Source organism: Niallia circulans (assembly GCF_007273535.1).
In the GTDB taxonomy this organism is placed as follows: Bacteria; Bacillota; Bacilli; order Bacillales; family Cytobacillaceae; genus Niallia; species Niallia circulans_B.
Genome location: NZ_RIBP01000001.1, coordinates 749731 through 865073 on the forward strand (window position 1 = coordinate 749731; position 115343 = coordinate 865073).

Sequence of the window (115343 nt, forward strand, 5' to 3'; positions counted from 1 at the left end):
AAAGGACGGTATTTTTTCCTGGTAATCGAACGGATGCCTGCCTTTCTCATTAAGCGCTGGACACGCTTCAGGCTTAAACAAACCCCGTTGTTCGATAGGGTCTTATGGATTTTCGGTGCGCCATAACGCGACTTACTTTCCAAGTGAATCCGTTGGATTTCCTGCGTGAGTTCCTGGTTTTCTAGTTCACGTTTTGACGTCGTTTTTTCAAGGGATCCATAGTAGCTGCTTCTTGGCACGGCCAGTACTTCGCACATTTTCTGGACGGGATAATGATCCTTGTGTTCCTCGATAAAATCGATGAGCTCTGATTCGGTTACTTTTTCGCGAATATGGCCATAGCCTTTTTTAGGATTTCTACCTCCTGTTTTAACCGAAGGTTTTCTTTCTGAATCTCGGCTAACTCTTTTGGTGTCAGCGCCTCTTTTTCTGAACCAATAGGGGTAAAGTCTTTCACCCATTTATAAATTGTTACTTCTGATACGCCATATTCGCTGCTTAATTCTTTAACCGGGCTGCCGGAATGATACAAATCCACAATCGTTTTCTTAAAATCATCGTTATATTTTTTGCCTGCAGGTTTACGTTCCAATTCGGACACATCCTCTCAAAATAATTGTAAGGACTTAATTAAATTGTGTCCATGAAACTATACTAACTCCAGTATCCCCTATGTACTACCTGTAGTTTGCTTAAGTGCTTGCTGTTTTAATTAATATATAAGTTATCAATAATTCATATATTCCTTCCCAAATTATAGCAAGAAATTTAAAATTGTGATGCTAGTAATTGCGATATTTTTAGCAAGAGAAGAATTTGATATGAAACTAGTTGAAAACAGAAGATGAAATGACCCTTAAAGAATCAGTAATTCATAAACAATTGTAAAGTTAAATATTACGCAGAACACAATTACATCTATTCCAGATGAGGGTCACTTATATGTAAAATTCATTTTAGATATTTAGTTAAGAAATTATCTCATGAAGGTGCATAACATTTAGGAAGAACAATGTAATACTGTGCAATATGCAATTACAAAGTATTTATCCTTTAAAACGCATTCAAAACTTGATTTATTAGTTCACTCAACATCCGCATTTAGAATAAAAAATAAGAGACACTTCCATCATGGAAAGTTGCCTCTTTAATATCTTTAATTAATTCCGAAAAAATCAGATACCTTTTCTATAGTATATTGACTTCTTAGCTTATATGCACTATTTTGATTAGCTTTTAAGCCTTTCTCCCAATAAGCCTGATCTTTTGGCACATATTTCTCCCATTGTATTTTAACTACATGCTCGCATTTTTCCAGATCATCTTTATCGTGCATCATATCAGGTGCAAGTAAATCTATTTCTTCAACTTTTTTTTGTTCATTATTATTTGTAAAAATAACATCCTTAATTGGTGTTGCTGTTTCAATTACTTTTCCTATTCCTACATATCCTTTTTTAGGAATCATACAGAAAACTCTAGCACCAACAAATAGTTTATATAGCGTCTTACTGTACCATTGTCCGTTTCCTGCAGAGATAAATCCATACTTAATAGCATCTTCCCAGCTCCGGTATTGACCGTCCTCAAAATTCACTACAAAATCTTGCTTATTCCACTTTTCTCTTTTGCTATCAACTTTAATACTGCTGGATTTTTCATCAACTATATTAGGATCTAATAACCAACTTCTTGTAATAAATTGTTGTTTGTTATTTTCAAAATAACGGAAGAAAACAGCATTTATAGGTACATCAAAATTATTTGAAAGATAGTTAATTATCCTTTCAGTTTCGCTATCTAATTCAGAAGAAACTATCATTATTTGGTGTGTATCATTAATCTTTTCAGGAAGAGCATTATCAAACTTCTCCGCAAATGCTTTTTCCATAGGTATTCCATTTTTTTCCTCAAATATATTTAATATACGTTCATAGGATAAGGTCTGTACCCATGATGCATAGTCTATTGCCTGAGCCACTACATCTCTTGGAGTTCTACTTTTTTTCAACTCAATAATATTCAAATTACCGTCTCCATCTATGGCAAGCATATCTATGAATTTCCCATAATCTGTCTGGATTTGACGACCTATAAGTAATAGGTCATCTGATAGTATTGATATATCCTTTGTTAATATGTCTTCTAACTTTTGCTCAGATTCTATATTGGAATACGATAGCTTCTTCACTCCATCATTTATATTCCATATTCCCACTTCTATCGGCATTTCTTTTCCACCTTTATTTTAATTATTTCTTTACTTGTTAGTTCTTATTACCGTTATTTGCATATTCTAACAGATTTTTAAAATATAGCACTGCCATATGTCGTAACCTATTATATTTGATCAGACTGGAAATGCTAACATACAAAACAGCAGAGACGCCAATTAAAATGAGGTATTGGTATACTTCATAATCTTTCAGCAATACCTGTTGGAAGAATGTTATATAGGCAGAGAAAAAGAAAATAGTTATAGTGATTGTTGGTGCAAGTATTTTAGAAATATCAAAAGTATTCTCTAACGTATTCATTCGAATTATCCCATAGTCTATAATATCATTTTCTAATTGTTTAATCCTTTGAAAATTCCTAATTCCACCTTTACTTGATGCGGTATAAAGCTTTATAAGATAGTCTACAAGTTCCTTATCATTGCTTTCAATGATTTCTTTCTTTAAAAAAATTAAATTAAAATCATCTATTTCTCCTGCTTTTATATTATTTGTGTCAAAAATCTCCATAATAGATAAAAAAGATGAGCCCAGCTCTTTGTTTTTTTTATATTGTTTATAATGAAGATATAGCATTATTAAAAAGCCAGCAACAAATATACCTAGTATAATAAACGAAACAGTATTTACCATAATTCCCTCCCGATTAGATAATCAATATACATACTTTTATACCATGCCTTAACGACTACAAATTTCATTTTATAGTAAATCAATTAGTTAATATGTCATTTTTTGTCGAATAGCCACCAAAAGTTAATGAAAAATTCTTATCTCTAATTCTATTAACAGAATAAACTTACTAAAATTCATCTAATAACTAAACATGTCTGATATAGTAATATGCATATTTAACATACTTTCGTCATATATTTCACAAAAATGTTTAACCAAAAAAAGGATTCCTCCGCATCTAATAGATAGCTACCTACATTAATGAATACTTATATTACTTTACAAATTGATTGAAATACGTTTTTAAGATATAAATTTTATATCTGAGAATAAATAAATATAAAAAAACCGCACTATATAAGTACGGCTTTATCCTTTCTAGGCAATCTCTTAAGTTTAATGAATTGATTGATACCATATTGTTAAACTCAGAGCTTGTCTGTTCCCTATTTCTAAATTGAGAAGCTAAAAATTGTATTGCGTCTAAATAGTGAATAGTTTTCCTTAAAGTATTAATTACTATATCAATCAACTTATCTATTTTAAAAAAATAATAAGATTATTTTCTTAAAAGTTTCGACAAATAATAACCCCATCTCTCCCCCTAGTAAGCAACACTCTATATACATTAAGCTTCAGCTGCTCAGGATCTTCAGCACCCTTTCGTAAATATTCAGCCTTCCACTTCCCGTTTTCCCAGCTTAAATCATTTCCCCAACACACTATGGCCATATCCAGTTCAAGTCCTTGAACTTGAAACTCTGTTGCTGCATAATCTAACCTTTTGCAATAATATTCAGACTCTGGATAATTAAAATATTGTACATGCGCTTTTGGTATCACATATCGAGCAGAAGTTGGTACTAGTTTTACACCTTTTGGATATTTAATGCTTGAAGAGGCTACAATGCCATATGTTTTATCTGTTCCTTCATATACTTTTTGCACATATTCTTTTGCCTCTTGTAAATTATCTACAATCTTTAACGTGAATCGTTCTTTTCTTAGTTTTTCTTCTAGTATTTTGCACTTTTCTCGATCATTATTAATAAATGCCTCTACCCATTCGAAATACATTAATGCATTGTGTGTTCTAAGGGAAGTATTCAAGTGTAACTGTTGATTCTCATGATATGAATAAGCGTATGAAAAGACCTGTTGATGGTGCTTTGCGTGTACATGAAAGCTTTTATCTTTGATTGCTTCATTCCATAGGCCAATGCCACCTTCCTCTCCAATGTGGATCTCTTGACCTTCGCCTATTAAACCTACAACAACTGACCAAGTCTTTTGTTTAGCAATCTCTATCATTACATCTGGTTCGCTTTTATTGATCTTCATCCGCTTAGCATCCCAAGCTCGTTGTGCCTCATCAAAGATGAGGACATGTTCATCTGGTACACGGTTATACTTGAGGTAATCTGTTTTATATCCAAATAGAGCCTGTACAAATGTCTTATTTTTTAGACTGTCTTGTAGGACATCAACAAGTGGGCCGTTTCCACTTAAATAAACCGCTTTGTCTATTTCATGAGCTAAGGTTAAGCCGACAAAGGTTTTACCTGCACCTGGGACACCGGAAACTAGCACTAGGTGATGCGTTTGATTTTGTTGAGCCATTTCTATAATTGATTTCACTTCTGCAACTACTGTATTAAAATTACTACTTTTCAATGTTTTTATTTGTGGGAGAGGCTCATCCCTCATAATTGCTCGGGCAGATTCAATAATCGTCGGTAAAGGCTGATACGTCCCCTCTAAAAATTGCTCTGCTGAAATCAGGGAGTTAGCTGTAATATGCTTTCCAACTCTATTAATTAATTCACGTAGCCCTTTTTTTCCTAATTGATATATTTGATAATCAGGAATTTGTTGAAATTCTTTATCATCAGTTGTTACAACAAGAGCTCCCCGGACCTTTAATGCAAACTCTTGCACAGCTGAATGGTACTGCTGTATGTCACGAATATAGAATGATGTTTGTGCATATTCTGGGTCATTCACATTAGAATATCTTTTAAATTCAAGCACTAATACTTCTCCAGGTAAAAATAACAATACATCAGGACGGCGTCGACCGCTTCTTAATATTTCATATTCAAAAATTAAAAACCCAGGCATATGCTTAAAATAAGGTATTTCCTCCTTCAAGTAAGCGATACAATCAAACCAGGATTTAATTTGAGAAATGGTACTCTCCTCATTAGGATTTTGTTTTGCTTCTTTTAAGGTTTGGTTATATATATGCATACAAAGACTATTAACAATTTCATCTCTGTCAGCTTCAATAAAATCTACTAAGCTGCCTTTCCATCCGAAGTTATTCATGGTTTCTTCCTTTTCTACCTGTAATTAAACTGCCAACAGTGTTTCTATCCAAAAGTTGATTAACGATTGGGCTTTGTAATGGCAAAAAATCTACTATAGTCAACATACTTAGGTTTATAAATTGTAGCTCTTTGTAGTTGAAGTCTTCATTTATATTTTTAATATTATAGGCCATAACTCTGTAAATCTCGGAACCTTCCTTATAAATACCTTCACCAAAATATTTACCCAGCTTTAATCTCATACCGAAAGCTTCTTTTAATTCACGACGTAATGCTCTTTCAGGTGTATCATTTGTTTTTAAACTCCCGCCTGGAAGCTTCCACTTTTCATCAGCACAGCTTTCTAATAATATTTCTCCTTGATTTATTAGTATTCCAACTACTACTGTAGTAACCTTAGCAGCATGGTGAAATTCACGGTGACAATTCGGACATAGCGCAACCGCATTTGCGACTGTATCCTCTCCACCTTCTGCAAGAGATATCTTGTGGTGCACCTCTAAATATGGTGACAGGTCACTTGCTCTGATGAAGGTTGCTGGCTTACGGCATTTATCACAAACACCGTTTGCACGAGTTAAGACCTCTGCAATAACATCTGGATTTCGTTTAAACTGTGTTAAAGTAACTACTGATTTTCCAGGTATTTTTTCAGCATTTCTTAAGCGATTTCTTCGTTGTTCACGCGTCTCTCTCTTTGAATTATCTACTTTCTTTCCTAATTCATTGTTAAATTCTTCTATAGTCATTAATTTTTTCGTGTCTATAGTATTAACTTTGTGAAGAATAAACCATCTTGACTCATCCTCAGGATTACTGTGGTCACTTTCATACCTATAAATCCCTTTTAATGTTAATCTTGTATCATCTTTCTGGAAAACATAAATCGGAGTATTAGTTCTTACTGAATTTATAATCGCTGCATTATACTTATATTCCTTTTTGAAAACACTCTTCAGACTATACATATAGTATTTTAGGACGTTATTGCTTTCAATCCATTCATTGGGGTATTTACCTTCCGCAAAGGTAGCTTTAACAAAAATTGCTTGATAATTTGGTTCATCCCCAATAAGATAAATACCTGATTGTGTATCATAGGTTCGTGAAAATATTGAAATATCCCATGACGTATATTCACTCCCAATCACAAAGTCATCAAGCACTGTAACATCGTCAATGTAATTCGCAAACTTTTGTACAAACTCTGGGTAAAGGTCTTCATATGTTTTAAGGTTCAATCCCTTAAGTCGATCATATAGTTCTCTTTTTGGATCTCCAACAGGTGGAACAATTTCGAACCTCTTCAAGTATCTATTTAAATCACCGATTTTTTTCATTCTATTCACTAAAATTTTAGTGCGTTTTACTTTGCTCTTAAAAGAATCCTCTAAATCTGGATGTTCTAGTGCAGGATCCTCTACTTCCTCCACTACATATTTTATTGCATCTACTATATTCACTGGTGCACCTCTGACAACTGAATTTTCTCTATTAAAGCCATTAACAACCATGCTCTTTTTTAAAACACGTTACTTGATTCATACAATTGATACAATTAAAATAGGTATTTAAGATTATTATTTTATTTTAATACAAGAAAACAAAAATTTATGTCGGAATATGTCGATTTCGTTCCTTCAAGGTATATAGAAGTATTTGCACTTAGTAAAAGTTTTGCTTCTCTATTAAATTATATAGTGTCCCTTTTAAAGAATTTATTAACTTATATTCAAAAATGATGTATTTGAAGTATTACAATTATAGAATAATTCCAATTAAAAACCATTTAAGAGGAATAAAAAAACCATTCTCACGAATGGTTATGTACTGAAAGTAAAAATTAATATTATTCAAGATGTATTGGTTCAAAAAAGGTGATATAGCTAAACTTGAAAATGTAAGGAAGTTCATTTCGAATGGTGGTCTATATTCAAATAAAGTCGGTTTAAAAAGTGCACTATTTGACTGGCGCCCACTACCAAGACGAAATGAAAGAGACAACCAATTTCCTTATAAGAATATTAACGTAAAAGAATACTTACAAGCGTTTCAATTTAAAGGGCAATCTGATAACCAATACAATGGATGGGTATTAAAACAAATAGACCTTTTTAAAAATATATTGAGTAAATTTAAAATTCCGATTTTATTATCCTTTGGCGATGTACAATCCAAATTAATATTATTTCAAAATATCTGGCCGGAAATTAAATTTAAAAGATTGGTATTAGAAGCTAGTAACAAAACTATTTATGTATCAAAGGAAAAGGTTGGGTCTAATACAACTGTCATTGTCGCTGAATTTTTAGATTATCAAAATTTAGGATATACAGGCACTAAGGAATTGGTAAAATACTTAAAAGAACATATTATAGAATCATTAGATGTAATTGTACCCTTCCAGCAGGTTGCTTGTAACTTGCTGGTTTTATTATTTTTTTCAATATAATTACCTCAGTTTAAATGAATTTTTAAATAGCCCTTTTTATTTAGCTATTTCATAAAATCTATCAATACTCTTTTTTTTTTCGATTACCTTCTTAAAAATAACTTTCAATTTTTTAAATTTACATTTTCAACAGAATTCTCCTTTTATCGATCAGTAATAAAATTAGGCTCTTGGATAAGATCCTTTTTACTAGATAAATAATTACTTCTTATTTAACCAAAAGACGGAACTCACGATTCAGAGTTCCGTATAATATTATAATATGGAATTTCCTAACTTATATCTTACTGAACTACTTACTGTCAAAATTTATAACCGTTAGCTACAATTACATAGCTGAAGATATAAATTGTTTATACCTTTGATTAACTTCACTAACTCTTTCATGTGAGCCTTTGCCAACAATTTTTCCATCTTCAATAAATAATATATTGTCACCTGGTTTAACTTCTTCCAAATTATGAGTTACTTTAATTACTGTCTTGTCTTTTGTAAGTTCCTTTATTGAATCTAACACTAAATTTCTAGATTCTATATCTAAATTAGATGTAGGTTCGTCTAACAAAATTATATCCGGATTTTTTAAAAATAGCCTAGCTATATTCAATCTTTGCTTTTCTCCTCCTGATAATTTGTCACCGCTCTCCCCTATGTGTGTATTTAGGTGGTTTTTTTGTCTATTAACAAATTCTTCTAAATTAGCATATTTTAAAGCCTGTCTTATTTTAGAATTTTCCACATTCTCTCCTTCAAGTCCATAAAGTAGATTATCTAAAATGGTACCGCTAATTAAAGTGGAACCTTGACTTACTATACCGATGTTTTTTCGAAGTTCATAAGTATCCAATTGATTGATATTGATATTGTCAATTGTTATATTTCCACCTGAGGGATGGTAAAACTTCTCCAATAGGTTAATTATAGTTGTTTTTCCAGATCCTGAGGGACCAACAATAGTTAAAGATTCTCCTCGTTTTATGGTAAAATTAATATCACTTAGAATTTGATTATTCTTGTATCCAAAATTAACTTGGTTAAAAGCTAATTCTTCTTGAAAGCCAAATTTTGTATTACCAGTATATTCAACTTCATTATTACTCAATATGTTATTCAAGCTCTTAATAGCTCCATTCGCTTTATGATATTCTCCTATAAACCCACTAATTGAACTCATTGGGGTCATCATTTGAAAGGCATAAATGACAAATGCAATTAATGTACTAATAGATAAAGTACCAACTGATATTCTATAAGCTCCATAACCAACCACTATTAATAAACCTAGGATAAGTAAAAAGTTCACTAAAGGAGCAACCAGTGCGAAAATTTTACTTTCATATAAGTTAGCAGAGTATAGTCTATTAATACACTTATACATTAAAGATCTTTCATGTTTTTCTGCCGTAGAAGCTTTTACCATTTTAATATTTTTAAAAGTCTCTTGAGTTTTTGAAATAAAAACAGATATTTCTTTCTGTTGTCTATCCCCAGTATTCTCCACCTTTCTCATAAGCGGGAATATGATACCAAATATAAATGGAGCAATCATTAGGATAACAATTGTAAGTTTCCAATCCAATATGATTGTTAATACTAATGCACCTAGTATCATAATTACTCCCGTAACTAGTTTTGGGATGTGGTGCGTTATTAAATCCTTAATAATTTCTGTATCATTAACTATCCTACTAGACAACTCTCCGCTATGGTAATCATCAAAAAAATCAACCTTAAAATAGATAATCTTATTGTATGTATCTTTTTGCAAATCACGGATTACCATATTACCAAATTTAGATATTATGTACTGATTTATTGCTTCAATTATGGACTTTATTATTAAGAATAAGACCAAACTTCCAACCATCCAAAAGCTTAAATCATTAACTGAAAATTTTTCAATAGTGTCTTTCACAAAAAGTGGAAATACTAGAGCGGCAACTGTAAATAGAATTGATACGAATATTATTGTAATTAGGAGTATTTTTTTCTTTTTATCATTAATTGCTAGTAAAAGCACATTATATGCATTCAATAGATTCACCTCATTAAATTAAGACAATAAAGTTTGATAAATCAAACCTTATTGTCTTTTACAGAAATAATCATTTAGTTTTCTTAACAGAAAAACCAGCTTGCATTACTACTCTTTTTACATACAATGCTTCCAGACGATTTTGCTTTTAATTGCACATCTTTTGATATAGTTTCTTTTTGTAGAGATAGTACTTTATTCATTTTTAATTCCCTCTTTCTAATGTATTTTTTGAATTCTCTTAGCAGAAAAACCAGCTTGCATTGCTGCTTTTTTTACATACAATACTTCCAGATGATTTCGCTTTTAATTGCACATCTTTTGATATAGTTTCTTTTTGTAATGATAGTACTTTATTCATTTATAATTCCCTCTTTCAAATGTTTTTTTTGAATTCTCTTAACAGAAAAACCAGCTTGCATTGCTGCTTTTTTTACATACAATGCTTCCAGACGATTTCGCTTTTAATTGCACATCTTTTGATATAGTTTCTTTTTGTAATGATAGTACCTTATTCATTTATAATTCCCTCTTTCAAATGTTTTTTTTGAATTCTCTTAACAGAAAAACCAGCTTGCATTGCTGCTTTTTTTACATACAATGCTTCCAGACGATTTTGCTTTTAATTGCACATCTTTTGATACAGTTTCTTTTTGTAATGATAGTACTTTATTCATTTATAATTCCCTCTTTCAAATGTATTTTTTTGAATTCTCTTAACAGAAAAACCAGCTTGCATTGCTGCTTTTTTTACATACAATACTTCCAGATGATTTCGCTTTTAATTGCACATCTTTTGATATAGTTTCTTTTTGTAAAGATAATACTTTATTCATTCTTAATACCTTCTTTCTATGGTTTTTATTTAGTTCTTTTTAAATGGAAAATCAGTTTGTAATACTAATTAAGGATTAAACAATTAACAAAAGAACCAGCTAGTATTACTGGAAGGAGAACAACCAAGACTTACGCTTGATTTTAATGGGTTCTCTTTTCGTTCTCTCTTATCCAATTTTTGCAATCCGAGAACATTTTTCATTTTTCATCACCTCCTAAAAAACCATTGTCTTAGTCTTACAACAATTAAATCTATAAATATATAAATTATTTAAATCCTAAATTTAACTAATATAGTTAAATTTTACATTTTTAAAATTAACCTACCCACCTAAGATGGATAACTCAGGCCTTTTATTAGACAATTCCCCATTAAAGTTTGAAGAATTAAATAGCTTATCTAAATTGAGTAAAGGTAACCATGAATAGTTTCTGTTTTCTAAAATATCATGTACTGTTAACAATAAACCTGAAGAACCCGACATAATATCACCCGAAAGTCTAAAGCATGAATCACCAGGAACAAATATACAGTCATCTTTCTCTAATAAGTGTAAATTAAGTGTGAATAAGGCATATTTTACCAAATTATTTTCTTGAGTATATAATTCTAATAGATTTGCAATAGCTAAAATTCCAGTAGTACCCTGAAATAATCCTGCATTAAAAAAACATTTACTTTTTGGTATTTTACTAATACCATCAATTTCTTTCTTCCATTTCTGCTTTTCTGAAGTTAGTTCGAATTCTACAATAGGGATAGCTAAGCCACTTCCACCGCTAGCAAGATACGGTAATATCCTATAGTCATCATCAATCTGATATAAACCATCACTATCAAATAAACCTAATTTTAGCTCCTTTTCTAATGCTTGTTCTGATAATAATAACCATTTCTCATCTCTTGTTTTTTTATACAGTGCAGTAAAATACAATGATACACCCGACCAACTGGTCATGATTCCTTTATCAACAACATCATAATCAAAAGTTATGATCGGTACATTAGAGTCGAGTTTTTCTGCTAATAGCTCTCCGATATGAAGACAATTATCTAGGTACTTATGATCGTCTACTTCATAACTAAATCCTAAGTATGCTAAACCGATTCCACTTAATCCTGAAACAATGGATACATCTTCCATTTGTTCAAAATTGTTCACAGAATCGAATAGAGATTTTGCCTTTTCAACATACCCAAGTTCCCATAAAACTGTTGCTACTCCCACCTTACCGGTAAATAAACCATCTTCTAATTGAACAAGGTCTTTAATATCTTGTTTATCAAGCCAATCCTTTACTTTTTGATCTATCCCACCTGTTCTATGTAATGCCATTGCAATACCAAAACCACCAGTCAAAACATTCGTCATTCCTGATTCCATTTCAAATTGCCTAATGTCTCCTGGTAATAGTCTATCTTCATTTTTTATGTCTTTAATGATTGCATTTCGTAGTTTAGTTTTCAAATCTGATAAATTAAACTCTTGTTTTAGAAAACCATTTGTACTCAGTAACTCATCCATTGGCCTTGATTGATGAAATTTGCATATAGATTCTACCTTTTCTATAATTTCTTTTGCTTTTATTCCAAATTCAACTTCAATCCAACTACTATGAATAGCCTCCATATTCCAAGATATATCTTGCACGTTACCAATTGGTAAAAATAATTGTTTTGCTATCCTTAATAACGCAAACCAATCACTTTGTTCTTTATTCATTTCTTGATTTCCTATGAAACCAGGAGTCATTAATCCAGAAAGAGAATCATTTGTAGTACTAGCTGTTTCAAAATCTATTAATCGAACTTGTTCATTTGGAGTTATGATGACATTTGCAGGTTGTAAGTCACCCATTCCCACATTATTTATATGTATTTCTTCTATCGCCTCAATAAGTTGATTGATAATATTTATACACGAGCTAGTATACGACTCATTTTTTTGAGTACTGCTAAAAGGATAGTTCTTAACAATCCACTCTGACAGTGAATCACCTTCTATATACTCCTCTTCTATAAAATAATGTTCCCAAGCACAAAAGGAACTTATCTTTTTAACAGGGTATTTTGTCTTTTCTAATTTATCTAGTGTCGCACTTTCATTCTCTATCCTAGAAAATGCATCTTTTCCTTGTGCATCTACTGCAGCATGAGGTCTTCCTTCTTTTAGAATAACCTTCATATTACTTTTATTTTCACAGATATAAACTCCGCCTCCATTACTAAAATGCAAAGCTTCTTTTATATCATAAGCATCTAGGGGAGAGGTAGTATCGGACTGATCTAGTACTTTATCCATCTTAATAATTTCTAGTGGTTCTTCTACAAAGTCAGGAAGATAATAATAAGGAACCCTTTTATCTTCTATAAGTTCGCCTTGTAAATTTTCAATTGCATCGACTTTTTTCCCATCTATCCATGTAGTTCTAGGTATAAAAGCTCCATATCTGAAATAAACATTAGAATGATACCATCTTTTATCATTTAGAATATAGGGCCCTGGTTTTAATTGGGATAAATGCTTCTCTAGCAAACTTAATAATTCAATAAATTGATCAGTATTCTTAGGATATATAGTTATAAACTTCCCTGACGAACCTCTATCTCCATACTTCGAATCTTTCAGCAATAGCTCTGTATTACTTTTAACGTATTTAAATGAAATATCTCTTTCTATCATTAGTTTAGAGACAATATTTAAAGTCTTTTGTGCTTCTTTCATAGTCGTACTAATATGAATTTTCCAACCCTGGTAGGGCAATTGTTCTCCATTTTTCGCCAATACATTTGTCCAATGTTCACCAGCAATTAATGCATAATTATCTGGTAAACTTTCTAATTTAAATAATCCTTGATCGACTTCACTTGCAACATTATAGTAATAACCTTTATTTATGTACTTTATATATCTGTGATCCATATGAACACCTCGATTTAAGCACAAATTAACCTAATTAATTTGTGCTTAATTTATAATAATTATCTAGGACTAACACAAAAGAAAATACTTAAACTACTGTGTTTCTTACAATTCACACTAACATTTGAACCAATCGGTTCATCACTTTTTTTATAGTTTTTTAAACTTTGTAATGATAAAACATCTGCTCTAGACATTTATAACACCTCCCTTCGATGATTAAAATTTATAGTTTGAATGTTTTTATATTATCTAAGTTACTATCTTGTTTATTTGCTTGTAAAAATAAGTTTTCTATTTGTTCACCCCAATAGGGTCCCCAAACAATATTCTGAACACTATTAAACGATAAACTAGTGTTAGAAAATTGAAAGTACTCATTTTCCTTTTTAATTAACCAAGGACTCCCCGAGCTTCCCACTTCTAATTTGCCTTCTAAACCTAATAGAGATGAATTGTGTATATGATCTTCAAAACTAATGTTTTCTACCATTTGTACTTTTTTCTTTCCAAATAAATTTTTTATAATGTAAGGAATTAGAACCTTTTGGTTCTTTGAAACATTATTAAAAATCGGTTTTGCCATATAATCCGTTTTTAATGTGGGTTCTCTCAATGTCATAAAAGCAGTATCATAATCTACTACTCCATTATTAACCCATTCACTACTAATGTAGATTTCTTCAATCTCATATTCTTTATTATCATTAGTTATAAAGGTTACTTCATTTGCATTTAATTGCTTATACCAATCAAAGACACAATGTGCTGCAGTACAAACCAATGGATTATTCATACCTTTTATTAGTGAGGCATTACTTATAAATTTATTTTTATTTTGTTTTATTTTTAGTAATCCAGTATTACATGCTTTATTTTCATTATTTGTATTCATTTCCACATTCCTTTAATTGGTATATTACCAAAATACTACCAAATTAAAGAAGGTTCAATATTTTGTTTATAAAGTAGTATCTTATGTATAATAGAATTCATTGCACAATACTATGTTTTTGTGGGCAGCAAATAAACATCTACTAGAGAAAGAAGGTCAGTGTATATAAAGGGTTTATAAGTTCCTCAATACAATGAACTCCCTACACATGCTTTTATGCTTCCCACTAAAGGACAGTGGAAATTATTATTTGTTTGTTCAGCATGGTATCTTTTTACTTTTTTATAAAAAATCGAAATGAATGTATGTTAAAGTAATTTGAACCCAGGTATGGATTATCTTAAAAATCTATCAAATCAAACTTTCTTTTAATAAGTAAGTTTATGACGTAATCACTTTCAGTATTAAGATACTATTAAGTGGAAAAGGACCTATAATTAATCTAGATTGCACTTAATATGGTTTACCTGGCAGCTTACAAATAAAAGAAAGGTTTTCGACTGGGGAATTTAATGTAAGTTGTCCTCATGCAGCAGGCCTTAGAGGATTTGAAGGGCAAATAGAAGAAATCATGTAGAAATAAAATTTCATAATCTGGTCTATCCAATTGGCAATTTATCATCTCTAAAGTGAGCTTAAAAACAGCTTTATTTCCATTTTTTTCATATTAGAAGATGAGAGAAAGCTATGTTTTTTTTATAGCCTCTGTGAGATTTAAGTTTAGAAATAGATTTATACTTTTATGCACTTCAGTGGGTTCTGAACAACTATAAACAAAGTTCTATTATCTTTATGTATAATGAAAAACTAAAAAGGCATAAAATCGGTGAGTACCCGTCTTATGCCCACTAAGTCATTTAATGAAATTAACTGTATATATATTTCAAAAACCTATGTTAAAGCTATATTCCTTAAAAAATTCTTTTATCTAGTTATTATTTATATTTCTCTTCCAAATGCTTTTGTTTTAATACCTTTTTTATCTAGGAAGTCCTCAATCTTTTTCTGTTCTCTTCCATTCACTACTTTAGTATTACTTTTTATCGCCCCTATATTTATCTTAGGAATTTTCCCCTCATTTAGATCATCTGTAATATTACTAAGCGTTTCATCTAGTCCATAAAGAATTTCATTTGAAGCTGTAATGTATCGACTAATTCTCTTAGTCTCTGCTTGATATTCTTCAGGTAAGGTATTTTTTAACATAAAGCTAGAAAAATTCTCATCATTTTCTTTAGTAAGTTTGGTGATTTTATCAAACTTCTCTAATTCATTTTCATTTAAACTATCCTCTCCATCATAGAGAATATCTAAAAATGGTGTACTAGCATTAGTTAACTCTTCATAGCTATCTAGATATGTTTTTATGCTTAATTTTGATTCTTCTTCATCTATTTTCTCATTTCGTTTTTCAGAGGTAAAAATAGTTCTAGGAATTTCTACATCCTGAGTAGAAAGAATTTCATCTTCAGTGTCTTCTATATTTTCTTTCTGTGAACATCCATTTAATATTAATAAAACTAAGAAAAAATATGAAATCCGTCTCATTATAATTTCTTCTCCCTCGCAATTGACATATTCCATCTCAAGTATTTAATCAATATTTTTAGCAATAATTTCCCTAAAAGATAACCTGCGAATGCTAAAATAGCCCCGAAAATAAGCCCTTTTAAAGATTCAAGTATTTCGCCAACCCCAATTGTACTAAACCCATTAATAAATCCCATTATTACTAATATTATTGGTGATAAAATCATTACAGGAACACCAATGATATAAGCTAGAAAAAATGGTAATAGTATTAGCATCACAAAAAAACCTACTATAATGAATACAAAATTCATTATGCTTAAACCCATAATTGACAACATTGCTGTAAATAAACTTTTAATGCTACGATTTTCTTCAACTCTATTAACTGCATAAACAGCATTTAATTCTTTAGCAATTTCTTCTGGTTGCCCTAATTCTTCCGCTATTTCCTTATCACTTTTTTCTTCAAGCCTTCCCTCTTCAAAATGCATATTATATTCACTTACTATGTCAACTTTTTCTTGTTCAGACATAAACTTCAAACTATTCTTAAGTAATTTTAAAAATTCATTTTTGTTCAAGCTTATCATTCTCCTCAATAAAACAGTTAATTATTAGGAAAAATTCTTTCCATTCATATTTTAAAGTTTCAAGTTGACTTATCCCATTCTTTGTAATTCTGTAATATTTTCTGAATGGTCCTTCGTTAGATTCCTTATTATATGTCGTTAGATGTTTTTCCTTTACTAACCTTCTTAATATTGGATAAACAGTACCTTCTGAAATAATTATCTTATTAGATATCTTTTTTACTAGTGAATATCCATATTCATCCTCTTTGTTTACTATTAATAAAACTATTAATTCAAGTACACCTTTTTTAAACTGAGCATTCATTATTATCACCAGCGTTTTTATTTGGTCTATACTACAGTGTATTATTCGGTACTGTTTCAAACACTGTACCAAGTCATAATAAATCTTAATGTTGTGAGGAAAAAAATTCATGATGTAGTATAATTTTTTTAACTTTGAAGTTTGATTTATAATTTTCGTTAAATTAACTTTATTGCTTTGGTAAATAATCTCTCTAATGTAAAAAATTGATTTATTTTAATTGTGATGTTACATTGTTATTTGGTATACAGATAAGATTTCAATATTACAGAAGTCCTCCCATAATTTTATTTACTGATTACATATTTCGTTATTTTTTTAAAAAATCCACCTACCTTATATTTGAATTATTTTATTATAAAGTAATTACAATAATTTAATATCCAAAAATTGTTAAAGGGATAATAAATTATCTAAAAGGACATTTTTAACATGTAACAGGTGTCGTTTTAATAAAAAATTATTATTCTCTATAGATTATCAGTTATTATCTGCAATATAGTAATATTGCATTAATACTTATTTCATCTTGTCAAATCATAATAACAGGAGAAAAGAACCATGATTTTCATCGATTTTATTGGAGCCCTTTTTGCAACAATACCATTTCTTTTATTAACACTACAGCTATTGAATAAATTGCATTTTAAAAAAAAGGGATTAATTTATTTTTTGTTAATAAGTTTTGGTACAGCTATACTTTTAGCACTATCACTAGGAAACCCCTTATTAAAGTTATCTATAGCAGTTATGATTTTAGCTTTTCTTTGTACAAAATTTTATAATGTAAAGTTTACTTTTTCATTATTATCACTGCTTTTAAGTGTGATCCTTCTGCTTATTGTGGAATATGTGGGTATTATTATTTTGAATTTACTTTATGTGGAGTCATTATCGTATAATCAAATACGCTTTATCACTGCATTAATTAACGCTTTACTTTTATCTTTATTGTTTTTATTCATGAAGTCATTAAAGTTGAGTCTTATTCCTAACCATGACGTTTATTTTGCTAATAACTCAAAACTTTGGTGGACTTCTCCAGTATTTGTTGTTTTATCCTTGCTAATTGTCGTTGAAATCATTCAAGATGGAGTAACCATTTCCTCCGTTTATTTAATACTCACTTCCATTATTGCCTTTATTTATCTTACAAGGTACATAATTTTTCAAAAGACAGTAGAAACAGAAAAAATAATGGTAAATGAACAAGAAAAAAGCGCAAAGTTTTACTTAAGAGGTATTCAAGCCCAAAGGCACGATTTTATATTTCAGGTTAACACAATTAATTCACTAGTCCATCTGAATAGAATAGATGAATTAAAAACGTACCTTGGTGAACTTACAGAAGAGTTTCAAACCACTTCCGAAACACTTCCATTACATTATATTTCGACAGCCGGTTTACTTATTCAATACAAACAAATATTTAAAAAGGATGGAGTTCATTTTAAAATTATTGTAGAGGATACATTCGAAGGAATCCCTATGCAAGTTTATGAATTTAATAACATTATAGGTAACTTAATTACTAATGCATTTGAATCTGTCAGATTAATAAAAACAAACTACAAAGAGATAACAATTAAATTCTCTAAAGATCAACATTTAGTGGTAGAGGTTATAAATGAAATTAATCAAGATTCATTTGATTTAATGAACATATTTCAGGATGGCTTTACTACCAAGGAGAAGGATAAAAATGGTCTTGGTCTAAACAATATTATGATGACCTTAGAACAGTACAACGGTTACTTATATCCAGAATTAAATAATCGAACATTAAGTATGTTTGTCATAATACCCACAGAAAAGTAAATAAAAAATAGCAGCATGTTTTATTTCAACCGCACAATCAGTATACTTACTTAACCAAGAAGCAATTCTAATTAATAATTATTGACTATTGCCTGATAGACTAATGAAAACTAAACTAATATTCAAAGAAAGATAGATATATATTATTTTTTTGATGAATTTATTTTCGACTTTCAAATTAAATTAAAAGTAACTTATCACAGTATTTCTTATGTATGTATCTATCCTTCCAAGTAAAGAAAAATGAAAGAGGGACAATTTAAGATGACCAAATTAAACATTTTAGCCATAGATGATGATCCTATTCAATTGGATGTATATAAGGACATTTTTAAAGATTCTCCTTATAATTTGGTATACACCTGTACAAATGGTGATTTACTCCCCCTTTTTTTGAGTGAAAATAACGTAGATATTGCATTATTAGATATAGAAATTGCATCACAGTCAGGATTCAAATTAGCAGAACATATTAATCAGTATTATGGAAACATTAAAATCATTTTTATTAGTAATCACAAATCGTTTGCTTTAGAAGCCTATGATTTTTATCCATTAGATTATATTGTTAAACCAGTAGACGTATTCAGATTGTTTCAGACATTAAGCAGGATCAATTATTCAGGCGGCCAAAATAATCTTCGAATTGGGGTTAAGACATCAACAGGATTCTCGTTAATTAAGAAAGATGACATTCTATTTATTAGTAAAACCTTAAATAAAACAACGATCCACCTTGCAAACGGAGAAAGAATAGAAAGTAATGAGAAACTGGAAGCACATGAAATGAAATTATTAAAACATGGTTTTTATCGTATTCATAAATCCTATCTAGTTAGCTTAAATAAAGTAAAAAAAATTCAAAAAGATGAATTTATGAATTCATTTAATATAGTTCTATATGATTCTAGTACTACCATACCAGTAAGTAAACACCGTATAAAAGAACTAAAAGATGCCGTAATGAAGCAGTTTAATTTTTAAATACTCCTTCATTTCAATTATATAGTTATATTCACATGACTATTCACAAAAAGTGGATACTGTGCCGACATACTAATAAAATGGAGTGGCACCGCGATTTAAAATCTCATTCTCAAGACTAACAGTCTTGAGACGAGATTTTTATTTAGTTTTAGTGATTTTTATAGGAAGTTTTTTGTGTTTTTTTGGAAGCTTACAGGAGAATAGAAATGACTGTAGTCCATTGCTATTATTTCTACAATTAAATTTGATTATTTATATTTTTTTGTATAAGTATAGTAGTACTTTCAACAGATCAAAAGCAAATAACCATACCATCAGGTCATTTGCTCCTTAACTGCTATTCCTTGAATTAACTTGCCACGCAATTCTCCAAGACTCTCCTCAATATTAGTAACATCCACAAAAAACAATCGAATCTTAGTCTCTAAACCAAAATCCTGATAAAAGGACTCAAAGCTTATTTCAGCATCCTTCATCTCTTCATTCATAGGATAAAGCAGCCAAATTTCTGGTGTTTGATATTTTTTAGAGTAGGCATACATTTGATACATGTCTGCCTGTGAAATTCCATAATTTTGGCGTGGTTGATTGGTTAGGGACTTCCACTTCGTATCAAGGATAATCGTGCTCTGATCCTCTCTTGTGATAACAATGTCTGGTCGTAAAGCAAATTGTTTTGGGTGATTAAATAAATAATGCCCTTTATCTTGGGTTAATACTTCCCATGGTAGGTCTGCTAAAACTCGTTTTAAATGTTGTACTACATATGATTCGAAAACCTTTTCCATTGGAAACAGTAATGCTCGTGCTGTTGTGTTACCAGAAAAAGTGGTAAAGCTTTGATTCAGTAGAAAAACCCTCGACCAGCTCATTAGGATTTCGTAATCCTTTGTATTTCGGTCTATTACAACACGTGAAAAATCTTTTGTGAAATTTGTAGAGGGTTTGACCATTTCGAATGCTGTAAGTAGTTTTCTTATTTCTTTTATATTAGCTGAACTACTTGATAGCTTCTGTAATTTCAACAATGTCGATTTAATTAATCTGTTCTCAGGTCGATTTACCTCAAATTCATCGTATCGTACAAAAAAACGCTCTTTATGAGCATAGTTATTCTTTATTTGCTCTTGAACAATCAGTTTTCCTTTAAAAAAGTTTAAGTTATCTTCTATGGGTATATAGGCAGAGCGCAACCCTCTTTTCATTAGGTTACGCAATTCCTGGATATACATATTAATAAAAATTTCATATAGGTTCATACGATCCATTTTTAAACTTGCATCATTAAATACTTTGCTTGGAAAATCCTTCATGCTGCGCAGCATTCGTAGGAAGGCTGTCTTTGTATCCTCCATTTCACTAGCAGTTACTTTTGGAAGGATTTGAACTTGAAACCCGTTTTTCATTTGTATAAGCCCAACAAAGTTCTTTGCTTGAATAACCTTACCAACATTCCGTCGTACACCTATTTTCAAAAAGTCTAAAGCGTCACCGGATTGATTCTCATTAAAGGTTAGGATAAAGTTTTCAAGCTCAGTGAAAATTTCTTTATTCAAATATTTGTATTGAGGATCGTTACGATAATCCTCATTGCAAGTAATGGACTCATACTCACGAACCTCCAACAGCTTGTCCATGTTTTTCACCACTTTAATAGATTAGTTTGTAGCTTTCATCCTTGTAAAAAGCATCTGTTTGAATAGAATACTTCTTCTCAGGTAAATCGATATCCGGGTTCCCTTTAAAAACTTCTCGCACTTTAATGTCAGTATCCAAAATAAATTTAATACTAGCATCCACCTTTGCATTATCCCCCAGAACAAGTTGAATTTTGCTGTAATCCTCATAGAAATATTCTTGAAGCAATGGAATGATTGCATTTAAAAATATTTCAGCAAGCTTATCTATTGTCGGGTCATTTGCTAGAGATGTAAAATAGGCATGACCAATCGTATGCTCACGATCATATAAATACTCAATTCGTTCATTAATTGTTTTTAGCATTTTTTGTATGTTAATGCCTTCTATTTCCTGAATGTTTAATTTGGTTAAGACGTTCTCATCTGGCATCATTTCAATAAACTGAAATCTTCTTCTTAAGGCAGTATCCATCAGGGCAATCGAACTATCAGCGGTATTCATGGTTCCCAAAATGTATATGTTGTTTGGGACACCGAATTCATCTCCTGTATAAGGAAGAATTACAGTTGTTGCCTCTTCCTCACCAAGTCTTTTAGTTGGTTCAATTAATGTTATCAATTCCCCGAAAATTTTGGAGATATTTCCTCTGTTGATTTCGTCAATAATAAACACATACGGTTTGTTATTGTTCTGGCCATTTTTTTCACTCTGATTTATTGTGTTATTGGCTTTCTCACAGAATCTTTTAAAGATACCCGAAGCATATTCATATTGAATATCTGTCTTTTCATCTTCCACTTGCTTGCTAATTACTGGCTTTATTCCTTCAATAAATTCTTCATAGCCATAAGATTGATGGAAAGTAGTAAATGCAATTCGACCTTGATCTTTATATCGGTTATATCTCTCAAATACAGACGCATAATCTTCATCTTGAATATTTTCTAGAGATTGGTTTTCTATAATAGAAACAGCGTACGTGACAGTATTGTATGTCTTTCCTGTCCCAGGAGGCCCATATAAAATCATATTTTTATTGGTGTACTTCATAGATTTGTTGTCCCCATAATTATCACTAAAACTTTCTAGCGGTCCAGCATTGTTTTCACCTACAGATAATTTATAAAATGGCATTAATGCATCTATCGATTTAAACATTCCATTTATAATACCAGCATTATCATGATATATGCTTTCAATATCATACTTAGTAATCAATCGAGCCAATTGTATTTTTTTATACTTCCCGTCCTCTACTCGTTGTCTAGCCTCTAGAGTTGAATCACTAAGGTCTCGCATTTCATCTTCTTTTTGATTACCACCTAAAATGTAAATCAATTTATCTGTCGCAGTCGATTTGTCTCTATTTAAAAAACGGTGATGATTATGATAATCCTCTTTGGTAATCTTTGTCTCATTCAATTCAACTGAAAACTTAAACCTAACTTGACCGTTAACTATTTCAGCAAATAATGATAAGCTTGTTGGAGAGCTCTCATAGCTGGCTAGCTTCAGCTGCATCCAGAGATAATTTCTAACTTTATTGTTCCCACCAGTTAACCATTTTGAAGGTCTGGATTTTATTAAACCGAATCTACCTGCGCATAATTCAGCCATTTTATCTAATTCTTTTACCGCTGAGCTCCCTGCAGCCTTAATATCTAAATAGTGTTGTCTTTTAGATTCATCCACTCTTTCAGGACTTTCATACGCTTGTCCTCCATAAGCTTCTAAATAATCTAAAATTGAAATACATTCGATATTGTTCATAAGATTATTAGTGTCCTCCGTCGCAAGTAATGCTGTGTACTCTGATTCAATAAACCGTTTTATATCTCCGATAGCTTTAACACCAAGTGTAGTTTGAATATAATTTTCTTCATCCAATTCAGGCTTTTCTTTTATTCCGTTAAATTCTCCGGGATAAGAAAGCCTTCTAGTTGCATCTTCTCCTTGACGAAGAAAATTATAAGTATGGTTATCGTGATCAGCATTATACCATTGTGAAATTCTAGCGTTCTCGACATTTTCACCACAATATTCTTGTGCTCTATTTTGTATTTCCTTCTGTTTAAAATACATCGTTTCTACTGAAGGATTAGTAGAAAGGTGATAAGCCTCGAAAGCTAGCGTAGCAGTAGCAAGCCAGATTGCAGTAGGAACATCAACATTCATTTTTGCACTAATTCCTTCTTCAGCTAATTTCTCTTTAACTTCTCCTGTGTTTAGTTTTCCTTCTTCGAACGTGTTCATAATATAATCACGCAATTCTCCAGTTAGCTTTATCGATCCTTGAATATTACTTTTTAGGCCATGATTCCTCAATTGCTCCAATGACAATTGAGGCGTATCAACCTCATCTAATAATCGTATGCGGGTCCAATCCCATTCCTTTGCCTGCTCAAATTTCTCTTTATCTGCCCAAAATTGCTCATTATATGTATTATCACTTAAGTCTATGTAACCTTGTACAACTTCCGCTTTATAACGTACTTGTTTTATATGTCCAGAAATATATATAAATAATAAATCACCATTTTCGTAGTTATACGAACGTCTCCAATCAATAGTGTCAAAACGTTGGAAAGCAAGTTCTAAATCATAATCATTAGGGTTCGCAGGTATTAACCAAACACGACGTGCATTTTTAAGTCCTCTTTCTTCCATTTCCACACGTCTTTTTGCTGCCACAGCTTCAGGGGCAAAAAACACATACTCATCTTCCTCTATATATTAAGGAATGTTATAAACATAACCCCGTTCAATTGGATCATATAATTTAAATTTACTAATATTTAAATGGTTTGCCATAAATCTAGCAGCATCTTGGATATTAGATGCTTTATATAATTGTTCCTCATTTTTGAGAATAGTAATCGGACTTGCCATATTTGCCTCCGCCAGTTGGTTTTTATCTGTTAAATGAATCGATTAGTAATAAAAATATACCTTTTGGATTAGGTAATTTTGATTAATAATTACATTTTAATACACTATCATAACTTCACTTGTCGTAATATGTCGTTTTTTATCGTTTTAATATAAATGAGGGGTGTACCTTGGTTGGTACACCCCTCATAATCTATAGAAATCTAAGTCTTTGTTTTGCTTGACCAGTTCAATGGAGGAGTATATTTCTATGTACTTCAGAAGTTCCTGGTGTGTCTCTTCCATGTAAATACGTTTAACCTCTGCATCGAATTTTCACTTCACCTTTTCTAATTCTGATGGATTGGTAATATTAAAATCATCAGATTAATCGCAGTTAACCTTTTCACTTGCAAAAACATCCACATTATACTTTTTTCTATTCCTCTTTATTACTGATAAATTGAACGGAAGATATCATCTTTTTCACTTTATCTCTTGCATTTTTTTCATCTAAAGAACAGGATTGATTATTGTCCTTACATGTAAAGATAAAGGTATATTCCACTCCCTCATCTAAGCTTTGATTTGGTTTAACAAAGCCGAAGTATCTATAGGAGTAATTATTTTTTCTGTCCAAATTATCAAAATTACTTTTTTTATACCCTATAGATATTTCTGTATTATCCGTATTTTCATTCTGATATTCTTCTGAGTATTTATTTTTTCCACTGATGATTTCAAGCATTGTATCGGTTTTCTGTAGAAAACTTTGTCCTTGGTAATAGGTAATTTGACCATTCATCAAAGTATTTGCCTCTTTTTCATATTCATCAAAACCAATGTTTTCTTCGTTTTTGCTATAACTAGATAATAAATCTGAATACTTTCCTTCTTCTGGAAATAACATTCTGATTTTCTTAGATTTAGATTCTAGTAAATAGTATCCAGGCTCCACTTCTTCGGTTGATGCCATGTATGCTCTTGTTGCTTCATCTTGGAAGGCTGTTACCTGTGGCAAGTCCTTTGTATCCATTTCCTTCGGAGCTTTCTGTTCTTCTCTTGCTTGTGTTTGGTTAGCTTCCTCTTTATTCACTCCGCAACCCCCTAATAAAACTGCAAGAGTTGATAATATAACCAGTGCATTATTCATCAAAAACCTCCAGGTATAAATAACCTCTTTAGAAATTGGATTACTCCAATAAATCTGTAAACTTCAACCAAAAAGATATAATTCCTTCAAAGTTTCTAGAAAATCAGAATCTGTTTTCACATCAATAACATCAATAAGATCATAAAATTGGCTTAATTTAATAGAAAAATTATATAGAACAACCGCAGCACTATTCAATTTTCTAGATTTATCTATATAAATCTTAGAGTCATTTTTCCCTAAGAATAAAACATTATATCTATCATTTGTACCTTTTTCTAATATTACTCTATCTGGCTTTAGTTCTAAAAAAGAATAATACTTTTCATCTAAATGGGTTTTAAGAATCCTTTGCACATCATTTAATGAGTCTTCTCCCTCAATCTCCGCTTGAACGTTTGCATCATATTTTCTTACTTCAAATTTACTTTTCGAAAAGATATATAATGCTAATACAGACTTGTATTCATCTGAAAATGCATCTACTTTGTATTCCTGCCCTCTAATTTTTTCATATAGATCGTACTGATTACTTACTTTATTAAAGGTTAGTTTAATAGTAGTTTCAGGATAGCTTTCTCCCCTTTTCGGTGCAACACAAATACTATCTTTTTCCCATTGAATCACTTTAAACTCTGTTTGTATTAGATTATATATATTACTAAACCCCATATACTATACTCCTTGTACCGTTTACCCATTTTTATGTGGATAACGTGTTCCTAATGTAAAACTGTTAAAACATACTGTACGATGACTTCAAAAAATATTACAACCACTATTTTTTATATCGTTTTATCTCTGGTAGTATCGTACACTGTATTCATAGGATTATTCCTTGCCGTTACTTAAAAATGAAATAGATTCGATGATTTTTTTGGCTGAATTTTTTGTTTCCCCTTCTTCTAAATTGCATGCTTTACCATCATCTTTACAGCTGTAACTGAATGAAAACTCAATGCCTTCATCCTCTTCCTTAAATTTAACAAAACCAAAATAGTCATAGGTAAAGTTGTATTTTCTGTCTATATTGTCAAAGGTATATTTCTTAGATGCTAGATAAATATTGCTGTTATTATTCTCTTCATTGTGGTATTCTCCCGTATAGTCATTCTTTCCACTAATGATTTCTAGCATGACCTCAGTATCTTGAATGAAGCTATGTCCTTTATAATAAGTAACTTTTCCATCAAATAAAATGTTATTGTCCTCATCATAACTGTTAAAACCAATACTTTCTTCATACTCACTAATGTAACTAGACCTACTCAAGATAACTTTTCCTTTATCAGGAAATAACATTCTAAATCTTTTGGTCTTGGATTCTAGTAAATAGTATCCAGGCTCTACTTCTTTGGTTGACACCATATATTCTCTTGTTGCTTCATCTTGGAAGGCCGTTACCTGGGGTAAGTCCTTTGCATCCATTTCCTTTGGAGCTTTTTGTTCTTCTCCTGCTTGTGTTTGGTTAGCTTCCTCATTATTTCCTCCGCAACCCGCTAATAAAACTGCAAGAGTTGATAAAATAACCAGCGCCTTATTCATCCAGTACCTCCAGTTAAAACTTATGTATATGTATTAATATAACTCCTTTGAAAAACAACGCTCTAATGCCTTATACCCAATATTTGTATTTATTTGTATGAATCAATATTAAAGTAAGTTATTTCATTAGAAAATAATGTAATTAAACTAATTATGGCACTTTATGTAACTATACAATTAAAGAGCTAAATCAATTGATATTATTTCCAAAATAGAAAAAACACCAATTTATATTATGAATCTTTTGATGTAACCTATTTGTTTATCGCCAAGAGTTTTGTCATTCTCGTTAGTTTCTTAGCTATTCTGCATGTCATAATGGAAAAAAATCATCTCGCCAAATTATCGTACTTCTCACAATATCCAAGTATTACAACACTACTTCATGATGGTATAATATTCATGAGCTATGAATGAATTTCAGTTAAACATCACCCATGTCGTCCAATTTAAATTTCAAAAACAAAAACACCTGTTGCCTAAAAGGCAATCAAGTGCTTTATAATTAGCTATATAATAATTCTTCCTTCATTACAGATACAAGCATATATATAGCCTTTTCATTTTCTATCCTAATGTTTAATTAAATCGGATTATTTGGAAATTCATTATGATACTTATCAATTAATGCTTTGTAGTTTTCATCAGTTGATATCTCACCTAAATATTTATATTTCCAAATAATCATCTGATCACTAAAACTATACTCTGTCTCAAACCAATTTGTATAATCATAATGTAACTTAAATTTCCCACTACTCTCTAACGACATTGTAAAAGAATACCAAAGTTCTTGTTCATTTTCTTTAAAAACATTTCTTAATTCCTTACTCAATTTATATAAAAGATCTTCTTTTCTCTCAAATTCATCTTCATCAATTTGATATTTCAAGGGAATTTCTAAACTGTATTTATATTGTTTATTTTCGAGTGTATTATAAAAAAAATAAGTTCCTCCCCCATTCTCTGATATTTGGGCATAAAAATAAAATTTATTCCAATCTTCTGGAATCATTTCATTAACTGTTTCAGCTATCTCTCTATATAATCTATTCATTTCCTTTTCCATACTCAACCTCCTGCTCTATTTTCAATGGTTTTCCTAAATATTCCTTTACCTTCAATTTCATAAGTTACCTTATAAGAATCTGGTCTTAATGAAGTCTCAACAAATACTGGCTTAATTTTTACAGAAACTTTTTTTGGTGGAATCTCTTTCAAAGCGTTTGCCCACTCAGTCTCCATCTTGTACCACTCTCCTCCAGAGCGATTAATGTACTTATTCTGAGCAAGCAAATTATCAATATCTCCTGAACCACGAAACTGAGTTCCTATCAAGTGTCCACCATCATCATCAAACAACCTATCTTCTCGACCTACTGCCACTTGCATTGCTGTATTTCTTTTTCCTTTTCCCAGTATTAATTCTGCTGCGTTTACATCTACTATTCTACCAATTTCATCAGTTGTATATTTATAATTTTCCTCAGTTATATAGCGTACATTTGGAGCCAGTTCTTTCCTTCCATTCTTTCCTTTAATAATATGCTTTCCAAAGTTTTCTCCTGTTACTTCGGTTATCTTTCTATAATTACTCGTACCCTTATCAACACTAACCTTCCCAGCATCAACCTTACCTTCAGCCTTCAAATATGTATTCAGGTTGCCTATCCCACCTGCGAAGGATACATTAGGACCAGTATTAATCTTTTGGCCAAAATCTTCTATAAATGATCTAGTAATATCCGCTCCTTGCTTACCAAACTGAACAGTTGAGTTGACTGCTTGACGGCCGAGTTTGCTTGCTTCTCTTGCCATACTCGGTACAAATGGTAGACCTGCAAAAACGCTCTGAGCTAAACTTGCTTGGCGCTGTTGCTCTGTGAGTTCGTTTCCGAGCATATCTTTGCCTGTCACGTATTCGGACAGACCGTTAGCGGAAAGCAGGCCATAAATCCCCATTTCGGTTTTCTCCAAAGCGGTGAAGGCATGGACATTTTTATAAGTGCTCATGGCCTGTTCGGCAGCGCTGATTCCTTTGGTAGCCGCATAGATGCCTTTTCCACCTTTGACTGCTCTGCCCGCCCAGCCGACTATTGGCAGGAATCCGGCAATGGCCCATCCAGCTGATGCTGCTCGCTGGATTGCTGACATCTTTTCTCCTGTGACTGGATCGACGCCGTCGACTGCCCGTTTATAGTCATAATAGCCGGTAAATTCGCCGACGAAGCTTTTCACTCCATCCCAGACCTTTTCAACTGCAGGAAGGTTCTCTAGTTCTCTAGCTTCCTGCTCTTCTTTTTTGTATGTAAGATAGCTTAAAGTGGCAGCTTCTGCTTCATCCATTTGCTTGTATATATCACTAGTGTGGTATGCATCTGCATCAAAATGAATGGGAGAAATGCTTTTGCCCTTGCTTGTTGCTGATAGTAAAGCTCCGAACAACTGGATGACGTAGCTTTCCTCTCCCTCTGAAGACATATACTCGTCCTTCAGCTCTTTATCTGTTTCCTCAACAGCAGTGAGTGTTTTCGTCCGCATGCTATTCGCATTCATCATTAAGTCGTCGAATTGACTGCGAGAGTAGAGCTCAAGTGGAACTATATCATCAATATCCCGAAAGATATGCTCTAATGAACGCCTCTGCTCTGTAATCATCTCATCTGACTGACGCTCTTTCTGAGCCAAATCCTCCTCAAGAAAGGCTGTATCTACCTTTGTATCGCCGCCCAAATCTTTATCATCGAGCTTACCGCTAACACCTTCAAAAAAGCTTATTTGCCTGTCAATCACCCGCTGCCATGCCTCAACAACCTCAATTTGCCCCAGATAGAAGCCTTTAATTGCTTTAGCACCGTTTCCTTCAAAATCGTCTAAATCAACGATAGTCTGGAAATCTTGCTTAAGCTGCGAAAATTGTGTGCCTAGCTCTTTGTAGTGCTGCTCTCTTTCTTTCATTGTATCACGTAGACTAGCTGAATCTAATACTTTCATTGTTTCGCCTCTCTTTTACATGGATAATAAATAGTTTAGGCTTAAAACAGAACCACTATATGTCATATCCTTTTATTGTAAAATAGATATAAAGGCCTTGAAATAGGTAAAAGGTTGGGAATTATCCACTATGAAATTTATCTATATTTAAAGTCCAATATTAGAGAAATTCACCCTACTAATCAGTATAAAAGACCTAACCCTTCTCCATTTAATTTCGCAGACTTTATTAAAGAAAAATACAAACTGAGGGAAATATAGAGTAATAAGAAGAATGGTTTTGAATAAAAAAATATATTTCTAGGCACAAAAGGAATGCATACTTACTTATTGTTTTGTCTTTTTATAAGCTCATTCAAATGACACCCAAAACAAAAATACAAGGTCCTGCCTATACAGACTGGACCTCCCATTCCTATTTCAGCATAGTAGCCTTCAAAAACTCCCGAGTTCTCTCCTCCTTAGGATGGTTGAAAAATTCCTCAGAAGTTCCGTGTTCAACAATTTTTCCATCGTGCATGTACACAATCTTATCCGCTACTTCCTTCGCGAATCCCATTTCATGTGTTACTACGACCATTGTCATTCCTTCTTCTGCTAGGTCTTTCATGGTTGTTAGAACCTCTCCAACAAGCTCGGGGTCGAGTGCGGATGTTGGTTCATCAAAGAGCATGATGTCTGGTTCCATTGCGAGTGCTCTGGCAATCGCCACCCGTTGCTTTTGTCCTCCTGATAGTTTGCTTGGGTAGACATCTGCCTTGTCCTCTAAATCTACTTTATTCAGTAATTGTTTTGCTTTGAGGATAGCTTTCTTTTTATCAACACCCTTGACCATGATAGGTGCTTCGATTATATTTTCCAAAACTGTTTTGTGTGGGAATAGGTTGAAATTTTGAAACACCATGCCTACCTTTTCCCTTATCTTATTGAGGTTATCGGTATTTGGATTGACCTCTTTTCCTTCTATTATAATACTGCCGTTATCCTTCTTTTCTAAAAAGTTCAAACAGCGCAGGAGTGTACTTTTTCCTGAACCACTCGATCCTATTAGACAAACCACATCGCTTTCAAGGACTGTCATATCGATATTTTTTAAGACATGTAAGTCTCCAAATGATTTATTCAATTGAGTTATTCTGATCATTTCCTTCTTGTCCAATGTCTTCACTCCTATCTGTCACTTGCTGCTAGTTTTGATTCGATTCTGTTCACTATAAATGTCATCAGCGCTACTAGAATTAAATAGTAGACTGCGACAATTAGTAAATAGGTCATTTCGTCAAAATTATTGGAACCTAGGGTTGTCGCGACATTGAACAGCTCATTCATGGAGATAAATGCAGCTAATGAAGAATCCTTTAAGCTTATAATAAATTGATTGCCTAAAGGCGGCAGCGCTCGGCGAAATGCCTGTGGCAGAATAATCCTTCTTAATGTCAGTGTTTTTGTCATTCCTAAAGAGCGTCCTGCTTCCAGCTGACCTTTGTCAACACCTTGGATTGCTCCCCTTAAAATTTCGGAAATATAGGCTCCGTTATGTAATGCTAGGGCAATGGAAGCCGCCCAAAAATCTGGTAGCAGGAATATGCCGCTAATTCCGAAGTAAAGAATAAATATTTGAACAATCAGCGGTGTACCACGAACTAAATAGACATATGCATCTGAAATAACTTCTAATACTTTTATTTTAGAGATTTTTAATAAAGCAAAGACTAGTCCGATGACGATTCCCAGTAAAATAGAAACAGCCGTCAGCTCTAATGTTAAAAGCATTGCTTTTATAAATACACCCTTTGTTTCCGTTAGTATGCTAAAAAAATGCGAAAAACTTGGCAAGGTTATACTTCCTTTCTATCATGTTGATTTATTCTGGTTTTTTGGTAATGTCCTCACCAAAATATTTAAGACTAATCTTCGTTAATGTCCCATCCTTGCGGAGTTCGTCCAAAGCTTCGTTTATTTTCTTCAATAGCTTTGGATTATCCTGTGGCAGCACAATCGCTTGTTCACTGCGACTAATTAACTCCTGTGCTTTAATTTTAAAGCCTTCCTTTGCAGCACTTTTTCCTGTAACAAAATCGGTGATTACCGCATCATGACGGCCGCTGCTTAATGCTTGTAGTGCCGTAATATCGCTGTCATACGTTTTTATATTGTCTGTATACTTGGAAGCTGTATCGGCATATGTCGAGCCTTTTGCGACAGCTACTTCCTTGCCCTCTAAATCCTTGACAGTTTTAATTTTGCTATCTGGTCTCGTAAATATTTGCGGTCCAGAATAATAGTACGGGGTAGAAAAGGACACATATTTACTGCGCTGCGGATTTATTGTATGACTAGCAACAGCTGCATCGGCACGGCCTGTTTTTACTCCTTCTACAATCCCTTTGAATTTAATACGCTTTTGGACCGGCTCAAGCCCCATTTCTTTTGCGAGCGCTTCACCAACCTCAATATCAAAGCCAGACATGGTGAGATCATCATTTATATAACTAAATGGCTTGAACTCACCAGAAGCAGCAAAAACAAATTGATTTTTATGTATCAGTTCAGATCCGTCAGCAAGCTTCTCCTTCTCGGTACAAGCAGATAAAAAGCAAACCACGATTAAACTGAAAACCAATATTAATTTTTTATTCCATAACATGTGGCTATCAACCCTTTTCCTCTCATTTATTTCTTAATAACTAGCTAAATCACTTACTTATGGAAATATATACCCTATATATTTTCGCCAAAACAAAAAGTGTCAGGCACCTTTAATGGTATCTGACACTTTTTGTTTTGTATTGGAGTGTCCAAATTAAACTGAACAACATTTATAAGGTCTGTCTCTAGCATTAGTATCTAAGTGTTTCATGGATTAACGCAATGCATATGGTTATGAAACTTGATTTCTATTTGTTCTTGAACTTCTCTTTTAGAAGTCTGTTTTGGTTATTGCTTTACAATCGACGTTACCATATATTCATACTCGCCGTGAATAAATGGGTAAAATAAATTTATCAAAGCGATTATGCTACTTCGCCTTCAAAGTGATTAACCCTATGCTTGGTGTATTAAACACGCGAAATTTCGCAAATAATGGTCCACTTACACCTAATCCGTTATTTACATATTGAGTGTGGTTTTCAATAGTATGGACACCTGTTACGTTCACTTCACCTGGAAATAGGCCAAAATTAGGGGCATACAGCGGGCCAAGAATCGGCAGTCTAAATTGGCCTCCAAGTGTATGTCCATTAAGACTAACATCCCAATGTCTCCATTCCTTTCCTGTATCATTTAATGCTGTTGTCCGATAATCATGAAGATCTGGATTTTCGCTATCAATTTCAGTTGGGCGGTGGGATATTTCAATCGTAAATGGGTCTTGCTGCTCCTTGTATTGAGCTTCAAACTCTTCCTTTTCCTGAATTAATTGACTTGAAATTTCACTTCCGCCTACTTCATTCAAGCCTACATAAGGGTTTGTTTTTAACCAAATTGATTCATTGCCCTTCTTAATCTCCATCCCTGGATATAATGGCTTAACATTATATTTTGTAAACAAATCATAAAAACGATTGCCTTTTTTCAATGCGGCAGTACTGTTATCTGCATCCTTATCACCTAAAATATAATACATTTCTTTATTTTTCGGCATTCCCTTTAATAGATTTTCGAGAGGCTGTAAATCCTCTTGCTCTTCAGATATGTAGTCCCCTGTAAAAACTACTAAATCATACTGCTGTTTTTTGATTAAGTTTACTAATATCTTTTGCTTGCTGCCGAATTCTTTTCCTTGCAAATCGGAAATCTGTAGAATTTTATAATTATCAAATGCTGCTGGTAAACGATTATGAGTAAGTGTCACCTTATCAACTGTTACATGTGAATTGCTCCAGATTGTCCCGAGAATAAATATTATAAGTGCACCAATAATGATCCAAACAAGGTTTATCCTTTTCATTTACATTCTCCTTTAATACTTCACGATTTTTTTATAATTTTTTTCTGTAAATATATAAGTCACACCGTAAATAACAGTGAAAATGATGGCTGCAAAAATCCCGCTGCCTGCCACTACAATCCAATTATCCAATGCAGCGATTCCAATGATTTTTGTTACGAGTGGCAAGCCTGCTCCTAAATGCACAAGCGCGATTGTGAGCGGAGCAAAAAACATGATCAGCGTTTGTTTTTTTATTGTTTGGAGAATTTCTTTATCACTCATTCCAACTTTTTTCATAATGGCAAACCGATTCCGATCATCAAAGCCTTCAGAAATCTGCTTATAGAAAATCATAAGAGCTGTCTCCACAAATAAAACGACACTAATAAAAATCCCTAAAAACAACAGCCCGCCAAAACGCACTAACAGAGATTCCTTGTAAATCGACTTTGCTTCGACATCCACATTGCCAATTGCTTGCGCTTTTTCTGCAACTGCATGGGAAAAATCATGGACCGCATCCGTATCACCCTGCACATTAAAGTCTTGATACATGGTCAATGAGTTTTCTAAATCTAATTTTTGAGCGAATTCACCAGATAACGGAGCGATGACATACATCCAATTTGCATCAGTATTGTCTGCAAGGGAGGTATCGATTGGCAGATCATCTACCATACCTTTCACTTGGAATGAATTATTGTCTAAGCGGATGCTTTGTAATGCTGCACTTTCTTTATCCTTTAGAAGCATGACTTCATCTGAAGCTAACGATATATTTTTGTTTGTTAGTTTATTAAAGTCCTCTAATGGCAGTATAAGGAAGAAGTCATCCTTTCCATCTCCAGTTAAATCTGCGGCAAATTGTCCGCCCTGGTAGGATGCTGCTGATGTAATTTCAACATCGTAACGGGCTTTAGTCTTGTTAATAAATGCTTGCAGCTGTTGCTGCTCAGAGGCGTTTTCTGCTGGATTTGTAATAGACACATCAAACTGAAAGCTATTGTTAAGCATCGTATTAACACCTAAATATAAGGAAATCGTTGTGGTCAATACAATCAAGGTTGCTGTACTTAATACAGCAATATTGGATAAACCGACAGCATTTTGCTTCATGCGGTAAAGCATTGTTGAAATGAGCGTAAAATTACTTTTGTTATAATAAATGCTATCCTTTTTGCGCAGAATTTTAAGGAGAACAATACTTACGGCTATAAAAAGCAAGTATGTCGCAGCAACAACAAATACAATCGCTGTAATAATTTCAGCTAAATCTAATTTGGGATCTTTCACAGAAAAAGATAATAGATAGCCGGCTATTAACAGGATGCTGCCAAGCATCGCTAGAAAAAGCTTCGCCTTCGGTTCCCGCTCACCAATTTGTGCACCCTTCATAAGTTCAATTACACGAACAGAGTGAATTTGTTTTAAGTTAAAGACATGGATAATCATAAAGACTATCATGAATGTAACCACCGTTTTAATAATTGCCGATAGTGAAATGATGTTAACGGTTAACGGTACCTTCATCATGGCAGACATCATTATGCCGACAACCTGATTGAATACTAGACCAATTGCAATACCGACAAGCATGGAGAAGAATGCCAACAGCGAGCTCTCTAGTATTAGTAATTTTCTAATATGCTTTTTCTCCAAGCCTAACAAATTGTAAAGACCAATTTCCTTCTTGCGTTTCTTAAAAATAAAGGTGTTGGCATACAGTAAAAAGAACAGAGATAATACTGTAAACAATATGCTGCCAAACTTCATCACATCGATTGTAAAGTTCCCACCTGAAATAGTTTTAAGAGCATGATCATTCACCAGGCTGTTAATCGTATAAAACAGCGCGATAACAACAACACAAGTAAAAAGGTATGGGAGAAACATTAAGCTATTATTTTTGATATTTGTTACTGCTAGCTTTACATACAGTTTTTTATTCATACAGTGCTCCTTTTCGCAACCGCTGCTGACTGCATCTCAAAAATCTGTTGAGTAATATCCTCATCCATATTGGTTTTATGAATCTCGCTGTTGATTTTTCCATCTTTTATAAACAGCACACGGCCTGCTTTACTCGCTGCATGCACACTATGCGTGACCATAATAATGGTCTGGCCGGCTCTGTGAAGCTTTGCAAATAAATCTAACAGCTCCTGTGCTGAACGTGAATCGAGTGCGCCAGTCGGTTCATCTGCTAAAATTAGGCTTGGTGCGGTGATTAAAGCCCTCGCAACAGCGGCTCGCTGCTGCTGGCCACCTGATACTTCGTACGGATATTTCTCTAAAATATGCTCAATTCCCAATATGCCGGCTAACCCCTTAAGCTTTGCATTCATCTCTTTTAAGGACACATCAGCAAGTACTAGCGGCAAAAAGATATTATCCTTTAAACTGAATTGATCTAATAAATTAAAATCCTGAAACACAAATCCTAAATGCTTGCGCCGAAATGCAGCCAATTGATCATTTTCGATATTTTGGTAGTTCACGCCCTCAAGCTTCACTTCCCCTTCTGTAACATCATCTAAGGAAGCTAAAATATTTAAGAGTGTTGATTTCCCAGAGCCTGATTCTCCCATAATCGCAATATATTCCCCTTTATTTACCGTGAAGCTTATATCAACCAATGCCTCGACACTTGCAGATCTGCGAGATTGGTATACCTTTTTTACGTTTTGAACCTTTAATATTTCCATCATTATCCCTCCAAAATAAAAAAACCTTTGCTCTTTAGTACATTAATCATACTGAAAACAAAGGCTTTCTTTATTTGGGTTATATAACAATTTTCTGCTTTTTTTCTGCGTAAAATCTTACGAAATTCTTACGATAATGGCAGACTTACTGTAAAACTAATATTTTGCCCAGCTGATTCTGCTGAAATTGTGCCGTGATGCTGTTCGATAATTTGCTTCGCAATAGCAAGCCCTATTCCAGCTCCGCCATTTCGAGTCGATCTTGAGTCATCTAACCGATAAAATTGCTCAAAAATACGGTCCAGCTTTTCACGTTCAATTGGATAGCCCTTATTACTGAATTGAATCACTGCATTATCTTCCTCGTGCTTAACGGAAATAACAATTTCACTGTTTTCCAAGCTATAATGCACGGCATTGCTAACAAGATTGTCAAACACTCTCTGGATTTTCTCCGCATCACAAACAATCTCCATATTTTTACTGCCTTCAAGCCGATAGGTTAAGTTCTTAGCTGTTAGTACCGGCTGAAACTCAAACATCAGCTGCTCGAGCATGAAGGACACATTCACTTTGCTATAATTTAACGGTATCGTCGATAAATTAAAACGGGTTATCTCAAAAAACTCATTAATTAGATCGTCTAAGCGTTCTGCATTATTCATCGTAACATGGATAAACCTTTGATACATCTCATCTGAAATATTCTTTTCATCCCTCAGCAGCGTCAAATAACCAATTATAGAGGAGATTGGTGTTTTTAAGTCATGTGCAAGATAAACAATTAAATCATTCTTTCGCTGCTCAGCTTCCTTTGCCACACGCTCTTTTTCCTTCAACTCGAAACGCATTCTTTCCAAACCTGCTTCCGCATCCCTTAAAATGGGCGGAAGCTGTAATTCTTTTTTATCCTCGAGTGTGATTGCTTCTAAATTCGCTGACAAGACAGCCAAATACCTTATCAACTGTCTGCGTTGAATCAATAAAATGATAAATACACAAGCAGCAAATAAACTTGGTGCAAATACCAATAAACGGTTACTTAACCAGTTAATCGTATCTCCCAATGAACCAGCTAGCCCTTGTGCATCGTTTAAACTAACTAGAATAAAAGACAAAAGAAAAATAATAACAAAACAAGAAAGGGTCATGATAATAAAGCGTACTGCTAGGTAATTGGAAATTTTCGCAACGTTTGCTTTCTTATTCAACTTTATATCCCACTCCCCAAACTGTTTTAACATATTTCGGCTTTTTTACAGGTTCCTTCAGCTTCTCACGCAGCCTGGCAATATGAGCCATAACCGTATTGTTATTTTCTATAAACTTCTCTCCCCAAACCTTCTCAAAAAGCTCCTCAGAGGAGATAACCTTCCCCTGATTTTCGGATAAGCACCATAAAATAGAAAACTCTATTGGAGTTAACTCGATAGGCTCACCAAATAAGGAACAGGTATGTGTAGCTTTATTAATTTTCAAGCCTCTAATATCATATTCATCCACTTCTTTAACACTAACTGCCTTTTCATTATATCGCTTATACCTCCGCAATTGAGTTTTGACTCTTGCCACTACCTCAAGTGGGTTAAAGGGCTTCGTCATATAATCATCTGCGCCAATTGTCAGTCCTGTTATTTTATCAATATCCTCGATTTTAGCTGTTAACATAATAATCGGATAAAAATAGTGCTCGCGGATTTTTTTACATAGCTCAAACCCGTTTAATCCTGGCACCATAACATCCAATATTGCTAAATCATATTCCGTTTTCTCGATACTCTCTAATGCATCCTGTCCATTATTATAGGTGTCAACAACATAGCCTTGATCACTCAGGTAAATTTCCAATAAGTTAGAAATATCCTCTTCATCTTCAACAAGCAATATTTTTTGATTCACTTTAAAATCCCCTTTAATACAGTTTATATAGTTTCTAATTTTGTATTTTTGTAGTTTATTACCTTTTTAATAGTATACATTAACTTGCGTTCTACCAAGAAGGAAAACTCGATGGACTTTTTCTTCATTTAGAATTAGGTTTTTAGCAGTGAGGCTGGGATTGTTGCGGGATTAATCACTACTTCTTCAGACAATGCCTGAGATGGCGTAATTTTTCTTTGCAGACTTTTCATATTTTTGATGTCCTGCACCTTGGACATGTTCCTATATAAAATAGTAATTCCCACCCTTAAATTCTTTACCACACTAAAAACATAATTGAAATTATCAAATAATAGTGTTACAATACTGTAGTCTTCTAACATATTAGCAGACTAAAGCAAAATGCAATTATACTTAATTAAAGGTGGTCTATATAATATGAAACGTTTATTAACTATGATTCTATTAGTGGCTGCGGTTTTCTCGATCGTTGCTGGTTGTTCTAAGTCATCTTCAAAAGATGATGATACATTGGTAATTGGAATTGATGATAAGTTTGCTCCGATGGGATTCCGTGATGAGAATAATGAAATTGTCGGCTTTGACATTGATTATGCGAAGGCTGCTGCTGAGAAGATGGACATGAAGGTTGAGTTTCAACCGATTGACTGGGAAACGAAAGAGTCTGAGCTAAGCAGTGGACGTATTGACCTTATATGGAATGGGTACACGATTACAGATGAGCGTAAGAAAAAGGTTCTTTTCTCGAAGCCTTATTTGAAAAATGCACAGGTTGTTGTGACTCTTGCTGATTCAAAGGTTACTAAACTAGCTGATTTAGAAGGAAAAGTGGTTGGTCTTCAATCTTTATCTTCTGCAGCAGATGCACTTGATGCTGATCCGATTAAATCTAAAATTAAAACTGTAACAGAGTTCTCCGATAATGTTTCTGCATTAAATGACTTGAAAAATGGCCGTTTGGATGCGGTAGTTATTGATGAGATTGTAATTGATTACTATATGACGAAAGAGGAGGGTTCATTTAAGATTCTTGATGAGTCTCTTGCTCCAGAGGAATATGGTGTTGGTGTGAAAAAAGGAAATGAAGAGCTGCTTGAAAAGCTGCAAAAAGCTCTTGATGAGATGAATGAGGACGGCACTGCTGCTGAAATCTCTGATAAGTGGTTTGGCGACGATATCATAATAAAATAATAACCAATTTTAAGATGATGCAGGATTTCCATTAGGGGAATCCTGTATTGTGTTCGGAGGTAACCCTTTATGTCTTTTGATTATATTAAATCCATCACGATGCCTCTCCTTGAAGGGGCACAGATGACAGTTCTATTGTTTATCATTGCCATCGTGGTTTCGATACCGCTTGGTTTTCTATTAACACTTGCTGTAAGAAGCAGCTTCAAGCCTCTTTCTTGGTTTGCTCAAGGCTATATTTACATCCTGCGCGGCACACCGCTGTTGCTGCAGCTTCTGTTTATCTGTTTTGGTTTGCCGATGCTTCCTGTAGTTGGTGAGTATTTGGTATTAGATCGCTTTGTTGCTGCTTGTTTAGGATTTATCTTAAATTATGCTGCTTATTTTGCGGAAATTTTCCGAGGCGGACTTATTGCTATTGATAAAGGTCAATACGAAGCATCACAAGTGCTTGGCTTGAATAAATTCCAAACGTTGCGCAAGATAATTCTTCCGCAAATGTTCCGCATTGCCTTACCTGCTGTTGCTAACGAATCTGTTACACTCGTTAAGGATACTGCACTGCTTTATGCCGTGGCTGTACCGGAATTGCTGCACTTTGCGCAAGCGGCTGTAAATCGCGACTTTTCGATTGCTCCGTTTGTAGTTGCAGGTGTCATCTATTTAATTATGACACTATTACTAACGATTATCTTTAAATGGCTCGAACGCCGATTCAAATTTGAATAAGAAGGAGTTGGTGAGCATGGCTATTATTGAAATCTCCAACCTGAAAAAATCATATGGTAATCTCGAAGTATTAAAGCAGATTACATTTAATGTTAATAAAAATGAAGTAGTCGCAGTCATTGGTCCGTCTGGATCTGGGAAAAGTACGATGCTGCGCAGTCTTGTTAATCTTGAACAAATCGACAACGGCAATATATGTGTTAGCGGTAATTATTTAGTGAAAGATGGAGCTTACGTTAAACCGCAAGAGATTAAACAAATCACCAGCAGAATGGGCATGGTTTTCCAGCATTTCAACCTTTTCCCGCATTTAACTGTAAGAGAGAATCTAGAACTTGCTCCGAAAACAGTGAAAAAGGAAGATTCCAAAGAAATTCACCGCAGAAGCAGTGAACTATTGGAGAAAATCGGACTAACTGCATGGGCAGATTCATTCCCAGCAAAACTGTCAGGCGGGCAGAAACAACGGGTTGCCATTGCAAGGGCTCTTATGATGAACCCAGAAATCATGTTATTTGATGAGCCAACTTCGGCACTTGACCCTGAGCTGACTGGCGAGGTATTACAGGTGATGAAGGACCTTGCTCAAGAAAACATGACGATGATTGTCGTAACACATGAGATGGGCTTTGCTAGAGAAGTTGCAGACAGAGTCGTTTTCATGGACAACGGAGAAATTGTGGAGTCTGGTGCTCCTGCAGAACTGTTTACAAATCCACAGTTTGAACGCACTAAAGCTTTCTTAAACCGCAGTTTGAAATAACAGCAAAGAAGAAACCACCCACAAAGGAGGTTTCTTTTTTTTTATAACTATTTATTATTTTTAACCCACTCAATGATTTCCTCTATATTATCTTCCAGATCAATTGCGACAGTACCATCTTCCGGTATTTGACTTAACCCGTTTTCCAGTTCATTTATTTTAGCGCTTAATTCCGCTAAGCTTGAATCTGCACCCTTCTTTTTTGCCTTTTCCATCAGTTCGATGAATTGCGCGTCTTCCTCTAGCTCACCAACGAGACTCCATAATTCATGAAGCACTGTTTCTAATTTTACTGCTGATTGCTGTACCTTTTGTAGTGTTGCGATTGTAGTTTCCATATGTATTCCTTCCTTGTTTAAGACTAGTAAGTATATATAGAATATCTCTTTCTAGCAGTTATTACAAATAATTCTCGATTCTTAGCTGTTTCGATTTTCTTTTAAAAAGGTATATATATAGTACACAGAAACAATTTCATAGGGAGGTCCTAATCATGTCATTGTCCATATTACAAAAAATCACTTTAATTCTAAGCATCATCGGTGCCATCAACTGGGGCTCAATCGGCTTCTTCCAATTTGATCTTGTCGCAGCCATCTTCGGCGGAGAGGATGCGGGCATGGCGAGATTTATCTTTATTCTTGTTGGAATCTCAGGTCTTATTAGCATCAGTATTTTAAATAATAGCAGAACAAACCTGGAAGCTGGTCGCAGCTATACTACAAATCACTAATGTTTTCGGAGCTGGTATACTTGCCAGCTCCTTTTCATGCATTTATGCAAAAAGACATCCAACTGGATGTCTGATTTTTTATATGTATTAACGAACTTCTAATGCCTCTTCATTCGTAACTGGTCCGTCCATTTCATTGATGATTTCAAGCATTTCTGCTCTGAGCTCTTCCCACTCGTTAAGTGGCAGTGCTACAATTTTTTTCCCGTTAGCATTCTCATTTACTCTTTGTGCTTGATCAATCCAACGCCAAACTTGAAATAAAAATTGTCTATCCTTCATTATTGCATCTCCTTTATAGTTAATGTCTCCTACTATATACAATAATTCTTTGCACCATTCTGAAATACCTCTAGCTTAATAGAAGCTTTACAAAATATTAAAAAAAGAGAAAAAGCAACTGCTTCTCCTCTAATTTATATTCCGTATTAATGTCTCTTATGCAGCCAAAGTACACCGCTTTTTGCGAGTCTTGGCAATAGTCCTGTAAATGACTTTTCGAACATGTTGCCGAAGCCGTCGTTTTTACCAAGTGAACCTAAAGTACCGCGCAGTTTAATTTCGCCTGGCGCCTTTGGTTCTCTGCCTGATAGGATATCATGCAGGATATTGGCAATTTGTTCGCCTTGGTGCTGTGCTAACTGGCCGCTTGGTGAGAAGGTGGATGACGCGCAATCACCTACAATGTACACAGACGGTTTGTCTGGAACTTGGTGGAATTGATTGACGACAATCTTTTCATATCTGTCCTTTTCAAAAGGCAGCTCTCTTACTAAACGGTTCGGTCTCACGCCTGCCGTCCACAGCGTAACATCTGTCAATGTACACACGCCATTATTACAGATTGCGCCTTGCTCTAAGTATTCAACATTTGCATGGTGTATAATGTTCACATCATTTTCCTTGAACCATTTTTCCACATATTGCTGAACCTTTGGTGCAAATGGACTAAGAACGGCACTTCCTCTGTCAAACAGACTAATGTTTAAATCAGGGCGGCTTTCTCTTATTTCAGACGCAACCTCAACCCCACTCAACCCTGCCCCGATAACGGCAACATGCTGATAGGACTTCAATTCATTCACTGCCAGAGCCGCTCTTCTTGCTTTAGAGATAGTCTGAACACTGTCTGAATATTGTTCTGCACCTTCCACATTGTGATAATTATCTTCACAGCCTAAGCCAATGATCAAATAATCATACGGAACTGTTTCACTACTGTCTTTCATGACGATTTCATCTTTATCACTATCAATTTTAACTACTTCTCCCCAAACATAATCCACTTGGTCATGCTTAGGAAAATTCATTCTAACCTGTCGATCAGACACCGTTCCCGCAGCTAATGCATAGAACTCAGTCTTCAAACAATGGTACGGATTCCGGTCAATTACAGTAATTTGAACATCTTTTGGTAATTGTTTATTTAATAGGTCCTGCAGTATCTGGAATCCTCCATAACCTCCGCCTAATATTACTAGTTTCTTCATGTAAACACACCTTACCTTGTCAGCAAATTTAGATACATAATCAAAACATATAAAGTAAATCAAGCAATCTACTTAATTGTATCTGTTTCTGATATTTTCCGCAATTCCACTTTGGGAATAGTGTATTCCATATATACTAGATTTTTCATTACTGTTTGCTTTCATATCAACGTATATTACTTACCTGGCTTTTTACCCTCTTTTTCATACATATAAGCCTGGAAACGTCCTTCCTCGCCAATTCCAGTATCGATAAAATAATTAACATACAGTTACATGAAGATAAGAATTTTTCACAAAAAAAAAACACTACGAATCTAGTAAAATGAACAAAAGTATAATTGCATTCCTTAAACAATGATTTTACAAAAAAAAGAGTATTCTAGAATACTCTTTAACAATTCATGGGTAATATTAAAAATATTAGAACTTCTGAATAGTTTCAATAAGACTCTTCTTATTTATAAAAGGTTTAATATAATCTACAATCATTCTTATTTCTGACTTATTTAAGTAACTTTTGTTATCTCTTAAAATTACTACGTAGCATCTTAATATATTATCAATAAAAAATGAACTTTTTATTGAATATTCTATTTTAGAAATATAGCTAATAATTTCTTCGTATAATTGTGCTTTAGTGTCACCATAAGTAAATCCAATTTTGGAATTAACATATCTATAATCAATACCTTCACTTCTTTTAATAATTACAGCAAGGCCTGCAAATAAATGCTTAAAATCTTCATTTTTAAAGACTATGGAGTCGTTAAATGTGTTATAAAAAACCTGCAAATCATTTAATACATTTAATAACTGATGATGTTTATTAATATTACCTAAGTCAAAGGATGAATTTATTTTTCCCGAAGTTATAAAATCTTCGATTTTAAAGTCATTTAAGAAGTTTTTATACTGCTTTTCATTGGTTCGCTTAGATGAAAATAACTTATTATTTTTACCATTACTGATATAAATAACCCAGGGAATAAATTCTGTTGATAACCATTCGTAAACAGTAAGAGCATCCCATATTTGTCTCTCATTAATACTATCCAAAGTATTTTTATAACTTAATAAATTCTGCGGCTTCCATACGATCCAAAGATACTGATCTGGTCTAATAAAATCATACATAAAATTATCGTCTTGCTCAGGTTCTAAAAGTGCATGATATCCTGCATCATACCGATTTGTTTCCTCTTTACTATATATTTTAATAAAAAATCTATTTTTATCAAAAATATGCCAATCTGTATTGCCATTATCATAATCATACTCGTCTACAAAATCAATCATAAGGTTCCAAAGATTTCTGTTGATTTTCATTAACCGATAGTTGGAGGAAAATGGTGATCTATTAAAATAAAATGTTCCAATTTTCCGGTCGATTTCTTGATATAACTTTAAATAACAATCTGAAAAGTTGTCAATTAACTTACACAGTTGCTTAAGTTCAGAAAGAGTAACAGGAAACCTATTACTCCCCAATTGGATATAATAAACGTCCTTTTCTGAAATGTGATTTCCAACAATAAAGTATCTTAATTCATCTACTGGATCGGTATACAACCCTTGAAATAACTCTTTCATTATTTGTCTATGATCCATTGTAATCATACATTCTCTTATCTTTAAACTACGAAAGGTTATGAGGCAAGACCCTTCTCTTTCAGGATAACTTGGAAGTAAGGCCTCTATTTTTATTCTATCAGTGCTCTGCAAGTAATTTCTACCGTTAATAATCTTCTGATTTTCAAAAAAACTATTATCTTCAGAAACAAAGTCATAAACTTGTTCTTTCTTTAAATCATCTGATAAAAGAACATACGATCTTACTTCTTCTATACTTTTACTTATTTTCTTTTTTTGTTTAAAATTCTTAATTTCGTTCATAATTATTGGTGCTTTCTTTTTAGCTTTTTCTAATAGCGTTAAAGCTAAAGTTTTATCTAATAACTCATTTCCTTTTTCTCTATTCACCCTGAATTTAGCAGGTACTAGGTTATAAATACTATCAAATTCAAAATTATTATAATCTAAATCCAACATTTTTAAATAATTTTCAAGTTTTAGCTTATCTTTATTTAAATCTTGAGGAATAATGTGGTCTATTGTAAGAGTTTCAAAATTTAATGGTTGTCCAGTATAAACACATTTTTCATTATAAGCTTTTAGTATTGAACTTCTAAAAGCAATATCATTTAATCTAACTTTCATCGCAGCAATATCCTTTTTTATTATTTTTAGAATCAGATGAGTTAATTTTAATTATAACTCTTAATTTTTTGCAACTAAAATTATACACACATTTCGAACAATACAATATAAGTAATAATTAATTAATCAATAAACAAAAAAGAGCGCCGAGTTTCCTCAACGCTCTTCCACCATATTAAGCCTTCTTCTCCCCAGGCTTAGATCCTTTAATAAAGAAAGCCAACACGAAAGCAACTACTGTCAGGTAAGTGGCAACCATAAATGCATCATTGATTCCCATTACTGTTCCTTCCTTCGCTGCTTGTGCAATGCCTAGTTTATCTGTTTTCAGGATGTTATGCAGCTTCATCCAGTCTTCAGCATGGTTTGCACCTTGGTTTGTCATGATTGATACGAAGAAGGCCATGCCGATTGCTCCGGCTACCATTCTGAATGTATTAACCATAGCTGTACCGTATTTATTTAATTTCAGGCCTAAATCATTAAGTCCTGCCGTAAAGATCGGCATCATGATAAGTGACATACCTAACATTCTGATTGTATATATCCATAAAATGTAGGAATAGCTTGTATTAACTTCTAATCTTGTTAATGCATATGTTGTTACCATTGTGATTGCCAAACCGATAACTGCCAGCCATCTCGCACCATATTTATCGAACAGCTTTCCTGTAATCGGAGACATGATACCCATCACGATTCCGCCAGGCAGCAGCATGAATCCTGCTTCTAATGCACTAAAACCGTGAATGTTTTGCATATAGATTGGCATAAGTATCATGCCAGAGAACATCGACATTGTTACAGCAACATTGATAATTGTTGTTAATGTAAAGAGCTTGTACTTGAAGATTCTAAACTCCAATATTGGGTGTTTAACAACAAATTGACGCCATACGAACAGAATTAGACTGACTCCACCAACGATAAACATCGTTACGACTTCTGTTGATGACCAGCCTTTTGAGCCAGCTGTTGAAAAGGCATAAAGAATTCCGCCAAATCCAATCGTTGATAAAATAACTCCTAATGTATCAAGCTTCGGTCTGCTTGTTTGTGTGACATTTTTCACGAAGAAGATTGCGAGAATAAAGTCAATGAGAGCAATTGGGGCAATAATATAGAAAATAACACGCCAATTGTAGGATTCAATAATCCAGCCAGCCCATGTTGGACCGATTGCAGGAGCGAAGTTCATTGCCACGCCGAATATCCCCATGGCGAATCCGCGTCTGTTTAGTGGGAAAATAGTGAAAATCACATTTGTAATCAATGGGAATAGAATTCCTGCACCGATTGCTTGTACGACCCGTCCAACGAGCATAATCGGGAATGTGCCAGCCATTGCACAAATTAACGTACCAATCGCAAATACGCCGATTGAAAATAAAAATAATTGCCTTGTCGTAAATCTCTCCATCAGGAAGGCCGTAACCGGAATAACAATCCCATTCGTTAATAGGAATATTGTACTTAACCAGTTCGCTTTCACTGCATCAATGTGGAAATGTGCCATGATGTCCGGCAATGCGACATTTATAACAGTCTGATTTAAAAACGCAACAAAAGCCCCTGCAAGTAAAACAGCAAAAATTGGTGTTGTACTAATAGGTTTTGTCGCAGATTTAGCCATAGTATTCAATTGTATTTCTCCTTTATAATTTCATTTATAAGTCAACTGGAACGACATAATAGTCAAATTCTAATATGCTCATAAAGAGAAATACTATACTAGTAGAATTAAAATTAGATTAAAATTTCTTAAAAACTTTGTGAGTCAGCTTATAATTAGTAAAATTAATTCCTACGCAGAATATTTCAGTTAATTACTTTCAAGTTATAAGAAAAACTTCTTCAGGAAATGAGATATCTTGATGAAAATATCCAGCTAGTAATTGAAAAACTGGGTTCTCCATTTTTATAGAAGATAACATAAAAAAACACTCTCTTGTTACATGTATAAATTTTCAGCCTATGAGTTATACTTTCATTTTTAACATTAAAATAATGTTTACATTTCTGCTGATGGGTTAAAATCTATAGTTACATTTTTTAATCCTACTATCACTTTATTAATTCTTTTCATTAGATCATCCATTTCATCTGTACTTAATTCACCTTCATAGTCACTTGGATTAAACAAGCTTAACCTTCTTGTTATTCCTGCAATAATGCCGACAAAGACAGCTTCATTTTTAATTGCAATTTCTCCTATTACAGTATCGACAATAACATCTTCCATTTTCCCCATTCTATCAAACTCTTCAGATAATCTTGCTATCGCATATCTATGACCTCTATCTTCGTCTAGTAATTCCTCATATACTTCTTGAACCGCCTCAATTAATTCATTATACTCCCAATTTTCCACTAATTTTTTCCTCCGACATAAAAATAAATAAGGTATCCACTGCCAAATCAATAAGGATTATTAAAACCTTAGTATTTAATATTTAGAACCAATGCTATTGCCACTGTACTACAAAATCACATTTCTCAAATGTATTTTTGAAATTCACCATATTTATATTAAAAATTGTATAAAAAAGCCCAGTTAAAGATTGAATTATTCATCACTAGGAGCCCTCTCCAATAAATGCTCTTCATTATCCTTGTCTAAAACAATGATATATTGATCTGTGCCCTGCACAGAGTATATCTTGGAACCAACCTCAAAGCTATTAGATTGATTATTCTCAGGCATTACATCTACTGGTGTCTCTTTTTCAATCTCTCCTATCCTTTCACCCATTTTAATCCCTTCGTCTTTCACTGTTTCAGTTCCGTTATATTCCTTGTTATTAACTACAACGATCATGGCATAAGTAATATTGTCTGTTTGTCCGTTACACGCATTTAATAATATTGTGCTCAGAATGAATAGAAAAATGGAGAATTTCCTCAACTAGTACACCTCTGCTATCTGTAATATTATGCATATATTTTAATGTATTGCCACTAATATGTAAAATATTAACAACGTATTCCCATATACAATAAAAAAGGACATATTAACATTAAGCTAAAATGTCCTTCCACCTATTAATCTATTGTTACTGGCAGCAAAATTTCCACCTCGGTACCTTCATTAACCTCACTTGCATACCTAACCTGTCCTTTATGTGCCTGAACAATCCGGTAACTGACTGTTAATCCTAACCCTGTGCCTTTTTCTTTCGCTGAATAGAATGGCTCCCCTAAGCGTTTAATACGATCTTTTTCGATTCCGCAGCCATTGTCTTTTACGATTATTTGCACAAATCCGTTGTCTGTGTTTTTAATTGTTATGTTTACTTTTGTGGATTCTGCTTCTATTGAGTTTTTGATGATGTTGATGAACAGCTGTTTTAATTGGTTTGGTTCGCAGTCAATCTCAGGAAGTGTGCCAATTATTTTTGAGTTCAATTCTACACCGTATAGGTTTGATTGTGATTCAAGCAGACCGAAAACTGAGCTCATAATGCTCTCTACTCTAGCCTTTACATAGTTCAGTTCCTGTGGTTTTGCCAATAATAACAGCTCACTGACGATATCATTAATTCTGTCGATTTCATCTAGGAGAATGTTGTGAAAAGCTTTATTTGAAGCTGTTTCGTCCGATTTCATTAATTGGATAAAGCCGCGAATGGATGTCAGTGGATTGCGAATTTCGTGTGCAACACTTGCGGCTAGCTCTCCGGCGACAGACAGTTTTTCAGCTTTTCGAAGCATTGCTTCTGTTTCCTTAATAGCTGTTATATCCCTGCCATAGCCAATAACACCGACGATTTCACCATCTAGCATCATTGGAAATGTTGTGCAGGAAATATCACTGATACTGCCGTCCTTTTTTATAATTTTTGTTTCTTTTGTAGTTGATTTACCTTGAAGTATCGAGTTTAACAAATTCTCACGAAGAAGCTCCTGAAACTCCTCCGTCACTAAGCTTACAATTCTTTTCCCATTAAATTCATCTGCACTATAACCAGTAATCTTCTCAAACTGACGGTTTACATTAACAACATTCCCGTCTAAATCGAGTACATACACCATGTCTGGGTTATTCTCGAAAAGTGATTGGTATTGCTGCTTCGTCATGCTGAGATCTTTTTCTGTATTTAGGTGCTCTGTAATATCACGGCCAATTACTACCAGTGAGTGGCGGCTGCCATCGTCGTTAAAATTGGGAACTTTTATCGTATCAATCGTTCTTATTTCCCCGTTAGGTAGGGGAATATATTCAAGACATCTGGTAACTTCTTTTGCCTTCCAAGCCTCTTTATCAGAAGTTTCGCAATACATTAGTGCATCATGATAAAAATCTGTATATTTAGCGAGCTCAGAGTCCTTTTTCCCTCTAAAATCAACCCCATCAAGCTGAAAAAGCTTCAAGCCAGCTTCATTTGCCTCAAGCCAGCGACCATTTCCATCCTTAAAGTTAACAAAATCAACCATTGAATTAATCAGTGTCTTTAGCTGCTTTTTCTCTTCTGTTACTGTCTCAAACTCTTCTTTCCTGACAATAAGTACATAAATTAGTATACTAGTAAAACAAACATATAATATTCCTTTTAATTTTTGCAGAAAAAGCATTGTCGACTGACTATCAACAAATGTAAGCAAAAAGTCTGTTCCGAAAATCCAGAGTAAACTTACTACGATATATAAATAAAGAAAGTTCTTTTTAGACATTGTATTTCTCCTTAAATCTCAATAGTGCTATTCTACTATATCTAGCATAGGAAAGAACATGGTTGAAATATCCAAATCCAAGAGAATAACTATAAAAAAGTGGCAAATTAAAAACCAGAGACAACTCTGGTTTAAAACACCCGCTCTACAAACTCCTTCTCTTCTTCCTCTGTAAATACCCCTGTCGCTTCCCCAACATTTCCGCCATGCAGCTTCCACAAATAATTATGATCGTCATCAACCAAATTAAAGTCCTTGTTCTACCATTTTTGTAAAATATACAGAAGTCCCTCTTTATTTTCAAAGTCGCTATTTTCTACAATGATATACAGCTGATTGACTCTTGCACTAGTCATTTCCACCGCGCCCCATTTTTTGCTGGAAACGACTTTTTGATGTGTCATTTTGTGCATGGTTGTAATGACTTCGTCTTCATTAAAGTCTGCGTACATTATGTCTTCGGTATTTGTTCCATTCGGGTCCTCCTCGACTAAATAATCGAGCTTTTTCCCTTCAGCTGATTCCATTGCACCATTTGTAAATTGTCCTGCCGTATATACCTTATACAGCTTAAATCCTCCGAAAATTAGTACCGTTAAAGCAACTATCCCTATTATCATTAATATTTGTTTAGGGAGCTTTTTCCTGGTTTTTTTCTTATTATCTGATTTCTCCAAGCTCTTTTTATTTTCTGCTTTTGCTTCTTGAGTCATTATATTCATCCTTTATGTATGAAAGTCAGGTATTTAGGATTACGCAATAATAATCTTTAATTCTATTATTAAAGATATTTATCATCTAAACAATTCCTTATCGTTCATCAAATTACGACAAACAAAACAAGCCTTCCGAGCACTCGGAAGGTCATGTGAGGTGTTTTAAGCACCTCCGCCTATTTTAGGCTGAATAATAGTGTGTGCTGCCCTGTATATACCATCGTATCTTAATCTTAACGGAATACTCACATTCTTGTTAAAATAGGAAACAAACGGACCTGTACATAATGCTAGAAAAAGAGTTATTATTCCTATTTCACTGTCTAGCAAAAACGCAATGGCGATACAGGTGGAATCTGTCATAATGCGGCACCAATGGTATTTTATACTCCACTTTTCAGACATAAAGACAGATAAACAGTCATATGGTGCAATTCCTAGGTCGCTGATTGTATACAAAGAAATAGCAAATGTTAAGCAAATTAAGCTTATCAGTAAAAGCAGAATGCGAATTTCAAGTAATTCATAATTGATAGGTACTGTCTTAAGAACATATAAAAAATAATCGGACATATACGCTAGCAAGATTAAGTTAATAAAGCTCCCTACGCCCATTGTTTTTTTCGCAAAGCGCAGCTGAAACAGGAGCAGAACCAGGTTTACGGCAAGCTGCATCGTTCCATATGATAAAGGAAAAATATTTGTGAATCCAAGGTTCATAGCGCTATATGGATCTGTACCAAATGCGATGAGCCTGAATATCGCAACACTGAAGCCTATTAGCGTTATACCGAGAATCATCATGATTAAGGTAATTTTATTGGGCCTCATTTTCCAGTATTTCTCCGTTTGATGCAATCACTTTTTTGTACCATTCAAACGATTTCTTTTTCTTTCTGCCAAAATCTCCTGCTCCGTCGTCATGTTTGTCGACATAGATAAACCCGTATCTTTTTTTCATTTCGCCAGTTGATGCAGACACTAAGTCGATACAGCCCCATGGCATATATCCTATTAAATTGACTCCGTCTTTAACAGCCTCCTTCATTTGTTCAATATGCGCGCCAAGATAAGCGATGCGATAGTCATCATTAATAGAGCCATCCTCCTCGACGACATCAACTGCGCCTAAGCCATTTTCGACAATCATTGTTGGCAGCTGATAACGGTCATGTATATTATTTAGTGCCCAGCGAATGCCTTCTGGATCAATAGGCCAGCCCCAATCACTGTTTTTTAAATATGGGTTCATCAAGCCGCCGCTGCCATTGCCAGATACCTTTGCTCCTTCAGGATTTTCAGCAACACAATTTGTTGTGTAATAGCTGAATGTATAGTAGTCGACAACCCCATCTTGTAAAATCTGCTCATCCTCTGGCAGCATGTTAATATCAATATTTTTTTCTGCAAAGAAGCGGTGCGCAAAGGCAGGATATTGCCCGCGCACATGAACATCTCCAGCAATGCAGTTATGAATTTGGTCTGTTCTTTGCTGTGCTCTTACATCCTCTGGCTTACATGTTAATGCATAGGCTCCAACATAGGCGATCATGCAGCCAAATTGAAAGCTTTCTGAGATAGACTTTCCTAGTTTTACCGTTTTTGCGCTGGCAACGAGCTGATTATGCATTGCTTGGTAGCGCCGTTCTTCTTCGTTTTCGACACCCTCTAAAATCATTCCGCCAGCAAAATAGCCGCCCATTGGCTGTGTGAGCAGGTTAATTTCATTAAATAAAATCCAGTATGTGACCCGATCCTGATATTCGCGTAAAATACACTCAGCATATGGCATAAAGATATCAATTAACTTGCGGTTATCCCAGCCGCCATATGTTTTTGTTAGCTGAAACGGATTTTCATAGTGAGACATTGTCACAATTGGTTCAATTCCGTACTTCTCCAGCTCATCCAGCACATTATGGTAAAATGCCAGTCCTTCTCTATTCGGCTCTGTTTCTTCACCTGTTGGAAAAATCCGTGACCAAGCGATTGAGAAGCGATAGGCTTTAAAGCCCATTTCTGCAAATAAGCGAATATCCTCTTTATAATGATGATAAAAATCGACTGCTTCATGGTTTGGATAAAATGTATCAGCCTCAAGCTCTGGAGTTATTCTTCTTGCTCTATCTTTATTGCCTCCAGTGAACATGTCTGCAATACTTGGACCTTTACCGCCAAGATTCCAGCCGCCCTCTAATTGATTGGCAGCTGTAGCGCCGCCCCATAAAAAGTTATTCGGAAATCCTTTAATAGTCATTATTATCTTCCTCTCATTCTATGATTTATTTAACCAACTAAAGCGTTATCAACCTTGCTAACATAAATGATTTCATCGAATTTCTTAATATGGTCCAATGAAGGAATCTTCACTTCATAGTCTCCAGAGTTTGTGACAATAACTGGTGTTACTAAATCAAAGCCCGCTTCTTTTATCGCTTCCTTATCAAATGAAATCAGCACATCGCCTTTTTTCACACGGTCGCCTTTTTTGACATGACCAGTAAAATATTGTCCGTTTAGATTAACTGTTTCCAAGCCAATATGAATAAGAATTTCGATACCATCATCACTTTTTAAACCAATCGCATGCTTGGAATCAAAGAAGGCTTCAATTTCTCCGTCAAAGGGAGCTACTATTTTATTTTGGTCAGGGTAAATGGCAATCCCGTCACCGATTAATTTTTTCGAAAAGGTAGAGTCTTTTACTTCTGTCAGTGGTACAAAGGTGCCGCTGACTGGACTGTCTACTGCGATTTCTTTTTCTGTTGTCTTTGTTGCTTGTGCAGTACTTGATTTCTTTTTCTTCGTTGTATCAATATCTGCTTCTTTTTCATCAAAGCCAATAAACCATGTAAGTGTAAATGACAGGATAATCGCTAAGGCGCTTGCGATAACGGCAACAATAATGTTTGTATTTCCGACACCACCCAGGAATTCACCGATAGAAATTAAACCAGGTGTTGCCATTACGTATGTTTTTAATTGGAAGAAGCCTGTGAATGCACCAACGAGTCCACCGGAAATAATACATGCGATCATTGGCTTTTTCAGTTTTACGGTTACTCCATACATTGCTGGCTCTGTGATACCGCCAAGTAATGCGGAGAATGCAGCAGAATAAGCGATTTGCTTTTGCTTTTTGACCTTAGATTTCATCCCAACCGCTAGTGATGCTCCGCCCTGTGACAGGTTACTCGCTAGCTGAGCAACTAAAATTAGTGGATCAAAGCCTAATGTAGTGATGCTTGAGAGAATGATTGGCGTAAATGCTTGGTGCATCCCTGTTAGAACGATCAGCGGCATAAAGGCTGATAATAGTACAACAGCAACAATTCCTGTAGTGTCATACACGAACATAAGAGCATCTGTGAAATAATTACTCGCGATTGCACCAATTGGACCTAACACGATAAAGGCAATTGGAGCAGAAATGAGTAAAACTAGCAATGGCGATAGGAAGTTCTTCGCAACAGTTGGAACAATGCGATCTACAAATGGTTCAATATAACTCATTGCCCAGACAATTAACAATACAGGTATAACAGAATAGGAATACGATGCGGCAGTTACTGGAATGCCGAAGAAGTGAACGCTTTCTTCACCCATCATCGTAATAAAGTCTGGATAAACTAGCACACCTATAACTGCAACAGCTAATGTTTGTGATACTTTGAAATATCTAGCTGATGATGCAGCAAGCAGGATTGGCAGGAAGAAGAATGGTGCGTCACCGATTGCTGTGAATAAACGATAGCTTTGACTTTCTTCTGGCAAAATGTCAAGCATGACAATGATTAGTTGAACAACCTTCATCATCCCTCCGGCAATTAAGGCAGGGAGAACAGGAGCCATACAGCCGGAAATCATATTAAAGAAGCGGTTAATGATGTTTTGTTTTTGTTTGTTTCCTTCTGGTCGCTTCGTTTCATTTTCATCTAAGTTAGTAATTTTCATTAGTTCCTTATAGCATTTGGCAACATCATTACCTATGATTACCTGGTACAAACCGCCAGACTTCATGATGCCAAGAACACCGTCAATGTCCTCCACTTTTTTATCCTCGATAAACGATTCATCCTTTAATGTAAATCTTAATCTCGTATAGCAATGCACAACAGATACTATGTTTTCTTCTCCGCCAATTTCTTTTAATATATCTTTGGCTGTTTTTGCGTAATCCATAGGTTTTCCTCCTTTTTTGTATGAAAAAAAACCTAAGCACAGCACTAAAAAATAATTTTTTAGTGAATGCTTAGGTTTTGCCTTTAAGGTAACAATCCTAACAACTTTCTTTCACAATTCGTTCTATATGAATAATTAAATAAAATTTCTCATCGATGGTTAGCTTATGATCATAATGCTCTAACAACATTTTTTCAATTTTGTGGGCACATTTTTCAGCTTCAGGAAATCTGTCGGCAATAATGCTTAACAGCTCCTTATCCTCAACTAAGCTTGGCTTTTGGGTTAATATCCGATAGCTGAAGAATTTCAAATGGGTAATAAAACGGCCATAGCTAATACTGTCCTCATCATAGCTGATTTTAAAATGGTATTTGACGATATTTAAAATATCGTTAATAACAATCGTAATACTCGCTACGTCATTGACGTTATTATCGAGCTCAGCATTCACGAAATGCATTGCTATGAATGCAGCTTCATCGTCAAGTAAATCCAACTGAAACACTTGTCTGATTTTATCAACAGCTTTTTCTCCGACTTTAAATTCTTCTTTATATAATCGTTTAATATCCCAGTATAAGTCATTTTTAAGCTTAATTTGCTGGCGATAGCGCTCACATGTACTGTAAATATGATCTGTGAGAGTTACATAGATAGTATCGTTTATTTCTTTTCCAATTGTTCGTTTGGCATAATCAATGATCTTCTCGCTGATATCCATATACTCAATTGGAATCTGTGATACAACCTCCTGGAACTTCTTCTTCACCGTTGAGTTATTTAAGGTATAAACTTTAATGTCTGATGCTGTTTCAATTTCATCGCCTTTAATCTTTTGAAAGGCGATCCCTTTGCCTGTAACAATAATATCGTTCAGTTCAGCATCTTTACATATAACAACATTATTGTTGAGTACCTTATGTATCAACAAAACGGCGACCTCCCATATTTATTTTGCTTGAAACGTATGATGGGTTTTGCCTAATAAACTATAAATATAGTATTAGTAACAATGCCACTTATTGCTAAAATATATCGTAAACCGTTTTCATTGTCAAATGGAATATTCCGAAAAATCTATTTTACGAAAAAAAACAGCCCTTGTTTAAGGCTGTTCTATTACTTCTTCTTCTTCTTGGCTTTCTGTTTCTTCATTTGTGCCGATTGCTTTGCTCCAGATGTTTCTTTTATGCCATTTGAAGTATACCTTATTGTCTTGGTTTAACTTAATTTTCTTTTTCGTCAATAACCCGTATTTTAAGTAATCTTCTTCATTAATCTCAGGTGAGATGTGGAGTCTGCCTTGACCGTCAAAGGCAATTTTACCGTTTTCGTATAAGGCGTCGTGATTACTGCATAGCAGGATACCGTTGTATGGATCGTTTCGTTCTTCGTTTGTGCTGTCTTTCCATGGTTTGGAGCGGCTTGCTTTCAGCAGCTCTGGCAATTCGATATCGCATAATGCACATTTGCAGCCCCATAAGGACATTAAGTCCTTCTTGAATCGTTGCTGTCCTAAACGGATTTTTGTTTTCACTTCTGATTCTGTTTCGGCAATAACTGGTATTAATGTGTTATGCTCTGTTACTTTGATGTAATCCATCGATAATTCGAGCTGCTCTGTATCTATTAAGTAAATATTTAATTCGCCAATCAGCTCTAACAACTTGATCGCTAGTTCTTCATTACATGGGTACAAATAGCCTGAATTTCCACTTGCATCGTCTTGGAAAGGTGAATATTTGATTGGAAGCAGTGGTGAAATAGCGGCGAATTTCTCTTTTACATTTACCGATTTGTCCAGTTCATAATACTCGACCTCAACTAGGTACCCAGCTTCATCATCAAAAAGGTCTGATTGCAAAATTAGTGGCCTTGTTGCTTCCACACAATCCTCTTTCGCAATACTAATCGCCACAATATTTCCTTTCACATAATGAAAAATGCGGTCGCCCTTTTTCACTTCCTTCATTCTTTCCCACGAATGCTCGATACTGCCACCTTTAGCGATTTTCGGTGACCAGATTATTCCCATGTCCCTTACTTCATGGTATTTGCTTCCTTGCATGACTATATATGTGTTCAAGCTAACTTCCTCCTGTATATCTGCTTGCTTAAATCCTGTTATTTATTTCAGTTTGTTAACATTAACTTTTATAAATGCTTATTTTATTAATTTATTATTATATTGGATGCGTATAATTTTTTAGACTTTACTGAGTTAGTTTTTGTGCAGCTACATGTTATGTGCACACACTGATGCAGTAAGTTTATTCGTACGTTTGTTCCATAAGTAATTATAACATAAGCTGTACTGATTATTGTCTCCTTACGTGCTTATATTCGACTTTTTTTGACATGGTTAGTAGATGGATTTTAATTGCTTAATACTTCTGTAATTTATTTCTTTTCAAGCGAGTCTCGACAGTAAGTGTCTTTATCTTTTCACTCGTGTATTCAAATACATAAAAACATTTTATTGTTTCAGTATTATCAATGGTTTTAATATAGTGACTATATATAGCCACTATGATTTCTACATTACAATTCCTATATCCTAAATGGCATAAATCAATGTGTTTTGCATACTATTTTTTAGGAAAGTGTCCGTCTAGTAAGTCACCTTACTAATTAATATGTAATGCCAGATTTTTTCGCAAAACCTATACAAAATCTTTGAAACACATTAAACTAGATGTAATTACGAGATAGTTCAGCTAAGGATAAGCTGCCAATCTTGTTCATTATTACATTTTAAATGGAATAGAAATTCAACTTTTACTGAGGGATATATATGACATCAAAATCAAATAATTCAAAAAAGCAAAAAACTTCCGTTCCTCTGATAGCAAACAAAAGGCAGCAAGATATGGAAAATGACTACTTAACAAAACTAGAATTGCTTATGTCTAAACAAGAAAACATCACCAATCAAGACAAAGCCAAAATAGTCTATGAATTAAGGAAGCAATATCCGGTAACAGCTCTTGTGAAGTACGTTAATATTCCACGAAGCACTTATTATAACCTGCTGAAACAAATGAGCCGACCTGATAAGGATGCTGATATAAAGGTTGAAATACAAACAATTTTTGATGAGCATGAAGGCCGGTATGGCTACCGCCGAATTCGCGAGGAGCTTGCAAAGCGTGGACAAAACGTTAATCATAAGAAGGTTTTGCGAATCATGAAAATTTTAGGAATAAAAAGTTCTTCTAGCAGAAAAAAATGATCGTTTTTTTAAAATACCTTTAATAAAAAAAGTGAGTCCGATAAAATATCGAACTCACTTTTTTTGTTAGTGTGCTTTCGCTTCCCTGCTCGATCTTTTATGTGGAACAACGTCACAGGTTTGCTGGTAAAAATCTAGCATTTTTTCTTTTAAATCGAACAGAACGGAAGTTAAATTTGGATCATTTATACGATTAGTAGTTTCTTCTGGATCTTGCTTAATGTCGTATAATTCATCTTCTTCGTACACTCTTTTTACATATTTATAGTCTTTTGTGCGAATCATCGTTGCTTTAGTGTGCTCTGGTCCTTCACTGCGCTGCATTTCACCTCTTGGCCAATAAAGCATTGATGTGTCTTCATTTGCAGGTGCAGACTCATTGCAATGATATTCCCCATGCATTCTACCGCCTTCACAAAATACTGCTTCACGATGTTCTTCTTTTATTCCTGCAATTAATGGTGAAAGAGACTGTCCGAAATGGGTGTAATCTGCCTCTATCCCTGCCATTTCATGTACCGTCGCAGCCAAGTCCACAAGCTCGATTAAAGCATCGCTGATTCCTGGTTTGATTTGGTGGTGTGCTGGTGGTTTAACGATAAATGGTACTCTTGCCAAACAATCTTGAAAAGTATTTTGCGTTTTTTCTACTAATCCATAATCGCCTGTAAAGTCACCATGATCGGAAAAGAAAAAGACAGCTGTATCATCATAAATCCCCGCCTCTTTTAGTGCTTGCATTAATAGTCCAAATTGGTAATCAACGCGAGCACACATGCTGTAGTACACCGACCTTAGCTCAGTCCAGCGCTCCTCAGACCATCCTTCCATGTTATATCTTTCCCGCAGTCCTGCCAGCATTGACGGCATATCTTTTGAAAGGTCCTCTGCTTTGATACGGTTAGGCAGTTTTGATTTATCTATCATACTGTACCAAGGGTCCTCCACCGCATATGGGGGGTGGGGATAAAGTATAGGCAAGTAAATGCAAAGCGGCTTATCCTCTGGCGCGTTTTTAATCTGTTCAATTGCGCCGAAGATATTGGCCCAATCACTGTCATAATAGCATTCTTCTCCTTGCTCCTTTTCCAGCTTGCCAACTAAAAACGAGTAATACGTGTCACTGCCAGGCAACCCCCGCCAGTTATCCTCACCACCTGTGAACATACCGCCAAACATCGGCTTTGGCTGATTTTCCGGTTCATACTTCATATCGCAATACGCATCAAAGCCATTTTCTGAAGGAACAAGATCATTTTTCCCACCCCACCAGACATGATATCCATTATTCTTTAATGTCTTTAATAGTACAGGCTCCTCTTCGCTCATCATGTGATACATAGTGCGATGCCCTCTTACATGAGGATACCAGCCAGACATAAACGAACAGCGGCTTGGTGTACATACAGGGTTTTGGCAAAATGCGTTCCGAAAGGAGACACCGTCCTCTCTTGTCATTTCATCTAAATTAGGAGTTACTGCAGCAGGGTTCCCCATATGGCCAAGCACGTCCCCGCGCCATTGATCTGGATTAAACAAAATAATATGTGGTTTTTTCTTCATCGTCATCGTTTCTCCTCCCTTAAAATTATAGACCTGGCGGCTGGCTGTTTATGTCTTTTTTATTTATTTCTGCTAGTATTTTAGAGTGATAGTCATTATTAATCGGATAGAACTTCATAAATACTAAGCCAAGTGCATAGCCGATAATCGGAACAAGGAAGTACACATAGTTAATCATGCTCAATACCTCTGGAGGCTGCTGCGGTCCTGCAACGTAACCGACAACACCAAGCAAAACACCAGACAAAAGGCCGCCGATTGCTGCTCCAACCTTATTTATAAAAATCATCATCGAGTGGACTGTTGCAGAGCCATTTAAGCCTGTTTTAAGTTTGCCATAATCTACACAGTCTGGCAGCATCATCCACGGCAATACTGTTGTGAATGGACCGAGGACTTTAACGAAAACAGATAATACAAAAATTGTCATTACATATTCTGACGGGGTTAATAAAAGAATCGCCGATGGCACAATCGTTATAAAACAGCTGAAATTATAAAGTGCTTTTTTTCCGTATTTCTTGGCGAGATGCGGTGTCACAAAGTAAGCAGGAATCGCAAGAATTGTTCCCCAAATAAATAGCTGTGAATATAAGTCAGGTCTGCCAATATTATATTGCCAGTAGTAAATGGCAATCGAAGATGTGGACATTAGGGCTGCCATTTTTACTACAGTTGCAAGTAAAAGAATAGCAAGTGGTTTGTTTGTAGAGATTAATTTCATCTGCGCTTTAATAGTTGGATGCTCTTTTTGTTCCAATGATTTCAGGTTGTTAATTTCTTTATTATCATGCTGCTTTGAACCGTAAGCACAAAGCCAATAGGAGAAAATAGACGCAATCGAGAACAAGAGTGTGGCAAAAAACCAGCCTTTCTGTCCACTGCCGAAAAAGGCTACTAATGGAAGCACAGAGCCTGAAACTGCTAAGCTTCCAAGGTTACCCATAAAATTCTTTGCTGTAACAATCCAGTTTCTCTGTGTTGTTTCTTGACTTAACACTGCACTTAGAGCGTGATATGGTATATTAACGATAGATGAAACAAAGGAATATCCGACGTATACGGCAATGGCATAAGCAATTTTACCTGTTGGACTTAATTCAGGTGCCGTAAATAGCAGCAATGTTGACATTGCCAGCAGTGGCGAGCCAAAGATTAACCATGGTCTATATGTGCCCCACCTGCTCCTCGTTCGATCTGCAAGCATTCCTAAAAAAGGATCTAAAAAGGCATCTATCAATCTAACAACCAAAAATACAGTACCAACAGCAGCAGGTGAAATCTTAAATACATCTGTGTAGAAAAACATTAAAAAGGAAGTAGTAAATACAAATAATAAATTGGAACCAAAACCGCCAAAAGAATAAAATACAACTTCACTCTTTTTTACACTTGCATTTGCGCTTTTCATACGTTTCCCCCTTATGATTTCATCCTAATTAACCTCTAAAAACAATTAATAATGTAATCACCTCCACATTTATATAGAAGCGCTTCCACATTTTGTTGTAAGCACTTTCATCTTGCTGTTAGCACAAATTTATCAAAAAATTTCACCTTCTGCAATATCATTAAATTTATAGGGTATAACGAAGTTTTATATATTTAAATTATATAAGGAAGCGCTTTCTATTATAATTCAAAGTGGCTAGAACATAAGTATGTGAATCAGCATAAAAAACGAACTATCTATTCAAATACCGATTAGATAGCTCGTTTTTTCTTGGGTTACAATAATTAGAAATCTTAGTGGAATGGAGCGGAGGCCACTCGACTCCTGCGGGAAATAGAGGAAAAGGTGAGACCCCACAGGCGAAGCCGAGGAGACTCATCTTCCTCCCCGCGGAAAGCGTTTGGCTATAGCGCAATGAAACGAACTAATTTTAACTCCATATTTTATTTAGTCACAAGCTCCATTTTTTAAAAATTGATGTAATTTTATTATTCGAGTTTAGAAAGGTTATCTTTTGTTTTGTCCCAACCTCTTATAAGGATATTAGCTAACTACTTTATTTTGATTCTCTCTTTCGTCTATGTCTTTTGTCATTTTAGCTTGTACCTCTGGAGTAATTCCATAGAATTTAAACGCAATAATAGCGATAATATAGCCAATAACAGGGGCAAGGAAATAAAGGTAGGTAATCATATTTAATGCTTCTGTTGTTTGCTGCTGACCTGCGGCATATCCGGCAGTACCAAGGAGAGCGCCAGCAAGAATCCCGCCAAGTGCTGCAGCTAATTTATTTGTAAACAGCATCATTGAGTGAATCGTTGCTGATCCGTTAATGCCTGTTTTCCATTTTCCATAATCAACACAGTCTGCAATCATTATCCATGGCAGAACACCTGATAACGGTCCGAGGACTTTGACTAAAACAGATAGTGTAAAAATTTCCGCTATATTTTCGTAGGAAGAGAATAACAAAATGACAAGTGGTAAAATCGTTATCAAACACGAAACAATAAACACTTTTTTCTTGCCAAATTTTGTGACGAACCAAGGAATAGACAGAAACGCAGGAATGGATAACAATGTCCCCCAAATGAATAATTGGGAATATAAATCCTCTCTGCCAATATTGTATTGCCAATAGTAAATAGCCGTTTGCGAGTTAACAATTTGTGCTGTCATATTAGCAAAGCCAGCGATTAATAAGGCAAGTAACGGTCCATTTTTTGAAATAATCTTCAGCTGCTCCTTAAGTGGAGGATGACCTTCAGTAGAATTCAGTGCTTTTTGATTATTAACCTCTGCGTTATCTGCATTTTTAGCACCGATTGCACAAAACCAATAGGATGCAATCGTAACGACAGAAAATGCTAATGTAGTATAGAACCAGCCTTTTTCGCCACTGCCAAAGAACGCAACAACTGGTAGTGCTGCACCAGAAATCAACAATGTTCCAAGACTGCCCATAAGCTGTTTGGCCGTTACAATCACTGTCCGTTGACTTGGGTCCTGACTCAAAATTGGTGTTAAGGCGTGATATGGAATATTGACAAGTGAAGAAACTAGAGAATATCCAACATACACCGCAATCGCATAAATGATTTTATTAGATGCACTTAAATCTGGTGCACTGAATAACAGCAATGTCATCGCTGCTAATAATGGCGAACCAAACATTAACCACGGACGATATGTACCCCACTTGCTTCTTGTTCTGTCAGCAAGCATGCCAATAAACGGATCTAAAATGGCATCAATAACTCTAACAAGCAAAAATACCGAACCTACTGCTAATGGTGATATTTTAAATACATCTGTATAGAAATACATTAAAAAGGATGTTGTTAATGTGAATAGAAGATTTGATCCAAATCCGCCAAGTGAATAGAAAAATATATCGCTTTTTTGGGCTCTTGTTTTTGTGCTCATCTGTTTTTTCCCTCCGTAAAATTACATTATAAATTATAGAAGCGCTTCCACAAATTATTAAAAGTTGTGGAGGCAACAATATGCTGCCCCGCCCTTTTTTAGCTTATAAACGCTCCCTCTTTGCTCACAAAGAAATGATACAATGCTCCATAAAGGTTCGCATCATTGCGGAAATGACAAGCAACAATATTCGGGTTCGCCATATGCATCGGATTTGCCTGTTTAATTTCCTCTACTGCCCACTTAATTCGTTCTAATAGAATCTTTTGAGCACTGACACCACCACCGATGGCAAATATCTCTGGGTCTAGAATATATTGAAGATTAAGGATTTGACCTGCTACGTGTATACAAAAATCATCAAAAATCTTCATCGCTTCCTTGTCGCCGCTATTTATATAGTTAAATACAGCTTCACCATCGGTTAAGTCTGCAAGCTGCTTAACTTCCGCTATGCTGCGCACCATTAAGGCACCAGAACCTAAAGCACCCATAAAGCTTGTTTCTTTCGTATTTGGATCTAAATTGCTCATCACATAGCTGATTTCTCCTGCTGACAGATTCACTCCGCGATGCAGTTTTCCATCTAAAATCACTCCGCCGCCAACGCCGCTCCCCAGCACTAATACGACAGCATCTTTTTTCCCTTTAATACTGCCAAGCCAAAGTTCAGCTAATGCAGCACACTTACCATCGTTTTCCACCGTTGTTTCTATGTTATATTTGCTTTTTATCATGTCTGCAAGATTTACTTCATGCAAAAACGGAAAGGAACCGCCGTAATAAATGACACCGCTGTTAACATCCACTGTGCCTGGACAGCTTATCGCAATCCCTTTGATGCTAGTTAAATCATGCTCTTCAATGATGGAAAATAAAGCTTCCTTAAAATCAGGCAGATTTGTTTTAACTGTCGGCTTTTTGTTTTTTTCCATAATCGTTCCTGCCGAATTAAGCAGGGCATATTTAATAAATGTTCCTCCCATATCCATAACAAGATACATTGTCATCATCCTTTCTTGGCAAAATTCCTGTTAGCTTGTTCGTCCTGCCAACCCTGTAAAGTACTGGGCCTTTGCCTTTTGCTCCTTTTCATAAGCTGTCTCAATGAACTCATGAACAGTCTCTGTAGAAACTCCATCTTGAGCTGACTTTAGGACAAATTCTTCAAACTGGTTTAATAATTCAGCGCGCTGTTCTTCGGGAGTTATATTCAATAATGCGCGCAGCTGATTTTGGGCAGCTCTTTCCCATGGATGATTTGGGAGCACTGTTATCTGTTCCTTTTTCCGAATTTCTTCTTTCTGCTTTTGTAGCTCTTCTACTGTCATGCGGCCATCCTCTGGTATGCCTAATCGTGCAAATTGTTCTGGTGGAGCATCATTTTTCCGCATTTGTGCTGCCATCTTTTCAATGAGCTTTAATTCTACTTCTATATTTTCAAGTTCTTCGTTTTGGTGTGGATCATTATGAACATCGAAAAGCTTAGAACCAAATTGAAATGCATTCACAAACCCGGCGCCTGCCTTAATTTTCATTGTCTGGCAGCATTTCGTAAAAGAGAACGGTTGCTGAATTTCAATATTTTGCAGCTCTTCTGGGGCAAATGGCTGTCTCATATGTGTTGGCATCAATGTATATTCATAGAGTGGCTCATTTTTTGGTGCTACAGGTGCTCGCATGTATACATAATTACCATCTGTTATATTTACATGACCGCCGTGGTATCCAAATAATGCCGTTTCCCTGATAGGTACATCCGCTTGAATGGTTTGGCGCAGTGGTTGTCCATCCATATTCTCAGGCAGCGAAACACCAAAGAAGTCGAGCAATGTTGGTGCTATATCAACTGTTTGTACAATCGATTGTCGTCTTTCCCCCGTAACGCCGACTCGCGGGTCCCAGACGAATAATGGCGTATGCGCAATTTCTTCATAAACAGGCATTACACTTTTCGACCACCAGCCATGCTCTCCTAATAAATAGCCGTGATCTGTATTGACGATAAGCATCGTGTCTTTCCACATATCATTTTTGTCCATTAAATCAATTACTTGCCCTAAGTAATGGTCGCACATGCTCAATAATGCTGCATATTCATACTTCCCATGTGAGACGACCTCTTTACTTTCCTGGACAAAATAATATGGCGGCCAATCAAAGTGCTTACCACTATATTCATGAGGATAAAGTTCTTTGTAGTGCGAATAAGAGAAAAACGGTTCATGCGGATCAAATGTTTCAAGCTGTAAAAACCAATTATCTTCCTCCTTATTCTTTTCAATAAACTCCATGCCCAAGTTGAATGTGCTAGTCTGCGGGTGATTTTGCTCTTCTTCAAAATAGGTCCGGTTAACTAAATCCTGTCTGTACATATTACTACTCGCAAGCGATTTTGCTGTTTCTGTTTCCGGATAGTCCGGGTCCTTAACATGCCCTTTCCATGGATCACCCTCTTGTCCTCTAACTAATTCAAAGGAGTTGTATCTTGTATGGTAAGTTGCTCCCCCATCCTCCCAATAATGCTGATGATCTGTTACTAAATGGGTGTAGACGCCATTTTTTTTTAAGATTTCAGGCATGGAATTGTCAAATGGTTCAATTGGACCCCAGCTGCGATGCAGAAAATTGTATCTGCCTGTATGCAGCTCTCTTCTTGCCGGCATGCATGGCAGGCTGCCTGCATAGGACTGATCAAACACAACTGTTTTTTCTCCTAGCTTCTTAAAGTTAGGTGCATGAATCCAATCACAGCCGTAGTTTGGAAGCATATGTCTATTTAACGTATCAAACATCACCATTATGGCTCGCATAAGTATCTCTCCTCCAATTTTTAATGTAGAAGCGCTTCCACATTTGTTTTCACCACATCTGAAAGCGCTTATTATTTTGTTACGTACAATTTATCAAAATTGTTAAACGCTTGCAATAACAATATATTTATAGGGTATAACGAACTTTTATACACGATTGACCTGTTCATGCTTTAATGGTAAATTAGCAGTAATAATATAGAAGCGCTTCCATAAACCTTTTAATGCTTCTATCTGCCGATAAATTTAAAAAAGTGGTGAGTATATTGAAGGTATCTATTTATGATGTTGCAAATCTAGCAGGAGTATCTATTTCCACTGTTTCAAGAGTATTAAACAAAAGCGGCTACACAAGCAGCAAAACAGAAAAGAAGGTAATGGATGCCGTAGAAAAGCTGAATTTTACACCAAGCTCCATCGCTCAAAATCTAGCGAATAATGAAACGAAATTGATTGGGCTTTATTTTCCGTTTCAAACCCCTTCTATTGAAGGCACGTCCAATACATATTTACTTGAATTCATTAACGGTGTTAACAAAATATTGATAAAGTTTGGTTATCACCTTTTATTAATTAATGAAACAGCTACAAAAGAACAAATTCAAGGAAATGAGTGCCCTCCCCAGTATTACAGCTTTATTAAACAAAAGAAAATTGACGGTCTTATACTAGGTGGTACACCGCTAATCTGTGATGCCTTTCTTGAGCTATTACATGCAAAAATGCCGATGGTCTATATTGGAGAGAAAACAGTCGACCATATCGGCTTAAATGTTTATGCAAAGTACAAGCAATATAACAAAGACCTGCTAGATCATTTCACTAGCCATCACCATCAGCATATGGCCATCATCAGTACAGAGGAGAAAATAATCAACAGCGTCACACAAGATTATACAGCAGTAAATAAAGAGGTTCTGCAAATTGATGTTCATCATCATACAGGCAGTCTTGATGCGTATATCCAGCTATTAAAGCAAATTTTCAGCAACGAAGATAAGCCGACTGCCCTTTTAGTACAAGATATTTCCATCGTTCAGCAAACAATCAATTATTTAAACAATCTTCAATTAAAGGTTCCACATGATGTATCAATAGCTACAATCGAACATCGATACGGTGATGGCGAACAATGCTTCCCTGCTGTAACAAGCGTGTATGTTCCAGCCTTTCAAATGGGAATGGAGGCAGCAAGTCTTTTATTCCGCTATCTGCAGGGTGCTGTGGAATTTAATCAAGAGATTTTAATAGATTCGACTATTACAGACCGCAAGTCAGTCATTCACAGAAACCACCTAACAAAAGAGGAAGTGATCTAAAATGAAGGAAACACGGTCATGCTGTGCAGTTAGAAGAAATGAAACAGCAAGTAAAAATAAACAAACACATGCTGACATACCTGCAGCTAACCTGGAAGTGAAATTTAGAAACAAAATGGTCCAGTTACAAGGCGGTGAGTTTTTTATGGGAACAACGGAAAAGGAAGGTTTTCCTGCAGATGGTGAAGGTCCCGTACGCAAAATCGAGCTTGATTCCTTTCTAATAGATGCTTATTGTGTCACAAATGAAGAGTTTGCAGCATTTGTGGAGGATACTGGCTATGTAACAGAAGCAGAACGCTTCGGCTGGTCCTTTGTTTTTTATCTGTTCCTTTCACCGATTCAGCTAAGGCAAACACCGCCTGTTCCCAATACGCCTTGGTGGCATGGTGTTAACGGTGCCTATTGGAAAGCGCCTGAAGGTCCTGGCTCACATATTAATGACCGTATGAACCACCCTGTCGTGCATATTTCATGGAATGATGCCAATGCATTTTGCCGCTGGGCAGGCAAGCGACTCCCAACTGAAGCAGAGTGGGAATATGCTGCCAGAGGCGGACTTGAAAGAAAAAAATACCCTTGGGGAGACGAACTAACACCGAACGGCGAACACTATTGCAATATATGGCAAGGTGTATTCCCAAGAATGAATACAAAGGAAGACGGCTATGCAGGAACTGCTCCGGCTCAATCATTCCCGGCGAACGGATACGGACTGTACAATACTTCCGGCAATGTATGGGAATGGTGCTCGGACTGGTTTAGCAGAAGCATCCATGAACGAGGCGGACAGACAAATCCGCAAGGACCGGAAAACGGGGAAACAAGAATTATGAGGGGCGGCTCCTACCTTTGTCATGAATCTTATTGCAATCGTTATCGTGTTGCTGCTCGGACCTCCAATACACCAGACAGTTCTTCTGGGCATCTTGGCTTTAGGTGTGTTGCCGATGTTAAGTAATACCTTTTATACTGCTTAAAAAAGCTTACTAAGGTGGAGATTATTAAGTGAATATAGAGAGTTTGAAAATGTTTTGCCTTGTTGTCGAGGAAGGCACGATCAGTCAAGCCGCCCGTTTAAGCTTTGTGACACAGCCAGCAGTGACAAGACAAATCCGACAATTAGAGGAAGTCTATCAAGCACAGCTGTTTGAACGGAGTGCCGGTAAATTAACGTTATCCAAAGCAGGTGAAATTCTTTATCCATTTGCAAAGGAAATCGTAGAGTATTCCAAGCTTTCCTTTGCGGCAATCCAGGAATTGACCGGGAATGAGGATATTGTCTTAAATATCGGTGCAAGCTCGACGATTGGCGAATATTTATTGCCTGGTTTACTCGGAGAATTCAGCAGAAGCTATCCAGACTTAAAGTTTAGCCTTTCCATCGGCAATACCCCTACCATATTGGCAAAACTAGACAATAATGAAATCGATATTGCCTTTGTTGAGGGTGCTGTTGACAATACAGAGCTTATCCGTGAAAAGTTTGCAGATGATGAACTGATTCTCGTCACCTCTCCTGCTCATTTCTGGAGCAGCAGAGATCATATCAGTATCCAAGAGCTTTCCGAAGCAAAAATGATTTGGAGAGAAACAGATTCTGGAACACGGCTTATTGTGGAAACTGCGTTAAACGAGCATGGTGTGCTCGGTAATATTAAAAGCGCAATGGAACTAGGAAGCTATCAATCCATAAAAAGTGCTGTCGAAGCCGATTTAGGTGTGAGCATTATGCCAAGATTGACTGTCACAAAGGAAATAAAGAGCGGAACTCTGCATGAAGTGAAGATAACCAATTTCCTTATCTCCCGTGATTTATGGATGGTGCAGAAATCCCATCGCTTTAGAAAATCCGGATTAAAATATTTCGTGCAATTTATTCGACAGTAATATATTAAGCAGGCATTTCCTTCAGAAAAAGCCTGCTTTTTCCTATTAATATAAGGTTTTTATCATGGGTATAACAGTTGCTTATAGGCTATGAAATTATTCAAATATACAATCGTCGCTTCCTTTGATAGCCTTAAGGTATAAGAAAAAGGAGGAGCGATGATGGATATCATAACAGGTTTATTATTGATTATCGTCGGCATTATTGCAGGTGGCTATGGAACAATTGTCGGTGCTGGCGGCGGCTTTATCTTTGTTCCTGCATTATTGCTGGTGTTTCAGATGGATCCTGCCCTTGCTGCTGGTTCTGGAATCGTCATTGTTTTAATAAACTCCCTGTCAGGGGTAGTCGGCTATGCAAAACAAAAACGAATTCATTACCACACAGGCTTAACACTAAGTGCTGGTGCTATCCCCGGTTCGATTCTCGGTGTATGGCTTCTGCAAATCTACTCATCTAGCTATTTTTATGTTATTTTCGCCACAATTTTAGTTGCTTTAGGGATATTCCTATTCGCCAAAAATTCCCCGTTTGCAAATCTAAAAAGGAAAAAAGCACGGCAATTAGGGCAAGAAGGAACGGCAAAGGATGAAATTGCCGCAACTAGTGAAGAATATTCTTCACTCGAAGAAGCTGTACATTTGCCAATAGCCTACATTCTCCCAATTGGCTTTCTGATGGGAGTGCTTTCCAGCTATTTAGGAATTGGCGGCGGCTGGCTCCTTGTTCCAATATTGATATATGGCTTTAAAGTTCCAACACATATCGCTACCGCAACGTCCATATTTTCCCTTACCATCTATTCATCTGTAGGAGCTATTTCGCAAATTTTTTACAGCAGTATTGATTGGCAAATTGTCTTATGGGGTGGCATTGGCGTCCTAATCGGCTCCCAGCTTGGCGTACTGCTTTCAAAAAAAATACCAGGCAAGGTCATATTGCAGATGCTGTCTGTGCTGTTAATCATTATCGGCTTTCGTTTGTATTTAAGCTAATTTTCATCTTTCACTGCCTCCCTCTTCCTCCTTCTTTTTATAGGTTAGGGTAAAACCAGTACATTTCAATACTTAGAGAATTTAACTAGTGACTGCGCTCGTTTTAGAGGTTTTTTCAAAAGTTGAGGTTTATGAAAAATCCAGTATTATCAAGTTTAATTGATGGTGTCTACATTTAGACACCATCTTGTTTGAATGGATGAGAAATAATCACTTATCGAGCAATAATCTTAAGAAACATTCACTGATTTTACTCGTTAAGTGACTATGTTTGGTCACTTATTACTATTGCTTTACCTAAAAAAAGAGCTGTTAGGATTATCACTAACAGCTCCTTTTCGTGTATTCTAAATCATGTAGCTAGGTCCTCTAAAGACCTCCTTCACATGCCAATTTAAATAAGTTTGATTTGGATAATAGTAGGCTTGAATTGGTTCACGGACGGTTTTGCCATTGAAATTCATTAACCATTCCTGAAATCCATGAGTACCATGTGCATCTTGAGAAACAATCATTCTTCGTTCCTCTGTTAACGTAAATACACCTCTATCAAAGAGCTTATGATGCAGTGAGCATAAGGCAATTCCATTTTCTTCTGTATCAGGTCCACCTGCTTGATGCCATTTAATATGTGCCGCTTCAATCCCAACAAGCGTATGAGCTAATCGGACATTAAAACCACAAATTGCACAGCTATATCCATATGCTCTCAAAATTCGCTCTCTAAACTTAGGATCTCTTTTCTTCCTTGTATATAAAGTAAAATCAAGACCAACCGCATCTAAAAGATCCTCATGCATGGTTTCAGGAAAGTGCTTATCTAATATTACTTGGGAAACCTCCTGCATCAAGCTTTGGTTTTCATTTAAAAGACCAAAAACCTCTCTTGTAAAACCAGCTGACACATGATCATTAAGTAGCTGACGATTATTGGGGCTTTTTTCATTTACCTCTCTATCCAAAATCCAAATGCCATCCTTCTTTAACCGCACAAACGGCTCTTCTGGATGATAAGATTTGCGAATTGGACCAAATTCTCGCAGTAATTCTGTCAGCCTAACTCTAGTTTCTTCATAAGACAATAATCTATCACTTTGAGCCTGCATTTGTCCTAAGGCATAAAGAATTAATAGCGGTTTATGTGGGGCACGCTGGTCCCCTTTTTTCCATATTGATAATTTCTGAATCTTCGTTTTCAATTCATCTGCATTCATTACTATCACCATTCTATTGGGGTATGATAGATATAAGTATAACAAAAACCTAGAAAATTAACTTCTTAGTTTTTGCTTGTTTATTAAGGTGCAGCTATTTGAGGTGGAGTTAGATTTAAAAGAATTTTTACTAGCTAGACAATTACTCGTTTTTAAAGTAACAGTCCTTACTTAAATAATTTTTGAATCTCGATTATTTTATCCTCCTTAAAGATGAAGGAGTTTGTATTACTTCCTTCGTCTTTAGAAGTTGAGACAAGAAAAGAGTCATTACTATTAACAAACAATACTGCTTCTGGAATTTTCTCGTTCTTCATGATAACACTATAATAATCATCCAGATTTAAGGACCTAGGCTCTCTCACCCATTTTGCATCTGCAAAATCACTCATTATTTTCGATATTTCTTTTGGATTAGTAACATTCACGACTTGTTGTTTATTGCTATCAACACTTAACTTTGTGACTTCAATGGAGGTAATATCTTCATTGTTGATTCCGGTAACAGAATTAAAATCTTTATCTTTAAAATTAACATTGTAAATAATTATTCCTATCCCTCCAACAAGGATAATGGCTATCATAATGGTTAAGACTTTTTTCAAGTTAACACTCCTAATAAGACATTATTTATAATATGGAATAACCTATATTCCCCAGCCTAGCTTAAATCTACAAATAGCTATGCCCTATCTATTTTATAAACTATGCCAATAGTAAATTATCAATTTGTTCATTTTTCCAAAAATACTGTATAATGTAAAAAATGAACAAATTGGAGGTTCTTCCTATGACTGGTAAGCAAACAGCTGCAGAAAAACGCGAGCAACTACGGCAGCAAGAGTTAAAAAACAATCCGACAGGAACATTAAAGGATTCAATAGATAAAGCAGACAATGGCAGCACATTAGAGTTTACTGGTAACAGCAATTGGAAAGAAACTGGCTTTACGATTTTATTAATTGTAGTTGCTGTTTTAGGCTATTTTGGTTATCGATTACTTTTTAGCTGATATTATTTTAGATATTCGTTTATAGAGATTTAGGAAGTTGAATTTAGATTATTGCTGGTTTGAGTACAGCTTACTTTTATTTCCTTTCCTTTCCTATCTTATCTATACCTAAATCCTCCAATTAATGGAGGTTTTTTTGATGATTATCACAACTAAGTACTGTTCTATTATTTGCTGCAGGGAAAATGCTTATCACCAACAAACCAAGCTAATGATAAAACGGAAACTGTAATTAATATTGCTGGTAATATAACTTGTGCACCTTTTTTCAATTTATATGTACTGCTTCATTCACTTATTGTGTTTTAGTTGGCCTGGGCTTACTATATCCTGCGGCAAGAAACAAAAAGAATAATGACAATAAGATTCCAGTAGCTCCTTTTTCAAAGAAAGCAAAAAATGGCGGACTGACAGCTGCAAGCATAAAGAATAGTTTCATCATATTGTTAAGACGTCCTACTTTTATTAGATTTTTCCTCTAACCATTTTGCTCTTGATAATTGTCCCCATAATCCAAGTCCGCCTAAAATAATAACAATTCCAAGTGTAATCCAGATCATCTGTACTCCTCCTTGTAGGTATTTTTCCATTTTCTTACTACCTTTTTTTACGTGCGACTGTTAAAAAAGATTCATACCCTTATACATAATAAAGATAAATAACAATTTCGGATTATTTTTCGAAAAACAATCTAATTTTAATATTTGTTTAATCTCATATTGAGATATATAATAAAGATAAGAACAGAGGGAAAACGTTTTCAACTCAACCAATTCGTTACTTCTCACACTTAAGGGAGGATTTAAAATGAGCCGAGTAGAAAGAAATTCCAAAGTAAAGAAATTAATGGAGCAAACAAAATTCAATGAGAATGAAATCTCAAAAATGACAGATTCACAGATTGAATATTATCACTGGCTCTATTTTGTTGACTCAGAATATGACTATATGTAAATAAAATATATGCAAAATAAAAACCGGGACAATCCTCATAAACAGATTGTCCCGGTTTTGCTTTGCCAAAATCCCCTTGTAATCCACCAAAATGGAAAACCCGATTAGACATACTTCTTAAATTATTCAATGCTCCGTATTCTTTTACAATTCTATAAACGCTGAAACCTTTTAACCTCTCCTGCGTATTATCTTTAAACAATACCAAGGAGACAAAAAATGAGAAAAATAGCCGTTTTTTCATTAATAATTTTCATATTCCTTTTAATTAGCTGTAACAACACGGAAAAGTCCATAATCACCGGCGCAGATTATGGTGGGACAATTCTTGAGGTTGACGATGATAGCATCGTTATAGGCACACATCCAGACGATATGTCTCTAGCGGCCTCCTATGAAGGACCATTTGAAGTTGTTATTGATGATAATACAGAGTTTACAGGTGATATTTCAAATTTGGAACAACTTAAGGAGCAATTTAGCGAGGATAAAAAATTGTTTGCTAGTATTTGGGCTAAAGAAAAAGTTAAATATAATGACTTCAATAATCAGGTATTATCCAAGATAAATATTGAGAAGTAATTGTTAGATAACAGAATTAAAGTAAGCCAGTGAACGGAACCTATCACTGGCATTGGGACTAAAATTATATTGTTAAAATAAATATAGTGTCACCTACTTTCTACTGCAAACAACAATATAGTTTAAGCTTTTTCCTGACTGATTAAAAAACTTGAACATGCTTTTAAACGTTTGTCTGTTTTCCTTTTTCAGACCATTTTTAATAATTGTTAGCATGCCAAGTAATCCTTCATCTCGAATCATTCCTTTTGGGTTCATCAACGACATGGCTCCTGAGTTTGTTTTTACTTCTGTAAAGCCTATTGTCTTAAATGTATGCTTCCATTCATCCTGCGGAAGTGGTGAGACATTAACGTGAATGATGTCTCTTAATGTATTCACTAGTGTTTGCGGTGTCCCTTTTGTTAGCATTATGTCATGTGTTAATAACACGCCGCCTGGTTTTAACACACGATAATATTCGGATATTGCTTTCTTTTTTGCGGATTCATTAAACATTGTTAGCATTGCTTCATTAAATACAACGTCAAATGTATTATCTGCATACTGTAGATTCATAGCATTCCCCTGCTGAACAGTGATATAGTTTTGAAGCTGCGCTTTTTCGATATTCTTTTTGCCTTTTGCTAATGCATTTGTGTCCATATCGATAGCTGTTATGTTACATTTGTATGTTTTTGCAAGTTCAATCGAGGTTGTACACATATTGCAAGCAACTTCTAGTACTTTTGAATTGTTCGTTAAGTTAGCTTGATTTATTAACCAATTGGTTGCTGCAATTCCGCCTGGTCTTAATCGCTTTTTACCTAATCTTGCTAAAAAGGTATGTCCAACTTCCTTTTTCCCCATTTTGCTGCACCTCTCTTATTGCTTGTCTGGTTTCACAACAATTAACAGCATTTGAAACGATTGGATTGCATGTAATGCATGTGGTATATTTGCTGGTAAAATTATGGTTTCGCCATCATGAACAAGATATTTTTCCTCACCAATTATAATCTCTGCAATGCCAGATAGTATTTGCACCATAGCATCTCCTGGTGATGTATGCATTTTTATTGCTTCCCCTTCACCTAAGGAAAATAAGGTCATTCCGATAGAAGGTCTTTGTACTAATGTCATACTCGAAACCTGATTCGCTTCAACTGCAACCATATCCCCCAATTTAATTACTTGTGAATGTGGTATTTTTTTTATTAAGCTATCTGCTCCCATGTTAAATCTCCTTATTGTTATAATTGATTTGGACGAACTTACATCTTTCAAGTGCCTCAATTGCATGCTGCGTGTTTTTATCTATGACGAATGAATCTCCTATATGTAAAGCATAGGAAGTTTGGTTAATAGTTATATTTAAGCTCCCATCTAATACAAACACCATTTTCCTATTTGGTGAGGATTCACTGCTGATGCTTTCTTCTGAATCCATTGCATACATCACAATATTGGTATTATTTTCACTTATTAATACAGTGCTCTTTATTTGGTTATGACGATAAGCTATGGCAGCACTTAACGAAAATACCTGTTCTATCGGAAAATTCATTTTTTCCCCCTTCTATTACAAAGAATGTATTGAATATTTCAGGTAATTAGCTATAATGATATCAATCAATAATGATAATCTTTATCAATTAATTGGAGTATAACAGACGGAATAGTAAATTTCGGTTGCCTAGGCAACAAGAGGTGAGACTTTTGCAAAATTCATTTAAAATCTTACAAAACATCGATTTATTTAACGGTTTTTCTGAGGAAGAAATCGGAGAATCTATCCATTGCTTAAAGGGATATACAAAAAAATATCAAAAAAGGGAGATAATTTTTAGTAAAGAAGCCCCTCTTCCGACCTTTGGAATCGTTCTGACAGGGACTATCTTCTTAAGCAGTGAGGATATTACTGGATCAACGTTTATTTTCACTGAATTAAGCGCAGGGGAAATTGTTGGGGAGACAGCTCTTCAATTCACTCAAACTGGAGTGGAGTATGATGTAACTGCGGCAACTGACTGCGAAATTCTCTTTTTTCATAAAGAAAATATCGTTCAGCCTAATAAAGTCATTTGTGCGTTACGAGCAAGAATAATCGAAAACCTCTTTACACTGCTATTACAAAAAAACCAAGAGTTATATCATAAATTAGACATTGTTTCCCATAAAAATCTCCGCAACAAAATTCTGCATTATTTACATTTGCAGTCACAAAAATGTGATACCCAGCACTTTACGATTCCTTTTTCTCGAGAGGAGCTAGCCAATTATTTAATCGTGGACAGAAGTGCATTATCAAGAGAACTCAGTCGCATGCAGGATGATGGGTTGATTACATTTTCTCGAAATACATTTCAGCTTTTGTGAGTAATGATAGAGTGATACATAAAAACGGATGAAATGAGCCCATCCGTTTTTTTCAATATTATTGTAGTTTTTTGTAATCCCTATTTTGACGTTCCATTACATCATTATAATACCTTCCACACCAACATAAAAAACAAAAAGCGAACTGCCTAAATAAAGGATTCCCCACCCGAGCTTCTTCGTTCTTTTATATTCCTGCACCCCAATAATAATTAACCATGCACTTAAAAGGAGAAATACAAACGGTTGTAAGCTGAAGTTTTCTGTAACAGAACTATAAATACTACCAAATAAAACCAGTGTTCCGATAATGAATTGAACTATTACTAAACCAGTAAGTTTTCTTCTTTTCACTTTTCTACCTCCTGTAAACAGGTAACCTCTTAACTTATTACGGATAAGTGCTAGAAATGTTTCAACATACAAGCTTGCAGATAAGAAGAGCGTAACAAAAAAGAGCATAGACTTTTCATCCCTGCCCCTAAAACATTAAGTAAAACTTATTTATTCTTCCGTAATATCCTCGTTTCGTTTTAATCGCAAATAATATAAATATATAATCGGAGTAATACCACAAATAAATATAATTCCACCGATCATTAACCCCATGTTTATTCCATCTGTAAAGGACACCACCAGGACAAAAATTGCCGTAATTAAGGAGAGCACAGCAATGGAAATCCATAAGCTCTTTTTTGGGTTTTTCTTAGTGCTCTCATGGTCTGCACTAATGCTCATTGATAAATAGGCTGAGACAATTGTTGAAATCATAAACACAAACCATAAGGGATTATCCATCATTTCGTCAAACCCTTTAGTTACTAGGTCATACCCTAAAATGGCAAGTATACCAGCGGTTTGAATGATGTAGGCAATGCGGATGTTTTTGAGATTTTGAATTTTTAAGCGTTCGTCTTTAATCATTTTCATTCAACATTTTCCTCCTTTTCTGGCCAAAATACATCGTCTAGCGTTTTATTAACTGCACGACAAATATCTATACATAACTTTAAGGATGGATTATATTTTCCCTTCTCAATTAAACTAATTGTTTGACGGGTAACGTTGATCTTTTCTGCCAGCTGCTGCTGTGTTAAATTAACTTGAAGACGAGAAATTTTCACTTTATTTTCCAAATAAGTAAATCCCTCCTTACTAATATAGTAACATATATATAACATTATTCCATATATATATTACATTTCGCACAAAAAATGGATTGTCTAATAATCAGACAATCCATTTTATTAATTAATTTTTCAATTCAACTGTTTCATTAACATCAGTCGAATCAGAGCTTTGTCCTGTCATGCGTTTATAGAAAAACGCCATTTTCTTTGTTAAATTACCAGTTTCCCAATATTCGGCTGCTTCTGCTTTTACCTTGATTAAAACAACACTTGGATCATCATAGGATGTTTGCATAATTTTCTCATATGCTTTGCTCCAAAGCTCCTTCTTCTTGTTTAAATCCTCAACGATTTCTGCTCTTCCTCGGACAGATACATAGGATTTACCTGCATAAGCGACATTCACGTCTTGATCATGTAAAATTTCGTCATATTTATCTGTCTCTTTTTTAGTGAAAAACCATAGGTCACCATCAAACTCGACTTCCTGTGTTTTCATTGGGCGAGACACAAGCCCTTCTTCTGTTACGGTCGTTAGCATGGCCGTGTCTATATCCTTGATTAACTCTCTTAATGTTTCAAGCTCTTCTTGTTTTATCATGTTAGACATTTCCATCACCTCATTATTTGTTATAGAGGTATATTACCCTTTCTACTAGCTTTTAATCATTTTTAAGATATATGAATTGAATGGTTCCATTTCCTTCAGATTATTTAGTAGCATCAATTTTAATCTATTTGTCGCCATAGTTTTTTCTTTTCAAATAGAATCTTTCTTATTTATAAAGAACTAATGCCTTAATTATTTCATAAAAGTAATCTTTCCAAGTTTTACTTTTCATCTATCATCGCTCCCTCCACATTGCATGCAGCCGCAGCTTTTTTAAAGGTATTATTTACAAGATAGATACCCATTAAAATAAATGCGCCTCCGCCTATTAACGCATAAGAAATAGGTTCATCCAGCAACACATTTCCACTTAAAACGCCAAAAAATGGAGCTAAAAATAAATAAGAGCTGGTTTTACCTGGCTCCCCTTTTTGTAAAAGGAAATACCAAACTGCAAATTGAACGATTGACGACATGATACTAAGCCATAATAGGACGACGATTGAAAATTTGTTAAACAGAAAGAACGGGTTTTCCAGGACTATACTTAAAAAAACGAGGATTATTCCACCAAATAGCATTTGATAAGCTGACAGTGTCCAAGTGTCAAACCCCTTTCCCCACCGATTGACTAATAATGTAGAAATTGCCCAGAAAACTGCTGAAAGCGCTCCAAACACTAACCCTACATTCCATTCATTAATGCCTCCTAACGTAATTCCTACACCAATAAACCCTAAGACAACGCCACTCCATTGATACCATTTATAGCGAATACCCAAAAATATCGTTCCGAAAATAATCACTAATAACGGATTCATAAATGTTAAAATGGAAGACTCACTTGCAGTAATAGTTCTTAAGCTAATAAAAATACAACCCATAACTCCTGCTGTTTGGAGAGAGCCTAAAATAATTACTTTTCTCCAATCTCTTAAACCTCTTGGATGTGGTCTTTTAAACTTTTTAACAATAACAGCCATAATAATGCCTGCTAAAACAAATCGTAACCCAGCCAGCAATAAAGGCGAGGCATAGGTTAAGCCTAATTTTCCGATGGCAAAGGATGATCCCATCAGTGCCGTCGTCAAAATAATTAAGATAAAAAAAATGTATTTATTCATGTTGATTATCCTCCAAAGCTATTTTTGTTCTTTAAAATTAACCACTTTTCCTCCCTTGTTAATATGTTCCTTTAGCATTATTATAAGAGCTATATAATACGATACTTATCGAAGTATGGATTACAGAGGTGTTCAAAATGAGTATAAGCCCGAATATTACCGCCTTAACCGCTCTTCTTACAGAGGAATCACGAGCAACAATCCTGGCAGCTTTGATGGATGGCAAATTTCATACTGCAAGTGAATTAGCCTATATGGCGACCATCACACCACAAACAGCCAGTTTTCATCTTGCCAAACTGGTTGAAAAGCAGCTTGTGATAAGTGAAAAAAATGGGCGCTTCCGCTATTTTCGCTTAGCAAACGAGGAAGTTGCCAATACACTTGAAATCTTTATGTCCATCTCACCCCCACCAGAGGTTCGATCATTAAAGCAATCCAGTCAGTTAAAACGATTAGAAAATGCACGAACCTGTTATGACCATTTAGCAGGGAAAATAAGTGTGCAGCTAACAAACATAATGGAGGAATCTGGATATCTAGAGAAAAGCGACAAACAATTTAACATTACTGAAAAAGGAGAGCAGTTCTTTATAGAAATGGGAGTCGATGTTGTTGCATTATCCAAAAAACGCCGTTCCTTTTCACATGCATGCCTTGACTGGAGTGAACGCACACATCATTTAGGTGGTGCATTAGGAAACGGTCTATTTGAACGGTACCTCGAATTAGGCTGGATTGAATCAAAAGCAAATTCGCGTGAAATTACTATCACTGCATTTGGTAAAGCTGGCTTTAAGGAGTTTTTTGGACTGGAGAATTTGTAAGTTGTAATCTTGTAGAGAATAAAAAAGAGCATTATTCCAGCTTGGAATCAATGCTCTTTTAGAATTATGACTATCTTGCTTTCCATTTATTTAAATAAACGGATTTTCATGTGCCTCCACTTTTTGGTGTATGACAATTGGATCAGAGATTAAGCCATACTTTTCATCCTCTGGATGGGTAACAGCTATAGTTGGTGTACTTCCTGCGAACAGATGAATGGCATCCCATGTTGACCATATTGTACATAAAAAGAAATGAGCATATTTATCTTGCTCAACAATTTTAACGTGCGCAGCTAAATTACCTGCAAGTGACTTTGATTCTTCCACACCTGTTTTGTTTAAATAGTCAGCAAAGGCTTCCTTTTTTTCAAGTGGTACAATACCATGCCATGTACGTGATATCACATAAATTCCCCCTTTAACCTTATCGCATATTTATAATTTTCTAATAATTAATATTCAACTAATGGTAAAGGATATAAAAGTACTTTTCAAGGAATAACTGTCCTTCGTTTCTATATAAAAAAGCTTTCTTTATGACAGAAAGCCCTTTACATCAAATGTTTTTAAGCCTAAATTCTTCCCCGCACCCTTATATATAACGACATTATAACCCAAATAATCATTGGAGCGACAATACCACCTATTAGCATAGCAGCTAAGATAGAAACAGAATAACTTATACTATCAAATACTTGAAAAATTACTAACACAACGAAAAGAAGAAATATAATTGGTAAAGCCTTCACCAATGTTACTAAGCCTTTTCTTCCTTCTGCTGTCCATTTATTACTGTATGTGGCAATCAATGTCCAAGCGGCGGGAATGGCGACAATGAGGAATACGACAGCAAGTACATTAAATACCATTTGTAAAGTATCTGTGCTTACAAGTGCTCCTAGACAAGCGGATACTGTCAGAAAAACCAGTGAAAATACGAGCCATTTCATTGATTTTATGGAATTCGCATGCTTTTCAGCCGCAGTCTCACGATCGCTGTAAATAGGCTTTGTACCAGGCGATGCTCGGAAGAGGTGGATGTTGCCTTCTGATGAAATATGTGTCCAGCCTGAGGAAGCAAAAAATTCGAAATACTCCTCGGCTTCCATATCCTTTAATGAACGATAATCTACACTATATATATAATCAGCACTTTCCCCTTTTTTTAAGGTATACCCCATAAATTTAAACCCACTAACATGCCAGCCATCATTAGAAAGCTTTCGTAATTGCTTCATGTCCTTTTCCTCAGCAAAAGCTAAACCGCCTGACAAAACATATTTATTTATGATATATATGTCTACAGATACATGTATCATAAAGTGATATATTTTTAGTGCATATCTATTACCAAATATAGTTGAACTTTTTTCTTTATTTTAAAGTGGTGGCTATCGATTTGTGGCAACTTATCGAAACATGAAAAGCACCTCCTTATAAATAGGAGATGCTTTCGTTTTTCATATTTTACTTCAAGCATTCATTACATTAGATGAATTAAGTGGAACACGATACCAACCGCGAATAATCCAAGGATCATAACGATTGGAGACACCTTTTTCTTAAGCAGCCACATGCACAGTAGTGTTAACAGCAATCCAGCTAAACCTGGAATTAAGCTGTCTAGGTTTGCTTGTAATGTGGTGACCTTCATAGGATCTAGTGATAGACCAGAGGCTTGCTGTTCGAGCGCTGTTTTTATGCCTTGTGCGCCATCAGGTAGTTTATCCCATTCGATAAAAGCACCTTTGTCGAGTTCAACGGATGATACAACTGGGGTGAATTGCACGGATACCCACCTGTTAACAAGGGCCCCGAGTATAAACATCCCGAGTATGGAGGCACCTTTTGTGATGCTTTGCAGGATACCGCCAGATAAGTCGTCTGTAATTTTAGAACCAGCTTTGTAACCAAATTCTTGTGTATACCATGTGAAAGCCATGCGAATGATATTCCAAGCAAAGAAGTAAATAATTGGACCAAGGATGTTACCTGTTAATGCAAGTGAAGCTGCTAATGCACCAAGGATTGGCTTAACTGTGAACCAGAAAACTGGATCACCGATACCTGCTAAAGGTCCCATCATACCGACTTTAACGCCTTGAACTGCTGTGTCTTCAACTGGTGCACCATTTGCACGTTCTTCCTCAAGAGCTAATGTCACACCAATAATTGGTGAAGCAACATATGGATGTGTATTAAAGAACTCTAAGTGACGTTTTAATGCGTCAGAACGATCTTCTTTAGTTTTATATAGTTTTTTGATGGCAGGAATCATGGAAAATGCCCAACCACCGTTTTGCATACGTTCGTAGTTCCAAGAACCTTGAAGGAAAGTGGAACGCCACCAAACAGAAACACGATCTCGTTTCGATAATCTCAATTCTTTTTCCATTGTTTATTCCCCTCCTTCTTAGTAATTATCAATAATATCGCCTAACGGATCTCCATTGTTGGAGTTACCGCCGCCACCTGAGCCGCCTTGCTTAGATAGTGCTAAGTAAATAAGTGCAAGCGCCACACCGATAGCTCCAAGACCGATAAGTGTGATTTGTGAAACTGTCGCTAATACGAAACCGATTGCGAAGAATGGCCATACTTCTTTTGTAGCCATCATATTAATTACCATTGCATAACCAACTGCTACAACCATGCCCCCACCGATTGCCAAGCCGCTTGTTAACCAAGTTGGCATCGCTTCAAGCATTTCTCTAACAGGACCTGCTCCAATAGCTAAAATTAATACAGCTGGGATTGCGATACGCAAACCTTGCATACAGATTGCGACGATATGCCACAGTTCAACTTTTCGTATATTACCTTCTCTAGCTGCAGCGTCCATTAAATGCACCAATGCTGTTGCAATTGTACGAACGATGATTGTTAATAACAAACCAGCAACTGCAAGAGGAACTGCAATCGCGATAGCAGAGGATACTCCAGCTTCTCCCTGTCCACTTAAAACTAAAATAATAGCAGATGCAATTGATGCTAATGCAGCATCCGGAGCTACGGCTGCTCCAATGTTTGCCCAACCTAAGGCGATCATTTGCAGCGTACCACCTAAGATAAGACATGGTACTAGGTTTCCAGTAACTAAGCCGATTAACGTACATGCAATGATAGGTTGGTGGAAGTGGAACTCATCCAAAATCCCTTCGACACCAGCTAAAAATGCGACGATAATGACTAATATTATTTGAATCATATTTAAATCCATGTTATTAGTCCTCCCGTTTTCTTTGATTTATACGATTATTTTTGTTTGTTTAATTCTTCCTGTGCCTTTTTGAGAATGTCATCCATATTGCCTTTTGAATCGTTCGGTACCTTACGTACATCGAAGTTCAAACCAGCTTCCTTAAGCTTAGCGAATGTATGAATGTCTTCCTGACTAAAAGCCAATACCTTATTCGGCTGAACCTTACCAGGTGAGTGGGCCATTGAACCAACATTAATGGTCTTTAATGGAACGCCACCTTGGACTGCTTTCAGCGTATCCTGCGGGTTTTCAAACAGAAGCAACGCACGCTGACCGCCGAAATGTTGATCATCCTTAGCAAGCTCAATCATTTTGTTGATTGGTACAACATGTGCCTTAACGCCAGGAGGAGCAGCCTGTTGAATCAATTTCTTCCGTAAATCATCTTTAGCTACTGCATCAGACACAACGATAATTCGTGTTGGCTGTGTCGTTTTTGTCCAAGCAGTTGCTACTTGACCATGAAGTAAACGAGAGTCGATACGTGCTAACACGTATTCAAATTTACCAGGTGTACCTGCATTAACCGGCTTAGCAGCAGCTGCAGCAGTAGTTTCTGCTGGCTCTAATTCTTCTGGTTTTACTTTAACCCCTTCTTTTGCTGTCCCTAGAATATGTGCAGCAATTTCGTGGGCTGTGTTCATGGAGAAGCGTGATGCATATGCTTCAATCAACATAGGTAAGTTCATACCTGCAACAATTGCCCATTTGTCTTTGTGGTCTTCTAACAAGCTGTTGGCTTGGTTGAACGGTGTTCCACCCCAAAGATCGACTAAGAATAATACTTCTTCTTGATTGTCGAAAGAGGCGATTGCTTCTTGCATTTTTGCCTTGACATTTTCAGGTCCTTCACTCGGCATCAATGTTACAGCTTTAACATTTTCTTGCTCTCCGAAAATCATCGCTCCAGATTGCATGATACCAGTGGCGAATTCACCATGACTAGCAATGATAATTCCTACCATCTTTTTACCTCCTATTATTATTTACAGCTAAATTACTAAAGTGATTTAAACAAGAGTAGTTCAGCTGTATTTCTTCAGCTCATTTAAAGCGGTTACATCTTCGGTAAAATAACAAAAAAGGCATGAGTAAAAAGTCGATTTAAATGAGGATATAGGTATAGAGTGCCCCTTATCCATCATTTCAATCAATACTTTTTACTCATGCCTGATCGAATCAGTAACACGTAAAAATATGACGATGATATTTAGTTTTATGTAAACGCTTTAAGTTTAGAATAAAAAATTTTTGCATCGCTTTAATGAGCTTGCAAAAATATTGTAGCATACTTAATTGTCATCTTACAAGGGAAATTTCATTCTTTTTTTTCGCAACCTTATCACAAAGGTTGCGGTTACATTTGTAAGAGCGTTAAAACAGTTATTATATTAAAGTCTCGTTTTCAACTTCAATTACAAATTGCCAAACTATTATTTTTTTATTTTCCCTCTTACACCACGTTTAACAACATCAAAGAAGCTTAAGGATTGCACCATTTTGCTTGCATCAATGTAATTGCGAACCTCTCGCAGCACTTTTTTCGGATCTTTTGAAGAAAATATATATTTTCCATTCCGCTTTGTTTGCACTGCATAACGAGGAATCCATTTCCCTTTGAACATAACAGAAGCAGTCACAATATCGACTTCTTCCCACGGAATTTGAATGAATTTACGAGCGTCACGCGTATTAAAGAATTCAAATCCCTTATCCCCAATCATGATTTTACCGTACACTGAAATTCCCATATGTGAGGTTGCATCTGTAACAAAATCGACCTTTGTGTTAATTGACTGGACCATTTGATGTACTCCATTTCTTTATATTTACTAATCATTATACGTATTTTTTTATTTTTAGCAAAAAAATACTTAGGCTAACATGGAGAATTTTTATGAACAAAGAGTGCATGTCCGAAAATATTACTAAATGATCAACATGATATTTAACGTCCCACTTACTTGCTTATATACTGCGTGAATTATCTTATTTACAAGGGTCTGTATATAGTGTCTTTATATAGGCACTATTATTTGTGCACCATAACAATTTATCTCACAGGAATAAATAAAACTCTTCTAATTTTTCGAACTGCTACTAATTTTATCCATAGATTTTGCCATTTGCGCTAAAATTTTCACTAGATATAAAAATGCAAGAGTATATAAATACAGCTTACAAGGAATAAAGCTCCGTAATTTACCACTTGTCTCAAAAATCAGAGCTTCGCTTAAATTTACAGACGAACCTCTGTTAATGGAGCTTCACCATTAAGCACCCTTACTATATTATCTCCTGCAAGATGTGCCATTTTCATTCTTGTGTTAAGGCTTGCACTTCCGATATGCGGCAATGTAACCACGTTTGTTAAAGTTAATAAGGGATGATCAACTGGTACTGGTTCTTGTTCAAAAACATCTAAGCCAGCTCCCCAAATTCCGCCGCTTTTTAATGCATGATATAGTGCCTCTTCATCAACTAACCCGCCTCTGGCAGTGTTGATAAGAATGGCATTTCGTTTCATTAACGAAAATTCCTCTTTCCCAATCAGATGGTAAACTTCTGGACTATACGGAAGCATGAGACATACGTAATCGGACTTTTGCAAAACCTCCGTTAGCTCTGCATAGGTAATACCAAGCTCACGTTCTTTATCATATTTTCGCGTCCGATTATAATAAAGCACATTCATGTTAAACCCTTGTGCCCGCTTCACGAGTGCTTCGCCAATTCTTCCTAAGCCAATAATCCCTATTGTCGCTCCAAATATATCTTGACCGGTAAATTCCATTAACGACCAAGCCCCCCATTGTCCATTTCGCAAAACATCAGAAGCAGCAGGTATGCCGCGAGCAGCTGCCATTAACAGCGCAAAAGTTAAATCTGCTGTCGTTTCGGTTAATACACCAGGAGTATTCGTTACGATTATCCCTTTATTCGTTGCTGCTTGGACATCAATATTGTTGTAGCCTACTGCTACATTACTGATAATCTGTAAATGCTTCGCTCTGCTTATGACCTCTTCATCTATCGTATCTGTTAATAAACAGATTAGTCCGTTCGCATTTTCAACTTCCTTAAGCAAAACTTCCCTTGGAACTGGTTTCCCTTCTTCCTCCCACATTCGGACATGAAAGTAATGCGTTAGCTTCTCAACGATTTCATCCGGCAGCTTTCTTGTAATATACACAGTCTGTTTCATTTAATCTCCACCTTTTTCACTGGTAAGTTTTTCAAACCTACTACAAGATTACAACAAATCAAGACATTGGGAAACTGTCCTGTTTCTATATATACTCACCTTTTATTATTGTGATATATATAAACAAAAAAAGAGAGATATACCAAATCGGTACCTCTCTTTCTGAATTACTGTTCAGATTGATAGTCAATATCATACTTTTTCGCTAGTTTGGCCATATCTTCATGATAATCCTTAATCAACAGCAAGTACTCTTGTGCTTTTGCGTTTGATTGACCGAATAAATCTTCTTCCTTCGTTTCTAAGCCTTGTTTTTCAAGCTGCAGTGCATCGTAATATGTGCTTGTTGCTTCTTCCATTTGTTTTTTCAATGGCTTTAACTCGGAAGAAGTAACCTCGATATTTTTTGCTTCATTAACAGCTTTTTCATATGTTGGGATGACTTGATTAATCAGCACTTTATACAGATCTTCATCTGATTTAAAGTTATCGCCTGTCGCAGTTTCGAGTGCTTCGTTTGCTTCTGTTTCATATGCAGAAACCTTTGCAACCTCATTGTTAATGAAATCCACGACTTCCTTTTGTGTATCATCAAAAGAAGCTTCTTCCTTTGTATCCTCTTCTTTTGTCGTTGAATTATCGCTGCAGCCAACAAGCAATAAAAGTACAGCCATCAAACTGTAAAATAATTTTGCCAAAACACCTTACCTCACTATTCTATGATATCTTAATTGCTACTTTCTTAACTATAACATACTGCAATTTTGGATACAGGTAAAAAGCTCGAATCAATATCGCTATTAGTATTCCCGAATAACTTATCTATTCAAGGTTTTTTATAGTTAGATGCATAATTATAAGGTCTAAACAACGTGACTATTTGTTTAAAAACAACTCAATTACGTAAATGAACGAGAATATTTATGTATATATACAAACTTTTTCATTTTATAGTCTCTATATATAGCCACTATAAATCGACCCTATTTTAGTAGTGTTTTTCTAATGAGTTAAACTTCAGAAAAACACAAAAAACGCAGATAATACTTCTAAAGACACTTACTATAGTTACTAGAAAACCCTTCTCGTAAATCCTCAAAACCAAAAAAGGCTCTAATAACTCTAGAGCCCTACGATCGAATGCAACAAATATTATTTCACTAAAACAGTTGTATGTGCTGGAATGGTTAAAGAGGATTTCGTGTTCTTAACACCCTGTTCACTTGCGAAAATAACTTTCCCTATAAGTGGAGTCTTTACAACGACTGTTTCATTTGCGATATTATGAAAAATCTGAATCGAGCTTTTTTTATACGTACGATTATAAGCAACAACTTTGGCATTATTCACTTCGATACTTTCTATATTGCCTTTGCCTAACTCCACATACTGCTGCCGAATACGAATCATTTTACGGTAGTGATTTAACAGCGAATTTTCGTTATTGTCTTGTACTTCGACTGAAATACCGTTATTGCCAATATTATAAACAGGTGTCTGCCAGCTTGTTTGGCCTTCACCATCACCCTCGTACCACCGAAATGGTTCCCGAATTAGCTCATCTGGTTTTTCACCTATCATGCCGATTTCTTCTCCATAATATAGGTACGGATTGCCAGGCAATGTTAGGAGAATGGAGGCTGCTGATTTACCCTTCTGTATATCTCCCTTAAATTCACTCATAACCCGAATTTGATCATGGTTCGTTAAGAAGGTTGCGTCGATTTTGTTTGGGTTATAGGTTCTGTAAAGTTCATCTGTAGCTATTGCGGCAGCAGCTATCCCTTCATCTATACCGCTTTTAACAGAATGAACGATTTTGCTGGCTAAATCAAAGTTAAATGCAGAATCTAATGACTTGTAGTATGGCGCAACAACCTCTGGCACATCCCAAACCTCTCCAACCAAATGCACATCTGTTTTTACCTCTAGCATCGCTGCTCTGAATTGCTCCCACCATTTTAGGTTGTTTAATGCACCATCTGTTGTTTGTCCCTTATAAATATGCATAGCCGCATCTAACCTGAAACCGTCCGCCCCCTGCTTTAACCAATACTGGCCAATCTTTATTAGCTCTTCTCTTACATGAGGATTAGTAAAGTTTAAGTCAGGCATCCCAGACCAAAAAGTGCCGTAATAATAGCCTGCTCCATTCGGATTTTTATACCACACCTGCTGGCCCCATGATCCAGTTTCACTTAAATCAGTATGTTCATCTGACCAAACATAATAATAATGATATTTACTAGTAACATCTCGGCTAGCTTCTATAAACCAAGGATGCTCACTGCTTGTATGATTGATTACTAAATCTATAATAACTCTAACGTCACGTTTATGTGCTTCTAATGTCAGTTCATGAAAATCTTCCAATGTTCCATATTCAGGATCGATACTATAGTAATCTGTCACATCATATTTATGGTAGCTTGGAGAGGTATTAATCGGCATTAACCACAAGCCATTAACTTGTAAATCCTTGTTCGTATTTCTATTTCCATCATTTAAATAATCCAGCTTCATAATAACCCCTTTTAAATCGCCATGGCCATTTCCATCAGAATCATAAAAAGACTTCACATAGATTTCATAAAAAACACCGTCTTTATCATTTTGGTTTTTCTCTTCCTTAGCACTGACCCTGGATGATAAACTAGCTGCTAACGGCAATGATAATGATACAGCGTACCATTTTTTCATTAGTTATCCTCCCTTTTATGAAATCGCTTACAATCTAAATATACAGCTTATTATAACTAGTTGCAAACATTTGTAAAAAACTGAAGCTTTTTACATTGCAAAAGCCGATTTAGGTATTATCACCTCACCATTCCTTTTTTAGCATTCTAATTTTTACGAAAGTTTTCACAAGTTATTAGGACTTTTAATCTAAAAATATCAAAATAAGCCACATTTTGAAAAAGTTAACAAATTTGTCGAATTTTCTTGGTACTTGTCGTGTTATATTGTAAACGTAATCTGACATGCAGGTCCCTGCCAGATTATTAATACAGTAACAGGAGGATAAAAATGAAAAAGAAACTTATACCAGGTTTATTAATCACCGCTTTTCTTTTTTCGATCGTAGCTCCAACTGGGTTTGCACAAAAGAAATCCTTTTCCTTTAATGTAACTCCGAATCAAAATAGTGGTGTAGCGTATTCTGCACCAAATTCGAAAGATGATTCTGAACAAAAAGGCTACATTTACACTACAAAGCACAATATAATATCCACTGATAAATACTATTACAATATAAGAAAAAGTGCGTCAATTAGCTCAATTTCTTATACTGGTTACATCAGGGTAACTCCCTCTAATGCAAAAAAAATTGTTAAATCTTATGGTAATAAAGCGACCAAAGGCCAAAAGTTAATTTTACAAGCGGATACAGATGTATACTCTGTTTACTCAGAAGGTTATTGGTACTCTTAACAAGCTGCAACGACTAAGTTAACATAGACCGACCACCTGCATCGGTCTATGATATTACTATTTAATCAATTTTGAAAGGAGCATAAGTCTTGAAAAAAATTAGGTTATTGTTGCTTTGTACATTACTAGTCGTGCTTTCAGGATGCTTTCCAACAGGTGATCAAAACGCTGCTTCTAATTCAAAACAAGTAAACAAATCAAATGAACCAATACCTGACAATCTTAATGTGGAATTGGACAAAAACTTACTTGTAAAAGCAGATATAACTGGTGGTGGAAATAACGAATATCCCTCCCTCTCCATCTCACCGAAGGATTTAAACAACGATCCGTTAAAGCAGGAGTTTGTCAATAACAAACAATTATCAAATACTTTCAATAACAATAATGATATTAAACCAGACTATAAAGATACCTACTTTGATTTTACAGATGGATCATATATGTCTATACAATTAGGTGGTGTAATGTTTGAAGATTCGTTTTACAGTGATCGTGAATATTCTGATGTTATCTATGGGGCAAAACCTTATATTCGGTCAGATTTGCACGAAATATACAATAAAACAACACTTGAAAACATTAATAGGAATGAAGCCATTGAACAAGTGAAAAAGGCAGCAACTGAATTCGGTGTAACCAATCTTGCAAATCCAGATGTAATTGCTTTAGATTTAAAGACTTTAGAAAGTGAATGGGAAGACTATGAACAAAAAGACGGCAGCCATCCTCGCAAATGGGAAAAGGCTGATGAAGCATATGTAGTCACCTTTCCTGTTGTCCATAACAATCTAAACATAACAAATAAAGGTTATTTTAATAATGCTGCCGACATAGCGGTTATTGGAAGCCGGGTTGTAGGTGTTGTTAATAAAGATGGAATAATTGCCTTAACTTTAGACGGCATTTATGATACAGGCAAAACAATAAAGGATAAAGTAAATCCAAGTTCCTTGGAAGATGCCTTAAAAATGGTTAAAAACAAGTATAAGGACGTCTTATTAACAGACCCCATAACAATTTCTAAAATAGCATTAGAGTATGTTCCAATTGTGTCCAAGCAGGATTCCAATAGCTATGAACTAATGCCTGCATGGGTTTTTACTGCCAAACAAGATGTAACGTCCACTGATGAAAAAGGCACAAATACACCCCCAGTTTTTTTTACTATAATAATAGATGCAGATACTGGTCAAGAATTGCGAATGGGAAGTGAATATTAATATGAAAAGAAGGGCGTTAACTATGTCGTTTATGCAAGTATTTTCGTCGCCTGTTTTTTACCTTTCCATCATCGGTGTTACTGTTCTTAGTTTTATAAGCATTTGGGGAGAAATTAATAATGTCGGTGTAAATGTAGCTTATTTATTTGATATCTTCATAGGTTTAACAATGTTTAAAAAATTGGTTGTTTTATTTGCAGCATTTCCTTATGTAGCCAGCTTCTGCAGTGATTGGAAATGCCAATTTATAAAACCAGTTGTCATCCGCACAGGGATTAGCAAATATGTATGGTCAAAATTTATTACTTGTTTTGTCAGTGGGTTATTAACTGTATTTATAGGTCAAATCCTATTTATCATCATATTGTCATTTAAGTTTCCCTTGTTTCCAAATGAAGATTTAAACGAAGTGTTGTTTCTACCATTTAAATCACTTAGTACTGGTTTTTTCCCGCCTTTATATTTATTAGCACAAAGTTTTGTTTTTAGTATGGCAGCAGCATTATGGACAGTTGTTGGTTTAACATTATCTGCATTCATTCCCGTTCACTTTGCTGCAATAGCTGCACCTGTAATTGCCAGTTATGTATTGGAACAAGCTACCCACTTACTTCCAAATGCATTTGACCTTTACTTACTTACAAGCAGTACAGATGTCATTCAGCAAGGTCCTCTCGTTAGTTTTATCTACTTTTGTTTTATTTTTATTATGTTATCAGTACTCGCTGGCTGGCTGTTTTCTTATCAAGTTAAAAGGAGGGTGCGTAATGAAGTTGTTTAATACAGCAAGATTTGTATGTTTTCAAAATTTCCGTAAATGGTCCTCCAATTACCGCGTTTGGATTATCGCTATTCTGCTGATCATATTGACACATAGCTTTACGAAGGAAATCATAGATTTTGGAAAAGACATTGATATTAATGTCTCGCCATGGATGTTTCCGTTTCTTTTTACACAGAAGTTTATTAAGCTACTGTTCTTTTTTCCATTAATATTACTGTTTAGTGATGCTCCATTTATTGACGAGAACCAGCCCTATATAATCGCAAGAAGCGGCAGAATTCCGTGGAGCATCGGGCAAAAAGGGTATATTTTCATCGCATCAGCAGTTTATTTTATCTATCTCCTGCTTCTATCTATCGGGCTTAACTTATTTAATATTCAATTTACGATGGAATGGGGAAAGGTTCTTGGCACACTTGCAAATACAAATGCTGCCGCTGTAGTTAACTTAAAAACATATATTCCTTCAGATGTTTTACACTATTTTTCGCCTGTTCAAGCATTGTGGTTTTCTCTCCTGCTTTCCTGGTTAACCGGAGTATTATTAGGGCTTATCATTTATGTTATTAATTCCTTTTCGAATACTAGAGTGTTTGGCATATTAACAGCATCTTTCCTGCTAGTTTTAGATGCGACTGTAACTAATAACGATAATTTGTACCGTTTTTCACCTGTGTCATGGAGCAATCTTGCCCGGATTGATATTAATGGCACAACACCAATGCCGTCGATAACCTATATTTATATTTGTTTTGCTCTACTGATTGGAGCATTGTTAGTATCAGCCATTGTAATAAACCGTAAACAAACGATTAATGTATTACCACCTATTTAAACAAGAAAGGAGTAATTAAGATGCAAGCAGGTATAGAGGTCCATGATTTAACAGTAAGCTTTGGAGAAACGACTGTGTTAAATAATATTTCCTTATCGTTTGAAGAAAATAAAATTCACGGTTTAGTTGGCAGGAATGGTTCTGGGAAAACAATGCTCTTAAAATGTATTTGCGGGTTCGTTCTCCCTGCGGCTGGAAGTATTAAGATAGCTAATCAGCAAATCGGGAAGGATTGTGACGTACCAGAGAATATTGGAATAATTATTGAAGCACCGGGTTTTCTTCCTAATTATGATGGGTACACCAATTTAAAATTTCTTGCTGCAATCAAAAAGCAAATCTCAAAAGAACAGATTCTGCAAGTAATTGAAAAGGTTGGATTAGATTCTAAAAGCAAAAAGCATGTCGGCAAATATTCACTTGGAATGAGGCAGCGACTTGGTCTCGCTCAGGCACTGATGGAGAATCCTGATATTCTTATTCTTGATGAACCGATGAATGGCTTGGATAATCAAGGTGTGAAAGATATTCGCAAGGTCCTTTTAGAGCTGAAAAATCAAGGAAAAACAATATTACTCGCAAGCCATAGTAGAGAGGATATCGAAATTCTGTGTGACACAGTACATGAATTGGATCACGGCAAAATAATAAACTCGTATACTAAAAATGGTTGATTAGTGTTTATAAAAAAAATGACTCAAGACAGCTCTTGAGTCATTTTTCTTATATCTTATATTAGTTCGTATTCTGGCCCCCGCCATTTAATCCTGCCTTAATAAGCTCATTGACCTTGCTGTTAGCAACCAATCCTAAATGGCCAATCCCACTAAGCTGAACGTTTTTCGCTCCTTTTAGGTTAGATAGCCATGTTGGTACTAAATAATCACTTGAACTGTAAATAGATGTATACAAAATTTTATGATTAGAGTCTTTTCCAACAGGTGCTGTTGATGTAATGAAGCGGTTAGGTGAACCTAATGTCACAACATCATTGACTTTTGTTCCGCCTGTATTCAAGATATACGTCAGTGTATTAATTCCGCCGGCACTATGACCGATAATATCGACTTTGCTCTTGCCTGTTTTCTTTAACACTTGATCAACATATGTTGCAAGCTGTTTTGCATTTGTGTAGCTGTTGCCTGTTTTATCGATTAGTTCAATCGCGTAAAGCTCGTTATCTGCCCAGCCCTGTGTTTTAAGATAGCTTTTTATCGCAAAGAAGTTAGTGCTGTTCCCGCCTGTACCATGGACATAAATGACTGGATCATGACTAGATGCCGCTTTAGATACAGAAGGCTTAACGCCAACAACAGAAACAATAATAGCCATACACGCAACTAATGAAATTAGTAATTTAGTATTCTTCATTATTTCCTCCCTGTTTTTCAAAAAGTTATCTTGCTATAACTAATTGTTATCTATTTCGGGAGGAGAAACAACCGGTAAGATTTGCTAGGCTGGTAATTTGCTAGGTAAAATACAAGAATTAAACCACTATTTTATAAAAGAATAATAGATGCAGTTTAGTAAGAGTTCTACTTGTAATAAGTTCTTTTTTCCACTAAAAAACTCTTACTGACCTTTCGTCAATAAGAGTTTCAGATGTCCTATACAATAACTATTTATTCGTATTCAAACCGCCGCCATTTAAGCCAGCCTTAATTAACTCGTTCACCTTTTTACTAGCAACAAGCCCTAAATGGTCAACGCCACTGATTTGAATATTTTTCGCGCCGTCAAGGATAGACAAACGGTATGGTGTTATATAATCGGTTGTGCTGTAGATGGAAGTATACAAAATCTTGCGGTTAGGATCTGTTCCTACAGGTGCTTTTGTTGTTATTACACGATTTGGAGACCCTAATGTCACAACATCACTAACCTTGCTTCCACCTGTATTAAGGATATATGTTAAGGCATTAATGCCGCCTGCACTGTGACCGATAATATCCACTTTCTTTTTCCCTGTTTTCTTTAGTACATCATCTACATAAGTGGCAAGCTGTTTTGCATTAGTAATACTGTTGCCTGTTTTATCAACTAATTCAATGGCATAAAGCTCATTGTCTGCCCAGCCTTGCTGCTTCAAGTAGGTTTTTATGAAATAAAAGTTCGTACTGTTTCCGCCTAAGCCGTGAACGAAAATAACGGGATCATGTGTAACTCGTTGTGCTTCGGAGACAGTTGGATTTAAACCGACTGAGCAAAAAAGGATTATCATGCATGCTATTAGTGAATGTACCACTCTCATTTTTTTCATTTCCTCCTAGAAACTGTGCTGTTTTTGCCTGTTTAGTATTTACACTTTTCTATGAGAAGCTTCAGGAAATTTTTGTTAGAAAAACAGAAATTTTTTTACCTTACGGACTCTGAGATGGATAAAGTAAAATAAGTGGAGAATAATAATGATAAATAATATCCATCTAACTTTTGACCTTTTGAGAATTAATATAGTATGTCTTTAAGATTAATATGTTTCATCTCGTTGCGCTGCACCCACTCGCTTTCCGATAACCCTCGTCTTTTTCTGCGAGGTCTAGAGCATCTTCTAATTACGGCTAGAATCGAGTGGCCTCCGCTCCATTCCACTAAGATTTTTATTTCTTGTATTTAAACCGTAAACAATAACATAAAAAAAACCGAACTATTAATAAATATAATAGTTCAGCTTTAACCTAAACTTAACTACACAAGTCCTGTTCATTACTATTTCACCTTTCAATATCTCCTACTGATTCTGTCATAGCCCGCAATATGTCCTTCTCTGTTGACATTGGTGTGTCTCCTGCAATTGTATGTGCAAGCATTCCCGCGGCGGCGGCAAATTCAACTGTTTTCTCAGGTGGAAACCCTTCCATTTCACAATGTATAATCCCGCTTGAATAAGCATCTCCTGCTCCAATTCTGTCATAGACAGAAAAAGATAATGTTTTTGAAAAGTGGAATGCTTGATTCTTAAAGATAAAGCCTTGTAAGGAATGTGTATTGTCACCGTTGATTGTCCGGTGTGTGCCAGCAATGACAGAGATGTTATAGGTTTTTGCAACTATTGGAATTAATTCCTTCAGCTGCTCACTGCGATCATTCTTCTCTGTTTTCAAGTTTAGTACAAACTGTGCATCCATTTCATTCATCATGACAATGTCAGCTAATTGAAGCATTTCTTCGTAATGTGGCTTCGCTTTTATATATCCGGCCTCACCCCAGAGCGATGGACGGTAGTTACAATCAAAAACAATTGTCCCCCCATTTTCCTTTACCGCTTTGGCTAATGTTTTCATAAGATGACGGACAGTATCATTCATTGCTAGCGTGATGCCACAAAAATGGACAATATCGACTTGCTTTACGATGGCGTTAAAATCATACGTTCCCTCAGCTGCGGTATTAAAACTGCTTTCAAGCCGATTGGTATATGTAACCCTACTTGGCCTGGCACCAAAGCCATTTTCTAATACGTACATACCAACATACTTTCCATCTCGTCTAATGAATGATGTTGTGATTCCAAGTTTTTGAAGGTAGGAAAGAGCTGCATCACCAATTGGATTTTCTGGCAATGTGGACACAAGCAGCCCCGTATGGCCAAATCTTGCTAGTGCTGCGGTTACGTTCACTCCCGTACCAGAAAAGGAATAGTTTAAAGTGCTTCCTTGGGAGAGAAGTTTGTATCCAGGCACCTGCAGACGCATCATAACCTCTCCAAATGCTGCAACATTCTTAGGCATGTTGATCAACCAATTTCTTTACCGTTTCAAGTAATTCACATACATCCTCGACATTTGTTTTTCCTGTTGTTTTGTCGATAATCGAGGAATACACATGTGGAATAACCTGCGGGACATTGGCTTCTAAAGCAATACGCAAGATTGGTTCAAAATTCTCTTTGTCAATTCCCCCTGTTGGCTCTAAGGCAAACCCTTCTTCGCCACAAGCTTTGGCAACTGCGCGAAATTCGTCTTCACTGCTTAACCCTTTCATCGGAAAGTATTTTAATGCATTTCCGCCCATGTCCCGGACAAGGGCAATAGCTGTTTTAATCGGTACAATTGCCTGCTCTTCGTGTGCAGCACTAACTGGTCCTGTTGAGATATTTACATAACCTGCCCGTCCTGTTGGTGATACTAAGCTATTAATCCAACTATCTTTTTCCCCAAGATTGGCGCGTGTTGCTCCAACAGAAGGAAACACTTGGTTTATATGACTGCCGGAATAGTATTTTGCAATCTCTGCAACAACAGCAGCTTGACGGTTGTCACCTGCACCCAATCCAATCGATACAGCTTCATCTATTTCTTTCCCATATTCCTTCATTGCTGTGACTGCTTCTTCTACAGTAGAATAATCCTTCGAAAGAACACCAACTAACACATAGCCTTTAGCAGCTTCAAAAACCTCTTTTGCATTCTCAACACTATTTGCTAAAACATTTAAGGCAACACGATTCTTGTAAAAACGGTTTGAGATATTGGACATTTTATTTTCCTCCCACTATTTCACGTAGCTTAGATTCAATTACCTGAATATCATCATGCTGCAGCGGACGGGGATCGATATCGAAATAGCCCTGGCTCACACCATAATCACGTGTATAGACGGCAACCTCACCCTCTCGCAGTCTTGTATTCACTTCTTTTGCTGTTAATTGAACTTTATTAGCATCAATTTGAATTCTGGCACGGAAAATGGCACGGCCCGCTTCATCCTGAACAATCGTTACGCTAACGCCATCAAGCTTATTAAGTGACATTAATATTTGCAATGCTTCTTTCTCTTGTTCGCTTTTGTCTTCTTTATTGCCGTATTCATCAAGTGCCTGAAGTAAGCCGAATGTTGCTTCTTTCCCGACTTTCATACTTCGTCCAATCCCATGTAATTGAGTCTTTAGCCACTCCATATAGATTCGCTTGCCACCAACAATACCTGAAGTTGGTCCTTCGATCGCCTTGGAACCACTGTAGATCGCAAGGTCAGAGAAATTCACATATTTTTGCAGGTCCTCTTCTGCCGCTGCATCAACGATAAGTGGAATTTCATTCCGTTTGGCAACCTCCCATGCTTCCTCAACAGAAATCATATTTTTTTGAACGGCATGATGTGATTTGACATAGAGGATAGCTGCTGTGTTTTCAGAAATGGCATCTTCAATATGCTCCGCTTTGCCTTCATTGGCATAGCCAACCTCAACAAGCTTACCACCGCCTAAATAAATCATCGTTTCCACAGGTGCTCCGTACTGTACATTGTGACCCTTCAGCATGATGATGTCACTTTTCGGAATATCCTCTTGATGAAGTCGCTCACTTTTACGGCGATTGCCCTGTGTTACAATTGCTGCAACAGAAAGAGCAATCCCGCTTGATGCCGAGTTCACGATCACAGCTGCCTCTGAACCTAGAATTTTTGCAACATGATCACCTGCTTTATCGACTAAATCTGCGATCTCCACATAGTTTTGTCCACCTTTCTTCATGGCATCCATCACCGTATCAGTTGGTGCTGACACACCTAAGATACTCATTCGCCCACTTGCATTAATTACACGCTTAAGCCCATATTTAGCATTCAATGAATTCCCCATTTATAACCACTCCTTTTGTTTCTATTCTTTGCTTCGCTTCCCGCTTTTCACCTTCAGAATCAGTGAGTGTAATCGGTTCATTCCGAACAGTAAAAAGGGTCAAATTCGCAACAGCACCAACCTTTATGCAAGCAAGCTCCGGTTTTTTTAACCAGTTAGCAGCATTTTTCGTAACTGCCATGATTACTTCCTCCAGCGAATATCCTAAAGAAAGGAATTTTGTTAGAACATTAGCCAAGCTATAGACAGGACCGTTTATCCGATTGTTTCGATAAATATCTGTACTAATTGTATTTAACCCAATGTGATGACGTTTTGCCGATTGTGCAACTTTAAAGGAAAAGCTTGCTGTACCATGCCCAACATCTAAGTGCACACCGCGTTCAATGGCATTTTTTAACACTTGGAGCGGTTTCCCTTGTGTATCGAATAGATTATTTTGTTTCCCATTGAGATAATGTGTAATGATATCTCTTTTCTCTAGGAGAGGAATAATTTCATCGATGAATGGTGGACCAGAACCGATATGCACCATTAACGGCAATGTTGTTTTATTTGAAAGTGTTCGTGCAATCCTTAAGGGTTCAATCCCATTATCACAAACCACGCTTTTGCTAATCCGTGCCTTTAAGCCAACGATTAATTCCTTATAATCGTTTACTGCTTGTAGAACTTTTGTCTTATCGATCCATTCTAATCTGGATAATTCATCGACTCTTTGTAAACCAATAGAGGAAATGTTCAAAAATGCAAATACATTTGTTTTTGCTTTTTGTCTGCTTGCAGCCATCTCAGAGATTCGATCTGCACCACAGCTACCAGCATCAACAATTGTCGTCACACCTTGATTTACTCCGATTTTATCAATTTCATCACCGTACGGATCAAATTCAGGAAATGCATGGACATGTAAATCGATCCAACCACTTGATACATAAACACCTGAACAATCTATCATATGCTCGCCAAGTCCAGTTCCTGCAGGCATGAGTTGGACAATTTTACCGTCATTAATGACAATATCGATTTCCTCTCCATTTAATCTCTTTACATGATGTAATACGAAATCTTTCATCCATTTCACCTTTTCCGTACTCTATTTAGTGCTGCTTCTAATAATATACAGCCTATGTATATGAAGCTTTAGTTAAAATATTAAGTTTATAATAAAGATATAACGTTTTAAAAACATAACGTTATAATGTTTATTTTTATTAATTAACCCTCAAAGTATTAAAATATAAAGCTAAGTACATAGGAAGTAACTTAGCTTCTTATTTTGGACTATATATTTAAGTTCACCACATATTTATGTATTTCCGTATTATAGTAGCCAATCGAATATTCGATTAATTGCTCATTAATATCATAGGAAAAACGTGTTCTTTGAAATAATGGCTTCGGCTCAATATTCAGCAAGCGAGCAATCTTTTCACTTGGGTTTTCTACACCGAATTCATCTTGAAACCGATGAAAATAAACTCCCTTTTCATACAGCAGTTCATACAAGGAATCTTTAACTGTTTCAGGATCTAACGAAAGTGAAAAGCGACCAGGAATATAGTGAGTAAAATGAATGTATGGTTGGTCATTTAACGTAAATATTCGCTCAATGCAATAGCATTCTTTCTCATGAAAAACGTCAGATAGGATTGCATGGTTTGACACATCAAGTTTTGAAATTGTTACGTTACCCTTCCTTAAGGTATATCCTGTCGATAATAAATATTCAGAAAATCCCTGTCCCTTTGATAATTTTGAAATGGCTCGATTATCTAATACTTTCGTACCGATACCACTATGTTTTTCAACATAGCCTTCAAGGGCTAACTGTTCGACAGCTTTGCGTATCGTGATTTTACTAACACCAAATTCCTTTTCCAATTCAGGTTCAGGCGGGATTAACGAATTTTTAGGATAGACTCCTTTTATCATCCGTTCTTTTAATTCATTTTTTACTTGAATATAAAATGGTCCCTTTTTCCGTAACAATTTCATCATATTCTACCTTTCCAGCGTTTCTCATCATTGATTAATTTTTTATATTTACCTTTTATTGTATCAATAATCAATAGGAAAGGGTAGAAATCATTTTTTATTTACGAACTTAAAAGCGCTCCATGGCTTAATATACTCTAATAAAAAATACTCATTAGCAACAACTTTTCCGATTTTGTTTTTTCGATTGTCTTCAGGCATATCCTTTAACACAACTTGCAATTCGCCTTTATATTTTCCAAACTGATTATTGCCAATAAAAATATCGCCAGTTGTTTGCGACACTGAACGTTTTTCCGCAAAAGATTGAGCAACGTATTTTTTGCGAACATCTACTGAACGAATCATATATTCTGTAATATCACCGCGGCGTATATGTGTTTCGTTTACGGCTACATTCACTTCCAATTCGCTAGCATCAGGCTCCAATTCTATTTCTATTTCTAAAATATCGCGATTAAGCTCCCCAAGCCTACGAAGATCATCCTCACTTGCGTATGCATTACCGATGATGATGTCATCAATAAGCCCTGTTGCCCACAAATGCTTGGCTTGGATGGTTATTGGTAAATTACGATGCTGCTCTAAAGTACATAAGCCGTCATTTATATCCCACGGGCCAATTTGTCCTTCATCAGATGTTACAAAGGCGGCAGTTCTAATGCCATATTTTTTAAAGCGTTTGGAGCAATTAATAAAGAAGTCATAAGGCAAACCTGTATATTTTTGCGGATAAAAATTGTGACACCCTATAATATAATCTTTATTTCCTTGATGTGTTAGAATATTGGACAGATAATCAACATCATTACTCATATTCAACTCTATTTTTAAACCGTAAGGATTATTTGTCATCTTCGCTTCTTTTAATCCGTCAAAGCCTAAATCAAGTCTGATTCCATCAGCACCTAGCTCATGAAAAAAACGAAGATCGTCATAACTTATATTTAATTTGTCAAAGACTGCAGGAGAAACATCTAAAATAACTTCCATATTTAGTGCCTTTGCAAAAGTAATAATCTCAGTGAATTCTCGTATTAATTCCGCTTTCGACTTTGCTGCTGAAAGTAAGCAGGTAAACACTCGCTCAAAGCCATATTGTTTTGCCATTTTCAAATATTGCTTATCCTCATCCATTACTGACTTTTCTGGATAGATGGAGACACCTAAACGCTTCATTCCTTACACCTCTCGATTCGCATATTTTTCTGCCATCATTTTTTGAACGCTGATGATATATCTTTGAAAACTAACGGTAACAAACACTGCACAGATAATTGTCGGCACGATTACTATTGAATAATATTTTCCTCCTGTAAAGACAAATAGAAGCATTGATAGTAGGATTACTAGAATCGATAAGCCAATTGATTTCCATGTTGTCCATCTTGCAACGATATTTGTTTTATAAAAGACGATATAAGAAGCAAGCAACGCTCCCCCTGACAGTATCATTTCCAACATTGTCCCATCCCCTTACGCCGTTTTAGATTGAGATTGTTCTTTTTCTTGCTCTAAGTGCTGCTTTTCAAACATTTTAAAGAATGGAAAATAGATAGCAAGTGAGATACAGAAGTTCAGAATAACTAATACGCCTGCCATAATCGTCCAATCTGTACTTATAATTGCCGCAATTGGCGCTGGTACCGTAAACGGGAGTTTCGCCATAATCATCGGAATCAAATGGAATTGAAAAAACAGGTAAGAGACAATTCCGTTTACAATTGGTGCAAGGATAAATGGAATAATTAAGATCGGGTTCATAACAATCGGCGCCCCGAAAATAATCGGTTCATTAATGTTAAACAATCCAGGTAAGAATGATAATTTTCCTAATTCCTTTAAGAATGTTGCTTTTGAGAACATGAATAACACTACAAGTGCTAATGTTGATCCTGCCCCGCCAATCCAAACAAACCATTGAATAAATTGCTCTGTAAATAAAGTTGGCAGATTATAAGCATCACCAGTTGAAGCAAATACTTCCATATTCTCAAGAATACTCGCATCCCACATTGGTCTTATGATTGGGCCCATAATGGCAGGTCCGTGAATTCCAAGCGCCCAGAAAAAGACAACCAAGAAAATCGTTAATAATCCGCCAAACAGACTATTTCCAACTAAAAAGTCTTTTAATGGTGATATGAGCAACGTAATGACTGAGTTAATGTCAAAATGTAATACATGGCGTATAAGCCAAAACAACACAATAACACAGAGGGTTGGGATTAATGCAGTAAATGAATTGGCAACCATCGGCGGTACACTATCTGGCAATTTAATCCGTATGTCCCTTTTGATAAAAAAGCGAAATATCTCGACGGTCAACAAAGAAGTAACAATTGCACCAAATAACGATTGAGCACTTAAGCTGCTTATATTAAGCCAGCGTCCTGCTTCAATAACTCCAGCGACAGGTTCAGTTACTTGAACTGGTACTATGGAAGTAATCAGAAAAGCCAAGACTGAAAGTAAAGCAGTACTTAATTGATCAAGCTTATAATGGCCAGCTAAAGCATATGCTACTCCAAAGGAAGCATATAAAGCCATTGCTCCTACAGTGAAGCGAAAGGGAATATCTAAGACCGGCCTAAAGTCAGCGATAAATTCATCATAACCTGCAATTGGAAAATTCAATAAAATGACAAAAAAGGAACCGATGATCGTTAACGGCAGCGTCGATAATATGCCATTTCGGATTGCTAAAAGATGATGCTGTGAACCAATTTTTTGAGCGGTGGGCATTACTTTTGTTTCTAAAAACTGCATTACCTTGTTCATAAAACTACCTCCTCTTTTTATCATTGTTAGATTAAATATTAATCTCAAACTTTATAACATTATAATGTTTAAAGTTAAAAATATTCCTTATTTAGTAGACTATGCTCCTAGAATTCTGATATCTGACTCACTTATAAGTTCACTTACCCTTTAACCCGAGTAATTCTTCCCTTATTTCTCTACATCTCTTTTCATTTTTGTTGCTAATAACTAGCTGACCACCTGCAGTTTACGCTAAAGACTATTCATATAATATCGCTCGCCCTCTCTGTAATGAAATCCTTTTCATACAGACATTCTATTATAGTTTTTTGGTCTAGTCAATATAACATTATAATGTTTAATCGCTATTTTTTTATTATTTGCTGCTTTGGTAATCGAATTTTATTTCCCTAATTTTTGAACAAAATGTTTATGTAATGATTATAATACAGCACTCTTATATACTTTCTTCTTTTTTTCCATAACATTAAATACGAGGTTAGTAATTTTTTCACAGGTTTATCATAGGACATTCCTCCATTAAAAAGCTGCAAATGAGTAGCTATATTTGAAAACAATCGTAATTTATTCCTACTTCAGAAGCAAGCAACTTGTAAGGTTATTTAACAAGGTCTTTCTAATAAAAGTACAAAATAAAAACAGAGCTGCACCGATTTTAGATTCAGCTCTGTAAAAATACTATTATAATCCCTTTAGCTCTGTTTAAAATTCTCCTCAATCTGCTCTAACGACAATCCTCTAGTTTCCGGTAAATACTTGCCTATAAACACAATCCCTCCGATTGCAAATACAGCGAATAAGAAGAAGGTTGCCGATAAGCCGACACTGTCTAATAGAACAGGGAAGAATAAGCCTACTAAGAAATTGAAAAGCCAGAGAAACAAGACTGCCATTCCCATTCCTATGCCCCTGATTCTGGCTGGAAAAATCTCAGATAATGTGAGCCATGTCATCGGGCCGACTGCTCCTTGGAAGAAAGCTAAATAAACGCATGTCATGGAAAGGACTATATATGGCAAACTTGGGGAATCCGCAAGAAGCAGTGTAGAAATTCCGATTAAAATAAGTGCTGCTGTAACACCAATTAACCCTGCCAGAAACATGGAGCGTCTATTGACTTTATGCATGATGGACATGCCGATAATGACGGCAACTAAGGAGATTAAACCATTTGCGACATTTCCTATTAATGCTGCCTTTGTCCCAAACCCTGAATTTTGAAGTATTTGTGTGCCATAGTACATAATGGAATTGATGCCTACTAATTGGGAAATCGCTCCAATTCCAATCCCGAGGACAATAATTTTTTTGATCCAAGGAATCCTTAAATCTTTAAAGGTAACCTTTTTGGTATTTTTCATTTCAGTGATGCTTACTTCTATATTTTTTAATTCCTTTTCTGCGGAAGCTCCTTCACGAATTTGTCTTAACGTTTTAAGCGCTTCTCCGATTCTACCTTTGGATGCGAGCCAGCGTGGGCTTTCTGGCAAAATAAGCACCCCTAACCATAAGGCGACAGCTGGAAGTGTAGCAATAACCAGCATATATCGCCAGACATGGCCTGCTTCGTCAAAGGTATTTCCGATAACAGCATTAAAAACATAGGCAAGAAATTGGCCAGTGACAATCATTAATTCATTTTGGGTTACTAATCTTCCTCGGCGTTCTGCAGGTGACATTTCTGCAAGATAAGATGGAATGCTAACCGATGCTCCGCCAACCGCAAGCCCTAACAGAAATCGGAATAAAATCATGATTGTTGTATTTGGGGCTACAACACAGCCGAGTGCTGCGAAGAAGAACAAAATGGCTAAATAAAGAATTGTTTTTCTGTGACCTTTATTATCTGACAGTTTCCCCCCAAAGATGGAACCAATCGCTGCACCAAGGACAAGTGAACTTGCGACTAAACCTTCTGTAAAAGGAGTTAAGTTAAGCTGGTCAGGCTGGGCCATAAATGGGAGCGCTCCGTTAATAACACCCGTATCATACCCAAACAGCAGTCCTCCAAAGGTCGCAACAATGGTAATTAACCGGAGATTTTTTTTAGGATCTTTTTTGCCTTTCCCTGTTTCCATCGAGTAATGATCAGACAGCTTTGCATTATCCACTTTCCATTCCTCCTTTAACATTTAGGATAAATGTATCCGCTTGCAAAAATATTAAAATGAAACTCAAGCATTCTTGGCATTCATCTCTATCATAAGAGTTCTCTTCTTATGATAGAGATGTAAAAATCATGCTACTGTTTATTTGACATTAATTGAGTTAGAAATTGTCTTTAAATACTCACTTGTCCGCTTTGCGATTGGATACGGCTTATCAAATGGTGCTGGATACATATCCTGCTCGACAACTGCCCAGCCATTATAGTTGATATCACTCAATACTTCGAAAAATGCTTCCATGTCTACTACCCCTAATTCAGGTTCACACATTATATCTTCACTCACTGCTTTAGCAAATGACCAGTTTTCTTTTTGCATTCTTTCCCTTACCTTAAGATTACAGCTTTTTATGTGAAGATATGGAATACGCTTATTGTGTTTGCGCATGAATGCAACTGGATCACCATCTGCATAAGCGTGATGTCCTGTATCTAAGCATAGATTTATGTCTGTATCCTGCAGAAGTCTTTCGATTTGCTCCTCTGTCTCAACATGGCTTTGGGCATGTGGATGAAAGACTACTTCCAAACCATATGTTGATTTTGCATGGTTTCTTATTTGCTCCACATTGCGGATGAATGAGCGCCATTCCTCTTCATTTAAAATCTGCTGACGGATAAGTTCGCCAGAAAACAGGTCTGTATAACAATCATCAATTAATACAACATATTTTGCCGTTGGAAACTTCAGCTGAAGATCGGCCATTTCATCTAAAAGGGTAATCATTTCTTGAGTTTTCTCTTCAGAAGTGAGATCACCGACTAAAGTTGTTGCAGTTAGACTTAAGCTGCGCTTTTCAAGCTCTTGCTTTAATTGTGGATAACTATTTGGAAGATAGCCCCATGGACCAAGCTCAATTCCCTCATAGCCAGCCGCTGCCATTTCATTCAAACAGCGTTCCCACGGAATCTGTTTATCATTTTGCGGAAACCAGACTCCCCATGAATCAGGTGCTGTGCCTACTTTCATATTCATGCGATTACCCCTCCTTTTTCATTCACACGAACCCATTGCTGCTGTGCTGCTGATTCTAAAATAGCATCAACCGTTTTATCGATTTGTGCGCCAAATGCAAAATCGCAAGCATAAGCAGTGCCTCTTGAAAGTGCTGACAGCAATTCATGCGCCTCTAACACTTTCATATCGTTATAGCCAATCGCAATGCCAGCCGCTGGATAAAACGCACTATACCCTTTATGATCAGGACCTAAAAATACTGTTCGGAAGCCTCTGTCAGCACTATTATCTGAAGTAAAATACACATTTACTTCATTCATACGCTCTAAAGAATATTGAACAGTTCCTTTTGTACCTTGGATTTCATACGATAAGTAATTTTTTCGTCCCGCTGCAATTCTACTGGAAGAAATTGTGCCGAGCGCTCCGTTTTCATAGTTTGTGAGGATGGCAATGATATCTTCATTTTCTACTTCTGCTAATGATAACGAACCGGGAGCTGCTGGTCTTTGCTTAAATATTGTTTTTGATGTTGCGTTAACGCTTTCAATATTTCCCAAAATAAACTGGGAAACACTTAATAAGTGAGAGCCTAAATCGCCAAGTGCACCTGATCCGGAATATTTATTAATATGTCTCCAAGTAATAGGCAAGTCTGGATCGAGCAGGCTATCTTGCGCATAAGTCCCGAAGAACCCGACGATGTCCCCTAGCTTCCCTGCGTCTACTAATTCTTTAATATAGCAGCTTGCTGGATTCATTACATTATTGTAGCCAACATAGTTAACAACACCATTTGCCTTCGCGATTTCAGCAAGCTCTAATGATTGCTCACTTGATAAAGTTAAAGGTTTTTCACAGTAAACATGCTTGCCGTTCTCTAGTGCCACCTTTGCAATTTCATAGTGAAATGCATTTGGTGTTGCAATATCGACAATGTCAATACTTTTGTCAGTGACCACTTCCTTCCAGTCAGTTGTCCATTTTGCATAACCTAATGTCTCACTGGCTTTTTTGGCTGCTTCTGCACTAACATCTGATACTACCTCAAAAACTGGCTTGCCATATTCAGGACCAAAGTTCAATAAAGCGTTTACAAACGAATTCGTATGAGCTCTCCCCATCCAACCTGCTCCAATTAATCCAATTCTAATTTCCATGTCGTTTATCTCCTTTATTGTTTATTTTTGCTTTTCTTATGTACATATTAATAAACTCTATTTACAATGTCATTATAGGATATTGCTAAATAATGTAATATTCTTGCTGTCTTAAAAGTTAAACAGGAGGACGGTTTTACATGGTGGAAAAAGGTGTTTTATCACAATCGAAAATGTATTTTCATACCCCTAGTGATTTTGCGAAAGATGCACTTTTCTATTTATCTTACTCTGGTACATTCTGCTGTAGTAACGAATACATCGTGGAGCGGAACAATTGGAACAGCTATCTATTTATGATTGTAAAGAAAGGAAAAATGCGAATCTTTTATGAGGAAAAGGAATATATCGCTTCAGAAAACTCCTTTGTTTTTCTAAACTGCTATAAACCGCATAAATACCAAGCCGAGGAAGAAACTGTATTTGATTGGATTCATTTTTCTGGCAATGCGAGTGAAGCTTATTATAATCTCCTTTATGAGGCAAACGGCTGTGTTTTTTCGATAGCAAACAATTATGTAATTCAAGATTATATGACTAGTATTCTTCATGCTGCCAAAGAAAATCATGTTGAAGAGGATGCTGTATCAATCTATATTCATAAGATTTTATATGAATTAAAAAAGAAATCAAGTGAAGTCGATTCCTTGCAATTCAAGTCTATCTTAGAGGCAATTAATTACATAGAAAGCTCTTTTCATACCCAGATTAAGCTTGAGGATATTGCAAATTGTGCAGGCTTAAGCCCGTATCATTTTTCACGAGTGTTTAAAAAACATCTGAACTGTTCTCCATATCAATATTTAATTAATTTTCGTATAAATCATGCCAAGGAGCTCTTGCATAACACTGACTTATCTATTCAGGAGATCACCTTTGAATGTGGGTTTAACAGTGTACCACATTTTATTAAAATTTTTAAAGAGCATACAGAGTTAACTCCGAAAAAATTTAGAAATCTGCCGTTTTAATAAAAAAAGGAACAAGTGGTATTCACTTGTTCCCTCCATTGTTATTCCCAAATATCCTTCAATTCCCAATAAGTAAAATCCATTACTTCCGTTTCCCCGTTTTCGCTAAACAATTCAAATCCTAATCTTTCTTCTGTTGGATAAATGCGGCTTGTCATTGTAACTTCTCCATCATTTGCGAATACTTCTATTGAGGATCTGTCGATAAATATTCTTAACGAAAGCTGTTGCTCTGCTTTCAGTGCTGTTCGTCTCACTCCATCCTCGCCTTTTCCAGACTTAGAGCAATCTAGCACTAACTTTTGTTGTTCTACATCATAGAAAAGTTTTGTTTCATCTTGATTGGTGCCGCGAATTTTCACTCCGATTGCTTGTGCGGATGTTTTCGTTAAATTAAAATCTAGTTTTAGTTCGATTAAATCCTGTGTTGCCTGAACGAGATAGCTTCCAGATAGGCTTTTATCTGTACATACTTTTTGCTGCTTTGTACGCAATAATGACAATTCGTCGACAGGATTCATTAGAATTTTGTTATTTTCACCAAGTGTTAATTCTCTTGGCAATGTTAACGCACCACACCAGCCATCTTCTTTTGTTGGCATGCTGGATTCCCACATATCCATCCAGCCGATTGCAATGCGGCGGCCCTTGTCGTCTAAAAGGGTTTGGACTGCATAAAAATCATGGCCATTATCTAATTCGGTGAAGCTGCCTGACTTGAATGTATTTGTTGTATAATCGTAATCTCCGACTAAATAGCCTGTTTGGAAGAGATTATTGTATAAGTCGCCTTCTGCTTCGATGCCTTGCGGAGAGAACAGCAATATATGTTTGCCTCCAAGCTCAAAGAAGTCTGGGCATTCCCACATATAGCCAAGTGTTCCGTCACTTTCAGCTAATACTCCGACATATTGCCATGTACGTAAATCCTGTGATTTATACAGAACCACCTTTCCTGTATCTTCCTGTCTTGTACCGATAATCATGTACCAGAGATCCTCGTGCTTCCAAACTTTAGGATCACGGAAGTGGCCGGATCCTTCTGCTGGATGCTTGGAGATTACCGGATTAACAGTTTCTTTTGTAAAGTGGATGCCATCTGTGCTTGTCGCAATACACTGGGACTGGTCAAGAATATCCTGCTCTTTGTCTATAAATATATTGCCTGTGTATATCAAGGTAAGAATGCCATTATCATCAACAGCACTTCCTGAGAAACAGCCATCCTGTTCATACAATTCTGTTGGAGCAAGTGCTATCGGCAGGTGCTCCCAATGCACTAAATCCTTACTTTTGACATGCCCCCAATGCATTGGTCCCCAATTTTCATCATATGGATGGTGCTGATAGAATGCATGATATTCGCCTTTATATTGAACTAAGCCATTCGGGTCATTAATCCAGTTAGCTGGTGCCATAATATGAAAGCCAAGTCTGTAGCGATTATTTATTTGCTTCTTTGCATTTTGGATTGCTTGTTCTGCTTGCTGAAGTTTATTTGTTGATATCATAAATACGTCCCCCTAATTGATCACTTGTAGTTTTTTCGGTTTATCAACCGGTGATTTTTTATTATTTAATAGTGTGAAAATGGAAATAACGGAAAAGACTAGAACTAATATGCCCATAAATATATACGACTGTCTGAAGCCAATGCTGTCATATAATTTGCCTGCTAACGGCGATAGGATCGATGCACCAACCTGTGAGGCAAACTGAAAGCCGACTAAATATAAAATGGACGATAGTCTTGTATCAAAATTCGCTGCTAAATATTTAAAGATGGCAATTAACATAATTGGCAGCTCAACAGCATGAATTAACTTCATCGAAGAAATTCCGATTGGGCCTATAACGATACCTGAGCCGATTATTCGAAATGCCATTAAGAACCCTGCTAACAGCAAGCTTTTCTTTGCGCCAAGCTTATTAACAATGAACGGTGCTAAGAACATCATGCCCGCTTCTAAAAACACCTGAAATGAGTTCAAATAGCCAAACACTTGATTTCCCAATGCCTCCGTGGCAAAGAGAGATGAGTAATAAATCGGAAACTGCTGGTCATAAACGCTATAAACACAAGTAACACCAACTACATATAGCATAAAGAACCAGAAATCTCTTAACAGAAATAACTGCCCAACATCCTTGAATGTAACGGAATCGGCTCGTTCCATTTCATGATGTGTCATTTCTACCTTAACAGAGATTATAATCGTAACTAGTATGACGGCAGAGACAGAAGCAACCCAGAAGTTGATGTTTGGGTTAATATTGAAAAGCTGTCCGGCAAAAAATGTTGCTGCTGCCCAGCCGAGAGAGCCCCACATTCTTGATTTTCCATACTCAAATTGATATTTACGGCCAATTTTTTCGATATACGATTCGATTGCCCCAATACCAGCAAGAAAGGCAGTACCCAAATATAAGCCTCCGACTATTGCCCCGAGTAATACATTAAATTGTAATAGTGGTCCATACACGAAAATATAGAATGGTCCTACTAGCACAAGCAGCAAGCTGATGAAAAACAGAATGTTTTTCTTCAGACCGATTTTATCGGAAATATACCCATATATCGGCTGCATGCATAGTGCGAAGATAGCGTTTACAGAAAAGATAATACCTGTCTCTGCTCCATTCAAGTTAATTTCTTGCCCTAACCAAATCGAAAACAAAGAATAACTAGAAGACCATGTGAAAAAGAAAAAGAAAAAATAAGCACTTAATTGCCAATACAGTCGTTTTGAACCCTTCATTTCTATTTCCCCTTTTTAATGTAATAGAGAACAAATTTAAAACTGAAAGCACTTTCAACATCATTTTATGTCAACCGGTTTCATATGTCAACGGGTTGACATAAAAATTAAAAAAAACATTGCGTGATGGCAATGTTTAAGCTGTCGTTCCCTTTAATAATTGGATAGGAAGTCTTGTTTCTAAAGGTAAATCTGGAGATTCTTCTTCAATTTCCTTTATTAATATATTGATTGCTGTTTCCGCTAAGCTCTTAATCGGCTGCTTGATGGTTGTTAGTTCAGGCAGTAACGTACGAAGCGTTTCTGTTCCGTCATAACCGACTACTTTCAAAGGTTTGTCTCGCTTTTTCGCTTCATTCAAAAATGCTGCCGCAAATAAATCATTTGTTGCAAACACCCCATCTACCTCTGGATGCTCTGCAAATAGATTATTTATTATATGTATATAGCTATTTTGCTCAAAAACCTCCGCAATTTCATAAATAATTGGGTTTTTTCCGTGTTGTTGCATTAAGTCAATATAAGCCTTTCTGCGCAGTCTTGCTGGTGTTTCTAATTCACCGATGCCATCAATTAAGACAATACAGTGGCACTGATTTTGTATTAATAATTCTGTTGCTATTTTTCCGCCCTCGTAGTTATCAGAACTGACAACTGGAATGGTTTCTGATAAATAGCGATCAATTGCCACAACTGCCAAGCCTTGTTTATGATAGTCAAGGATTCCACGATTATGTGTGCCGACAATAATACCGTCCACTTGATTTCTTAACAGCATTTCTAAATATTTTTCTTCCTTGTCTACTTGATTTAAACTGTTACAAAGCAGTACTTTATAGCCGAGCGATGCACAAATATTCTCAATATGAAAGGTCAACTCCCCGAAAAAAGGGTTAGCAGTTGTCGGCAATATTAAGCCAATCAAATTGGAACGCTTATTAAATAACGTCCTTGCGACATCATTAGGGAAATAGTTTAGCTCATTCATTGCTTGTTGAACCTTATCCCTTGTTTTATCACTTATGTATCCACGGTTGTTTAAAACCCTTGAAACCGTTGTTGGCGATACACCGGCCAGCTTCGCCACATCTTCTATTTTAGGCTTCATTTTAAGATCCTCCTAAAAACCAATTACTTATATTATAGTACAAAAGATAATAGTCTGTTTCATGTGATTGTTGTTTTTCTTATTTTTCAAAGCAAAAAAGCGGTTAACAGTGCTTTGACTTCTATCCGCTCCGTTTTTTTTTTAGGGAATTCTGTTACACAAGCATCCATTGGAAATTGCCATAATTCCTCCATTTTTTCTTAGTAAACATGATGTAGAATAACCGCAAACATTGTCATTTCCTGCGATTTCTCAGGAAATACAACATAAAAACGGAAAATATTTCTCGGCTTGTCGCTCCTCCATGATATATCTCGAATAACGGCATAATAAAAGCCCAAATCATTATAGAATTGGGCTGTCCGTTATTTATTCTTCTGTAGTTAACGATTTGTCTGCTTCTTCTAGTGCATCTGGATAAACAGTTGTATCAAACACTTCACCTGTCGCTTCGTCTTTAATATCAATATTTATCTTCATTTTGTCCATATCTTCACCGTTAAAAAGATTATACATCATTCCAGTTATGCCAATGCCGATAACAGACCAAGCATCCATGCTGTTTTCATAGGCAGCTTTGTCTACTGTCATCGTAAACTTAGAAAAGGATTTATTATGTTCAATATCCTTAACTGATGGGAAGGTCCCATCTGTTTTTATTTCTTCCAACGAATCTTCCGCGTTCTTTTTTAAGCCCTTCATCATTTGTTTATGCTCTGATTTAGACATTTTATACGTTAAAGATCCATCTTCATTTTTTGTTACCTTAATACCTTCTGCTTCCGCTTCTTTAATGGTACTCTCAATATCCTGCCCTTCAACAAAGGATGCTGGCATCGTAATTTCCACATTCAGCAAGCCTTTATCCACTGCCAACTCCTCAGACTCCGCTGTTTCCTTTTCGTCATTTGAAGCCTTGCTTGCTTCTTTGTCGGCACCACACGCAGCAAGAGCAAACATAGCCATTGCTAAAAGTAGTGAATAACTCCATTTCTTCATAAGTAAGAATCTCCCCGCTGTACTATATTTTGTATTTTTACGTACAATAGTACAATACCATATATTAGGATATCATTCTAGTAATGTACAAATTCAGGAAGCTATTCATTACTGGAGATAGATAAAATTATCAAATGATGAAAGAAATACTTCTGTGCCATCTTTTTCGTAAGTTGTTATTGCCCCTGCTCTTTCCTTTTCCTGCTAACCCCATATACGAATTACTAGCCAATAATAGGGAGAGGAATACTATCAGTTTCAGAAGCAGCCCACCACTTATATTCTTCATATTTATTTTCTTGATCTGCTTTAATAGGGTTTGCTGCTAACGGAACTGGAAAACCTGCAAACATTTCTGACTCTTGATAGTTGAAGAAAAAGTAATAAACCGAAATAATAAAAATAGTAATACAAATTGTGCTTGCTAACTTTCTCTTTCTTGTACGAAAAAATGCTGATAATCTCACGGTAATCTCTCCTATCCCCTTTTCGGTAATAGACGAAAAAAATTCCAAATAGTTACAGAAATAACATTTATCCCTAAATACTTTGAAACTACAGAGAACTCCTTTGTACACTATAATAAAAAACCGGGACGCTCATAGTAGGCATCCCGGTTTTTCAGTATATTTACTTACTCTTTAACAGCTTCAAATTCCTTACTAACTGCTTCTTCTCCGGGCTGATTTTGATAGCTCGGTTTCACTCGTTTGATGAAGAAAGCAAGTATTAAGGCTAGAACTGCAATCCATGTGGACACGATAAAGGTAAAGTTAATGCCATGCAGCATTGCGGTGTTCATTATCTGCAGCTTGAGTTCTGCTGTATTTTGGGCAGTACTTGCATCCATGTTTGTCATTGCTTTAGCAGCTAAATCCTCAGCTTCTGCTTTTGTGCGGTTTTGCATAACGGTAATTAACAAGGCAGAACCAATCGCACCTGATACCTGCTGTAGTGTGTTGTTTATTGCTGTTCCGTGCGGGTTATTTATTGCTGGCAGCTGATTTAAACCGTTTGTCATAACTGGCATCATAACCATTGACATCCCAAACATACGGAAAGTATACAATAGGACAAGTGTAGAATATGCTGTATCCAAACCAATCTTGCTAAAGAAATAGGATGTCACAACAGTTATACTTAAGCCGATTACGGCCAAAACTCTTGCACCATATTTATCAAACAGCTTTCCTGTAATCGGAGACATAATTCCCATGACAATAGCTCCTGGCAGCATTAACAGACCAGAGTCTAATGGGGTGATCCCGCGAATCGTTTGCACATAAATCGGCAGAAGGATCATCGATGAGAACATTGCTACCGAAATAACGATTGAGATAATGGATGACAGTGCAAACATTGGATATTTGTAAACACGAAACTCAAGCATTGGCTCATCTGTTCGGAATTGACGAAGAACAAAGGTAATTAAGGCAATGGCACCAATGATTATCGTGCCGTATACATACGGACTGTCCCAGCCTTTTTCACCGGCAGAGCTAAATCCGTAAAGCAAGCCTCCAAAGCCGATGCTTGATAAAACTAATGAAATGAAATCAAGCTTAATTTTACGCTGTGCTGTGACATCTTTTAATTTTATGAAAGCAAATATCAACGTGATAACTGCAATTGGCAGCACAATATCAAATAACATTCTCCAGCTGTAATGTTCGATCAGCCAACCTGAGAGTGTTGGTCCAATTGCTGGTGCTGTTATCATAACAAGACCAAACATCCCCATTGCCGCTCCTCTTTTTTCCACTGGGAATGCTGTTAGCATAACATTCATTAATAGCGGCATCATGATAGCAGAGCCTGCAGCCTGAACCATACGTGCTCCTAATAACACACTGAATGCAGGTGCTAAACTAGCTAAAAGTGTTCCAAGAGTAAATAATAGCATCGCTGTAATAAATAGCTTTTTATCAGAAAAACGCTGAATAAAGTACGCGCTCGCCGGAATTAATATCCCGTTAATAAGCATATAGCCTGTTGAAAGCCATTGAACAGCAGTTGCATTTACATCAAATTCCTCCATGATTGCT

General features: G+C 35.6%; 114 protein-coding genes and 1 pseudogene (2 of these 115 only partly in view). 23 read left to right on the forward strand and 92 right to left on the reverse strand.

Going from position 1 to position 115343, the window contains the following annotated elements:
- The 5 genes from CEQ21_RS04600 to CEQ21_RS04620 all read right to left on the reverse strand — a co-directional run.
- Positions 1–592 (reverse strand): IS3 family transposase gene (locus CEQ21_RS04600; protein WP_235907162.1). Its coding sequence is split into 2 segments (ribosomal slippage): positions 1–343 and positions 343–592, totalling 1152 coding nucleotides (it extends 559 nt beyond the left edge of the window); the frame shifts between segments, so codons are not numbered across the junction.
- A gap of 564 nt (positions 593–1156) precedes the next feature.
- Positions 1157–2230 (reverse strand): PDDEXK family nuclease, encoded by a 1074-nt coding sequence (locus CEQ21_RS04605; protein WP_185763466.1) that lies wholly within the window; start codon positions 2228–2230, stop codon positions 1157–1159.
- A 37-nt stretch (positions 2231–2267) separates the two neighbouring features.
- Entirely contained in the window at positions 2268–2870 is a 603-nt protein-coding gene (locus CEQ21_RS04610; protein WP_185763467.1) for a hypothetical protein, read from the reverse strand.
- A 609-nt stretch (positions 2871–3479) separates the two neighbouring features.
- Complete coding sequence (locus CEQ21_RS04615; protein WP_185763468.1) at positions 3480–5240, reverse strand: DNA/RNA helicase domain-containing protein; 1761 nt, start codon at positions 5238–5240, stop codon at positions 3480–3482.
- Positions 5233–6705 carry an HNH endonuclease gene (locus CEQ21_RS04620; RefSeq protein WP_235907163.1) on the reverse strand — a complete coding sequence of 491 codons (1473 nt, stop codon included), beginning with the start codon at positions 6703–6705 and terminating at the stop codon, positions 5233–5235. Before CEQ21_RS04620 ends, CEQ21_RS04615 begins: the two co-directional genes overlap by 8 nt.
- Positions 6706–7100: 395 nt before the next feature.
- Between CEQ21_RS04620 and CEQ21_RS04625 the strand changes: the two genes are divergently transcribed.
- Positions 7101–7694 carry a hypothetical protein gene (locus CEQ21_RS04625; protein ID WP_185763470.1) on the forward strand — a complete coding sequence of 198 codons (594 nt, stop codon included), beginning with the start codon at positions 7101–7103 and terminating at the stop codon, positions 7692–7694.
- 328 nt (positions 7695–8022) lie between these two features.
- Here CEQ21_RS04625 and CEQ21_RS04630 read toward each other — a convergent pair whose 3' ends face one another.
- From CEQ21_RS04630 to CEQ21_RS04660, 13 genes are all read right to left on the reverse strand, one after another.
- A complete protein-coding gene (locus CEQ21_RS04630; RefSeq protein WP_185763471.1) occupies positions 8023–9729 on the reverse strand; it encodes an ABC transporter ATP-binding protein in 1707 nt (568 codons plus the stop codon).
- An 83-nt stretch (positions 9730–9812) separates the two neighbouring features.
- Positions 9813–9932: a class III lanthipeptide gene (locus CEQ21_RS26955; protein WP_191965118.1), complete on the reverse strand. Its 120-nt coding sequence runs from the start codon at positions 9930–9932 to the stop codon at positions 9813–9815.
- Between the two features lie 38 nt (positions 9933–9970).
- Entirely contained in the window at positions 9971–10090 is a 120-nt protein-coding gene (locus CEQ21_RS26960) for a class III lanthipeptide (protein ID WP_191965118.1), read from the reverse strand.
- 38 nt (positions 10091–10128) lie between these two features.
- Positions 10129–10248, reverse strand: a complete 120-nt coding sequence (locus CEQ21_RS26965; RefSeq protein WP_191965118.1) for a class III lanthipeptide — start codon at positions 10246–10248, stop codon at positions 10129–10131.
- A gap of 38 nt (positions 10249–10286) precedes the next feature.
- Positions 10287–10406, reverse strand: coding sequence for a class III lanthipeptide (locus CEQ21_RS26970; protein WP_213087327.1), 120 nt, complete (start codon positions 10404–10406; stop codon positions 10287–10289).
- Positions 10407–10445: 39 nt separating this feature from the next.
- Positions 10446–10565 carry a class III lanthipeptide gene (locus tag CEQ21_RS26975; protein ID WP_191965118.1) on the reverse strand — a complete coding sequence of 40 codons (120 nt, stop codon included), beginning with the start codon at positions 10563–10565 and terminating at the stop codon, positions 10446–10448.
- Between the two features lie 83 nt (positions 10566–10648).
- Complete coding sequence (locus tag CEQ21_RS26980) at positions 10649–10768, reverse strand: class III lanthipeptide (protein ID WP_191965117.1); 120 nt, start codon at positions 10766–10768, stop codon at positions 10649–10651.
- A 121-nt stretch (positions 10769–10889) separates the two neighbouring features.
- Entirely contained in the window at positions 10890–13490 is a 2601-nt protein-coding gene (gene lanKC, locus CEQ21_RS04635; RefSeq protein WP_185763472.1) for a class III lanthionine synthetase LanKC, read from the reverse strand.
- A gap of 59 nt (positions 13491–13549) precedes the next feature.
- Positions 13550–13687: a class III lanthipeptide gene (locus tag CEQ21_RS04640; protein WP_164849810.1), complete on the reverse strand. Its 138-nt coding sequence runs from the start codon at positions 13685–13687 to the stop codon at positions 13550–13552.
- Positions 13688–13716: 29 nt separating this feature from the next.
- Positions 13717–14385, reverse strand: a complete 669-nt coding sequence (locus CEQ21_RS04645; RefSeq protein WP_127742800.1) for a trypsin-like serine peptidase — start codon at positions 14383–14385, stop codon at positions 13717–13719.
- 939 nt (positions 14386–15324) lie between these two features.
- Entirely contained in the window at positions 15325–15933 is a 609-nt protein-coding gene (locus tag CEQ21_RS04650) for an NDxxF motif lipoprotein (protein WP_185763473.1), read from the reverse strand.
- Positions 15933–16508, reverse strand: a complete 576-nt coding sequence (locus CEQ21_RS04655; RefSeq protein ID WP_150909062.1) for an HAAS signaling domain-containing protein — start codon at positions 16506–16508, stop codon at positions 15933–15935. Before CEQ21_RS04655 ends, CEQ21_RS04650 begins: the two co-directional genes overlap by 1 nt.
- Positions 16486–16815 (reverse strand): PadR family transcriptional regulator, encoded by a 330-nt coding sequence (locus tag CEQ21_RS04660; protein WP_150909061.1) that lies wholly within the window; start codon positions 16813–16815, stop codon positions 16486–16488. The genes CEQ21_RS04655 and CEQ21_RS04660 overlap by 23 nt, the downstream gene beginning before the upstream one ends.
- 561 nt (positions 16816–17376) lie before the next feature.
- On the opposite strand from CEQ21_RS04660, the gene CEQ21_RS04665 reads away from it, so the two are divergent.
- On the forward strand, positions 17377–18633 hold the full coding sequence (locus tag CEQ21_RS04665; protein WP_185763474.1) for a sensor histidine kinase: 1257 nt from the start codon (positions 17377–17379) through the stop codon (positions 18631–18633).
- A 264-nt stretch (positions 18634–18897) separates the two neighbouring features.
- Positions 18898–19617, forward strand: coding sequence for a LytR/AlgR family response regulator transcription factor (locus CEQ21_RS04670; RefSeq protein WP_185763475.1), 720 nt, complete (start codon positions 18898–18900; stop codon positions 19615–19617).
- 317 nt (positions 19618–19934) lie between these two features.
- Here the strand turns inward: CEQ21_RS04670 and CEQ21_RS04675 are convergent, their stop codons facing one another.
- The 16 genes from CEQ21_RS04675 to vanR form a co-directional block, all read right to left on the reverse strand.
- Positions 19935–21257 (reverse strand): McrC family protein, encoded by a 1323-nt coding sequence (locus CEQ21_RS04675; protein ID WP_185763476.1) that lies wholly within the window; start codon positions 21255–21257, stop codon positions 19935–19937.
- A gap of 13 nt (positions 21258–21270) precedes the next feature.
- A complete protein-coding gene (locus CEQ21_RS27085; RefSeq protein ID WP_235907165.1) occupies positions 21271–23973 on the reverse strand; it encodes an McrB family protein in 2703 nt (900 codons plus the stop codon).
- Positions 23974–23994: 21 nt separating this feature from the next.
- On the reverse strand, positions 23995–24150 hold the full coding sequence (locus tag CEQ21_RS04685) for a hypothetical protein (protein ID WP_185763477.1): 156 nt from the start codon (positions 24148–24150) through the stop codon (positions 23995–23997).
- Positions 24151–24568: 418 nt separating this feature from the next.
- Positions 24569–25282 carry a lipoprotein YvcA gene (locus CEQ21_RS04690; RefSeq protein WP_235907166.1) on the reverse strand — a complete coding sequence of 238 codons (714 nt, stop codon included), beginning with the start codon at positions 25280–25282 and terminating at the stop codon, positions 24569–24571.
- Positions 25283–25345: 63 nt separating this feature from the next.
- Positions 25346–25954, reverse strand: coding sequence for a hypothetical protein (locus CEQ21_RS04695; protein ID WP_185763478.1), 609 nt, complete (start codon positions 25952–25954; stop codon positions 25346–25348).
- Between the two features lie 159 nt (positions 25955–26113).
- Positions 26114–26827 (reverse strand): lipoprotein YvcA, encoded by a 714-nt coding sequence (locus CEQ21_RS04700; RefSeq protein ID WP_185763479.1) that lies wholly within the window; start codon positions 26825–26827, stop codon positions 26114–26116.
- A 583-nt stretch (positions 26828–27410) separates the two neighbouring features.
- Positions 27411–27896, reverse strand: a complete 486-nt coding sequence (locus tag CEQ21_RS04705) for an antitoxin YezG family protein (RefSeq protein ID WP_182104201.1) — start codon at positions 27894–27896, stop codon at positions 27411–27413.
- Positions 27897–27898: 2 nt separating this feature from the next.
- Positions 27899–29821 carry a T7SS effector LXG polymorphic toxin gene (locus CEQ21_RS04710; RefSeq protein WP_185763480.1) on the reverse strand — a complete coding sequence of 641 codons (1923 nt, stop codon included), beginning with the start codon at positions 29819–29821 and terminating at the stop codon, positions 27899–27901.
- 415 nt (positions 29822–30236) lie between these two features.
- Positions 30237–30965, reverse strand: a complete 729-nt coding sequence (locus CEQ21_RS04715) for an amino acid ABC transporter ATP-binding protein (protein ID WP_185764089.1) — start codon at positions 30963–30965, stop codon at positions 30237–30239.
- A gap of 26 nt (positions 30966–30991) precedes the next feature.
- A complete protein-coding gene (locus tag CEQ21_RS04720) occupies positions 30992–31657 on the reverse strand; it encodes an amino acid ABC transporter permease (RefSeq protein WP_127739764.1) in 666 nt (221 codons plus the stop codon).
- A gap of 28 nt (positions 31658–31685) precedes the next feature.
- Entirely contained in the window at positions 31686–32468 is a 783-nt protein-coding gene (locus tag CEQ21_RS04725; RefSeq protein WP_185763481.1) for a transporter substrate-binding domain-containing protein, read from the reverse strand.
- Positions 32469–32840: 372 nt separating this feature from the next.
- The gene (locus tag CEQ21_RS04730; protein ID WP_185763482.1) at positions 32841–33773 is read right to left on the reverse strand and encodes a metallophosphoesterase; all 933 of its coding nucleotides are present in this window, start codon (positions 33771–33773) and stop codon (positions 32841–32843) included.
- Between the two features lie 12 nt (positions 33774–33785).
- A complete protein-coding gene (locus CEQ21_RS04735) occupies positions 33786–35705 on the reverse strand; it encodes an FtsX-like permease family protein (protein WP_185763483.1) in 1920 nt (639 codons plus the stop codon).
- The gene (locus CEQ21_RS04740; RefSeq protein WP_185764090.1) at positions 35702–36460 is read right to left on the reverse strand and encodes an ABC transporter ATP-binding protein; all 759 of its coding nucleotides are present in this window, start codon (positions 36458–36460) and stop codon (positions 35702–35704) included. The genes CEQ21_RS04735 and CEQ21_RS04740 overlap by 4 nt, the downstream gene beginning before the upstream one ends.
- Before the next feature lie 128 nt (positions 36461–36588).
- A complete protein-coding gene (locus tag CEQ21_RS04745; RefSeq protein ID WP_419181569.1) occupies positions 36589–37671 on the reverse strand; it encodes a sensor histidine kinase in 1083 nt (360 codons plus the stop codon).
- Positions 37664–38359, reverse strand: a complete 696-nt coding sequence (vanR, locus tag CEQ21_RS04750; protein ID WP_185763484.1) for a VanR-ABDEGLN family response regulator transcription factor — start codon at positions 38357–38359, stop codon at positions 37664–37666. Before vanR ends, CEQ21_RS04745 begins: the two co-directional genes overlap by 8 nt.
- Before the next feature lie 420 nt (positions 38360–38779).
- Here vanR and CEQ21_RS04755 point away from each other — a divergent pair, with 420 nt between their 5' ends.
- From CEQ21_RS04755 to CEQ21_RS04765, 3 genes are all read left to right on the forward strand, one after another.
- Positions 38780–39553, forward strand: a complete 774-nt coding sequence (locus tag CEQ21_RS04755) for an amino acid ABC transporter substrate-binding protein (protein WP_185763485.1) — start codon at positions 38780–38782, stop codon at positions 39551–39553.
- Positions 39554–39622: 69 nt separating this feature from the next.
- Positions 39623–40282, forward strand: coding sequence for an amino acid ABC transporter permease (locus CEQ21_RS04760; protein WP_185763486.1), 660 nt, complete (start codon positions 39623–39625; stop codon positions 40280–40282).
- Positions 40283–40298: 16 nt separating this feature from the next.
- Complete coding sequence (locus tag CEQ21_RS04765) at positions 40299–41045, forward strand: amino acid ABC transporter ATP-binding protein (protein WP_328593457.1); 747 nt, start codon at positions 40299–40301, stop codon at positions 41043–41045.
- 47 nt (positions 41046–41092) lie between these two features.
- Here the strand turns inward: CEQ21_RS04765 and CEQ21_RS04770 are convergent, their stop codons facing one another.
- Positions 41093–41383 (reverse strand): hypothetical protein, encoded by a 291-nt coding sequence (locus CEQ21_RS04770; protein ID WP_185763487.1) that lies wholly within the window; start codon positions 41381–41383, stop codon positions 41093–41095.
- Positions 41384–41544: 161 nt separating this feature from the next.
- On the opposite strand from CEQ21_RS04770, the gene CEQ21_RS04775 reads away from it, so the two are divergent.
- A complete protein-coding gene (locus tag CEQ21_RS04775) occupies positions 41545–41778 on the forward strand; it encodes a DUF378 domain-containing protein (protein WP_185764093.1) in 234 nt (77 codons plus the stop codon).
- An 87-nt stretch (positions 41779–41865) separates the two neighbouring features.
- Here CEQ21_RS04775 and CEQ21_RS04780 read toward each other — a convergent pair whose 3' ends face one another.
- From CEQ21_RS04780 to CEQ21_RS04840, 13 genes and pseudogenes are all read right to left on the reverse strand, one after another.
- Positions 41866–42060 carry a hypothetical protein gene (locus CEQ21_RS04780; protein ID WP_127739756.1) on the reverse strand — a complete coding sequence of 65 codons (195 nt, stop codon included), beginning with the start codon at positions 42058–42060 and terminating at the stop codon, positions 41866–41868.
- 146 nt (positions 42061–42206) lie between these two features.
- Entirely contained in the window at positions 42207–43268 is a 1062-nt protein-coding gene (locus tag CEQ21_RS04785) for an NAD(P)/FAD-dependent oxidoreductase (protein WP_185763488.1), read from the reverse strand.
- A gap of 423 nt (positions 43269–43691) precedes the next feature.
- Positions 43692–45488 (reverse strand): HNH endonuclease domain-containing protein, encoded by a 1797-nt coding sequence (locus CEQ21_RS04790; protein WP_185763489.1) that lies wholly within the window; start codon positions 45486–45488, stop codon positions 43692–43694.
- Between the two features lie 175 nt (positions 45489–45663).
- The gene (locus CEQ21_RS04795; protein ID WP_185764094.1) at positions 45664–47121 is read right to left on the reverse strand and encodes a DHA2 family efflux MFS transporter permease subunit; all 1458 of its coding nucleotides are present in this window, start codon (positions 47119–47121) and stop codon (positions 45664–45666) included.
- 378 nt (positions 47122–47499) lie between these two features.
- Positions 47500–47859: an Imm3 family immunity protein gene (locus CEQ21_RS04800; RefSeq protein ID WP_185763490.1), complete on the reverse strand. Its 360-nt coding sequence runs from the start codon at positions 47857–47859 to the stop codon at positions 47500–47502.
- Positions 47860–48054: 195 nt separating this feature from the next.
- Positions 48055–48393: a hypothetical protein gene (locus tag CEQ21_RS04805; protein ID WP_185763491.1), complete on the reverse strand. Its 339-nt coding sequence runs from the start codon at positions 48391–48393 to the stop codon at positions 48055–48057.
- Between the two features lie 137 nt (positions 48394–48530).
- Entirely contained in the window at positions 48531–50159 is a 1629-nt protein-coding gene (locus tag CEQ21_RS04810) for a PAS domain S-box protein (protein WP_185763492.1), read from the reverse strand.
- A 131-nt stretch (positions 50160–50290) separates the two neighbouring features.
- Positions 50291–50881 (reverse strand): annotated as a pseudogene (locus tag CEQ21_RS27370) (DUF6241 domain-containing protein).
- A 156-nt stretch (positions 50882–51037) separates the two neighbouring features.
- Complete coding sequence (locus CEQ21_RS04820; RefSeq protein ID WP_185763494.1) at positions 51038–51706, reverse strand: YczE/YyaS/YitT family protein; 669 nt, start codon at positions 51704–51706, stop codon at positions 51038–51040.
- Complete coding sequence (locus tag CEQ21_RS04825) at positions 51693–53132, reverse strand: glycoside hydrolase family 1 protein (RefSeq protein WP_185763495.1); 1440 nt, start codon at positions 53130–53132, stop codon at positions 51693–51695. Before CEQ21_RS04825 ends, CEQ21_RS04820 begins: the two co-directional genes overlap by 14 nt.
- Before the next feature lie 29 nt (positions 53133–53161).
- Positions 53162–55057: a beta-glucoside-specific PTS transporter subunit IIABC gene (locus CEQ21_RS04830; protein ID WP_185763496.1), complete on the reverse strand. Its 1896-nt coding sequence runs from the start codon at positions 55055–55057 to the stop codon at positions 53162–53164.
- Positions 55058–55154: 97 nt separating this feature from the next.
- Positions 55155–55991 (reverse strand): BglG family transcription antiterminator LicT, encoded by an 837-nt coding sequence (licT, locus tag CEQ21_RS04835; protein WP_144454443.1) that lies wholly within the window; start codon positions 55989–55991, stop codon positions 55155–55157.
- Between the two features lie 174 nt (positions 55992–56165).
- Positions 56166–57146 carry an HNH endonuclease gene (locus tag CEQ21_RS04840; RefSeq protein WP_185763497.1) on the reverse strand — a complete coding sequence of 327 codons (981 nt, stop codon included), beginning with the start codon at positions 57144–57146 and terminating at the stop codon, positions 56166–56168.
- Positions 57147–57854: 708 nt separating this feature from the next.
- On the opposite strand from CEQ21_RS04840, the gene CEQ21_RS04845 reads away from it, so the two are divergent.
- The gene (locus tag CEQ21_RS04845; protein WP_185763498.1) at positions 57855–58292 is read left to right on the forward strand and encodes an IS3 family transposase; all 438 of its coding nucleotides are present in this window, start codon (positions 57855–57857) and stop codon (positions 58290–58292) included.
- 66 nt (positions 58293–58358) lie between these two features.
- Here CEQ21_RS04845 and CEQ21_RS04850 read toward each other — a convergent pair whose 3' ends face one another.
- The 5 genes from CEQ21_RS04850 to CEQ21_RS04870 form a co-directional block, all read right to left on the reverse strand.
- Positions 58359–59861: a sulfatase family protein gene (locus CEQ21_RS04850; RefSeq protein ID WP_235907168.1), complete on the reverse strand. Its 1503-nt coding sequence runs from the start codon at positions 59859–59861 to the stop codon at positions 58359–58361.
- Positions 59862–59880: 19 nt separating this feature from the next.
- The gene (locus CEQ21_RS04855) at positions 59881–61266 is read right to left on the reverse strand and encodes an MFS transporter (RefSeq protein WP_185763499.1); all 1386 of its coding nucleotides are present in this window, start codon (positions 61264–61266) and stop codon (positions 59881–59883) included.
- Between the two features lie 585 nt (positions 61267–61851).
- On the reverse strand, positions 61852–63234 hold the full coding sequence (locus CEQ21_RS04860) for an MFS transporter (RefSeq protein WP_185763500.1): 1383 nt from the start codon (positions 63232–63234) through the stop codon (positions 61852–61854).
- Positions 63235–63332: 98 nt separating this feature from the next.
- A complete protein-coding gene (locus CEQ21_RS04865) occupies positions 63333–64238 on the reverse strand; it encodes an ROK family protein (protein ID WP_185763501.1) in 906 nt (301 codons plus the stop codon).
- Between the two features lie 30 nt (positions 64239–64268).
- Complete coding sequence (locus CEQ21_RS04870) at positions 64269–66047, reverse strand: sulfatase (protein WP_185763502.1); 1779 nt, start codon at positions 66045–66047, stop codon at positions 64269–64271.
- A 266-nt stretch (positions 66048–66313) separates the two neighbouring features.
- Here CEQ21_RS04870 and CEQ21_RS04875 point away from each other — a divergent pair, with 266 nt between their 5' ends.
- The 4 genes from CEQ21_RS04875 to CEQ21_RS04890 all read left to right on the forward strand — a co-directional run bounded on the left by CEQ21_RS04875 (position 66314) and on the right by CEQ21_RS04890 (position 70252).
- A complete protein-coding gene (locus CEQ21_RS04875) occupies positions 66314–67366 on the forward strand; it encodes a LacI family DNA-binding transcriptional regulator (RefSeq protein WP_185763503.1) in 1053 nt (350 codons plus the stop codon).
- Between the two features lies 1 nt (position 67367).
- Positions 67368–68327, forward strand: coding sequence for a formylglycine-generating enzyme family protein (locus CEQ21_RS04880; protein WP_185763504.1), 960 nt, complete (start codon positions 67368–67370; stop codon positions 68325–68327).
- Positions 68328–68374: 47 nt separating this feature from the next.
- Positions 68375–69256, forward strand: a complete 882-nt coding sequence (locus tag CEQ21_RS04885; protein WP_185763505.1) for a LysR substrate-binding domain-containing protein — start codon at positions 68375–68377, stop codon at positions 69254–69256.
- Between the two features lie 162 nt (positions 69257–69418).
- Positions 69419–70252 (forward strand): sulfite exporter TauE/SafE family protein, encoded by an 834-nt coding sequence (locus CEQ21_RS04890; RefSeq protein WP_185764096.1) that lies wholly within the window; start codon positions 69419–69421, stop codon positions 70250–70252.
- 347 nt (positions 70253–70599) lie between these two features.
- Here the strand turns inward: CEQ21_RS04890 and CEQ21_RS04895 are convergent, their stop codons facing one another.
- Positions 70600–71466 (reverse strand): phosphorothioated DNA-binding restriction endonuclease, encoded by an 867-nt coding sequence (locus CEQ21_RS04895; protein WP_185763506.1) that lies wholly within the window; start codon positions 71464–71466, stop codon positions 70600–70602.
- Between the two features lie 167 nt (positions 71467–71633).
- A complete protein-coding gene (locus CEQ21_RS04900) occupies positions 71634–72071 on the reverse strand; it encodes a hypothetical protein (RefSeq protein WP_185763507.1) in 438 nt (145 codons plus the stop codon).
- A gap of 185 nt (positions 72072–72256) precedes the next feature.
- On the opposite strand from CEQ21_RS04900, the gene CEQ21_RS04905 reads away from it, so the two are divergent.
- A complete protein-coding gene (locus tag CEQ21_RS04905) occupies positions 72257–72478 on the forward strand; it encodes a DUF6366 family protein (protein ID WP_185763508.1) in 222 nt (73 codons plus the stop codon).
- Positions 72479–72773: 295 nt separating this feature from the next.
- On the opposite strand, the gene CEQ21_RS04910 is transcribed toward CEQ21_RS04905, so the two are convergent.
- A complete protein-coding gene (locus tag CEQ21_RS04910; RefSeq protein ID WP_185763509.1) occupies positions 72774–72920 on the reverse strand; it encodes a hypothetical protein in 147 nt (48 codons plus the stop codon).
- A gap of 365 nt (positions 72921–73285) precedes the next feature.
- On the opposite strand from CEQ21_RS04910, the gene CEQ21_RS04915 reads away from it, so the two are divergent.
- Together CEQ21_RS04915 and CEQ21_RS04920 are read left to right on the forward strand one after the other, a co-directional pair.
- Positions 73286–73432, forward strand: coding sequence for a BH0509 family protein (locus tag CEQ21_RS04915; RefSeq protein WP_185763510.1), 147 nt, complete (start codon positions 73286–73288; stop codon positions 73430–73432).
- 219 nt (positions 73433–73651) lie between these two features.
- Positions 73652–74014, forward strand: a complete 363-nt coding sequence (locus CEQ21_RS04920) for a hypothetical protein (protein WP_185763511.1) — start codon at positions 73652–73654, stop codon at positions 74012–74014.
- Between the two features lie 93 nt (positions 74015–74107).
- Here CEQ21_RS04920 and CEQ21_RS04925 read toward each other — a convergent pair whose 3' ends face one another.
- The 3 genes from CEQ21_RS04925 to CEQ21_RS04935 are packed head-to-tail and all read right to left on the reverse strand — an operon-like array spanning position 74108 to position 75560.
- The gene (locus CEQ21_RS04925; protein WP_185763512.1) at positions 74108–74863 is read right to left on the reverse strand and encodes a class I SAM-dependent methyltransferase; all 756 of its coding nucleotides are present in this window, start codon (positions 74861–74863) and stop codon (positions 74108–74110) included.
- 15 nt (positions 74864–74878) lie between these two features.
- On the reverse strand, positions 74879–75229 hold the full coding sequence (locus tag CEQ21_RS04930; RefSeq protein WP_185763513.1) for a cupin domain-containing protein: 351 nt from the start codon (positions 75227–75229) through the stop codon (positions 74879–74881).
- Position 75230: 1 nt separating this feature from the next.
- On the reverse strand, positions 75231–75560 hold the full coding sequence (locus tag CEQ21_RS04935) for a cupin domain-containing protein (RefSeq protein ID WP_185763514.1): 330 nt from the start codon (positions 75558–75560) through the stop codon (positions 75231–75233).
- Positions 75561–75712: 152 nt separating this feature from the next.
- Here CEQ21_RS04935 and CEQ21_RS04940 point away from each other — a divergent pair, with 152 nt between their 5' ends.
- On the forward strand, positions 75713–76372 hold the full coding sequence (locus tag CEQ21_RS04940; protein WP_185763515.1) for a Crp/Fnr family transcriptional regulator: 660 nt from the start codon (positions 75713–75715) through the stop codon (positions 76370–76372).
- Positions 76373–76468: 96 nt separating this feature from the next.
- Here the strand turns inward: CEQ21_RS04940 and CEQ21_RS04945 are convergent, their stop codons facing one another.
- From CEQ21_RS04945 to CEQ21_RS04965, 5 genes are all read right to left on the reverse strand, one after another.
- Entirely contained in the window at positions 76469–76726 is a 258-nt protein-coding gene (locus CEQ21_RS04945) for a DUF3953 domain-containing protein (RefSeq protein WP_185763516.1), read from the reverse strand.
- Positions 76727–76876: 150 nt separating this feature from the next.
- Positions 76877–77302: a hypothetical protein gene (locus CEQ21_RS04950; protein ID WP_185763517.1), complete on the reverse strand. Its 426-nt coding sequence runs from the start codon at positions 77300–77302 to the stop codon at positions 76877–76879.
- Positions 77299–77508: a helix-turn-helix transcriptional regulator gene (locus CEQ21_RS04955; protein ID WP_144454421.1), complete on the reverse strand. Its 210-nt coding sequence runs from the start codon at positions 77506–77508 to the stop codon at positions 77299–77301. The genes CEQ21_RS04950 and CEQ21_RS04955 overlap by 4 nt, the downstream gene beginning before the upstream one ends.
- A 115-nt stretch (positions 77509–77623) precedes the next feature.
- Positions 77624–78112 carry a pyridoxamine 5'-phosphate oxidase family protein gene (locus CEQ21_RS04960; RefSeq protein ID WP_185763518.1) on the reverse strand — a complete coding sequence of 163 codons (489 nt, stop codon included), beginning with the start codon at positions 78110–78112 and terminating at the stop codon, positions 77624–77626.
- Positions 78113–78333: 221 nt separating this feature from the next.
- Positions 78334–79236, reverse strand: coding sequence for a DMT family transporter (locus CEQ21_RS04965; RefSeq protein WP_185763519.1), 903 nt, complete (start codon positions 79234–79236; stop codon positions 78334–78336).
- A gap of 137 nt (positions 79237–79373) precedes the next feature.
- On the opposite strand from CEQ21_RS04965, the gene CEQ21_RS04970 reads away from it, so the two are divergent.
- Positions 79374–80063 (forward strand): ArsR/SmtB family transcription factor, encoded by a 690-nt coding sequence (locus CEQ21_RS04970; RefSeq protein ID WP_185763520.1) that lies wholly within the window; start codon positions 79374–79376, stop codon positions 80061–80063.
- A 90-nt stretch (positions 80064–80153) separates the two neighbouring features.
- On the opposite strand, the gene CEQ21_RS04975 is transcribed toward CEQ21_RS04970, so the two are convergent.
- The 9 genes from CEQ21_RS04975 to CEQ21_RS05015 form a co-directional block, all read right to left on the reverse strand.
- Entirely contained in the window at positions 80154–80471 is a 318-nt protein-coding gene (locus CEQ21_RS04975; protein WP_185763521.1) for a hypothetical protein, read from the reverse strand.
- A 167-nt stretch (positions 80472–80638) separates the two neighbouring features.
- Positions 80639–81304, reverse strand: a complete 666-nt coding sequence (locus CEQ21_RS04980; protein ID WP_185763522.1) for a DUF2812 domain-containing protein — start codon at positions 81302–81304, stop codon at positions 80639–80641.
- Between the two features lie 245 nt (positions 81305–81549).
- A complete protein-coding gene (locus CEQ21_RS04985; RefSeq protein WP_185763523.1) occupies positions 81550–82461 on the reverse strand; it encodes a PTS system mannose/fructose/sorbose family transporter subunit IID in 912 nt (303 codons plus the stop codon).
- 18 nt (positions 82462–82479) lie between these two features.
- The gene (locus CEQ21_RS04990) at positions 82480–83286 is read right to left on the reverse strand and encodes a PTS mannose/fructose/sorbose transporter subunit IIC (RefSeq protein WP_127739723.1); all 807 of its coding nucleotides are present in this window, start codon (positions 83284–83286) and stop codon (positions 82480–82482) included.
- Positions 83287–83321: 35 nt separating this feature from the next.
- Positions 83322–84293, reverse strand: coding sequence for a mannose/fructose/sorbose PTS transporter subunit IIA (locus CEQ21_RS04995; protein ID WP_185763524.1), 972 nt, complete (start codon positions 84291–84293; stop codon positions 83322–83324).
- Positions 84294–84761: 468 nt separating this feature from the next.
- On the reverse strand, positions 84762–85133 hold the full coding sequence (locus CEQ21_RS05000) for a DUF956 family protein (RefSeq protein ID WP_185763525.1): 372 nt from the start codon (positions 85131–85133) through the stop codon (positions 84762–84764).
- A 434-nt stretch (positions 85134–85567) separates the two neighbouring features.
- On the reverse strand, positions 85568–86533 hold the full coding sequence (locus CEQ21_RS05005; protein WP_185763526.1) for a 2-hydroxyacid dehydrogenase: 966 nt from the start codon (positions 86531–86533) through the stop codon (positions 85568–85570).
- A 167-nt stretch (positions 86534–86700) separates the two neighbouring features.
- Positions 86701–87231 carry a hypothetical protein gene (locus CEQ21_RS05010; RefSeq protein ID WP_185763527.1) on the reverse strand — a complete coding sequence of 177 codons (531 nt, stop codon included), beginning with the start codon at positions 87229–87231 and terminating at the stop codon, positions 86701–86703.
- 454 nt (positions 87232–87685) lie between these two features.
- The gene (locus CEQ21_RS05015) at positions 87686–89233 is read right to left on the reverse strand and encodes an alpha-amylase family glycosyl hydrolase (RefSeq protein ID WP_185763528.1); all 1548 of its coding nucleotides are present in this window, start codon (positions 89231–89233) and stop codon (positions 87686–87688) included.
- A 330-nt stretch (positions 89234–89563) separates the two neighbouring features.
- Here CEQ21_RS05015 and CEQ21_RS05020 point away from each other — a divergent pair, with 330 nt between their 5' ends.
- The 5 genes from CEQ21_RS05020 (at position 89564) to CEQ21_RS05040 (ending at position 93484) form a co-directional block, all read left to right on the forward strand.
- Positions 89564–89968: a hypothetical protein gene (locus CEQ21_RS05020; RefSeq protein WP_185763529.1), complete on the forward strand. Its 405-nt coding sequence runs from the start codon at positions 89564–89566 to the stop codon at positions 89966–89968.
- Between the two features lie 89 nt (positions 89969–90057).
- Complete coding sequence (locus tag CEQ21_RS05025; RefSeq protein WP_185763530.1) at positions 90058–91191, forward strand: hypothetical protein; 1134 nt, start codon at positions 90058–90060, stop codon at positions 91189–91191.
- 22 nt (positions 91192–91213) lie between these two features.
- Entirely contained in the window at positions 91214–91972 is a 759-nt protein-coding gene (locus CEQ21_RS05030; RefSeq protein WP_185763531.1) for a hypothetical protein, read from the forward strand.
- Complete coding sequence (locus tag CEQ21_RS05035) at positions 91959–92810, forward strand: hypothetical protein (protein ID WP_185763532.1); 852 nt, start codon at positions 91959–91961, stop codon at positions 92808–92810. The genes CEQ21_RS05030 and CEQ21_RS05035 overlap by 14 nt, the downstream gene beginning before the upstream one ends.
- A gap of 20 nt (positions 92811–92830) precedes the next feature.
- Complete coding sequence (locus CEQ21_RS05040; RefSeq protein WP_185763533.1) at positions 92831–93484, forward strand: ABC transporter ATP-binding protein; 654 nt, start codon at positions 92831–92833, stop codon at positions 93482–93484.
- Between the two features lie 61 nt (positions 93485–93545).
- On the opposite strand, the gene CEQ21_RS05045 is transcribed toward CEQ21_RS05040, so the two are convergent.
- The 13 genes from CEQ21_RS05045 to CEQ21_RS05105 all read right to left on the reverse strand — a co-directional run bounded on the left by CEQ21_RS05045 (position 93546) and on the right by CEQ21_RS05105 (position 107461).
- Positions 93546–94181, reverse strand: coding sequence for an esterase/lipase family protein (locus tag CEQ21_RS05045; RefSeq protein WP_185763534.1), 636 nt, complete (start codon positions 94179–94181; stop codon positions 93546–93548).
- Between the two features lie 250 nt (positions 94182–94431).
- Positions 94432–95073: an esterase/lipase family protein gene (locus tag CEQ21_RS05050; RefSeq protein ID WP_235907169.1), complete on the reverse strand. Its 642-nt coding sequence runs from the start codon at positions 95071–95073 to the stop codon at positions 94432–94434.
- A gap of 451 nt (positions 95074–95524) precedes the next feature.
- Entirely contained in the window at positions 95525–96541 is a 1017-nt protein-coding gene (locus tag CEQ21_RS05055) for a sugar kinase (RefSeq protein ID WP_185763536.1), read from the reverse strand.
- Positions 96534–97289 (reverse strand): 2-dehydro-3-deoxy-phosphogluconate aldolase, encoded by a 756-nt coding sequence (gene dagF, locus CEQ21_RS05060; RefSeq protein WP_185763537.1) that lies wholly within the window; start codon positions 97287–97289, stop codon positions 96534–96536. The genes CEQ21_RS05055 and dagF overlap by 8 nt, the downstream gene beginning before the upstream one ends.
- Position 97290: 1 nt before the next feature.
- Positions 97291–98394: a DgaE family pyridoxal phosphate-dependent ammonia lyase gene (locus CEQ21_RS05065; protein WP_185763538.1), complete on the reverse strand. Its 1104-nt coding sequence runs from the start codon at positions 98392–98394 to the stop codon at positions 97291–97293.
- Entirely contained in the window at positions 98372–99469 is a 1098-nt protein-coding gene (locus tag CEQ21_RS05070) for an amidohydrolase/deacetylase family metallohydrolase (protein ID WP_185763539.1), read from the reverse strand. The genes CEQ21_RS05065 and CEQ21_RS05070 overlap by 23 nt, the downstream gene beginning before the upstream one ends.
- 209 nt (positions 99470–99678) lie before the next feature.
- Positions 99679–100395: a GntR family transcriptional regulator gene (locus CEQ21_RS05075; RefSeq protein WP_235907170.1), complete on the reverse strand. Its 717-nt coding sequence runs from the start codon at positions 100393–100395 to the stop codon at positions 99679–99681.
- A gap of 87 nt (positions 100396–100482) precedes the next feature.
- Entirely contained in the window at positions 100483–101571 is a 1089-nt protein-coding gene (locus tag CEQ21_RS05080) for a DUF871 domain-containing protein (RefSeq protein WP_185763540.1), read from the reverse strand.
- Positions 101572–101574: 3 nt separating this feature from the next.
- Complete coding sequence (locus tag CEQ21_RS05085; protein ID WP_185763541.1) at positions 101575–101856, reverse strand: hypothetical protein; 282 nt, start codon at positions 101854–101856, stop codon at positions 101575–101577.
- A gap of 12 nt (positions 101857–101868) precedes the next feature.
- Positions 101869–103173 carry a PTS sugar transporter subunit IIC gene (locus CEQ21_RS05090; protein ID WP_185763542.1) on the reverse strand — a complete coding sequence of 435 codons (1305 nt, stop codon included), beginning with the start codon at positions 103171–103173 and terminating at the stop codon, positions 101869–101871.
- A gap of 695 nt (positions 103174–103868) precedes the next feature.
- Positions 103869–105254, reverse strand: a complete 1386-nt coding sequence (locus tag CEQ21_RS05095) for a sugar porter family MFS transporter (protein WP_185764098.1) — start codon at positions 105252–105254, stop codon at positions 103869–103871.
- 171 nt (positions 105255–105425) lie between these two features.
- Complete coding sequence (locus CEQ21_RS05100) at positions 105426–106319, reverse strand: sugar phosphate isomerase/epimerase family protein (RefSeq protein WP_185763543.1); 894 nt, start codon at positions 106317–106319, stop codon at positions 105426–105428.
- Positions 106316–107461 (reverse strand): Gfo/Idh/MocA family protein, encoded by a 1146-nt coding sequence (locus CEQ21_RS05105; protein WP_185763544.1) that lies wholly within the window; start codon positions 107459–107461, stop codon positions 106316–106318. The genes CEQ21_RS05100 and CEQ21_RS05105 overlap by 4 nt, the downstream gene beginning before the upstream one ends.
- Before the next feature lie 140 nt (positions 107462–107601).
- Between CEQ21_RS05105 and CEQ21_RS05110 the strand changes: the two genes are divergently transcribed.
- Positions 107602–108432: an AraC family transcriptional regulator gene (locus tag CEQ21_RS05110; RefSeq protein WP_185763545.1), complete on the forward strand. Its 831-nt coding sequence runs from the start codon at positions 107602–107604 to the stop codon at positions 108430–108432.
- 41 nt (positions 108433–108473) lie between these two features.
- Here the strand turns inward: CEQ21_RS05110 and CEQ21_RS05115 are convergent, their stop codons facing one another.
- From CEQ21_RS05115 to CEQ21_RS05140, 6 genes are all read right to left on the reverse strand, one after another.
- Complete coding sequence (locus tag CEQ21_RS05115) at positions 108474–109943, reverse strand: glycoside hydrolase family 32 protein (RefSeq protein ID WP_185763546.1); 1470 nt, start codon at positions 109941–109943, stop codon at positions 108474–108476.
- 12 nt (positions 109944–109955) lie between these two features.
- Positions 109956–111191: an MFS transporter gene (locus CEQ21_RS05120; protein WP_185763547.1), complete on the reverse strand. Its 1236-nt coding sequence runs from the start codon at positions 111189–111191 to the stop codon at positions 109956–109958.
- Between the two features lie 136 nt (positions 111192–111327).
- A complete protein-coding gene (locus CEQ21_RS05125; RefSeq protein ID WP_185763548.1) occupies positions 111328–112299 on the reverse strand; it encodes a LacI family DNA-binding transcriptional regulator in 972 nt (323 codons plus the stop codon).
- A 369-nt stretch (positions 112300–112668) separates the two neighbouring features.
- Complete coding sequence (locus CEQ21_RS05130; protein WP_185763549.1) at positions 112669–113298, reverse strand: hypothetical protein; 630 nt, start codon at positions 113296–113298, stop codon at positions 112669–112671.
- Between the two features lie 224 nt (positions 113299–113522).
- On the reverse strand, positions 113523–113765 hold the full coding sequence (locus CEQ21_RS05135) for a hypothetical protein (RefSeq protein ID WP_185763550.1): 243 nt from the start codon (positions 113763–113765) through the stop codon (positions 113523–113525).
- A gap of 167 nt (positions 113766–113932) precedes the next feature.
- Positions 113933–115343 carry the 3' portion of a DHA2 family efflux MFS transporter permease subunit gene (locus tag CEQ21_RS05140; protein ID WP_185763551.1) on the reverse strand. 116 nt of this gene lie beyond the right edge of the window, so the window shows 1411 of its 1527 coding nt (coding positions 117–1527); the start codon falls outside the window, past its right edge; its stop codon occupies positions 113933–113935.

Excerpts from the sequence above, each read along its gene's own strand:
- CEQ21_RS04605 (WP_185763466.1), bottom strand. The coding sequence starts at position 2,230 with ATGCCGATAGAAGTGGGAATATGGAATATAAATGATGGAGTGAAGAAG.
- CEQ21_RS04610 (WP_185763467.1), bottom strand. The coding sequence starts at position 2,870 with ATGGTAAATACTGTTTCGTTTATTATACTAGGTATATTTGTTGCTGGC.
- CEQ21_RS04615 (WP_185763468.1), bottom strand. The coding sequence starts at position 5,240 with ATGAATAACTTCGGATGGAAAGGCAGCTTAGTAGATTTTATTGAAGCT.
- CEQ21_RS04625 (WP_185763470.1), top strand. The coding sequence starts at position 7,101 with ATGTATTGGTTCAAAAAAGGTGATATAGCTAAACTTGAAAATGTAAGG.
- CEQ21_RS26955 (WP_191965118.1), bottom strand. The coding sequence starts at position 9,932 with ATGAATAAAGTACTATCTCTACAAAAAGAAACTATATCAAAAGATGTG.
- CEQ21_RS26960 (WP_191965118.1), bottom strand. The coding sequence starts at position 10,090 with ATGAATAAAGTACTATCATTACAAAAAGAAACTATATCAAAAGATGTG.
- CEQ21_RS26965 (WP_191965118.1), bottom strand. The coding sequence starts at position 10,248 with ATGAATAAGGTACTATCATTACAAAAAGAAACTATATCAAAAGATGTG.
- CEQ21_RS26970 (WP_213087327.1), bottom strand. The coding sequence starts at position 10,406 with ATGAATAAAGTACTATCATTACAAAAAGAAACTGTATCAAAAGATGTG.
- CEQ21_RS26975 (WP_191965118.1), bottom strand. The coding sequence starts at position 10,565 with ATGAATAAAGTATTATCTTTACAAAAAGAAACTATATCAAAAGATGTG.
- CEQ21_RS26980 (WP_191965117.1), bottom strand. The coding sequence starts at position 10,768 with ATGAAAAATGTTCTCGGATTGCAAAAATTGGATAAGAGAGAACGAAAA.
- lanKC (WP_185763472.1), bottom strand. The coding sequence starts at position 13,490 with ATGGATCACAGATATATAAAGTACATAAATAAAGGTTATTACTATAAT.
- CEQ21_RS04640 (WP_164849810.1), bottom strand. The coding sequence starts at position 13,687 with ATGTCTAGAGCAGATGTTTTATCATTACAAAGTTTAAAAAACTATAAA.
- CEQ21_RS04645 (WP_127742800.1), bottom strand. The coding sequence starts at position 14,385 with ATGAATACAAATAATGAAAATAAAGCATGTAATACTGGATTACTAAAA.
- CEQ21_RS04650 (WP_185763473.1), bottom strand. The coding sequence starts at position 15,933 with ATGAGACGGATTTCATATTTTTTCTTAGTTTTATTAATATTAAATGGA.
- CEQ21_RS04655 (WP_150909062.1), bottom strand. The coding sequence starts at position 16,508 with ATGATAAGCTTGAACAAAAATGAATTTTTAAAATTACTTAAGAATAGT.
- CEQ21_RS04660 (WP_150909061.1), bottom strand. The coding sequence starts at position 16,815 with ATGAATGCTCAGTTTAAAAAAGGTGTACTTGAATTAATAGTTTTATTA.
- CEQ21_RS04665 (WP_185763474.1), top strand. The coding sequence starts at position 17,377 with ATGATTTTCATCGATTTTATTGGAGCCCTTTTTGCAACAATACCATTT.
- CEQ21_RS04670 (WP_185763475.1), top strand. The coding sequence starts at position 18,898 with ATGACCAAATTAAACATTTTAGCCATAGATGATGATCCTATTCAATTG.
- CEQ21_RS04675 (WP_185763476.1), bottom strand. The coding sequence starts at position 21,257 with ATGGACAAGCTGTTGGAGGTTCGTGAGTATGAGTCCATTACTTGCAAT.
- CEQ21_RS04685 (WP_185763477.1), bottom strand. The coding sequence starts at position 24,150 with ATGGCAAGTCCGATTACTATTCTCAAAAATGAGGAACAATTATATAAA.
- CEQ21_RS04690 (WP_235907166.1), bottom strand. The coding sequence starts at position 25,282 with ATGAATAATGCACTGGTTATATTATCAACTCTTGCAGTTTTATTAGGG.
- CEQ21_RS04695 (WP_185763478.1), bottom strand. The coding sequence starts at position 25,954 with ATGGGGTTTAGTAATATATATAATCTAATACAAACAGAGTTTAAAGTG.
- CEQ21_RS04700 (WP_185763479.1), bottom strand. The coding sequence starts at position 26,827 with ATGAATAAGGCGCTGGTTATTTTATCAACTCTTGCAGTTTTATTAGCG.
- CEQ21_RS04705 (WP_182104201.1), bottom strand. The coding sequence starts at position 27,896 with ATGGAAAAGGAAATGAATAGATTATATAGAGAGATAGCTGAAACAGTT.
- CEQ21_RS04710 (WP_185763480.1), bottom strand. The coding sequence starts at position 29,821 with ATGAAAGTATTAGATTCAGCTAGTCTACGTGATACAATGAAAGAAAGA.
- CEQ21_RS04715 (WP_185764089.1), bottom strand. The coding sequence starts at position 30,965 with ATGATCAGAATAACTCAATTGAATAAATCATTTGGAGACTTACATGTC.
- CEQ21_RS04725 (WP_185763481.1), bottom strand. The coding sequence starts at position 32,468 with ATGTTATGGAATAAAAAATTAATATTGGTTTTCAGTTTAATCGTGGTT.
- CEQ21_RS04730 (WP_185763482.1), bottom strand. The coding sequence starts at position 33,773 with ATGAAAAGGATAAACCTTGTTTGGATCATTATTGGTGCACTTATAATA.
- CEQ21_RS04735 (WP_185763483.1), bottom strand. The coding sequence starts at position 35,705 with ATGAATAAAAAACTGTATGTAAAGCTAGCAGTAACAAATATCAAAAAT.
- CEQ21_RS04740 (WP_185764090.1), bottom strand. The coding sequence starts at position 36,460 with ATGGAAATATTAAAGGTTCAAAACGTAAAAAAGGTATACCAATCTCGC.
- CEQ21_RS04755 (WP_185763485.1), top strand. The coding sequence starts at position 38,780 with ATGAAACGTTTATTAACTATGATTCTATTAGTGGCTGCGGTTTTCTCG.
- CEQ21_RS04760 (WP_185763486.1), top strand. The coding sequence starts at position 39,623 with ATGTCTTTTGATTATATTAAATCCATCACGATGCCTCTCCTTGAAGGG.
- CEQ21_RS04765 (WP_328593457.1), top strand. The coding sequence starts at position 40,299 with ATGGCTATTATTGAAATCTCCAACCTGAAAAAATCATATGGTAATCTC.
- CEQ21_RS04770 (WP_185763487.1), bottom strand. The coding sequence starts at position 41,383 with ATGGAAACTACAATCGCAACACTACAAAAGGTACAGCAATCAGCAGTA.
- CEQ21_RS04780 (WP_127739756.1), bottom strand. The coding sequence starts at position 42,060 with ATGAAGGATAGACAATTTTTATTTCAAGTTTGGCGTTGGATTGATCAA.
- CEQ21_RS04785 (WP_185763488.1), bottom strand. The coding sequence starts at position 43,268 with ATGAAGAAACTAGTAATATTAGGCGGAGGTTATGGAGGATTCCAGATA.
- CEQ21_RS04790 (WP_185763489.1), bottom strand. The coding sequence starts at position 45,488 with ATGAAAGTTAGATTAAATGATATTGCTTTTAGAAGTTCAATACTAAAA.
- CEQ21_RS04795 (WP_185764094.1), bottom strand. The coding sequence starts at position 47,121 with ATGGCTAAATCTGCGACAAAACCTATTAGTACAACACCAATTTTTGCT.
- CEQ21_RS04810 (WP_185763492.1), bottom strand. The coding sequence starts at position 50,159 with ATGTCTAAAAAGAACTTTCTTTATTTATATATCGTAGTAAGTTTACTC.
- CEQ21_RS04820 (WP_185763494.1), bottom strand. The coding sequence starts at position 51,706 with ATGAGGCCCAATAAAATTACCTTAATCATGATGATTCTCGGTATAACG.
- CEQ21_RS04825 (WP_185763495.1), bottom strand. The coding sequence starts at position 53,132 with ATGACTATTAAAGGATTTCCGAATAACTTTTTATGGGGCGGCGCTACA.
- CEQ21_RS04830 (WP_185763496.1), bottom strand. The coding sequence starts at position 55,057 with ATGGATTACGCAAAAACAGCCAAAGATATATTAAAAGAAATTGGCGGA.
- CEQ21_RS04845 (WP_185763498.1), top strand. The coding sequence starts at position 57,855 with ATGACATCAAAATCAAATAATTCAAAAAAGCAAAAAACTTCCGTTCCT.
- CEQ21_RS04850 (WP_235907168.1), bottom strand. The coding sequence starts at position 59,861 with ATGACGATGAAGAAAAAACCACATATTATTTTGTTTAATCCAGATCAA.
- CEQ21_RS04855 (WP_185763499.1), bottom strand. The coding sequence starts at position 61,266 with ATGAAAAGCGCAAATGCAAGTGTAAAAAAGAGTGAAGTTGTATTTTAT.
- CEQ21_RS04860 (WP_185763500.1), bottom strand. The coding sequence starts at position 63,234 with ATGAGCACAAAAACAAGAGCCCAAAAAAGCGATATATTTTTCTATTCA.
- CEQ21_RS04865 (WP_185763501.1), bottom strand. The coding sequence starts at position 64,238 with ATGTATCTTGTTATGGATATGGGAGGAACATTTATTAAATATGCCCTG.
- CEQ21_RS04870 (WP_185763502.1), bottom strand. The coding sequence starts at position 66,047 with ATGCGAGCCATAATGGTGATGTTTGATACGTTAAATAGACATATGCTT.
- CEQ21_RS04880 (WP_185763504.1), top strand. The coding sequence starts at position 67,368 with ATGAAGGAAACACGGTCATGCTGTGCAGTTAGAAGAAATGAAACAGCA.
- CEQ21_RS04890 (WP_185764096.1), top strand. The coding sequence starts at position 69,419 with ATGGATATCATAACAGGTTTATTATTGATTATCGTCGGCATTATTGCA.
- CEQ21_RS04895 (WP_185763506.1), bottom strand. The coding sequence starts at position 71,466 with ATGAATGCAGATGAATTGAAAACGAAGATTCAGAAATTATCAATATGG.
- CEQ21_RS04905 (WP_185763508.1), top strand. The coding sequence starts at position 72,257 with ATGACTGGTAAGCAAACAGCTGCAGAAAAACGCGAGCAACTACGGCAG.
- CEQ21_RS04910 (WP_185763509.1), bottom strand. The coding sequence starts at position 72,920 with ATGATGAAACTATTCTTTATGCTTGCAGCTGTCAGTCCGCCATTTTTT.
- CEQ21_RS04915 (WP_185763510.1), top strand. The coding sequence starts at position 73,286 with ATGAGCCGAGTAGAAAGAAATTCCAAAGTAAAGAAATTAATGGAGCAA.
- CEQ21_RS04920 (WP_185763511.1), top strand. The coding sequence starts at position 73,652 with ATGAGAAAAATAGCCGTTTTTTCATTAATAATTTTCATATTCCTTTTA.
- CEQ21_RS04925 (WP_185763512.1), bottom strand. The coding sequence starts at position 74,863 with ATGGGGAAAAAGGAAGTTGGACATACCTTTTTAGCAAGATTAGGTAAA.
- CEQ21_RS04930 (WP_185763513.1), bottom strand. The coding sequence starts at position 75,229 with ATGGGAGCAGATAGCTTAATAAAAAAAATACCACATTCACAAGTAATT.
- CEQ21_RS04935 (WP_185763514.1), bottom strand. The coding sequence starts at position 75,560 with ATGAATTTTCCGATAGAACAGGTATTTTCGTTAAGTGCTGCCATAGCT.
- CEQ21_RS04950 (WP_185763517.1), bottom strand. The coding sequence starts at position 77,302 with ATGAAAATGATTAAAGACGAACGCTTAAAAATTCAAAATCTCAAAAAC.
- CEQ21_RS04960 (WP_185763518.1), bottom strand. The coding sequence starts at position 78,112 with ATGTCTAACATGATAAAACAAGAAGAGCTTGAAACATTAAGAGAGTTA.
- CEQ21_RS04965 (WP_185763519.1), bottom strand. The coding sequence starts at position 79,236 with ATGAATAAATACATTTTTTTTATCTTAATTATTTTGACGACGGCACTG.
- CEQ21_RS04970 (WP_185763520.1), top strand. The coding sequence starts at position 79,374 with ATGAGTATAAGCCCGAATATTACCGCCTTAACCGCTCTTCTTACAGAG.
- CEQ21_RS04980 (WP_185763522.1), bottom strand. The coding sequence starts at position 81,304 with ATGAAGCAATTACGAAAGCTTTCTAATGATGGCTGGCATGTTAGTGGG.
- CEQ21_RS04985 (WP_185763523.1), bottom strand. The coding sequence starts at position 82,461 with ATGGAAAAAGAATTGAGATTATCGAAACGAGATCGTGTTTCTGTTTGG.
- CEQ21_RS04990 (WP_127739723.1), bottom strand. The coding sequence starts at position 83,286 with ATGGATTTAAATATGATTCAAATAATATTAGTCATTATCGTCGCATTT.
- CEQ21_RS04995 (WP_185763524.1), bottom strand. The coding sequence starts at position 84,293 with ATGGTAGGAATTATCATTGCTAGTCATGGTGAATTCGCCACTGGTATC.
- CEQ21_RS05000 (WP_185763525.1), bottom strand. The coding sequence starts at position 85,133 with ATGGTCCAGTCAATTAACACAAAGGTCGATTTTGTTACAGATGCAACC.
- CEQ21_RS05005 (WP_185763526.1), bottom strand. The coding sequence starts at position 86,533 with ATGAAACAGACTGTGTATATTACAAGAAAGCTGCCGGATGAAATCGTT.
- CEQ21_RS05015 (WP_185763528.1), bottom strand. The coding sequence starts at position 89,233 with ATGAAAAAATGGTACGCTGTATCATTATCATTGCCGTTAGCAGCTAGT.
- CEQ21_RS05020 (WP_185763529.1), top strand. The coding sequence starts at position 89,564 with ATGAAAAAGAAACTTATACCAGGTTTATTAATCACCGCTTTTCTTTTT.
- CEQ21_RS05030 (WP_185763531.1), top strand. The coding sequence starts at position 91,214 with ATGTCGTTTATGCAAGTATTTTCGTCGCCTGTTTTTTACCTTTCCATC.
- CEQ21_RS05035 (WP_185763532.1), top strand. The coding sequence starts at position 91,959 with ATGAAGTTGTTTAATACAGCAAGATTTGTATGTTTTCAAAATTTCCGT.
- CEQ21_RS05040 (WP_185763533.1), top strand. The coding sequence starts at position 92,831 with ATGCAAGCAGGTATAGAGGTCCATGATTTAACAGTAAGCTTTGGAGAA.
- CEQ21_RS05045 (WP_185763534.1), bottom strand. The coding sequence starts at position 94,181 with ATGAAGAATACTAAATTACTAATTTCATTAGTTGCGTGTATGGCTATT.
- CEQ21_RS05050 (WP_235907169.1), bottom strand. The coding sequence starts at position 95,073 with ATGAAAAAAATGAGAGTGGTACATTCACTAATAGCATGCATGATAATC.
- CEQ21_RS05055 (WP_185763536.1), bottom strand. The coding sequence starts at position 96,541 with ATGCCTAAGAATGTTGCAGCATTTGGAGAGGTTATGATGCGTCTGCAG.
- dagF (WP_185763537.1), bottom strand. The coding sequence starts at position 97,289 with ATGTCCAATATCTCAAACCGTTTTTACAAGAATCGTGTTGCCTTAAAT.
- CEQ21_RS05065 (WP_185763538.1), bottom strand. The coding sequence starts at position 98,394 with ATGGGGAATTCATTGAATGCTAAATATGGGCTTAAGCGTGTAATTAAT.
- CEQ21_RS05070 (WP_185763539.1), bottom strand. The coding sequence starts at position 99,469 with ATGAAAGATTTCGTATTACATCATGTAAAGAGATTAAATGGAGAGGAA.
- CEQ21_RS05075 (WP_235907170.1), bottom strand. The coding sequence starts at position 100,395 with ATGATGAAATTGTTACGGAAAAAGGGACCATTTTATATTCAAGTAAAA.
- CEQ21_RS05080 (WP_185763540.1), bottom strand. The coding sequence starts at position 101,571 with ATGAAGCGTTTAGGTGTCTCCATCTATCCAGAAAAGTCAGTAATGGAT.
- CEQ21_RS05085 (WP_185763541.1), bottom strand. The coding sequence starts at position 101,856 with ATGTTGGAAATGATACTGTCAGGGGGAGCGTTGCTTGCTTCTTATATC.
- CEQ21_RS05090 (WP_185763542.1), bottom strand. The coding sequence starts at position 103,173 with ATGAACAAGGTAATGCAGTTTTTAGAAACAAAAGTAATGCCCACCGCT.
- CEQ21_RS05095 (WP_185764098.1), bottom strand. The coding sequence starts at position 105,254 with ATGGAAACAGGGAAAGGCAAAAAAGATCCTAAAAAAAATCTCCGGTTA.
- CEQ21_RS05100 (WP_185763543.1), bottom strand. The coding sequence starts at position 106,319 with ATGAATATGAAAGTAGGCACAGCACCTGATTCATGGGGAGTCTGGTTT.
- CEQ21_RS05105 (WP_185763544.1), bottom strand. The coding sequence starts at position 107,461 with ATGGAAATTAGAATTGGATTAATTGGAGCAGGTTGGATGGGGAGAGCT.
- CEQ21_RS05110 (WP_185763545.1), top strand. The coding sequence starts at position 107,602 with ATGGTGGAAAAAGGTGTTTTATCACAATCGAAAATGTATTTTCATACC.
- CEQ21_RS05115 (WP_185763546.1), bottom strand. The coding sequence starts at position 109,943 with ATGATATCAACAAATAAACTTCAGCAAGCAGAACAAGCAATCCAAAAT.
- CEQ21_RS05120 (WP_185763547.1), bottom strand. The coding sequence starts at position 111,191 with ATGAAGGGTTCAAAACGACTGTATTGGCAATTAAGTGCTTATTTTTTC.
- CEQ21_RS05125 (WP_185763548.1), bottom strand. The coding sequence starts at position 112,299 with ATGAAGCCTAAAATAGAAGATGTGGCGAAGCTGGCCGGTGTATCGCCA.
- CEQ21_RS05130 (WP_185763549.1), bottom strand. The coding sequence starts at position 113,298 with ATGAAGAAATGGAGTTATTCACTACTTTTAGCAATGGCTATGTTTGCT.